The organism is Litoribacter ruber (genome assembly GCF_018500185.1).
In the GTDB taxonomy this organism is placed as follows: domain Bacteria; phylum Bacteroidota; class Bacteroidia; order Cytophagales; family Cyclobacteriaceae; genus Litoribacter; species Litoribacter ruber.
Window position 1 is genome coordinate 1 of sequence record NZ_JAHBGI010000006.1, and the last position, 115343, is coordinate 115343.

The 115343-nt window shown below is 44.3% G+C and carries 110 protein-coding genes, 3 tRNA genes, 2 pseudogenes and 1 riboswitch (1 of these 116 running past the window's edge); of the genes and pseudogenes, 71 read left to right on the forward strand and 44 right to left on the reverse strand.

All coding sequences use genetic code 11. The features are described from left to right. Positions 1-414: 414 nt before the first annotated feature. The 7 genes from rplT to KIH41_RS10100 all read right to left on the reverse strand — a co-directional run bounded on the left by rplT (position 415) and on the right by KIH41_RS10100 (position 9147). Positions 415-759 carry a 50S ribosomal protein L20 gene (gene rplT / locus KIH41_RS10070; protein WP_213946001.1) on the reverse strand — a complete coding sequence of 115 codons (345 nt, stop codon included), beginning with the start codon at positions 757-759 and terminating at the stop codon, positions 415-417. A 102-nt stretch (positions 760-861) separates the two neighbouring features. Beyond that, positions 862-1056 (reverse strand): 50S ribosomal protein L35, encoded by a 195-nt coding sequence (gene rpmI / locus KIH41_RS10075; RefSeq protein WP_143961388.1) that lies wholly within the window; start codon positions 1054-1056, stop codon positions 862-864. A gap of 25 nt (positions 1057-1081) precedes the next feature. After that, the gene (gene infC, locus KIH41_RS10080; protein WP_213946002.1) at positions 1082-1636 is read right to left on the reverse strand and encodes a translation initiation factor IF-3; all 555 of its coding nucleotides are present in this window, start codon (positions 1634-1636) and stop codon (positions 1082-1084) included. A 167-nt stretch (positions 1637-1803) separates the two neighbouring features. Beyond that, complete coding sequence (thrS, locus tag KIH41_RS10085) at positions 1804-3750, reverse strand: threonine--tRNA ligase (RefSeq protein ID WP_214162337.1); 1947 nt, start codon at positions 3748-3750, stop codon at positions 1804-1806. A gap of 256 nt (positions 3751-4006) precedes the next feature. Beyond that, positions 4007-6601 carry a DNA gyrase/topoisomerase IV subunit A gene (locus KIH41_RS10090; RefSeq protein WP_213946004.1) on the reverse strand — a complete coding sequence of 865 codons (2595 nt, stop codon included), beginning with the start codon at positions 6599-6601 and terminating at the stop codon, positions 4007-4009. Positions 6602-6721: 120 nt separating this feature from the next. After that, positions 6722-8626: a DNA topoisomerase IV subunit B gene (locus KIH41_RS10095; RefSeq protein ID WP_213946005.1), complete on the reverse strand. Its 1905-nt coding sequence runs from the start codon at positions 8624-8626 to the stop codon at positions 6722-6724. Between the two features lie 32 nt (positions 8627-8658). Continuing rightward, positions 8659-9147 carry a DNA topoisomerase IV gene (locus KIH41_RS10100; RefSeq protein WP_213946006.1) on the reverse strand — a complete coding sequence of 163 codons (489 nt, stop codon included), beginning with the start codon at positions 9145-9147 and terminating at the stop codon, positions 8659-8661. Positions 9148-9321: 174 nt separating this feature from the next. Between KIH41_RS10100 and KIH41_RS10105 the strand changes: the two genes are divergently transcribed. After that, complete coding sequence (locus tag KIH41_RS10105; protein WP_213946007.1) at positions 9322-9708, forward strand: magnesium transporter CorA family protein; 387 nt, start codon at positions 9322-9324, stop codon at positions 9706-9708. Here the strand turns inward: KIH41_RS10105 and KIH41_RS10110 are convergent. Together KIH41_RS10110 and KIH41_RS10115 are read right to left on the reverse strand one after the other, a co-directional pair. After that, positions 9698-10621, reverse strand: coding sequence for an ROK family protein (locus KIH41_RS10110; RefSeq protein ID WP_213946008.1), 924 nt, complete (start codon positions 10619-10621; stop codon positions 9698-9700). The two genes, KIH41_RS10105 and KIH41_RS10110, sit on opposite strands and share 11 nt — an antisense overlap. A gap of 48 nt (positions 10622-10669) precedes the next feature. Then, positions 10670-11155, reverse strand: a complete 486-nt coding sequence (locus tag KIH41_RS10115; protein ID WP_246539076.1) for a YkgJ family cysteine cluster protein — start codon at positions 11153-11155, stop codon at positions 10670-10672. Positions 11156-11266: 111 nt separating this feature from the next. Here KIH41_RS10115 and KIH41_RS10120 point away from each other — a divergent pair, with 111 nt between their 5' ends. Further along, on the forward strand, positions 11267-11626 hold the full coding sequence (locus tag KIH41_RS10120; protein ID WP_213946009.1) for an arsenate reductase family protein: 360 nt from the start codon (positions 11267-11269) through the stop codon (positions 11624-11626). Here the strand turns inward: KIH41_RS10120 and KIH41_RS10125 are convergent. After that, a complete protein-coding gene (locus KIH41_RS10125) occupies positions 11623-12450 on the reverse strand; it encodes a CvfB family protein (protein WP_214162338.1) in 828 nt (275 codons plus the stop codon). The two genes, KIH41_RS10120 and KIH41_RS10125, sit on opposite strands and share 4 nt — an antisense overlap. A gap of 232 nt (positions 12451-12682) precedes the next feature. Here KIH41_RS10125 and KIH41_RS10130 point away from each other — a divergent pair, with 232 nt between their 5' ends. Together KIH41_RS10130 and KIH41_RS10135 are read left to right on the forward strand one after the other, a co-directional pair. Continuing rightward, a complete protein-coding gene (locus KIH41_RS10130; RefSeq protein ID WP_213946011.1) occupies positions 12683-13573 on the forward strand; it encodes a 3-hydroxybutyryl-CoA dehydrogenase in 891 nt (296 codons plus the stop codon). A 116-nt stretch (positions 13574-13689) separates the two neighbouring features. Beyond that, entirely contained in the window at positions 13690-14304 is a 615-nt protein-coding gene (locus KIH41_RS10135) for a deoxynucleoside kinase (RefSeq protein WP_213946101.1), read from the forward strand. Here KIH41_RS10135 and KIH41_RS10140 read toward each other — a convergent pair. Genes KIH41_RS10140 through KIH41_RS10150 form a run of 3 tightly spaced genes read right to left on the reverse strand, consistent with a single transcriptional unit; the run spans position 14301 to position 15602 of the window. After that, positions 14301-14948 carry a DUF7255 family protein gene (locus tag KIH41_RS10140; RefSeq protein WP_213946012.1) on the reverse strand — a complete coding sequence of 216 codons (648 nt, stop codon included), beginning with the start codon at positions 14946-14948 and terminating at the stop codon, positions 14301-14303. The genes KIH41_RS10135 and KIH41_RS10140 overlap by 4 nt on opposite strands. Then, positions 14948-15415, reverse strand: coding sequence for a DUF2452 domain-containing protein (locus KIH41_RS10145; RefSeq protein ID WP_213946013.1), 468 nt, complete (start codon positions 15413-15415; stop codon positions 14948-14950). The genes KIH41_RS10140 and KIH41_RS10145 overlap by 1 nt, the downstream gene beginning before the upstream one ends. Continuing rightward, entirely contained in the window at positions 15387-15602 is a 216-nt protein-coding gene (locus tag KIH41_RS10150) for a hypothetical protein (RefSeq protein WP_246535421.1), read from the reverse strand. The genes KIH41_RS10145 and KIH41_RS10150 overlap by 29 nt, the downstream gene beginning before the upstream one ends. 404 nt (positions 15603-16006) lie before the next feature. Here KIH41_RS10150 and KIH41_RS10155 point away from each other — a divergent pair, with 404 nt between their 5' ends. The 3 genes from KIH41_RS10155 to ggt all read left to right on the forward strand — a co-directional run bounded on the left by KIH41_RS10155 (position 16007) and on the right by ggt (position 20562). Further along, positions 16007-16345 (forward strand): Hpt domain-containing protein, encoded by a 339-nt coding sequence (locus KIH41_RS10155; RefSeq protein ID WP_213946014.1) that lies wholly within the window; start codon positions 16007-16009, stop codon positions 16343-16345. A gap of 138 nt (positions 16346-16483) precedes the next feature. After that, positions 16484-18838, forward strand: coding sequence for a S9 family peptidase (locus KIH41_RS10160; RefSeq protein WP_214162339.1), 2355 nt, complete (start codon positions 16484-16486; stop codon positions 18836-18838). Beyond that, positions 18835-20562, forward strand: coding sequence for a gamma-glutamyltransferase (gene ggt / locus KIH41_RS10165; protein ID WP_246539078.1), 1728 nt, complete (start codon positions 18835-18837; stop codon positions 20560-20562). Before KIH41_RS10160 ends, ggt begins: the two co-directional genes overlap by 4 nt. Positions 20563-20799: 237 nt before the next feature. On the opposite strand, the gene KIH41_RS10170 is transcribed toward ggt, so the two are convergent. The 5 genes from KIH41_RS10170 to KIH41_RS10190 all read right to left on the reverse strand — a co-directional run bounded on the left by KIH41_RS10170 (position 20800) and on the right by KIH41_RS10190 (position 25815). Next, positions 20800-22440 carry an OmpA family protein gene (locus tag KIH41_RS10170; protein WP_214162340.1) on the reverse strand — a complete coding sequence of 547 codons (1641 nt, stop codon included), beginning with the start codon at positions 22438-22440 and terminating at the stop codon, positions 20800-20802. A gap of 9 nt (positions 22441-22449) precedes the next feature. After that, a complete protein-coding gene (locus KIH41_RS10175) occupies positions 22450-23421 on the reverse strand; it encodes a deoxyhypusine synthase family protein (RefSeq protein WP_213946017.1) in 972 nt (323 codons plus the stop codon). A 102-nt stretch (positions 23422-23523) separates the two neighbouring features. Continuing rightward, complete coding sequence (locus KIH41_RS10180; RefSeq protein ID WP_213946018.1) at positions 23524-24138, reverse strand: OmpH family outer membrane protein; 615 nt, start codon at positions 24136-24138, stop codon at positions 23524-23526. A 158-nt stretch (positions 24139-24296) separates the two neighbouring features. After that, positions 24297-25199 carry a histone deacetylase family protein gene (locus KIH41_RS10185; protein WP_213946019.1) on the reverse strand — a complete coding sequence of 301 codons (903 nt, stop codon included), beginning with the start codon at positions 25197-25199 and terminating at the stop codon, positions 24297-24299. 34 nt (positions 25200-25233) lie between these two features. Continuing rightward, a complete protein-coding gene (locus KIH41_RS10190) occupies positions 25234-25815 on the reverse strand; it encodes a hypothetical protein (protein WP_213946020.1) in 582 nt (193 codons plus the stop codon). A gap of 144 nt (positions 25816-25959) precedes the next feature. On the opposite strand from KIH41_RS10190, the gene KIH41_RS10195 reads away from it, so the two are divergent. Next, positions 25960-26388 (forward strand): AlbA family DNA-binding domain-containing protein, encoded by a 429-nt coding sequence (locus tag KIH41_RS10195; RefSeq protein WP_246535423.1) that lies wholly within the window; start codon positions 25960-25962, stop codon positions 26386-26388. A gap of 9 nt (positions 26389-26397) precedes the next feature. Here KIH41_RS10195 and KIH41_RS10200 read toward each other — a convergent pair whose 3' ends face one another. Next, a complete protein-coding gene (locus KIH41_RS10200; RefSeq protein ID WP_213946021.1) occupies positions 26398-26760 on the reverse strand; it encodes a phage holin family protein in 363 nt (120 codons plus the stop codon). A gap of 295 nt (positions 26761-27055) precedes the next feature. On the opposite strand from KIH41_RS10200, the gene KIH41_RS10205 reads away from it, so the two are divergent. The 5 genes from KIH41_RS10205 to KIH41_RS10225 all read left to right on the forward strand — a co-directional run bounded on the left by KIH41_RS10205 (position 27056) and on the right by KIH41_RS10225 (position 33275). Continuing rightward, positions 27056-27805: an acyl-CoA desaturase gene (locus KIH41_RS10205; RefSeq protein ID WP_213946022.1), complete on the forward strand. Its 750-nt coding sequence runs from the start codon at positions 27056-27058 to the stop codon at positions 27803-27805. A 184-nt stretch (positions 27806-27989) separates the two neighbouring features. Next, on the forward strand, positions 27990-28358 hold the full coding sequence (locus KIH41_RS10210; protein WP_143961411.1) for a BlaI/MecI/CopY family transcriptional regulator: 369 nt from the start codon (positions 27990-27992) through the stop codon (positions 28356-28358). Between the two features lies 1 nt (position 28359). Continuing rightward, positions 28360-30840, forward strand: coding sequence for a TonB family protein (locus KIH41_RS10215; protein WP_214162341.1), 2481 nt, complete (start codon positions 28360-28362; stop codon positions 30838-30840). 342 nt (positions 30841-31182) lie between these two features. Beyond that, on the forward strand, positions 31183-32346 hold the full coding sequence (locus tag KIH41_RS10220; RefSeq protein WP_214162342.1) for an NAD(P)-dependent oxidoreductase: 1164 nt from the start codon (positions 31183-31185) through the stop codon (positions 32344-32346). A gap of 2 nt (positions 32347-32348) precedes the next feature. Next, the gene (locus tag KIH41_RS10225; protein WP_213946025.1) at positions 32349-33275 is read left to right on the forward strand and encodes a glycosyltransferase; all 927 of its coding nucleotides are present in this window, start codon (positions 32349-32351) and stop codon (positions 33273-33275) included. Here the strand turns inward: KIH41_RS10225 and KIH41_RS10230 are convergent. Beyond that, positions 33260-34303 carry an acyloxyacyl hydrolase gene (locus KIH41_RS10230; protein ID WP_213946026.1) on the reverse strand — a complete coding sequence of 348 codons (1044 nt, stop codon included), beginning with the start codon at positions 34301-34303 and terminating at the stop codon, positions 33260-33262. The two genes, KIH41_RS10225 and KIH41_RS10230, sit on opposite strands and share 16 nt — an antisense overlap. A 101-nt stretch (positions 34304-34404) precedes the next feature. Further along, positions 34405-34514: riboswitch (SAM riboswitch) on the forward strand. 193 nt (positions 34515-34707) lie between these two features. Here KIH41_RS10230 and KIH41_RS10235 point away from each other — a divergent pair. The 4 genes from KIH41_RS10235 to KIH41_RS10250 are packed head-to-tail and all read left to right on the forward strand — an operon-like array spanning position 34708 to position 38720. Next, positions 34708-36045, forward strand: coding sequence for an O-acetylhomoserine aminocarboxypropyltransferase/cysteine synthase family protein (locus tag KIH41_RS10235; RefSeq protein ID WP_213946027.1), 1338 nt, complete (start codon positions 34708-34710; stop codon positions 36043-36045). Continuing rightward, a complete protein-coding gene (locus KIH41_RS10240) occupies positions 36020-37081 on the forward strand; it encodes a homoserine O-acetyltransferase family protein (RefSeq protein ID WP_213946028.1) in 1062 nt (353 codons plus the stop codon). The genes KIH41_RS10235 and KIH41_RS10240 overlap by 26 nt, the downstream gene beginning before the upstream one ends. Next, on the forward strand, positions 37071-38291 hold the full coding sequence (locus KIH41_RS10245) for a homoserine dehydrogenase (protein WP_214162343.1): 1221 nt from the start codon (positions 37071-37073) through the stop codon (positions 38289-38291). The genes KIH41_RS10240 and KIH41_RS10245 overlap by 11 nt, the downstream gene beginning before the upstream one ends. A gap of 39 nt (positions 38292-38330) precedes the next feature. Then, the gene (locus KIH41_RS10250; protein ID WP_214162344.1) at positions 38331-38720 is read left to right on the forward strand and encodes a VOC family protein; all 390 of its coding nucleotides are present in this window, start codon (positions 38331-38333) and stop codon (positions 38718-38720) included. 42 nt (positions 38721-38762) lie between these two features. Here KIH41_RS10250 and KIH41_RS10255 read toward each other — a convergent pair whose 3' ends face one another. Then, complete coding sequence (locus KIH41_RS10255; protein ID WP_214162345.1) at positions 38763-41579, reverse strand: S9 family peptidase; 2817 nt, start codon at positions 41577-41579, stop codon at positions 38763-38765. 258 nt (positions 41580-41837) lie between these two features. After that, on the reverse strand, positions 41838-42458 hold the full coding sequence (locus tag KIH41_RS10260; protein WP_214162346.1) for a toxin-antitoxin system YwqK family antitoxin: 621 nt from the start codon (positions 42456-42458) through the stop codon (positions 41838-41840). 410 nt (positions 42459-42868) lie between these two features. On the opposite strand from KIH41_RS10260, the gene KIH41_RS10265 reads away from it, so the two are divergent. The 11 genes from KIH41_RS10265 to KIH41_RS10315 all read left to right on the forward strand — a co-directional run bounded on the left by KIH41_RS10265 (position 42869) and on the right by KIH41_RS10315 (position 53522). Next, on the forward strand, positions 42869-43342 hold the full coding sequence (locus KIH41_RS10265; protein ID WP_213946033.1) for an Lrp/AsnC ligand binding domain-containing protein: 474 nt from the start codon (positions 42869-42871) through the stop codon (positions 43340-43342). A gap of 278 nt (positions 43343-43620) precedes the next feature. Beyond that, complete coding sequence (gene sufB, locus KIH41_RS10270) at positions 43621-45066, forward strand: Fe-S cluster assembly protein SufB (RefSeq protein ID WP_213946034.1); 1446 nt, start codon at positions 43621-43623, stop codon at positions 45064-45066. 23 nt (positions 45067-45089) lie between these two features. Next, a complete protein-coding gene (gene sufC, locus KIH41_RS10275; protein ID WP_213946035.1) occupies positions 45090-45851 on the forward strand; it encodes a Fe-S cluster assembly ATPase SufC in 762 nt (253 codons plus the stop codon). 29 nt (positions 45852-45880) lie between these two features. Beyond that, a complete protein-coding gene (gene sufD / locus KIH41_RS10280) occupies positions 45881-47134 on the forward strand; it encodes a Fe-S cluster assembly protein SufD (RefSeq protein ID WP_214162347.1) in 1254 nt (417 codons plus the stop codon). Positions 47135-47143: 9 nt separating this feature from the next. Beyond that, the gene (locus KIH41_RS10285) at positions 47144-48367 is read left to right on the forward strand and encodes a cysteine desulfurase (protein ID WP_213946037.1); all 1224 of its coding nucleotides are present in this window, start codon (positions 47144-47146) and stop codon (positions 48365-48367) included. Next, complete coding sequence (locus KIH41_RS10290) at positions 48364-48798, forward strand: SufE family protein (protein ID WP_213946038.1); 435 nt, start codon at positions 48364-48366, stop codon at positions 48796-48798. Before KIH41_RS10285 ends, KIH41_RS10290 begins: the two co-directional genes overlap by 4 nt. Next, on the forward strand, positions 48795-49136 hold the full coding sequence (locus KIH41_RS10295) for a DUF59 domain-containing protein (RefSeq protein ID WP_213946039.1): 342 nt from the start codon (positions 48795-48797) through the stop codon (positions 49134-49136). Before KIH41_RS10290 ends, KIH41_RS10295 begins: the two co-directional genes overlap by 4 nt. A 12-nt stretch (positions 49137-49148) precedes the next feature. Further along, entirely contained in the window at positions 49149-49565 is a 417-nt protein-coding gene (locus KIH41_RS10300) for a BrxA/BrxB family bacilliredoxin (RefSeq protein WP_213946040.1), read from the forward strand. Between the two features lie 298 nt (positions 49566-49863). Then, entirely contained in the window at positions 49864-51150 is a 1287-nt protein-coding gene (locus KIH41_RS10305; RefSeq protein WP_213946041.1) for a citrate synthase, read from the forward strand. Positions 51151-51323: 173 nt separating this feature from the next. Then, a complete protein-coding gene (locus KIH41_RS10310; protein WP_213946042.1) occupies positions 51324-51584 on the forward strand; it encodes an acyl-CoA-binding protein in 261 nt (86 codons plus the stop codon). 228 nt (positions 51585-51812) lie between these two features. Further along, a complete protein-coding gene (locus tag KIH41_RS10315; protein WP_213946105.1) occupies positions 51813-53522 on the forward strand; it encodes a DEAD/DEAH box helicase in 1710 nt (569 codons plus the stop codon). 78 nt (positions 53523-53600) lie between these two features. On the opposite strand, the gene KIH41_RS10320 is transcribed toward KIH41_RS10315, so the two are convergent. After that, positions 53601-54842, reverse strand: a complete 1242-nt coding sequence (locus tag KIH41_RS10320; RefSeq protein WP_214162348.1) for a S8 family peptidase — start codon at positions 54840-54842, stop codon at positions 53601-53603. A gap of 294 nt (positions 54843-55136) precedes the next feature. Here KIH41_RS10320 and KIH41_RS10325 point away from each other — a divergent pair, with 294 nt between their 5' ends. From KIH41_RS10325 to KIH41_RS10335, 3 genes are all read left to right on the forward strand, one after another. Next, positions 55137-55847 carry a 16S rRNA (uracil(1498)-N(3))-methyltransferase gene (locus tag KIH41_RS10325; protein ID WP_214162349.1) on the forward strand — a complete coding sequence of 237 codons (711 nt, stop codon included), beginning with the start codon at positions 55137-55139 and terminating at the stop codon, positions 55845-55847. Continuing rightward, positions 55844-56338 carry a hypothetical protein gene (locus KIH41_RS10330; RefSeq protein ID WP_213946045.1) on the forward strand — a complete coding sequence of 165 codons (495 nt, stop codon included), beginning with the start codon at positions 55844-55846 and terminating at the stop codon, positions 56336-56338. The genes KIH41_RS10325 and KIH41_RS10330 overlap by 4 nt, the downstream gene beginning before the upstream one ends. A 146-nt stretch (positions 56339-56484) precedes the next feature. Beyond that, positions 56485-56829, forward strand: a complete 345-nt coding sequence (locus KIH41_RS10335; protein ID WP_213946046.1) for a hypothetical protein — start codon at positions 56485-56487, stop codon at positions 56827-56829. On the opposite strand, the gene kdsB is transcribed toward KIH41_RS10335, so the two are convergent. Then, positions 56826-57560 carry a 3-deoxy-manno-octulosonate cytidylyltransferase gene (gene kdsB / locus KIH41_RS10340; protein ID WP_214162350.1) on the reverse strand — a complete coding sequence of 245 codons (735 nt, stop codon included), beginning with the start codon at positions 57558-57560 and terminating at the stop codon, positions 56826-56828. The two genes, KIH41_RS10335 and kdsB, sit on opposite strands and share 4 nt — an antisense overlap. Before the next feature lie 104 nt (positions 57561-57664). On the opposite strand from kdsB, the gene KIH41_RS10345 reads away from it, so the two are divergent. Both KIH41_RS10345 and KIH41_RS10350 read left to right on the forward strand, forming a co-directional pair. Beyond that, positions 57665-59512 (forward strand): CocE/NonD family hydrolase, encoded by a 1848-nt coding sequence (locus KIH41_RS10345; protein ID WP_214162410.1) that lies wholly within the window; start codon positions 57665-57667, stop codon positions 59510-59512. Between the two features lie 161 nt (positions 59513-59673). Then, positions 59674-60219 carry a ferritin gene (locus KIH41_RS10350; RefSeq protein WP_213946048.1) on the forward strand — a complete coding sequence of 182 codons (546 nt, stop codon included), beginning with the start codon at positions 59674-59676 and terminating at the stop codon, positions 60217-60219. 44 nt (positions 60220-60263) lie between these two features. On the opposite strand, the gene KIH41_RS10355 is transcribed toward KIH41_RS10350, so the two are convergent. Beyond that, positions 60264-62774: a phosphoenolpyruvate carboxylase gene (locus KIH41_RS10355; protein WP_214162351.1), complete on the reverse strand. Its 2511-nt coding sequence runs from the start codon at positions 62772-62774 to the stop codon at positions 60264-60266. Positions 62775-63094: 320 nt separating this feature from the next. Here KIH41_RS10355 and KIH41_RS10360 point away from each other — a divergent pair, with 320 nt between their 5' ends. The 10 genes from KIH41_RS10360 to KIH41_RS10405 all read left to right on the forward strand — a co-directional run bounded on the left by KIH41_RS10360 (position 63095) and on the right by KIH41_RS10405 (position 71666). Then, a complete protein-coding gene (locus tag KIH41_RS10360) occupies positions 63095-65401 on the forward strand; it encodes a putative monovalent cation/H+ antiporter subunit A (RefSeq protein WP_214162352.1) in 2307 nt (768 codons plus the stop codon). A gap of 2 nt (positions 65402-65403) precedes the next feature. Next, positions 65404-65814, forward strand: coding sequence for a Na+/H+ antiporter subunit B (locus tag KIH41_RS10365; protein ID WP_213946051.1), 411 nt, complete (start codon positions 65404-65406; stop codon positions 65812-65814). Continuing rightward, positions 65815-66168, forward strand: a complete 354-nt coding sequence (locus KIH41_RS10370) for a Na+/H+ antiporter subunit C (protein ID WP_213946052.1) — start codon at positions 65815-65817, stop codon at positions 66166-66168. Beyond that, the gene (locus tag KIH41_RS10375; RefSeq protein ID WP_214162353.1) at positions 66165-67691 is read left to right on the forward strand and encodes a proton-conducting transporter transmembrane domain-containing protein; all 1527 of its coding nucleotides are present in this window, start codon (positions 66165-66167) and stop codon (positions 67689-67691) included. Before KIH41_RS10370 ends, KIH41_RS10375 begins: the two co-directional genes overlap by 4 nt. Next, positions 67688-68167: a Na+/H+ antiporter subunit E gene (locus tag KIH41_RS10380; RefSeq protein WP_213946054.1), complete on the forward strand. Its 480-nt coding sequence runs from the start codon at positions 67688-67690 to the stop codon at positions 68165-68167. Before KIH41_RS10375 ends, KIH41_RS10380 begins: the two co-directional genes overlap by 4 nt. Then, positions 68164-68439: a cation:proton antiporter gene (locus tag KIH41_RS10385; protein WP_213946055.1), complete on the forward strand. Its 276-nt coding sequence runs from the start codon at positions 68164-68166 to the stop codon at positions 68437-68439. Before KIH41_RS10380 ends, KIH41_RS10385 begins: the two co-directional genes overlap by 4 nt. Further along, complete coding sequence (gene mnhG, locus KIH41_RS10390; RefSeq protein WP_213946056.1) at positions 68432-68815, forward strand: monovalent cation/H(+) antiporter subunit G; 384 nt, start codon at positions 68432-68434, stop codon at positions 68813-68815. Before KIH41_RS10385 ends, mnhG begins: the two co-directional genes overlap by 8 nt. A gap of 234 nt (positions 68816-69049) precedes the next feature. After that, positions 69050-70156 (forward strand): lactonase family protein, encoded by a 1107-nt coding sequence (locus KIH41_RS10395; protein WP_214162354.1) that lies wholly within the window; start codon positions 69050-69052, stop codon positions 70154-70156. 178 nt (positions 70157-70334) lie between these two features. Further along, positions 70335-71369 (forward strand): aspartate--ammonia ligase, encoded by a 1035-nt coding sequence (gene asnA / locus KIH41_RS10400; RefSeq protein WP_213946058.1) that lies wholly within the window; start codon positions 70335-70337, stop codon positions 71367-71369. Between the two features lie 105 nt (positions 71370-71474). Further along, positions 71475-71666, forward strand: coding sequence for a cold-shock protein (locus KIH41_RS10405; protein ID WP_143961448.1), 192 nt, complete (start codon positions 71475-71477; stop codon positions 71664-71666). A gap of 58 nt (positions 71667-71724) precedes the next feature. Here the strand turns inward: KIH41_RS10405 and KIH41_RS10410 are convergent, their stop codons facing one another. After that, on the reverse strand, positions 71725-72801 hold the full coding sequence (locus KIH41_RS10410; protein ID WP_214162355.1) for an o-succinylbenzoate synthase: 1077 nt from the start codon (positions 72799-72801) through the stop codon (positions 71725-71727). Positions 72802-72902: 101 nt separating this feature from the next. Between KIH41_RS10410 and KIH41_RS10415 the strand changes: the two are divergent. After that, positions 72903-74117: pseudogene (locus tag KIH41_RS10415) on the forward strand (S-adenosylmethionine:tRNA ribosyltransferase-isomerase). Positions 74118-74137: 20 nt separating this feature from the next. Here KIH41_RS10415 and KIH41_RS10420 read toward each other — a convergent pair. Further along, entirely contained in the window at positions 74138-74557 is a 420-nt protein-coding gene (locus tag KIH41_RS10420; protein ID WP_213946061.1) for a LytR/AlgR family response regulator transcription factor, read from the reverse strand. A 665-nt stretch (positions 74558-75222) separates the two neighbouring features. Between KIH41_RS10420 and KIH41_RS10425 the strand changes: the two genes are divergently transcribed. After that, entirely contained in the window at positions 75223-76164 is a 942-nt protein-coding gene (locus KIH41_RS10425; RefSeq protein ID WP_213946062.1) for an aldo/keto reductase, read from the forward strand. 4 nt (positions 76165-76168) lie between these two features. Here the strand turns inward: KIH41_RS10425 and KIH41_RS10430 are convergent, their stop codons facing one another. Beyond that, positions 76169-76483 (reverse strand): hypothetical protein, encoded by a 315-nt coding sequence (locus tag KIH41_RS10430; RefSeq protein WP_213946063.1) that lies wholly within the window; start codon positions 76481-76483, stop codon positions 76169-76171. A gap of 12 nt (positions 76484-76495) precedes the next feature. Beyond that, positions 76496-76930, reverse strand: a complete 435-nt coding sequence (locus tag KIH41_RS10435; RefSeq protein ID WP_213946064.1) for a hypothetical protein — start codon at positions 76928-76930, stop codon at positions 76496-76498. A gap of 222 nt (positions 76931-77152) precedes the next feature. Between KIH41_RS10435 and pdeM the strand changes: the two genes are divergently transcribed. The 11 genes from pdeM to KIH41_RS10490 all read left to right on the forward strand — a co-directional run bounded on the left by pdeM (position 77153) and on the right by KIH41_RS10490 (position 87841). Further along, entirely contained in the window at positions 77153-77830 is a 678-nt protein-coding gene (gene pdeM / locus KIH41_RS10440; RefSeq protein ID WP_214162356.1) for a ligase-associated DNA damage response endonuclease PdeM, read from the forward strand. A 61-nt stretch (positions 77831-77891) separates the two neighbouring features. Continuing rightward, the gene (locus tag KIH41_RS10445) at positions 77892-78767 is read left to right on the forward strand and encodes a cell division protein FtsX (protein ID WP_213946066.1); all 876 of its coding nucleotides are present in this window, start codon (positions 77892-77894) and stop codon (positions 78765-78767) included. A gap of 3 nt (positions 78768-78770) precedes the next feature. Then, on the forward strand, positions 78771-78980 hold the full coding sequence (locus KIH41_RS10450; protein WP_213946067.1) for a DUF3098 domain-containing protein: 210 nt from the start codon (positions 78771-78773) through the stop codon (positions 78978-78980). Between the two features lie 9 nt (positions 78981-78989). Beyond that, on the forward strand, positions 78990-79697 hold the full coding sequence (gene truB / locus KIH41_RS10455) for a tRNA pseudouridine(55) synthase TruB (protein WP_394369805.1): 708 nt from the start codon (positions 78990-78992) through the stop codon (positions 79695-79697). After that, positions 79694-80638: a bifunctional riboflavin kinase/FAD synthetase gene (locus KIH41_RS10460; RefSeq protein ID WP_214162357.1), complete on the forward strand. Its 945-nt coding sequence runs from the start codon at positions 79694-79696 to the stop codon at positions 80636-80638. The genes truB and KIH41_RS10460 overlap by 4 nt, the downstream gene beginning before the upstream one ends. Positions 80639-80644: 6 nt before the next feature. Further along, entirely contained in the window at positions 80645-81340 is a 696-nt protein-coding gene (locus KIH41_RS10465) for a CoA transferase subunit A (RefSeq protein WP_213946069.1), read from the forward strand. A 21-nt stretch (positions 81341-81361) separates the two neighbouring features. After that, complete coding sequence (locus KIH41_RS10470; protein ID WP_214162358.1) at positions 81362-82024, forward strand: 3-oxoacid CoA-transferase subunit B; 663 nt, start codon at positions 81362-81364, stop codon at positions 82022-82024. A 110-nt stretch (positions 82025-82134) separates the two neighbouring features. Beyond that, a complete protein-coding gene (gldC, locus tag KIH41_RS10475) occupies positions 82135-82476 on the forward strand; it encodes a gliding motility protein GldC (protein WP_213946071.1) in 342 nt (113 codons plus the stop codon). A gap of 244 nt (positions 82477-82720) precedes the next feature. Beyond that, positions 82721-85585, forward strand: coding sequence for a TonB-dependent receptor (locus tag KIH41_RS10480; RefSeq protein ID WP_455429750.1), 2865 nt, complete (start codon positions 82721-82723; stop codon positions 85583-85585). 10 nt (positions 85586-85595) lie between these two features. Continuing rightward, entirely contained in the window at positions 85596-87053 is a 1458-nt protein-coding gene (locus KIH41_RS10485) for a hypothetical protein (RefSeq protein WP_214162360.1), read from the forward strand. Positions 87054-87166: 113 nt separating this feature from the next. Continuing rightward, positions 87167-87841 (forward strand): TIGR02117 family protein, encoded by a 675-nt coding sequence (locus KIH41_RS10490; protein WP_214162361.1) that lies wholly within the window; start codon positions 87167-87169, stop codon positions 87839-87841. Positions 87842-88322: 481 nt separating this feature from the next. On the opposite strand, the gene KIH41_RS10495 is transcribed toward KIH41_RS10490, so the two are convergent. After that, positions 88323-88394 (reverse strand) — tRNA-Glu (locus KIH41_RS10495). Positions 88395-88419: 25 nt separating this feature from the next. Then, positions 88420-88491, reverse strand: a tRNA-Glu gene (locus KIH41_RS10500). A 206-nt stretch (positions 88492-88697) separates the two neighbouring features. Between KIH41_RS10500 and gap the strand changes: the two genes are divergently transcribed. The 5 genes and pseudogenes from gap (at position 88698) to KIH41_RS10525 (ending at position 93942) form a co-directional block, all read left to right on the forward strand. Continuing rightward, entirely contained in the window at positions 88698-89696 is a 999-nt protein-coding gene (gene gap / locus KIH41_RS10505; RefSeq protein ID WP_214162362.1) for a type I glyceraldehyde-3-phosphate dehydrogenase, read from the forward strand. Between the two features lie 991 nt (positions 89697-90687). After that, complete coding sequence (locus KIH41_RS10510; RefSeq protein ID WP_214162363.1) at positions 90688-91368, forward strand: DUF6624 domain-containing protein; 681 nt, start codon at positions 90688-90690, stop codon at positions 91366-91368. A 157-nt stretch (positions 91369-91525) separates the two neighbouring features. Then, positions 91526-92170, forward strand: a complete 645-nt coding sequence (locus KIH41_RS10515; RefSeq protein ID WP_214162364.1) for a hypothetical protein — start codon at positions 91526-91528, stop codon at positions 92168-92170. Positions 92171-92318: 148 nt separating this feature from the next. Next, positions 92319-92756, forward strand: coding sequence for a hypothetical protein (locus KIH41_RS10520; RefSeq protein ID WP_214162365.1), 438 nt, complete (start codon positions 92319-92321; stop codon positions 92754-92756). Then, positions 92749-93942, forward strand: a pseudogene (locus KIH41_RS10525) (GTP-binding protein). The gene KIH41_RS10520 and the pseudogene KIH41_RS10525 overlap by 8 nt, the downstream one beginning before the upstream one ends. Before the next feature lie 212 nt (positions 93943-94154). Here KIH41_RS10525 and KIH41_RS10530 read toward each other — a convergent pair. The 3 genes from KIH41_RS10530 to KIH41_RS10540 form a co-directional block, all read right to left on the reverse strand. After that, positions 94155-95330, reverse strand: a complete 1176-nt coding sequence (locus tag KIH41_RS10530; protein ID WP_214162366.1) for a hypothetical protein — start codon at positions 95328-95330, stop codon at positions 94155-94157. A gap of 1283 nt (positions 95331-96613) precedes the next feature. After that, positions 96614-97219: a hypothetical protein gene (locus KIH41_RS10535; RefSeq protein WP_214162367.1), complete on the reverse strand. Its 606-nt coding sequence runs from the start codon at positions 97217-97219 to the stop codon at positions 96614-96616. Positions 97220-97539: 320 nt separating this feature from the next. After that, positions 97540-98064: a hypothetical protein gene (locus KIH41_RS10540; protein WP_213946870.1), complete on the reverse strand. Its 525-nt coding sequence runs from the start codon at positions 98062-98064 to the stop codon at positions 97540-97542. Positions 98065-98887: 823 nt separating this feature from the next. On the opposite strand from KIH41_RS10540, the gene KIH41_RS10545 reads away from it, so the two are divergent. Next, positions 98888-99085 (forward strand): hypothetical protein, encoded by a 198-nt coding sequence (locus KIH41_RS10545; protein WP_214162368.1) that lies wholly within the window; start codon positions 98888-98890, stop codon positions 99083-99085. 118 nt (positions 99086-99203) lie between these two features. On the opposite strand, the gene KIH41_RS10550 is transcribed toward KIH41_RS10545, so the two are convergent. The 3 genes from KIH41_RS10550 to KIH41_RS10560 all read right to left on the reverse strand — a co-directional run bounded on the left by KIH41_RS10550 (position 99204) and on the right by KIH41_RS10560 (position 102101). Then, positions 99204-100199: a bile acid:sodium symporter family protein gene (locus KIH41_RS10550; RefSeq protein ID WP_213946082.1), complete on the reverse strand. Its 996-nt coding sequence runs from the start codon at positions 100197-100199 to the stop codon at positions 99204-99206. A gap of 383 nt (positions 100200-100582) precedes the next feature. Beyond that, positions 100583-101536 carry a M48 family metallopeptidase gene (locus KIH41_RS10555; RefSeq protein WP_214162369.1) on the reverse strand — a complete coding sequence of 318 codons (954 nt, stop codon included), beginning with the start codon at positions 101534-101536 and terminating at the stop codon, positions 100583-100585. Positions 101537-101540: 4 nt separating this feature from the next. Next, positions 101541-102101: a LemA family protein gene (locus tag KIH41_RS10560; RefSeq protein ID WP_214162370.1), complete on the reverse strand. Its 561-nt coding sequence runs from the start codon at positions 102099-102101 to the stop codon at positions 101541-101543. Between the two features lie 178 nt (positions 102102-102279). Between KIH41_RS10560 and KIH41_RS10565 the strand changes: the two genes are divergently transcribed. Together KIH41_RS10565 and KIH41_RS10570 are read left to right on the forward strand one after the other, a co-directional pair. Continuing rightward, positions 102280-103332, forward strand: a complete 1053-nt coding sequence (locus tag KIH41_RS10565) for a saccharopine dehydrogenase family protein (protein WP_214162371.1) — start codon at positions 102280-102282, stop codon at positions 103330-103332. Between the two features lie 9 nt (positions 103333-103341). Further along, complete coding sequence (locus tag KIH41_RS10570) at positions 103342-103515, forward strand: hypothetical protein (RefSeq protein ID WP_213946086.1); 174 nt, start codon at positions 103342-103344, stop codon at positions 103513-103515. Here KIH41_RS10570 and KIH41_RS10575 read toward each other — a convergent pair whose 3' ends face one another. From KIH41_RS10575 to KIH41_RS10600, 6 genes are all read right to left on the reverse strand, one after another. Further along, positions 103516-104622 carry a glycosyltransferase family protein gene (locus tag KIH41_RS10575; protein ID WP_214162372.1) on the reverse strand — a complete coding sequence of 369 codons (1107 nt, stop codon included), beginning with the start codon at positions 104620-104622 and terminating at the stop codon, positions 103516-103518. A 176-nt stretch (positions 104623-104798) separates the two neighbouring features. Then, positions 104799-105590, reverse strand: coding sequence for a PhzF family phenazine biosynthesis protein (locus tag KIH41_RS10580; RefSeq protein WP_214162373.1), 792 nt, complete (start codon positions 105588-105590; stop codon positions 104799-104801). Positions 105591-105891: 301 nt separating this feature from the next. After that, positions 105892-106503 (reverse strand): bifunctional nicotinamidase/pyrazinamidase, encoded by a 612-nt coding sequence (pncA, locus tag KIH41_RS10585; protein WP_214162374.1) that lies wholly within the window; start codon positions 106501-106503, stop codon positions 105892-105894. A gap of 1 nt (position 106504) precedes the next feature. Further along, positions 106505-107422, reverse strand: a complete 918-nt coding sequence (locus KIH41_RS10590) for a ribose-phosphate diphosphokinase (protein ID WP_214162375.1) — start codon at positions 107420-107422, stop codon at positions 106505-106507. Continuing rightward, the gene (locus tag KIH41_RS10595) at positions 107422-108888 is read right to left on the reverse strand and encodes a nicotinate phosphoribosyltransferase (RefSeq protein ID WP_214162376.1); all 1467 of its coding nucleotides are present in this window, start codon (positions 108886-108888) and stop codon (positions 107422-107424) included. Before KIH41_RS10595 ends, KIH41_RS10590 begins: the two co-directional genes overlap by 1 nt. Next, a complete protein-coding gene (locus KIH41_RS10600; RefSeq protein WP_213946109.1) occupies positions 108885-109688 on the reverse strand; it encodes a DMT family transporter in 804 nt (267 codons plus the stop codon). Before KIH41_RS10600 ends, KIH41_RS10595 begins: the two co-directional genes overlap by 4 nt. 136 nt (positions 109689-109824) lie before the next feature. On the opposite strand from KIH41_RS10600, the gene KIH41_RS10605 reads away from it, so the two are divergent. The 4 genes from KIH41_RS10605 (at position 109825) to KIH41_RS10620 (ending at position 112300) form a co-directional block, all read left to right on the forward strand. Further along, the gene (locus tag KIH41_RS10605; protein ID WP_213946091.1) at positions 109825-110277 is read left to right on the forward strand and encodes a peroxiredoxin; all 453 of its coding nucleotides are present in this window, start codon (positions 109825-109827) and stop codon (positions 110275-110277) included. 44 nt (positions 110278-110321) lie between these two features. Next, entirely contained in the window at positions 110322-110939 is a 618-nt protein-coding gene (locus KIH41_RS10610; RefSeq protein ID WP_214162377.1) for a plasmid pRiA4b ORF-3 family protein, read from the forward strand. A 141-nt stretch (positions 110940-111080) separates the two neighbouring features. Then, positions 111081-111764, forward strand: a complete 684-nt coding sequence (locus tag KIH41_RS10615) for an IS1096 element passenger TnpR family protein (RefSeq protein ID WP_214162378.1) — start codon at positions 111081-111083, stop codon at positions 111762-111764. 170 nt (positions 111765-111934) lie between these two features. Further along, the gene (locus KIH41_RS10620; protein ID WP_213946094.1) at positions 111935-112300 is read left to right on the forward strand and encodes a response regulator; all 366 of its coding nucleotides are present in this window, start codon (positions 111935-111937) and stop codon (positions 112298-112300) included. 19 nt (positions 112301-112319) lie between these two features. Here KIH41_RS10620 and KIH41_RS10625 read toward each other — a convergent pair whose 3' ends face one another. Beyond that, positions 112320-112970 carry an ABC transporter ATP-binding protein gene (locus tag KIH41_RS10625; RefSeq protein WP_213946095.1) on the reverse strand — a complete coding sequence of 217 codons (651 nt, stop codon included), beginning with the start codon at positions 112968-112970 and terminating at the stop codon, positions 112320-112322. Positions 112971-113108: 138 nt separating this feature from the next. Between KIH41_RS10625 and sucC the strand changes: the two genes are divergently transcribed. The 3 genes from sucC to KIH41_RS10640 all read left to right on the forward strand — a co-directional run. Beyond that, positions 113109-114326, forward strand: coding sequence for an ADP-forming succinate--CoA ligase subunit beta (gene sucC / locus KIH41_RS10630; RefSeq protein WP_214162379.1), 1218 nt, complete (start codon positions 113109-113111; stop codon positions 114324-114326). Positions 114327-114399: 73 nt separating this feature from the next. Then, positions 114400-114473, forward strand: a tRNA-Arg gene (locus tag KIH41_RS10635). A 122-nt stretch (positions 114474-114595) separates the two neighbouring features. Continuing rightward, positions 114596-115343, forward strand: partial view of a BRCT domain-containing protein gene (locus tag KIH41_RS10640; RefSeq protein WP_214162380.1) — the 5' portion only. The gene runs 86 nt beyond the window's last position; 748 of the gene's 834 nt are visible here — the first part of the coding sequence; its start codon is at positions 114596-114598; its stop codon lies beyond the right edge, outside the window.

A 115343-nucleotide genomic window follows, 5' to 3' on the forward strand; every position in this document is an offset into this window, starting at 1 on the left:
AGTGGTTCACGATGCAGCCACGTTTGGTGAAATGATGAATGATGAATGATGAAGTACTTTCGTTCCACTGATGCCCCATCCGAAGAGCGAAGCTCCGAGGGAGGGCGACGCGTGTAGAGACGTTGGATTGCATCATATGGACAAAATGGCTATCAACAGCCTCTGTTGCTAGAATACGTGGTACATGGTACCTGGTACTTGGTACCCCTCCTAAGTATGAAGTGGTTCACAGTAGTTCAGCCACGTTTGGTAAAAAAATAATGAATGTAGAATATCGAATGATGCTTGCCCACCGTGGCGGGAATAATGAAGTACACTTTCGTTACAGTCACGCAACTTAGTGCCTAGTACAACAAAAAAACCGCTCTACATATGCAGAACGGTTTTTGTATGAAAAATAAGCTTAGTGCTCGCTTATTTTACTTTTTCAACTACAGCTTTGAATGCCTCTGGGTGGTTCATGGCAAGGTCAGCAAGAACTTTTCTGTTAAGATCGATTTCTGCTTTCTTCAACATGCCCATCAATTGGGAATACGAAACGCCGTGCTCTCTGGCACCTGCGTTGATACGCTGGATCCATAGGGCTCTGAATTCTCTCTTCTTCGCTTTTCTGTCTCTGTACGCGTACTGTAAACCTTTTTCGTACTTGTTTTTGGCTACGGTCCAAACGTTGCTACCTCTTCCGAAGTAACCTCTGGTAGCTTTTAATACTTTTTTTCTTCTTGCTCTTGACGCTACCGCGTTGACTGATCTAGGCATAATTTTTAATTTTTGACTCTTGGTGCCCGAAGGGTCTTTAAACCAAGCATCTGGTGAATAATAACCTTAATTAATTTGTTTTGTCAGAAGTTAAGAATCTGATCAGATTCTCAACATGTCTTTTACTCTTCCTTCGTCTGACTCGTGGACGTTGCCCATTTTGGTAAGATTTCTCTTCTGCTTGGTCGTCTTCTTAGTCAGAATGTGGCTTTTGTAAGCATGCTTTCTTCTGATTTTGCCGGTTCCTGACAATTTGAACCGCTTTTTTGCACTTGATTTGGTTTTTACTTTAGGCATTTTTGCTGTATTTATTTAGTTGAAATTATTTCTTGTTACCTGCTTTGGGAGAAACGAAGATGTTCATGCGCTTACCTTCCATCTTGGGAAGCTGCTCCACCTGACCGTACTCTTCCAGTGCCTGTGCAAATTTCAATAAAAGCATCTCGCCTCTCTCTTTAAACACGATCGTCCTACCCACAAAGTGCACATAGGCCTTCACCTTGGCACCCTCTTTCAGGAAGTTGATCGCATGCTTGAGCTTGAAGTCAAAATCGTGATCGTCCGTGTTGGGTCCGAATCGGATTTCTTTGACTACTGTTTTTGCTGCGTTGGCTTTTATCTCCTTTTGCTTTTTCTTCTGCTCGTACTTAAACTTCGCATAGTCAATCACCTTACATACGGGCGGGTTGGCGCTGGGAGAAATCTCAACAAGATCAAGGTCATTTTCCTGGGCCAGCCTTACTGCTGCATCTGTAGCCATCACGGCATTGCCGCCTTCTACAAAATCCCCCACTACCCTGACCTCGCGGGCCCTGATCTTGGAATTTACCTTATATGGTTCTTCTTGTCTCGGTTTAAACGGTTTTCTTCCTCTCAAAATAGTTATGGTTGTTTAATGAATTTGACTGCAAATATCGCAATAATTTTTATTTTATAAAAATCAAAGAATTAATTCCTTAATTTATTTAAAGATGGAGGATGTCGGATGCCCTTTCTGCAGGGGTTAAAATTTTTTCACCCCTGCAGAAAGGATTACCGTCTTCTTTAATTCAAACTCTCCGCGATGATGTTTTTGAAATAGGCTACAAATTCCTCCACTGTGAAGCTTCCGAGGTCGCCCTGACCGTGTTTGCGGACAGAAAGTTTGCCTTCGGCCTGCTCTTTTTCACCCACGATGATCATGAATGGCACTTTCTTCATTTCTGAATCCCGGATCTTGCGACCGATCTTCTCATCCCGGTTATCCAGGTTGCCACTGATGTCGGCATCCTCAAGCTGCTGCTTGATCTGCTCGGCGTAATCGGCAAATTTTTCGGAAATCGGCAGGATGTTGATCTGCTCGGGAGAAAGCCAAAGGGGGAAATTGCCTGCACAGTGCTCAATAAGCACGGCCACAAATCTTTCTAGGGAACCAAATGGTGCCCTATGGATCATCACAGGTCTGTGGCGCTGGTTATCTGAACCCACATATTCGAGTTCAAATCTATTAGGTAAATTATAATCTACCTGTATAGTTCCAAGCTGCCAGCTTCTACCCAAGGCATCCTTGACCATAAAGTCAAGTTTAGGCCCGTAAAACGCTGCTTCTCCAAGCTCGGTCACGGTATCCAAACCCTTCTCCTTGGCCGCCTCAATGATATCAGACTCTGCCTTGTCCCACAAAGCATCCTCTCCAATATATTTCTCCTTATCCTCAGGATCTCTTAGGGAGATCTGCGCGGTATAATTCTCAAAACCCAAGGCTTTGAACACATACAACACGAGGTCAATTACCTTGATAAACTCTTCTTTCACCTGGTCAGGACGGCAGAAAATATGCGCATCATCCTGGGTAAAGCCCCTCACGCGGGTCAATCCGTGCAGCTCACCGCTCTGCTCATATCTATAGACGGTCCCGAATTCGGCATAGCGAATAGGAAGGTCCTTATAAGACCTTGGCTTATGTTTGTAGATCTCGCAGTGGTGCGGACAGTTCATCGGCTTAAGCAAGAACTCCTCCCCCTCATGCGGTGTGGCAATGGGCTGGAAGGAATCTTTTCCATATTTGGCGTAGTGGCCAGAAGTCTCATAAAGTGCCTTATGGCCGATATGAGGTGTCGCAACCTGCTGATAACCGGATTTGTCCTGGGCCTTCTTCATGAAGTTAACCAATCGCTCGCGCAATAGGGTGCCTTTTGGCAACCAAAGTGGTAAGCCCTGTCCCACCTTTTCGGAGAAGGTAAACAGCTCAAGTTCGCGGCCCAACTTACGGTGGTCACGCTTTTTTGCTTCCTCAAGCAATACCAGGTATTCCTGAAGTTCCTTTGCTTTTGGAAAAGTAACCCCATAAATTCTGGTAAGCATTTTATTTTTCTCATCCCCTCTCCAGTAGGCACCGGCAACATTCAATAGCTTAACAGCCTTGATGAAACCTGTATTTGGAATATGGGGTCCACGGCAGAGGTCGGTAAAATTTCCCTGCTCGTAGAACGTGATGGTACCGTCCTCGAGGCCTTCGAGAAGGTCCAGTTTATATTCATCCCCCTTTTGCTCGTAGTAGGCAACGGCTTCTGATTTGCTGATTTCCTTGCGGGAGTATTCGTTTTTCTGCTTGGCCAGCTCGATCATTTTCTTCTCGATCTTTTCCAGCTCGGCCCCGTCGAAGGTCCTGTCCCCAAAATCAACATCATAGTAAAAGCCGGTTTCAATGTTTGGTCCAATCCCAAACTTCACCCCTGGGTAGAGGGCTTCCAGTGCCTCTGCCAGCAAGTGCGCCGAACTGTGCCAGAAGGTTCCTTTCCCCTCTTTGTCGTTCCATGTCAAAAGTTGCACCTCGGCATCCTGGTTGATCGCACGGGTGGCATCCCATACCTCACCATTCACTTTGGCGGCAAGAACGTTTCGGGCCAATCCTTCGCTGATACTAAGGGCGACTTGGTGGCCGGTGATTCCTTTGTCAAACTGCCTGACAGAACCGTCGGGCAGGGTAATATTGATTTGTTGTTCAGACATTTTTAAAATATACAGTGTAAAACATGGCACCTTTACAAACAGGTGCGCTATTATCTTACAAATATGACCAAGTTATGGTTAAATGTAAAATTGTTTGAGATTTATTGTCCGCTGCGCGGACGCTTATGGTTTATTAGTACATAGTTTATAGACCATAGTCCATAAAACTAGAAAAGTCCGTGTGGATCTCTCCACACGGACTTTCAGTTGTCAAACGCCTTAAGCTTTAAACTATAAACTTCAAACCCTAAACATTTTAAAATAACCCCAACTGTTCCTCGTCATCATCTTCATCGACACTTAGGTCTACGCTGTCTCCGACGGTGAGATCGGCTGGGTTTTCTTCTTTTTTGGGTTTGACGGGAGCCAGAAGGGATATGCTTTTGACCGTGTGCGAGGTTAGTTTGTTCCCCATGGCTTTCCAGCCCTTCACGTCGATCAGCATGTCCACGTCGTAGATTACCTCTTCGGTTTCCTTGCCTTTTTGAAGCTTCACCTTCACCTGAGGCTGCTCCTCAGTGCTGACTACCTCCAGCTGGCTGTTTCTGTGGTCAGATATGAAGTTGAATTTCTTGTTCACGGTAGAAGTTTCCACCATAAAGCGCTTGACAAAATAGGTCTTGGAGGTGCCGTCAAAGTAGATGGCTGAAATCACCTTTTTGGGGTCAAATTTCTCCAAAAGCAATAGGTCCTTGGACTCATATCTATTCGTCACCTCAAAAGAGGTTAGCTCGTATTCCCCGTTTCGGTACACGGCAATGATCTTGTCATCCCCCAGGAAGTTGTCCACCAATCGGCCCCTTCCATCTGTGTTCAGCCTGCCGATATGTTCATCGTAGTAGATATCCAAACCGCCAAGGGTAGAGACGCCTTCCATTTTCAATTGGATCTTGCGAACCGGGTATTTGGTCAGGATATTTCCTCCTGCACCCCTACCCTTGATTTCAATGGTGGAGAAGTCAAAGTCAAAAACCTTCACCCTAGCCTTACTTCCTTGGGTGAGGTAAACGGTCACAATTTCCGCCTCACCATTGGGATTTGCTGTGAAGTACATCACCTTGGAACCTTTGGTGCCTTTGGTAAGCACATATTCCCTGTCACGGGTGACGCTGAGCACCTGGAATCTTTTGACCATGGCCCTACCCGAGCCGCCGTCGAGATAGATCAAGTTATAAACCATGCGCTCATCCCCTTTGCGGTAAACCGCTACGTGGATGATGTCTTTGCCTACAAATACCTTGTCCTGGATTTTGGTCACCTGGGCCGTGCCGTCACGTTTGAAGACAATAATGTCATCCAAGTCGGAACAGTCGCAGACAAACTCATCCTTTTTCAAACCGTAACCGATAAAACCATCGGCTCTGTTTACATACAGTTTGGCATTGTTGGCTGCCACCACGGTGGCCTGAATGTTTTCGAAAGCACGGATTTCGGTTTTTCTTTCCCTTCCCTTGCCATATTTATCCAGCAGGCCTTTATAATACTTGATGGCATATTGGGTCAGGTGGTTGAGGTTGTAATTCACCTCTTTCAGCTCTTCCTCCAATTTGCGCATCAGCTCATCGGCCTTGAAAGCATCAAATCTGGAAATCCGCTTGATCTTGATTTCAGTCAGCCTTACAATATCCTCAGTGGTGATCTCCCGATAAAAATCAGGTTTGTAGGGTTCCAATCCCCTGTCGATGGTTTCGATCACCGCATCCCAGGTTTCACACTCCTCAATGTCGCGGTAGATCCTGTTTTCGATAAAGATTTTCTCCAAAGAAGAGAAAAGCAGTTTCTCCATCAACTCCGCCTTACGGATCTCAAGCTCCCTTTTGAGCAGCTCCTTGGTCTGTTTGGTGTTGTAGGAGAGAATATCGTTGACGGTGAGGAAGACAGGCTTGTCTTCTATAATCACACAGGCATTTGGCGAAATGGAAACCTCACAATCGGTGAAGGCATACAGGGCGTCGATGGTCATGTCCGGAGACTGTCCCGGTGCCAGCTGTATCTGGATTTCCACTTCAGCAGCCGTATTGTCGGTTACTTTTTTTATCTTGATCTTACCCTTGTCATTGGCTTTGATAATGGACTCGATCAAAGAGTTGGTGGTGGTACCATATGGTATCTCCTTGATCAGAAGAGTTTTGTTGTCCTCTTCCTCGATTTTTGCGCGAACCTTTATCTTTCCTCCTCTGATCCCCTCGTTGTATTCGGAAAAATCCCCCAATCCCCCGGTAGGGAAATCAGGAAGCAGGGTTGGCCGTCCGCCTTTGAGGACTTCTATCGAACCTTCGATCAGCTCGATAAAGTTGTGGGGCAATATTTTGGTAGAAAGGCCTACAGCGATCCCCTCCACTCCTTGTGCCAAAAGCAATGGAAACTTGACAGGCAAAGTAACCGGCTCCTTTTTCCTTCCGTCATATGACAGTTGCCATTCGGTTGTCTGTGGGTTAAAGACCACATCCAGGGCAAACTTAGAAAGTCGCGCCTCGATATATCTGGCCGCTGCCGCACCGTCGCCGGTACGGATATCGCCCCAGTTGCCCTGGGTTTCGATCAAAAGGTCTTTTTGGCCAAGATTTACTATGGCATCGCTGATCGAAGCATCCCCGTGGGGGTGGTACTGCATGGTCTGCCCGATGATGTTGGCCACTTTGTTGAAGCGCCCATCATCCATTTCCTTCATGGCGTGCATGATCCTACGCTGCACGGGCTTGAAACCATCCTCAATGGCCGGCACCGCCCTTTCCAAAATCACATAGGATGCATAATCAAGGAACCAGTCCTTGTACATGCCCGTCACGGGAATCGACTCATGCAATTCCTCGTCGTTGTCCAATGGTCCGTTGTTTTCTAAATCACTCATTTAAAACAAATATTTCGCGATACTGTAATTTTTATAACCCAAGCCTCAAAATATGAAAAGCATCAAAAAATTTCATCAATAATGCAATCTCTAGCATTTTTGCATTATTACTGCAATAATTTAGGCCGTTATTTTTTCTTCCTCCTTAGCTTTCCTTTTAGCTTCCTCTTCCTCCTTTACCAAATCCTTTTCAATCTTGAGGTTGTCAATGATGAAATTTTGGCGGTTAGGGGTGTTTTTGCCCATGTAGAAAGTCAACAGGTCGGCAATCTTGGTGTCTTTGCCCAAAATGATCGGCTCCAAACGGATATCCTCACCTATAAAGCCTCCAAATTCATTTGGGGAAATTTCACCCAGCCCCTTAAATCGTGTGATCTCCGGTTTGCTACCCAGCTTCATGATCGCCCGCTGCCTTTCCTCATCGGTGTAACAATAGATCGTTTCCTTCTTGTTTCTTACTCTGAATAGCGGGGTTTCCAAAATATAAAGATGGCCGTTTTTCACCAAATCGGGGAAGAACTGAAGGAAGTAAGTCATGATCAGCAACCTGATGTGCATTCCGTCCACATCGGCATCGGTAGCGATCACAATTTTCCTGTATCGCAGGTTTTCAATCCCGTCTTCAATGTTTAAGGCATGCTGAAGGAGGTTGAATTCCTCATTTTCATACACCACCTTTTTGGTCATCCCAAAGCAGTTGAGCGGTTTTCCCCTCAAGGAGAATACGGCCTGGGTCTGCACATTCCGGGATTTGGTGATGGAACCTGATGCAGAGTCCCCCTCGGTGAGGAAAAGCATGGTTTCATTTTTCTTCTCATCGCTGGCTTTGGGGTCATCATAATGCACGCGGCAGTCCCTGAGCTTCTTGTTGTGCAGGTTTGCCTTTTTGGCTCTTTCGTTTGCCAGTTTCTTGATGCCGGAAATTTCCTTGCGCTCACGTTCGGACTGCAGGATTCTTTTCAGCAGGTTATTGGCCGCATCGGGATTCTTGTGCAGGTAGTTGTCCAGCTCGGTTTTGATGAAATCATTGACAAACGTCCTCAAAGTGGGCCCGTCCGGCCCGATGCTCTGGGAGCCGAGCTTGGTCTTGGTCTGGGATTCAAAAACAGGTTCCTGGACCCTCACCGCGATGGATGCCACGATACTTTGTCTGATATCAGAAGCATCGTAATCTTTTTTGTAAAACTCCCTGACGGCCTTGACGATCGCTTCCCTGAAAGCGGTCAGGTGCGTACCTCCCTGGGTAGTGAACTGCCCGTTAACAAATGAGTAATATTCCTCCCCATACTGGTTGCTATGGGTCATGGCCATTTCAATGTCATTGCCTTTCAGGTGAATGATGGGATACCTGCGGCTGTCCTCATCCACTTTTCTGTCCAAAAGGTCATGAAGTCCTCTTTCGGAAAAATACTTCTTGCCGTTATAATTGATGGTAAGACCGGCGTTCAGGAAGGCATAGTTCCAGATCTGGTTTTCCAGGTATTCCGGAATGAAATGGTAGTTTTTGAAAACGCTGCTATCCGGGGAAAAAGTGATTTTGGTCCCGTTTCGATCGGAGCTTTTCACTATGGGCTTATCCTCTTTCAGAACGCCCTTCTCAAATTCCGCGACCTTGGTTTCCCCGTCGCGGTAGGATTGCACGCGGAAGTATTCCGACAAGGCGTTTACCGCTTTGGTACCGACCCCGTTTAGCCCGACAGATTTCTGGAAGGCCCCCGAGTCGTATTTACCACCGGTGTTGATCTTGGACACACAGTCGATGACTTTTCCCAATGGGATGCCCCTACCGTAGTCCCTTACCTCCACCTTGTGTTCACTGATCTTGATATCGATGGTGCGGCCGTGGCCCATCATGTGTTCATCGATACTGTTATCGAGAATTTCCTTTACCAAAACGTAAATCCCGTCATCCTGGGCGCTCCCGTCCCCAAGCTTCCCGATATACATACCGGGTCTGAGGCGGATGTGCTCCCTCCAATCCAGGGATTTGATACTGTCTTCTGTATATTGAACGTTTGACGCCATAATATGCTTGATTCAGATGAATGTTAAATTAATCAGGACCTAACCTGGCTTAACTTTTTGCCTAAAATAGCAAAAAGCAGGATAATCCAAACTACCATGAACACAGGAATCATGTAGAAAAATGGACTGAACTCCTCTGTCTTGATCTCATATTGGTTGTTGATGCTATGGATAAAGAAGGCGATGATCACCATGGAAACGTTTAGAATTCCCGCAAATGAATAGATCCAGCCCAACATTTTGTCGCTAAATGGGTCTCCTGTGGGGAAAAGCTTTCTTAGGTTGGTGGTGGCTTGCTTTTCTACCATTTTCCCTGAAAATACAACAATCAGGTTGATGATAATGAAAGCTCCGATTCCAAAATAGAAGAAGGTATCCCTGGCGACCGACTTGACCGGCATGCCTGAAGCATCTAGTTGGTAGGCGACATTTTCGGGAAGTGCCGCGTAGATGTACATGAAAAGGATGATAAAGAGCAGAATAGAAAGGAAATGAAAGGCTTTGGCAAATCTTCTGTACATAATCAGTATTTAATTAAGCCGCTAATATAGAATTTTTATGGGAATCAAAACGGCCTGTGCGAGGGAACACCTTGCCTATAAGTCTTATTGGACCAAATTAATTCCCTGAGTCAAAGTATAATATCCTTATAAATATATTTTTGCTTACTTTTGTGGCCAGAAATCCCAATCATTATGTCCAGAATCCCCCAAGTTCTCCTTACCCTATTGGTTTTTGCCACACTTTCCTGCACCGGCCCGCTTGACACCGGGATTATCGATACGGAGGAGTGGAAAAAGGACCGATACGGCTGTCTGGGACTGCGACTGGCCTATGAAAGCGAAATAAGAAGTATCAAAAATTCCTTCTTGGGCAAAAACAACCAGGAGCTGATCAAAACCTTTGGCAGGCCTGACCGTGTGGAGCTGGTGGACAAAAGCCAAACCTTCTTTTTCTACTTTCTGGAACCTTCCTCCAACTGCGAAGGGGTGGAAACAGAAAAAGAACCTCTAAAGGTTCTTTTCCGCTTAAATTCTATAAACAAGGTCAGCGAGGTGACCGTGACTACACTCAATCCATAAAACATAAAGCTGCAGCCCCCAAGGTTCCGGCATTGTTTTCCAATGTCGCCTTTTCCATCCTCAGGTCGGAAAGGTAATATTTGGTCAGGTACTGGCGCACTGTTTTTTCCAAAGAAGGCATCATAAACTCCAAGCCTGCGGAGATGCCGCCGCCGAAGTAAATTTCATTCACGTCCAGGATTCTCACCGTAGACACGATGGCCTCCCCCATGATGCGGCCCACTTCTTCAAAAACCATCAGGGATACCTGATTGCCGGCCTTGGCAGTGTCCACCAGCAAGTGGGTACCCAATTCCTTGTCCAGGAGTTCGCCTGCTTTTTCGGGATAGGCTTCTATCATTCGCTGCATGATGCGGAGTATCCCGTTTCGGCCGATGAGTTTTTCCAGCCCCTCGTTGCCTCGGGAAAGCATATGGCCCATTTCCATGGCATTGCCCCTGGCTCCTTTGAAAATCTCACCATTCATGACCATGGCACTCCCGATCCCGGTACCCATGGTGATAAAAAGAAAGTTGGGAGAGGTTTGTGACACCCCAAATTTGAGTTCCCCGAATGCCGCGGCAGCCGCGTCATTTTCGAGGTAAAAGTTGATGTCTTTATAAAGCTTCTGAAGAGATCCTTTGAGATCAAATCCGTTGAGCGCCGGGATGGCGGGGATTTCCAGGGTGGTGGTTCTTTCTTTATTGACCAGACCTGGCAGGCCTATGCCGACATTTTTGACTTCCGGAAACATGTCCAGGTATTTGCCGATTACTCTAAGGAAACAAAGATTAAACCCGTCGGGGTGTTCTTTATATGGTCTGGTATCCTCTTTAAAAAAGGAGACGATTTTACCTTGCCTGCTTACCAAGCCAATTTTCAAATGGGTACCGCCAACATCCACCCCCAAAAAATGCTCTTCTTGTTGATTCATATCTAATTTTAATAGGTTTAATTGCCCTAAGATAGCAAAGAGAATGATTTACTTCCTAAATTCCCGGGAAAAGACTTGAAAAATACGTAAAACTGCAGGACATACCAAAGTGTTGCGCAGGGTCAAGGCCAATATGCCTGTCATGTTTTTGCGGTCGGTATGGGGGTATTCCCGGCAGGCCTTTGGACGGTCTTCATAAATCAGACAGGTGTTGTCGTCCAAAAGAAAGGAACAGGGGCTTTTTTGCAGCACATAGTCCCCCTCTTCGTCCATCCGCAGATAGGTATCGATAAACTCCCCCGTTTTCATCTTCAGGGTTTTGCTTATCCTTTCAATGTCAGTGGAAATGAAGATGGGGCTGGTGGTTTTGCAGCAGTTTGCACAACTCAGGCAGTCAATCTCCCTAAAGGAATTCTCATGCTCCCGGTGAAACATCTGATCCAGCCCCTTGGGCTTGACCTTGCGCAGCTTATCCTTCAGCTTCTTATTGGAAGAATATTCGCTTCTACTTATATTTTCAAAACCTTCAGTCAACTCCCACTAATTAATATTACCCTTTATTTTAAATATTAAATATTTTACCTTCTTTTATTTGCATTTGAATTGATTTTATTCTAATTTCAAATACACTTAAAGCCACATAATATGAAGATGCATCCAAATGAATTGTTCTTCTACTATACCCCCGATCACTCTATAGACAAGAAGGCCAGAGCTTATGCCCGATCCGTTTCCCGATATGTGAATGAAATCAACATAGAAAAGGAAAAAATCACCACTACCGGTTGGCGCACCATTTTGGACAAGCTGGACCTGCGGCCCAAAGACCTGCTCAACCGGGCCCATCCCGATTACCAGGCGCACATAGCAGGCAAAACCTGGGATGATGAGAGCTGGCTGCAGATCTTGGTGAAATACCCTCACCTGATCAAAGCACCCATTGCCATCAAAAGGGAGAAAGCGGTGCTTTGCCTTAAGCCTAACGACATTCTTAAACTTAATTAAGTAAGATGGATGCCATCTAGCTCAATGGTGATTTTTTTATCCTTGTATAGCTGACCGATTGACTGTTTAAAATGTTTTTTACTCATACCCAGCACTTTTTGGATTTCTTCGGGGGATGATTTATCATGGAGGGGCAAAGATTTGCGGACTTTTAGAATCTCGAGAATTTTTTCCGCCCCTTTTTCATATTTTTCTCTGGTAGGCGCCTCAAGCATGAGGTCGACCTTTCCGTCTTGCCTTACCTTTTTGACAAATGGGCTGACCTTGTCCCCTACGGCCAAGTTGCGGAAAACCTCATTCTTGTAAAGAAGCCCCTCAAACTTCCCTTCGATAAGCACTTTGAATCCCAGCTCCGATTCATCGAACACCACTCCTTCGACTTGCTGCCCGGGTTCGTAACCCTGCGTATCAGTCAAAATGAAATCCTCGTATTTGGACACGCCGATCAGTCTGTTGGTTTTGTGATCCACACAGACCATGACCAGATACTTCTCGCCCTCTACCATATCCTTGCCCATTTCGGACTTGGGTACAAAAAGGTCCTTCTGCAGGCCCCAATCCATGAAGGCTCCAAACTTGGTGATTTCCTTGGCTTCCATCACCGCAAACTCATCCACAATAGCATTTGGCCTGTTGGTCACGGCTACGGGGCGGTCCTCGCTGTCGGTATAGACAAACACTTCTATTTCTTCCCCTTCTTTTTCATCACCTTTCAGGTATGATTTGGGAAGCAAAACTTCCTCTCCGTCTCTTAAGGCCAAATAGGCACCGTTGGGTGTGAAGCGGTTAATCAATAGGCTGCTGATCTTTCCAAGTTCTTTCATAATTCGGATATAGGGTTTTTAGAATCCACAAAATTACGCATTAATCCCAAAGGAATGGAACAAACCCTTCTTTTTCATCTTCAAAGCCTTCCTTATGCACCAAACAATATTTTGAAATTTTTGTCCCAAATTGGAAAACGCCAAATATCCCTGTATTTTAGGCCTTGCAAAAAAGCAAAACAAATCGGGCCGATTGGGCCTTTTTTAACCATAAACTCAAATATCAAATTTTATGAAGCATATTTCTGTGATCGGATCAGGGACCATGGGCAACGGTATCGCCCACGTTTTTGCCCAGAAGGGTTATCAGGTATCCTTAATCGACCTCAACCAAGACGCCCTAGAGCGCGCGATCGGCACGATCAGCAAAAACCTTGACCGGCAGGTTAGTAAGGAGCTTATCTCCGAAGAGGAGAAAAACCAGGCTTTGGCCAATATCAAAACTTTCACCAAATTAAACGACGGGGTGGCTGATGCTGACCTGGTGGTAGAAGCTGCCACTGAAAACGTGAAAGTCAAGCTGGACATCTTCAGAGAGCTGGATTCCATCTGTGCTGAAAAAACCATTTTGGCCACCAACACCTCCTCGATTTCCATCACCAAGATCGGCGCGGTGACCAGCAGACCCAACAAGGTGATCGGCATGCACTTCATGAACCCAGTACCGGTAATGAAACTGGTAGAGGTAATCAGAGGTTATGCCACTTCCGATGAGGTTACCAGCCGTATCATGGAGCTTTCCAGCAACTTGGGCAAATCTCCGGTGGAAGTAAACGACTACCCTGGCTTTGTGGCCAACAGAATCTTGATGCCTATGATCAACGAGGCCATCTATACCTTGTATGAAGGCGTGGCTGGCATTGAGGAAATTGACACGGTAATGAAACTGGGCATGGCTCACCCAATGGGTCCCTTGCAGTTGGCGGATTTTATCGGGCTGGATGTCTGCCTTTCCATTCTTAGGGTATTGCATGACGGTTTTGGAAACCCAAAATACGCCCCATGCCCACTTTTGATCAACATGGTGGAAGCTGGCTACATGGGTGCAAAGTCCGGTGAAGGTTTCTACAAATATGTCAAAGGAAGCAAGGAGCTGGTGGTTTCCGAGAGGTTCAAAAAGTAACTCTCTTAGCTTCAAAAAGATAGCCTGTCTCCCCTAGAGGCGGGCTCTTTTTTGCCCTATTGGCTGTTATTTTTTTATATTTTTGCAAACCCTTATACAAAATGAAAAAACAACCCATGCATATCGCCGTATCCGGAAACATCGGTAGTGGAAAAACTACCCTTACTGAAAAACTGTCCAAACATTATGGCTGGAAGGCTGAATTTGAGGCAGTGGAAAACAATCCGTATCTGGCGGACTTCTACGAGGATATGCAGCGCTGGTCCTTTCACCTGCAGGTTTACTTTTTGAACAGCCGCTTCAACCAGATCCAGAAGATCCGGGAGAGTGAAATCTCCATCATCCAGGACCGGACGATCTATGAGGATGCCTATATATTTGCGGCCAACCTACACAAGTCCCAGCTGATTTCCGAGCGGGATTACCACAACTACCTCAACCTGTTTCACAGCATGATCGATTACGTGAAGGCTCCAGACTTGTTGATCTACCTCAAGGCGGACATCCCAAAGCTGGTCGGGCAGATAGAGAAAAGAGGAAGGGATTATGAAAATGCCATCCGGATCGATTATTTGAAAAATTTGAATTCCCATTACGAGGAATGGATTGGCAGCTATGACAAAGGCAATTTGTTGGTGGTGGATGTCAACAACCTTGACTTTGTGGCCAACCCCGAGGATTTTTCCAACATAGTGGGAAAAATCGACAGGGAAATCAACGGTTTGTTTTAAAGTTCGGCCTTACGCTGCAGCCACTTGGCCAGCCCCAGCTTCACTTGGGGGTCTGGTGAGAGGATGAGTTGCTCCACCGATTTCAGTCCACCGCCGAGCATGATGTTTTCATACTTGGCAATACGCACCAATCTGTAGCCATAAAGTCTGCTGAAAAGGTCAATCTGTGCGTCATTGTAAGCATTCAGTTTCCACCCGCTGGAGCCGTTGCCTGTCAAATCACCCGGATCTTCAGATTTGCCAAAATGGGTTTTGGCCACAGGGGGGCCGTTCCATATCCTATCCTGCATCCCCGACTGGAGACAGTCTTTCTCGTAAGTTCGGCAAAGCCGCAAATAGGCGTCTTTCCAGCCAAAAGCAAATAGGTCATACAGCTCAGTTTTGAGGGTTTTCAGCCGGTAGCGGTTGAAATGGTTTTCATTGTCGTAGAAAAACAGGGTGTTGCCCACCTTGAAATCCGCCCGGACTTTGGGCAAAATGATCAGCCCGTTGTTCCCGCCAAGTTCATTATAGACCTCCTTGATCAGAGCTTTTCCCTTGTCATCCAAAATGGATGGGGAAACATGAAAATCAAATTGGGGATATACTTCTATATCCTGATCCAGAAGGGTCTGGATGAGGTAATTAATCTTGATGTTGTGCACTAGTCTTTATTTTTTGCGCCTTTTCGGATAATTTCCCAGGTGTGGTCGGCCAATAGTTTTACTTCGGCCAAAAATGTGGCATTATTTTTTCTGCCCCATTCTTCGGGAGCAACCATACTCAGAAAATCACCATCATTTTGCTTTTCATATAAAAAATAATGATGGTTGATTAAGGGTTCAAAAGACATGGATGCCTGATAAATGCGGTGCGAAATCTCCTTGCGGGCCTGTAGGGCTTTGGCCTGGTCAGCTAGGAGTTGCATCTGCTGGTAGATTTGGGCCATCTGCATATCCGTTTGCGTTTCCATTGCAGAAAGGGCCCTTCCGGTGATCTTGCCTTTGTCTTCGGGTTTGATCACGGCACTGCCAGTATGGTGGGCATGGTCTAAGGTGCCAGGTGAATCGGTAGTCTTTTCCTTGAGTTCGTCAAGGTCAATTTTACTGATGTCTATCTTGTTTTTCCCCATGGGTATTGAGTGTATCGCTTGGAGCCATTCGTTCTTTTAAATTTCCCTTTGAACCGGGAAAAGTAGTCCTGGTGGAAATATCGATTCCAATCAGGAGCATAATAAGCAGGAAAATGACTCCTATGATGATGAATAGTTTCTTGTTCTTGTTCATGTAAGCTTCCCTATAATAATGGACAAAGGGCATTGGAGGTTCAAATTTAAGTAAAAAGAGTTGGATGGGCGATAATTAAATGGGCCACTAAGAGCACAAAATTTAAGGAAGGGCACTAAGGCTTCTTCGCGGCTATCAACTCGTCACCTCGACTGAAGCGAAGCGAAATGGAGAGGTCTAGAACGGATATTGAGCGTAAATAAAATGGGCCACTAAGGACACACCGTATATGAAAGGACACTAAGGCTTCTTCGCGCATAACAGCGATTGATGCTGAAAGACTTGGCACATGGTACCAAGTACCTGGTACCCAAGATGAGCTTTAAATAATTATTAAAAAATATCCAAGAGGTTTAACAAATTTTAAAATACATTTTACTATCTTTATAATGCATTTTTTAATTGAATAACTTTTTGGAAACATCGTGACGGATTTTATGTATACAATCATTCATAAGGGCACAATTTTTCATTATTTTGGAGAGGACGATGAGATGGCCAACCAAATGGTGGAAGTCATACTCAATACCAACCTCAAAGACCTCATGGAGCTACCAGAGCTTTATGAGCAAAAAGAATGGGCTAAAATCAAAGTGAGGTGCCACAAGGGCAAATCCACCATGAGTTACATCGGTGCCCTACAGGTGAGGAAAATGCTCGAGGAAATAGAATCCGATCCGGAAACCATCTATCCCCAACACCGGGATCAACTCATGCAGGATCTCCAAACCGTAGACGAGGAATTGCGTTTTTTTTTGAATGAACAATTCGGCTAACCACCCTTAGCCACAACCACTCACAAAAGAAATATTGTAGATAGTCCAATTTTAACACAAATTGGACTATTATTTTGCCCTTTTGCCAAGTGGCAACGAGATTTAGCAAAGGAAAACAAACGCTGAACATCATTACCTATGAAAAAACATTTCATTTTAGGCCTGTTTGCTGCTCTAAGTTTGCAGTACGCATCAGCCCAAACTAGTGACCTGTCGGTTCCCAAGATCATGCAAGACCCCAAATGGATGGGGACCTTTCCATCCAAAGTGCAATGGGACCAGCAAGGGGAAACGGTATATTTTGAGTACAACAAAGAGGGTGACCCTGCCGACTCCCTCTACAAAATCCAGATAGCCTCCCCTACCCAAATCGAAAAGGTAAGTCTGCAGGAGAAAAAGTCACTTCATCCTGGCGGAGGAGTTTACAATCAGGACAGAAGTAAGAAGTTATATGTAAAGGACGGTGCCCTGATGCTTTTTGACGTTTCCAAAAATGAAAGTCAAACCCTGGTTGACCTTGGTAACCGTATAAGCAACCCGATGTTTGTGGGCGAGCACATAGCCTTTGAATCCGGGCAGAACCTATATACGGTGGACATTTCCACTGGGCGCTTGAAAAAGATCACCAACATTAATTCTGGCTCAAAGCCTAAGGAAAAAAACGGTGAAAAGTCTGAAAAAGAGCAATGGTTGAAAGAGGATAACCTAGAACTCCTGCAGGTAATCAAAGAGCGTGAGGAGAAGAAGGAGAAGTCAGATGAGTATAAAAAACAGACTGCCGACAGGGAGAAGTATACTTTTTATGCCGACAACAAAGGGGTCAGCAGCCTTTCCCTGTCTCCGGACCTGAAATATGTTACGTTTACCCTTGTGGAACGCATTAGCCCAACAAGCACAGATGTGCCCGACTATGCAGATGCCAGCGGCTACACGGTCAATCTTCCTTCAAGACCTAAGGTAGGACAGGATGCTTCCAAAATGCAGCTTGCCCTTTACGACTTGGAGCGCGACACGGTAATCATGGCCGATTTGAGCAGTTTGGAGGGCATTCAGGATCTTCCTGACTACACTTCGGATTATCCTGACAAGGAGTGGGAGAAAAAGGACAGAGAAGTCATACCGGCAAAGGTTCATTTTTCCGACAACAGTGAGCATGCGGTATTGAGCATCAGGTCACAAGACAACAAGGACCGCTGGATTGCCCAACTGGATCTTGAAAATGCGTCTGTCAGCACTCTTGACCGCCAGCGTGATGAGGCATGGATTGCGGGGCCCGGCATAGGGTACGCTTTCGGGGGCGGTACTTTTGGCTGGTTGCCGGACAACCAACACATTTATTTCCAATCCGAGGAATCGGGATATTCCCATCTCTATCTTTTGGACATCAATTCGGGGCAGAAGAAAGCCTTGACTCAGGGCGAGTATGAGGTATTCAATCCCCAGCTTTCCAATGACAAGAGCCACTGGTATCTTTCCACTTCTGAGGTTCATCCAGGTGAAAGACATTTCTACAGAATGCCTGTGATGGGCGGGGAAATGGAAAAGTTGACCCATATGGAGGGTAATAATGATGTGTCTCTATCACCGGATGAAAAACACATGGCCATCCTTCATTCCTACAGCAACAAGCCTTGGGAACTGTATCTGCAGCCTGTAGGCGAATCGGATGCCCAGCAGATTACGGATGGAAAATCCGAGGATTTTAAAGCCTATGACTGGAGAGATCCCGAATTGGTGCAGTTTCAGGCTGAGGATGGCGAAATGGTTTGGGCAAGATTGTATAAGCCTGAGGAAGGAAAAAGCAACGGTGCAGGTGTAATATTTGTACATGGTGCCGGATATCTTCAGAATGTCCATAAATGGTGGTCCAATTATTTCAGAGAATACATGTTTCATAACCTCCTGACAGATTTGGGCTACACGGTGCTGGACATAGATTATAGAGGCAGTGCCGGATATGGCAGGGATTGGAGAACGGGCATCTACCGCCACATGGGAGGCAAAGACCTTTCTGATCAAGTGGACGGTGCCAAATACTTAGCTGAGCAACACGGCGTTGATGCTGAGAGGATGGGGATTTATGGTGGAAGCTATGGAGGTTTCATTACCTTGATGGCCCTATTTAACGAGCCGGAGTATTTCCATGCCGGTGCGGCATTGAGGTCGGTTACCGACTGGGCGCACTACAACCATGGCTACACTTCCAACATTTTGAATGAGCCGTTCAATGATCCTATTGCTTATAGAAGGTCGTCTCCTATTTATTTTGCAGAAGGCCTGAAGGGTCACCTATTGATCGCCCACGGTATCGTGGATGTCAACGTACACTTTCAGGATGTTGTAAGGCTTGCCCAGCGCTTGATTGAGTTGGAAAAGGATAATTGGGAAATGGCTGTGTACCCGGTGGAAGACCACGGTTTTGTGGAGCCCAGCAGCTGGACAGATGAATACAAGAGAATCTTGAAACTCTTTAACGATAACTTATTGAAATGATTAAAAGCTTAAACTTCAGAGGGCTGCCAGTAATGGCGGCCCTTCTATTGATCTTATTTTCCTGCAACCAACCGGGCACCCAGCCTGGGGGGCGCGGGGTAGAAGGCTCATCGGAAATTGGGGTGCTGGCCGACAGCGCCATGGTGGTATCTGCCCATCCACTGGCCTCTGAGGTCGGGGTGGAGATTCTCAAGAAAGGTGGGAATGCGGTAGATGCGGCTATTGCTGTTCAATTTGCTTTGGCAGTGGTTTTTCCCGAGGCCGGAAATATCGGTGGCGGGGGATTCTTTGTGATCAGAGATGCTGAAAGGAATTATGAAACGCTGGACTTTAGGGAAAAATCTCCTATCAACTCCTCCAGAGATATGTTTTTGGATGAGGATGGTGAGGCCCAGGCCCAGAAAAGCCAAAGGGGCCATTTGGCCTCGGGCATTCCCGGTTCGGTAGACGGCATGGTCAAGGCTTACGAGCGCCATGGAACCTTGCCTTGGGCGGAGCTGGTACAGCCGGCTATAGACTTGGCCAACGGCTTTGTATTGACTGAAAGAGAAGCCAAAAAATTCAAAAACGCCTCCCCTACTTTCAAAGAGTTCTCTACTGTGGACCCGGTACAGTTTACCGGCAAAGACTGGCAGGAGGGCGACACGTTGGTGCAGGCTCAGTTGGCACAAACACTTACCTATATCCGTGACAATGGCAGGGATGGTTTTTATAAAGGTCCAGTGGCCAAGGCCATGCTGGATGAAATGCAGAGAGGGGGTGGCGTATTCACTCAGGAGGATTTTGATCAATATGAAAGTGTATGGAGAGCCCCTTTGATTGGTAACTACAAGGATTACAAACTCATCACCATGGGTCCGCCTAGCAGCGGAGGGATAATTATTTTGCAGATGCTAGGCTTATTGGAGAAATATGAGCTGGATCCCAATCCGGATAATTTTGCAGATTACCTTCACCTGAAAACTGAGCTTGAAAGAAGGACTTACGCTGACAGGGCTGCTTATATGGCTGATGCCGATTATTACCCAGTCCCGGTGAAAACGTTGATTTCAGAAGAGTACCTCGATCAGCGCTTCCAGGATTATGATTCCAATAAAGCGACACCTTCCAGTGAAATATTTGAGGGAGAAATTCCCCAGGAATCTGAAGAAACTACCCATTTTTCCATAATTGACAGTAAGGGGAATGCGGTTTCGGCCACGACCACCATCAATGGTTCCATGGGCTCTTATGTAGTCGTGGATGGTGCTGGCTTTCTGCTGAACAATGAAATGGATGATTTCTCGATCAAACCTGGTTTCCCAAATATGTTTGGTGTACTTGGCGGCGAAGCCAACAAGATTGAGCCTGGAAAAAGGATGTTAAGCTCCATGACTCCGGTGATCATGGAAAAGAACGAAGAATTGTACATGGTCGTGGGTACTCCCGGCGGCTCCACTATTCCTACTTCGGTTTTCCAGACCATCGTCAATGTCACTGATTTCGGAATGGGCATGCAGCGGGCTGTAAGCGCCAGAAGGTTTCACAGCCAATGGCAGCCTGACCACATCTACTTCGAAAGAGGCAAGCTGGATGAAGAGCTGAAATCCAAAATGGAAGCCAAAGGCCACAAATTTGAAGAAAGAGGGCCTATTGGAAGAGTTGACGCCATATTGGTAAGAGAGGACGGCAAACTAGAAGGCGGCGCGGATCCTAGGGGTATGGATACGGCAGTGGGGTATTGATTGCGGAAGCAAGACACTACTTCGCAGAGGCAAATGGGCCACGAAGTACCACAAACCTGCCTAGACGGCAGTCAGGGTTTAAAAGAAGTTACATCAAGACTTCTTCGCTGACAAAGTTTTAGAGCAAAACAGGAAAAAAATAACCGCAGAAGCCCGGAATTCGCAGAGAATTAAATCTCTCTGTGTCCTCCGCGCCTCTGCGGTTTTCTTTTATGTAATTTTAGCGGTTAAGGAAAATCAATCCAAAATAACCAACTCAACCCTTCTATTCATATTCCTCCCCTCTTCGGTTTGGTTTTCGGAAATAGGTTTGGTACCGCCCCAGCCGGAGACACGTATTCTTTCAAATTTGACCCCTTCATCAATAAGCAGGTTCCTGATCATACTGGCTCTGCTCATTGAAAGTTCCTTGTTGAGTTGGGGATCACCCAGGTTATCGGTATGTCCTTCGATTCGGACCTTTAACTCAGGATTATCCTTGAGGAAGGAAGCCAGTTTTTTGATGTTTTCCAAAGAGCTTATATCGGTCAAGTCAGCCGTTCCCCTCTTGAACAGCACGTTATCCAAAACGATACTATTACCCTTGGCCGCAGGCGTAAGCATCACCGGATCGCGAAGTTCTGTTAAGGTGTTTTTTGAAAATGTCTGCGGGAAATATCCTTTTGCAAATATGGTCAGCCTGCGATCGCCACTCAATTCTTCAATTTCTTTCTTGGTAAGCACCGTTTCTTCCCCTGCCTTCACTTCCCTGATCTGATAATCTACCTCTTTTAGGGTCTGAATATCCAGCACCTTAATGGAAAGGGTTTTGGGCATAGAAGGCTGTGAGGCAGACCCCGTTACCTTGCGGGGCTGAACCTCGTCCAAGATTACCTTTTCAGCTTTTCTTGGCGATTCCGGGGCAGGCACTTTTGCTGGAAGTACCGTATTATTGACGGTTTCAATTTTTGTGGGTTTTTTTTCCACCTCTGGAAGTTGCTCTTCGATCACAGCCTCTGCCATCTGCTTTTGCATAATGTCAGCAATCATGAGGTCCCCAAATCCCTCACTGTTTTGGGTAGAAGTATAAATAGCCAGATTATCAGCATTGGCCATAAGATAGCCCAATTCCACGCCTTCGGTGTTGATTTCCCCAACTGGGGCCGGAGTAGTCCAGTTTTCCCATGACTCATCCAAACGGGTGGCATAGAAAACGTTTCTTCCCCCCTGCCCACCGTGGCCATTGGAAGAGAAGTACAAGGTTTTGGTATCTTCCGATAGGGATGGTGTCATTTCCTGTCGGTAAGTATTAATCTGAGGTCCCAGGTTTTGTGGAGTGCTCCATTTTCCATTTTCGAAGAAACTCACATATATATCCTCATTCCCGTAGGAGCTGAAGGATTCCAAGGTCATCACCATGATTTTGCCATTGGCATGCAGCCTCCCGCTAAAGTGGTCTGAATTGGTTCGGAATCCCAAAATCTTCACCATTTCCCCATACTGCCAACCTTGGTCACCCTTGTGGTAGCGATGGATCCCCTTAAACATCTCCCTGCCATCGTGATAGACCAAGGCCTCATTTTCGGAAGGAAAACCTATGAGTACATCATTCCCTTTGGATGAAAGGGCATGCACCTGCTGGGGTTCGGAGAATTGGCCAGAGGCATTTGGGCGGCTCATCCAGATATCCCCTGCATCCTGCACGCCTCCTTTGTTTTTGGGGTGAAATCCCACAGAAAAATATAAATCCCCACTAGGCGCCAATACGGGATGCTGTTCATCATATTCTGTATTGACCGCGCTTAGATCTATCTGCTGCGCTTGGGCGGTGCCCAAAGCAGAAAAAGCAAGCATTGTAAAAATGCCTGCTTTTTGAAAAGGTTTTGTGATTTGAATCATGCTTTGTTTTTATTGTCCTAGTACGATCGCAAATACCAATGGAGCAACAATTGTAGCGTCTGATTCGATGACATATTTCGGGGTTTCTAGCCCAAGTTTCCCCCAAGTGATTTTCTCATTTGGAACGGCTCCGGAATAGGAGCCATAGGAAGTCGTAGAATCAGAAATCTGACAGAAGTAGCCCCACAATGGCACATTGTCGCGTTGCAAATCCTGGTGCAACATTGGTACCACACAGATCGGGAAGTCTCCTGCAATGCCTCCTCCAATCTGGAAGAAACCTACCTTGCTGTCCTCGGTCGCGTTTTCGGTGTACCAATCTGCCAAAAACATCATGTACTGGATTCCGCTTTTTACGGTGTGCACATTTTTGATGTCTCCGGAAATGCAATGCCCTGCGTACATATTACCCAACGTGCTATCTTCCCATCCTGGTACGATGATAGGAAGATTTTTCTTGGCCGCTTCGAGTAACCAGCTGTCTTTGGGGTCAATCTGGAAAGATTCGTCCAGCTTGCCGGAGAGCAAAATCTTATAGAAAAACTCGTGGGGAAAATAGGATTCCCCAGCCTTATCTGCATTTTCCCATTCTTCCAAGATCACGTTTTCAATCCTTCTCATGGCTTCCATTTCCGGGATACAGGTATCCGTCACCCTATTCATATGGCGATCCAAAAGATCCTGTTCCTGCTCTGGAGAAAGCTCTCTATAATTAGGAATGCGCTCATAATAATCGTGGGCCACCAAGTTGAAAACATCCTCCTCCAGGTTGGCTCCCGTGCAGGTGATGATCTGAACTTTGTCCTGACGGATCATTTCTGCCAAGGAGATTCCCAGCTCGGCAGTGGACATGGCTCCCGCCAAAGTCACCATCATTTTGCCGTTTTGGTCAAGGTGGGTTTTGTATCCTTCCGCAGCATCGATCAGCGCCGCGGCATTGAAGTGTCTGAAATTATGTTTTAAAAACGTTGTTACATTCATAGATAAAATGGTTTTATATCCAGTAAAATTACCAAAATTAACACTAACAAAAAAAGCCCGGTTAAGAACCGAGCTTTTATATCCCTATTAATAAGGAGTTAATTACTTTTTCTCAGTTGTGTCTTTTTTCTGCTTGTAATGGCTGTTCATACCATCAATTACAGAAGTGGTTACGTCCAAACTGTTTTTAGCATACCATACGCCACCGCCTCTTGTATAAGACAAGATCATTTCAAGATTGTTTTCCTCGGCGTAAGTGGTTAGATAATCCTGAATCTGGTCATAAACTTCATTGTAAAGTTGGGCCTCATCAGCAGAAAGTTCCTGCATCAGGTTATCTCTGTAAGTAACCAGATTTCTCTCTTTGGTCATCAATTCCTCCTGCTTGGCTCTTGACTGGTTTGGAGTCATGTTGTTGGCAGTTTGCTGGAAATTGGCAACCTCTTGCTCAAAACCTCTTGCGCGGTTAGAAAGCTCGCTTTCAAATTTCTTTCCCTTATCGGCGATCTCAGCACTTTTCTCCTTGAAGAACGTGAAGTTATTGATCACACTGTCGGTGTGGATATAAGCCACTTTAAGATCTGAAATTGATACTTCTGTGTCGTTACCTGCAGCGGCAGACGTGTTAGTGTTGGCAGTATTGCCCTGATTGTCACAGGCAGTGAAAGCCATGGCCGTTACGCCTAAAATTCCCAGTACTTTACCTAGTTTTCTCACTTTAATCTTTCATTTATTCAACTAGGGGCAAATATAAACAAACTATTCTTTTCCCAAATTTTAAACTTTATTAAAGTTGTTAATATAAGTTAAGAATTATCTAAGTGCTTATTTTCCAAGGGATAATTTTAGCAGCAGAGGATTAACCGAAGAAAAACCTAGAAGAAGATCTCTTGGGCCAACCTATAGGTATTGGCATGGGCTTCCAAAATCTGACTCAGTTTTTCTGAATATCCACCCCCCATACAGCACATGATGGGGACATGGTTTTTCTCTGCCAGAGTAAGTACAAACTTGTCCCTGTTTTTGCATCCTTCCAAGGAGAGCCCCAATCTACCCAGCTTATCACTTTCGAGCACGTCCACCCCACACTGGTATATGAGGAAATCCGGCTGCACCTGATCCAGCAAGGGCGACAAGTAGCTGTCCAGAATTTCCAGATATCTATCATCCCCCACGCCATCGGGCAGGTCTATGTCCAGGTCTGATTTCTCCTTTTGCAAGGGATAATTGGAAGCCCCATGCATGCTGAAGGTGAAAACCTCGGGTTTATTCCTGAAGATCTCGGCTGTACCGTTGCCCTGATGCACATCCAGGTCTATCACCAATACTTGCTTGGCAAATCCCCTGTCCAATAAATAATTGGCTGAAATCGCGATGTCGTTGAGTAGGCAGAAGCCTTCTCCCCTATCGGTAAAAGCATGGTGAGTACCGCCGGCGATGTTCATCGCCACTCGGAACTCCAGTGCATACATGCAGGCCTCCACCGAGCCATCCATAATATGGATTTCCCGGTCCACAAGCTCTTTGCTTAATGGAAAGCCTGTCCTTCTGATTTCTGATTTGGACAATTCGAGCCCTTTGAGCTTGTCGACATAGGCGGGGTCATGGGTATTAAGCAGCCATTTGTCATCGAGCATCAGGGGCTTGAACAAATTTTCCTCCCGGATGGTACCCTCATAAATAAGCTGTTCGGGCAGGAGGTTATATTTTTCCATAGGAAACCTATGACCCTTGGGCAAAGGGTGTGCATATAGGGGTGACCAAGCTATTTTAAGCATTGAAATTCAAAGACACTGTGGGCAACATGACGACTTAACTTTCCTCCTCGTCAAAATCCTCCTCTTCAGCAGACTGAAAAGAATAAAGGGTTTCGTCAAGCACAAGGGTATCCTCTTTGAAATCCCTGATGAACTTGTCTATCACGGCATCGTCTATTGATTCCACATTAATTGCTGCATCAAGGCCTATACCGTAGTCATGGTTGGTATCCAGGTCCACAAATTCAGAAACCTTCACGGCTTCCTCATCTTCAATGTCCATAATAATTTCGGTGATGTACCAGCCAATTTCTTCCTCGTGGCTGGATAAAGGCTTCAGGTTACCGTTTTCGTCTTCTTCATAATGGATGCCCTCAAAATTGGGGAATTTCTGGGCGGCCTTGTGTTCGGCAAGCTCATATACTTCACTGGCATGGTGCAATCTTAGGGTGAAAAGCACGGAATCATAGATCACCTCCTTATTTTCATAGAGGCCTATAAAACGAAAATGGACATACTCATCGGAATTATCATCACTTGGTATGATTTTGAATGATTTACCGGTAGCCTTGAGTTCTTGCTTAAGGCCTTCTATCGACTCGGGCTTCATCCCGTCGTTTTCATGTTTTGTGAGCATTGTTTGAAATGTTTTCAATTTAAATTGGTGGTTAATGTGAGCAAATTTATTAAAACACCGTAATACTTTAAAAAGATATAGGTCAAGTAAAGCATACGATTCTCATTCAATTAATTAAATTACAACATATTATATAAAAATAAAATGATTTCTATAAAAAAAGATAACGATTTCATTAAGGAAATATTGAAATCCCAAGAAGGAATCCACCTGGACTTCAAACAGGGCATTTCCAATCAATCCAAGATTGCCAAAACTATTGCTGCTTTTGCCAATACCAAAGGTGGCAAACTGGTCATTGGCATCTCCGACAAAAAGCAACTTATAGGCATTGATGCAGAGGAAGAAATGTTTATGATCGATCAGGCCAACCAAAAACACCTACTGCCTCCGGCAGCATTAAGCTTTGAAATATTTGAAGTGGATTACATCGATGACGAAAAACTTCTCGAGGAAAAGTTTGTGCTCGTGGTCACTATTCCGGAGAGCAGCCAGAAGCCGCACCTCCATACTGAAAATGAAATCAACACCTTATATATAAGGGATAAGGACAGGTCCATACCCTCGGCTTAAAAACACAAATCACTTCCCTCCTAGAGACACGCCCAACAGAGAGTTGATTAAAGATAAAATAAAGCTGAACAGGAGTGCCCACCAAAATCCGGCTACTGCAAAACCCGGGATAATTTCAGCAGCTATCAGGATCATCAGCGCATTAATCACCAATAAAAACAGGCCTAAAGTCATCACCGTAATGGGAATGGTCAGCAATATAAATATGGGCTTGATGGTAATGTTCAGCAGAGACAAGAACGCCGCCACCACAATGGCTGTCAGGTAGCCATCCACACTTACTCCTGGCAATAAAAAGGCCGTGATCACTACCGCCAAGGCAGCCACGATTAACTGGACTAAAATCCCCATTGCTTCTTTTGATTTACTCATAAAGGTAGTTCTAATTTTTAAATATGGAAGGACTGTAAAAGAAAGCTTGCCACCCTCTCTAGAAGTAGGGACAACGTAGAGCATCAAGCCAGATTTACCAGGACCAACCACCGATTTTTCAATAAATTTAATAGAAAAGGAATTATTTCCGAGAAAAAGATCGTTAATAACTACTCGTTCGACTCCTAAAAAACATGATTCTTATCATGTTTAAGAAAAATTAGCCCCCCTTGGTTTATCTTTCTGGCAATTTGAAAGTATCTTTGTAATTCGTGTTAATTTAAATTCAGTATAAGTGATCCTAATCGTCTTCTTCTTACTCCACTGGTATTTCTCCTTGTTTTGCCAGAGCTTCTTCCTTCACCGTTATGCAGCCCACCAGATGTTTGTCATGAACAAATTCTGGGAAAGATTCTTCTATATCTTCACGTGGGTATGCCAGGGAAGCAGCTACCTGTCCCCTAGAGCCTATGCTGTCCTGCACAGAATGCACCATGCTTACAGCGACACTCCAAAAGACCCACACAGCCCACATCACACAGAAAATTTGTTCACCATGATGTGGAAGACTAAAAACATTTACAACGATTATTTCTCTTTCCGACTGAAGCCGGAAGAAAGGTTTTCAAAGGACGTTCCGGACTGGAACAAATTTGACCTTTTGGCGGATTCCATGATGGCTCGTGTAGGCTGGGGAGTTTTGTACATATTAATATATGTATTGAGCATTAGTGTATTTGAATTGCCTGGTACCCACTGGGCAATGTACCTGTTGCTTCCAATCCACTTCATGATGGGACCTGTTCACGGAGCCATTGTAAACTGGAGCGGACACAAGTATGGCTACGCCAACTTTGACAACAATGACAAATCAAAAAATTCACTTCTACTGGATTTCCTTATGTTGGGCGAGTTGTTCCAGAACAACCACCACAAATTACCTAAAAGAGTAAACTTTGCGGTAAAGTGGTATGAGTTTGACCCGACTTATCCAATAGTTAAGTTGCTGCATGCCACAAGGATAATAAAGTTGAAGACAGCATAACCGAGAGCCGCTAGGAATAGCGGCTTTTTTGCGTCCAATTTACCGAACTGTTTAATTTTTAAACTAAATAATTTGTTTAAAAGAGAGGTTTTTACTATTTTTACAGTGCCGATAGAAAGATTTAGCCAAAAAATTTGCTTTAAAAAAACTAACTGATTAAGTTACAAAAAAAAACCATACGAACATGAGAGAATTAACACGCGCAGAAGAGCAGGTTATGCAGATTCTATGGGATATCGAGAAAGGTTTTGTCAAAGATATCCTCGCAAAAATGAATGAGCCGAAGCCGGCTTACAACACTGTGTCCACAATCATCAGGATTTTGGAGCGCAAAGGCTTTGTTAAGCACAAGGCTTACGGTAAATCCCACGAGTACTATCCAATAGTCTCCAAGGATTCATACAGAAGTTTCTCTATCAAAAACCTGTTGACAGGTTACTTTGGAGGGTCATTCACCAAACTGACCTCATTCTTTGCCAAAGATGAGAATCTCGATGTAAAGGAATTGGAGAAATTGATGGATGAGGTTAAGTCAGATGTAATCAACAAATAACATGGCCGGGGCTATCAATTATATTTGGCAGAGCACCTTTTGTCTGTTCTTTTTTTACGGAATATACTGGTGCTTTATCAAAAATGAGAAAGCCTTTACACTAGCTAGGATTTACATCTTAATTACCCCCCTCCTAGCCCTGCTTTTTCCCATAATTGAGATCCCGGTAGACTTTAACAAACCCAGCATTTCTCTGGAAAACACAAATTTCTATCAGGTGCTCGCTTCACAGCAAGCACCTGAAGAAATTGCTGGCTCATTTGGCCTCCCCGAGGTCACGGTAAGCAGTTCGCGGCTGCCCGTACTCTGGGAGATTACCGATTATCTTTTCATTGCTTATTTAATTATCACCCTATTATTGGCCGCCCGGCTGATAGCCCAATTTTATCAACTTCAGGCCCTTTTCAGGAAAGGCTGGTATGAGTCCTCCTACCACATCACGGACAAGTACCTTAAGATCCCCACCTTTGGCCTGGCCCCCATTTTTTCTTATTTCAACCGTCTCTTTTGGGATGACACAGAGAAATTGAATGAATCTGAAAAAGCGCAGATCATCAACCACGAAATTGAACACATCCGACAGGGTCATACCTATGATGTGATTTATTATCAAATATTGAGTTTATTGTTTTGGTTTAACCCGGCCATACACCTCATGCGCACAGCGCTCATCGATACCCATGAATTCCTGGCCGATGAAAAGGTGCTCGCCAAGGTTCCCAATAAAGAGAATTACAAGAAATTAATCATTAGAATAGCTTTTAAAGGCTTAGATCTTCCTATCGGCAACTATTTCATTAGATCTACAACCTTAAAAAGAATATTAATGATGAAAAAGTCGCCTAAAATCAATTGGTATAAAATGGTGATGGTACTTCCCTTGACAGCTATGTTGCTCGGGCTGGTGTCCATGAAAACCTATCAACCATCCTTCCTTACCGAAAGTATCAACAGAAGCGGCCTTTCCGAACTGGAAAACAAGCTGATAAATGCAAAAGACACCTTAGAGGTGGGCATCAAGGTGGTCAAAATCAAGCAGCCCAAACATTACGAGCTGATCAGCCCCTTAAAAGACGGTACCCTTACCGCCCAGATCGGGGAGCTTCAATACACCTTTACCAATATCCAAGATGACCAGGAGTATATCAAGGTGTTGGGCATGATTGATAACCTTAGCATACAATCCATCACTACCAAGAAGTATGGCAAAATGTATGAGAAGAACGTGGATCAAGAAGCCAGGCCAAAGGATGGAAAAGAAACCTGGAATCAATTCCTGAAAAACGCCATTTCCATGCCTGAAAAGGAAAGGATGCTGAATCTGCAAAGAGAACTGGAAATTGAATTTGTGGTGGATGAGAGTGGCAACATTACCAATCCCGTAGTCAAAAGAAGCTTTGGCGGTGGTTTGGATGAAAGAGTAATTGCTATTCTATCTGGTCCTGATGCTCCTAAGTGGGAACCTGCCAAGAAAGACGGCAAGCCTGTACCCACTGTGCATACGATCCGACACTTGCTTACCAGCCAAGGAGACCGTACTGCAAGCCATGATTTCTTTCCAAAAGCACCCCGCCCCAAAACTGAAAGTCCAAGGACGGTCAGACCAGTAATTGGCGAAAGTGAGGTTTACGATGTGGTAGAAAATCCGCCTATGCCTGCTGGGGGAATGGAAGCTTGGAACAAGTACCTATCCAGAAATATCACCTACCCACAAAGAGCCAGAGAGAACAATATTGAGGGAACTGTTTATGTGGTTTTCACAGTATCCAAAGACGGAAAACTGGAAAATCCTGATGTTCTAAGGGGCATTGGTGGCGGTGCCGATGAGGAGGCCTTGAGGCTGATAGAAAATGCCGAGGATTGGATTCCTGGAAAACAAAGAGGTGAAGAGGTTGCCGTAAGGATGAGGTTGCCTATTAGGTTCAAAATGGCTGGAAGTGATAAAAAAGAGGAAAAAATCATTGACTCCCGCCCTGGCCACACAACCCCTGAAATTGTAGTAACCGGTTATGGCCCCGAGCCAAGTAAAAAACAGATCAATATAAACATTAAATCCAAGGATGAGGTCCAGTTCAACGGTCAGACTTTTGACCTGATCAAGTTTGAGGCCTACCTTGAAAACTATTTGAATCAACTGGAAAAATTCACTAAAGTCACTGCAAACATCTCTGCAAATGACAATGTGAACATGGGTAGTTTAAAAGACGTGGAAAAAGTACTTTCCAGAAAAGGAATAAGGTCTGTCAATTATACGGATTTACAATCAGATAAGGTTAATCTGAAATTAGACGAAAAAAGAGAAAAGCAACCTTTATTTATTGTAGATGGTAGGGTAACCGAATACGAAAAATTGAAAGAGTTGGACCCAAATAATTTTGAAAAATTCGAAGTGCTGAAAGATCCAGCCAGGACGACCTCCCTTTACGGTTCTGCTGCTAAACACGGGGCGGTCTTGATCACTACAAAAGAGGAGAAAAAATAATTTGGTTTTCCGCAATAACGACTGCCTGCAGCCAATGCAGCTGGCCTTTTTTCCTTTGATTGAAAGGACAGAAGCCTGCCCACCGTGATGGGACCGAAGACCGAAAAAGGCTTTATCCTAGCAACAGACCAAAACTCCGGCAGTTTCAAAGATGTAGGGGTAATATTGCTGGATACATATAAAAAATAAAACACTAAGTCGCTTCATTTAAATGGAGCGGCTTTTTTTTATAAAAAAGCATTTCAACACAAATTAATGATTTTTTAAATGGTATTTTTTGCATTTTACCCAAACTTCCCGTATTTTAGTTTCACTTTTATTATTAACATATAATTTTTTATCATGAGAAGAGAACTTTTTAAGATCCGGGTAGGGATCGTGGGCACTGGCACCATTGCCAGAGGTTTGGCCAGGCTGATCAGCAAGAGAAAGGACATGGAGGTGAGCTATATCCTCACCCGCCGAAAGGGAATTATCCCTGATCTGGGGGTATCCCAAGAGCTGATCACCCAATCCATACAACAGGTACTTGAACATTCGGATATTTTGGTGGTCAGCACCGGAGACCCCATTTACTCCACAGCCATTATCGACCTGGCTTTCCAGTATGGGGTCAAGGTTGTAACCATGGATGCCGACACGCAGGTCCTTTCAGGGACTTGGCTATCCAGCCGGGGCCAGATCACCGAGGCGGAGGGTGATCAACCGGGATGTCTTGCCGCCCTGCGGGAGGAAGCTTTGCAGATGGGCTTTACCCCCTTGGTATATGGCAACATCAAAGGTTTTCTCAACCATAACCCCGGCTTTGACGACATGACTTTCTGGGCCAAAAAGCAGGGCTTCACGGTCAATTCGGTAACCTCTTTCACTGATGGGACCAAACTGCAGATTGAGCAGGCCTTGGTAGCCAATGCCTTTGGGGCCAACATTGCGCAAAGAGGCTTGATCGGAGAAAAGACCGACAATTTGGAAGCAGGGGCTTTCCATCTAGCCACTATCGCTTCGGCCCAGAATAAGGTGCTAAGTGACTACATCATTTCTCCCACTGCGCCTCCGGGTGTATTTTTGGTGGGTACCCATCATAATGATTTGGCTGCGGGCTTAAAGACTTACAAAATGGGTGACGGCCCCCATTACCTGCTTTACAAGCATACCCATCTTTGCTATTTTGAAATTCCCAAGACGATTCTGAAGTTTTATCATACCGACAAGGTATTGATTGATAATGGCAGGTTTCCTACTGTATCCGTGGCTACCGTAGCCAAAAAGCGCATAGCAGCGGGGACACTAATGGAGAAGGGAATTGGCAGCATGGAAGTAAGGGGTGAAGCCATGGAAATAGCTGAGGAACCCAGCCATGTACCCATTGGATTGATGAGCAAGGTTCATTTTACCCGAACGGTGGAACCTGGTCAGGTGGTCACTTTTGATGATGTGGAAATAAATGGGTCATTGGCCTATAAGGCGTGGCAGGAAACACTTTTGCAGGAAGAAAAAACCTTTTAGACATGATGGATAATAGCGCAAAAGAAATTGAACGGTCCCCCCTAGTATCGATAATCGTGGTGACCTATAATTCTAGCATGTTCATAATTGATACCCTTGACAGTGTTAAAAATCAAAATTACGGTAATATTGAACTGATCGTCACCGACGACCATTCAAAAGATGATACAGTAGCCTTGATTGAAGACTGGATCAAAGAAAATGCGGCTAGCTTTGTCCATTGCGAATTGGTCACCAGCCCAGTCAATAGTGGCATTACTCCCAATATTAACCGTGCCTTAAAATATATCAGCGGAGATTGGGTCAAGGTTTTGCCTGGTGACGACCTTTTATTTCCCGACTCCATTTCCAACTTGCTGAACTGTGAGATTGATGCCAACGTCGGGTTGATTTATAGCCGTGCAAGGGCATTTTATAAGTTACAAAAAATGGATGGCCCTGCTTTCGGCGCAGCCCTAGCTAAGCCCTATGAAAGGTCGCTCCTGCTTGACAACCCAATTCCAGCCATGGCCACCCTTATCCGCCGCGATGTGGTGGAGACACTGGATGGGTATGATGAAAGGTATCCATTTATAGATGATTATCCCATGTGGTTTAGAATTATCAAGGAAAAGTGGGAAATCAAGTTTCTCGAATGTGTGACCGCGGGCTACCGGCTTCACACCCAAAATATTTCCAAATCAGGCTACAACCCCTATTACAAATCCCTTTATAAATTCCAGAAGGAGAATTTGCTCATGAAAGGATTGAAATATGGCTTCATCTACCTGACTTATACCCGTTATCTGGATTACCTCATCTATAGAATCAAGGAAAAGCTATCCCATCCCACTGCTATCAAAGTTGCCAATGGGCTCAACTTTTTGAAACCATCTTTTTGCTGGGATTATGTAAAGGTAAGGATAGGTATGGATCAAAATTTCCACTGAACCCGGACATCTATGTTTTCGGCCACATGGGCATGGCTTTTTAAAGATGCTCCAAGGTGTAGCCCTTCCCAGACGCGGTATTGAAGGATATACCTTTGATAGAAATTATTGCTCGTATAATTGTCGGGCTTGCTAGCATAATAGGCAAACCTTTGGGCAAATTCAAAGCGCCCAAACAAGAAATGGTGGGAAATAAAGGGGGCGGCAATAAAGCCTTCCCCTACCTCTTCTGCCTGATTCAAGGATTGGTCATGGGCCAACTCCCCACCCAAGCCTAAAGCATTGATCCCACTAACGGGGTGGTATGCCCCTGCACCAAAGCCAAGAACCCAATCCCTACCCTCACGCATTTCGCTTTTTCGTTGGGTGGAAAACACTTCCGCATAATACCTTACCCCACCTTTAACCCTTTTAGGAGAATAATCAGGAAATGGCTGCCTGTCAAAATAATAGGTTGCCCCACCCCCTAACATGGGATAATTCATGCCTCTATTGGGTTGGCTTTGACCCCCATTGGAGATATGGTTGTAAAAAAGGGACAAGTTGCCATCCCAGCTTTCTGAAATCTGAAAATTCAAACGGGGTTGGAGATATATCAAAAAGCTCAACGGGGCGCTGAAGAACTGGTTTTCGGGATTGTCCTGTTCATCGTAAACCCTTGTGAGGTAACTCGTGCCTATCCCTCCCCTTATAGAGAAATTCATTTTGTCCCATCGGGCCAATATCGGTTCAAAGAAAGTAGAAACAGAAATAGCCTGCCCCAAAATATCGCGATTGTTGAAATCATGAAAATTTAACTGGACTCCCCAATCAAAAAAGCAGTTGCAGACCTCGTAAGCCTCTTGACTCAGGCCCATTTGGGAATAGGTGAGCTGTAGTCCAATGGGATTTGTACTTGACACGGGGCGGAGGTCCTCAGCATGGGGGATAATAAATCCATATTTAATTTCGGCATTGAGTTTTTGGACCGTTTGGGCATGGGTCGTAAAAGACAAAAGGCTAATAAATATGGCAATAAAGTGTTTCAAGGTGGTTTCTGTTGAATTTTTGATAAAAAAAGAAGTTATGCTTTGCATTTTCAACATCGATAGCTTTACTTTGTTCTATCCTATCGCTTTTTGAGTGTTGGGATTTATACAGAAGAGGTGAGAGACAGGCTCTATGACCCTCTGGCAACCTGGAAAATCCAAGGTGCCAATTCCTGCCCTCTGAGAATATCCTCATTGGGAAATATAAATTCTTAACCGATGATATACGCAAGAATTTCCTTATCCAACAATCTTTACAGTTTCTTTAACTTCCCTAACCCTAGGAGAGTTTGCTGCTATTGTATTTCTTAATCCGTAACCTTCCCAGGTTGCGCTTGTTTCCATTGGCTCCCTCTACGGAGCCCCACTAAAATCCTATTTTCCATAATTTAAAAAATTTCGCCATGTCCAAGAACTATCATTTCGACACCTTACAGCTGCATGCAGGCCAGGAACCCGATCCGAGTACCAATTCCAGGGCCGTTCCTATCTATCAAACCACTTCCTATGTATTTAACAGCGCTGAACATGGGGCCAACCTTTTTGGCCTAAAAGAATTCGGCAACATTTATACCCGGATCATGAATCCGACCACGGATGTTTTCGAAAAACGCATTGCAGCTCTCGAGGGCGGTGTGGCTGCCGTGGCTACCGCCTCAGGTCAGGCTGCCCAGTTTTTAGCTTTAAACAACATCTTACAAGCCGGGGACAATTTTGTCACCACGCCATTCCTCTATGGCGGAAGCTACAACCAGTTCAAAGTGGCCTTCAAAAGGCTTGGAATACAGGCAAAGTTTGCCGAAAATGACAGCCCAGCTGCTTTTGAAAAGCTCATAGATGAAAATACTAAGGCACTTTATCTGGAGACCATAGGAAACCCCGAGTTCAACATTCCGGACTTTGAGGCAGTGGCGGCGGTGGCCAAAAAACACGACATCCCCTTAATAGTGGACAACACATTTGGGGCCGGGGGCTACCTATTTCAGCCCATTGCCCATGGGGCCAGTGTAGTGACCAGCTCGGCTACCAAGTGGATTGGCGGACATGGGACTTCCATCGGAGGTGTAATCGTAGATGCAGGCAACTTCAATTGGGGCAACGGGAAATTTCCACAGTTTTCAGAACCATCAGAAGGTTACCATGGACTTAATTTCTGGGAGGCCTTCGGTGAAGGAAACCAGCTAGGTTTGCCGAATATAGCCTTTGCCATTCGTGCCCGGGTGGAAGGCCTCCGGGACTTTGGCCCTGCCCAAAGCCCCTTCAATTCCTTCCTTTTACTTCAGGGATTAGAAACCCTGTCACTTAGAGTTCAAAGGACAGTGGACAATGCCTTGGTATTAGCCAAGTGGCTTGCTGACCACCCAAAAGTGAAGAAGGTAAATTACCCCGGCCTCGAAAGCTCTCCTTACCACAACTTGGCTAAGAAGTATTTGAAAAACGGATATGGAGGAGTATTGAGTTTTGAACTAAAGGGAGAAAAAGAGGAAGCCACCTCATTGATCAATAACCTGGAGCTGATTTCCCATCTTGCAAATGTGGGAGATGCAAAAACCCTGATCATTCAGCCCGCTGTCACCACCCACCAGCAGCTTAGCGATGAGGAACAGCTCAAGGCCGGCGTCACCCCTACCCTTTTGAGAATATCAGTTGGGCTTGAACATATCGACGACATCAAGGCGGATCTATCAAACGCATTAGAAAAAACCACGCAAGAACATGAATCTAAACTCTCCTTTGCTTGAGATTGAAGACAAGTCAAGAGTATTTCATTACGAAGACAGGTATCTTTTGGAATCCGGTGAGGATCTGGCCGGATTCCAAATTGCCTACACCATTTATGGCAACCCAGAAGCACTTGACAGCCACGTCATCTGGATCAACCATGCCCTCACCGGAAATGCCGATGTGCACGAGTGGTGGTCTGGCTTGGTGGGTGAAGACAAATTCTACGATCCCAAGCAATATAAAATTATCTGTACCAACTTATTGGGTTCATGCTATGGCTCGACCAACCCATTGAGCAGCAATCCTGAAACAGGGAAGCCCTATTTCTATCAATTTCCCCAACTCACTACACGTGATATGGCAGGGGCCTTGGAGAAATTGAGGGAGCATCTGGGGGTAGAGCATATCCATACCTTGGTTGGTGGTTCACTTGGTGGGCAGGTGGCTTTGGAATGGACTTATCAGCTCGGGTCAAGGCTGGATTACAGCATCATCATTGCCGCAAACGCCAAGTCAACCCCATGGATCCGCGGATTTAATGAGGCGCAGAGAATGGCGATCCAAGCAGACTGCACTTGGGGAGAGGAGATTGCAGAAGCAGGCAAGTCAGGCTTAAGAGCCGCCAGGGCCATTGGCATGCTTACCTATAGGCACCCGGATACCTTTCAGCAAAGCCAGGATGATATGGAAGAGAAACTGGACAATTACAAAGTCAGCAGCTACCTCCAGTATCAGGGGAAAAAATTGGCGGACAGGTTCCATGCTTTGTCCTACTGGGTTCTGACCAAGGCCATGGATAGCCATGACCTTGGACGGGGCCGTGGCGGCACCGAGCGGGCTCTGCAGGGAATCAAAGCAAAAATGCTCACAGTAGGTATCGACACCGATCAACTATTCCGCAAGGAAGAAAGCCAATACATTTCCGAAAACTGCCTGGACGGTAAGTATTCCGAAATCAGCTCTTCATATGGGCACGATGCCTTTCTGATCGAGTACGAACAACTTCATTACATCTTAAAATCTTTTTATCTATATACAGAAAATGGGAAATAAAATAGGACTTATAGGGTTTGGCGTAGTAGGCCAAGGGTATTATGAAATCGCCAATAAGGATGGAAAAAATCTCAAGCCCCAGCACATTGCAGTTAAAAGCAAAGAAAAGGAGCGGCCAAAAGGAATCAGTTTTCAGTATGACCTTGAAGCCCTGTTGGCGGATTCTGAAATCGGGGTTGAGCTAATCAGTGAGACGGAGACAGCCTATTTTATTGCCAAAAAGCTATTGGAGTCGGGCAAGACTGTAATATCTGCGAATAAAAAACTGGTGGCCAAGCACCTTCCAGAACTATTGGAACTTGAAAGAGCCCATGGAGGTAAATTTTTATACGAAGCAGCCGTTGCCGCAAGCATCCCGGTACTCTCCAATATCAGCACCCAATATCAAGGGGATCAAATTGAGGAAATCCAAGGGATTCTCAATGGCTCTTCCAATTATATCCTCAGCAAAATCCAGCAGGAAAACCAAAACTTTGAAGAGGCCTTAAAACAGGCTCAAGATAATGGATATGCCGAAGCAGACCCCTCCTTCGATATCAATGGAAGTGACGTGGCCAGCAAGCTCTGTATTTTGGCGGCCCACTCCTACGGAGTCCACCTTGATGAAAAGTCAATCCCTTGCATTGGCATAGACCACCTCCAGGCTGAGGACTTTTCACTTGCTAAGAAAGTAGGCGGAAAAATTAAGCTTATAGCCCAAAGCTCAGTAAAAGACGGAGATGTGTCTGCCTCAATTTTTCCAACCTTGGTAGGGCCAAATCACCCTTTGAGCCAAGTTGAAAATGAGTATAATGCGATCAGCATATTGTCTAAAAACATAGGATTGCAAAACTTTCAGGGTAAAGGTGCTGGAGGTCTGGCCACGGGTTCCGCAGTATATTCCGACTTGGCCAAAAGCAGTTCTGGATTCAAATATACATTGGTTGAAAATGGCCTAAAGAAACAATACGCAGCTCCAGCCTCTTCCGAACACCAATTTGTAATCACTGCAGATTCTCAGCTTTTGGAAGAAAACTTCCCTTATCATCAAAAATATACTTTTGAGGGCAAGGACTATGTTCTCGGCAATTTTGACAGCAAATTGATTGAAGGGATAAAGGAAAAAATCTTTACTGTGGGAGGTTCTATTTTAGCAATAGACAAAAACCTTTCTTTGGAAAAAATAGCAAGCCATTTTGAGGCGCAGGCTTTGGAATTGAGCGAGGAGTAAGCGAAATTGGTTAACTGGACATTAACCAAAAACTCAACCATGAATTTTACCCAAATAAAGGAAAGTTGCCTGTATGTGGATGACCTAGACAAAGCGCATGAATTTTATCATGAAAAACTGGGAATGCCTTTAATATCAAAAGTAGAAGGGCGCCATATCTTTTTCCGATGCGGCAGCTCGGTATTGCTCTGCTTTAACCCTGAGGCTACCAAGGAAGAGAAAAACCTTCCTCTCCATTATGCCAGTGGCAAGCAGCATTTGGCATTTGAAGTATCACAAAAGGATTATGAAAAAACGCTGGAAAGGGTAAAGGAAAAGGGAATATGGATTACCCACTTCCAAAAATGGAAAGGTGACTTGGAAAGTTTTTATTTTGAGGACCCTTTTGGACATGTGCTCGAAATTGTTCCCAAGGGCATTTGGGAATAAAAAATCCCCATCAGATCTGATGGGGATTTTTTTTATCATTTGTTATTCTGAAAGCTCATACTTCAATGTCCTGCCTTTTTCAGTGGCTGGAAGCCCTTCCGTCATCCAAAGGGGAGCCGGGGCATCCTTGAGATAGTGATCAAAGAACTGGGACAGCCTGATTGAAAGGTCTTTTCTATTTTTACGCTGCACCAAGTTGTGATCTTCATCATTGTATACCAAAAGCCAGGCTGGGCTGTTTAGCCTTTTGAGAGCCATAAACATCTCAATGCCCTGGTACCACGGCACCGCGCCGTCGGCATCATTGTGCATGATCAAAACAGGCGTGTTTACGCGGTCGCTGTAAAACAATGGTGAATTCTCAATGTAGTACAACGGCTTCTCCCATAGCGTACCGCCAATTCTGGATTGGGTCTGCTCATACTGGAACATACGGCTCATACCCGTACCCCAACGGATACCGCCATAAGCCGAAGTCATGTTTACCACGGGAGCCCCCGCTCCGGCAGCCTTGAACATGTCTGTTTGTGTGATCAGATAAGCCACTTGGTATCCACCCCAGCTTTGACCTTGGATAGCCATGTTTTCTTTATCTACAAAACCCATGTCAGCCACTTTTTGAACACCTGGCATGATGCTATTAAAAGCACTTGGCCCCGGAAGCCCCAGATCGTACTTGATATCCGGCACAAAAACCACGTAATCATTACTCACAAAAAATGGAATATTGATGGTAGAAGCACTTGGTGCAGGTGGTCTGTAATTATGTAGACCATCAGAATTTCTTTCATAGAAATACACCATCATAGGATAGTTGCCGTCCTCTCTGAAATTCTCAGGCTTGAATAGCAACCCCTGCATGGGCGTACCGTCATTGGCGCGGTAATCCACCAATTCTACAGAACCCCAGTTAACATCGGCCTGCTGGCTGTTAGTCTCGGAGATTTGGTTCAGGTTTGCAAAGTCTAGACTTGTGGCATACAGGTCTGGGTATTCATGGTAAGTTGATCTCCTAACAATCACCTCATCGCTTTTCTCAGCTTTCTTCAAACCGTAATAGCGATGATCGGTAAATAGCAACTCCTCAGGGGAGTTTTTGCCCTGCAGGTCACCTTTATAGAAACCGTTTTTCTTGCTAAATTCATGGAATGCTGTCAACACTAATGGTGATTTGGAATCAATACCATATTCCTCCTCATCCTCATGCAAGGTCTGGATTCTGTATTTCACTTTGTTTTGACGGCCTTCCCCTTTGGTGATGTTTACTGGTTCTTTCTTCCCTGTAGGATCAACCTTCCAGATATCATATTTATCGTAAACCAGGAATGCCTCATCGTTTTTCAACCATCCACCGTTTCCGTAGCTTGACGGCATGGAAGGGCTGTCGTGAATCTCATCGTAAAAATTGATATCATCAATTTCGGCCAAAAGGTTTCTTTTCTGCTTGGTCTTGATGTCATAGGCCATCCAGGTGCTATCAGGCGTGCTGTACCAATACACAAACTTTGCTTCCGGTGAAAGCGACGGATAGCCTTTTAGGTTTTTCTCCACCAAGGTTTTCTCCCCTGTCTCCAGGTCCACCACATACACATCCCTTCCGATCTGGATATCCCAGCTGTAATTGCGGCGATAAGGCTTATCATCCGACCCAAGGGCTAACTTGTGCCGCTCATACTTGTCCCTATTGATGTTTTCAACTTTCATATCTGCCACCTGGGTCACTTTACCCGATTTCATGTGGTAAGTGGCCAAATATGTTTTTTTGTTTTTCCTATCTTTTTGCTTGAGTTGCATAGGCTGAATCTCATCATCCTGCCAGCCCCAAATATCCAGGGAAACGCGTTCCTCTTTTAAGATCGTAGTGTCTTCTTCATACTCGTACGTGACATAATCTGGAGCCGTACCAAAATACAACCGGCTTCCATCTTTGGAAAATACCAAGTCGCCGTTTTTGCTTACCATACCATCTTCAAGAATCCCCTGAGTGCCTTTTCCGGCTACTTTTTTCAGGTCCTTTTTTGCTATATCATAAAGATATAGATCGTAATATGGCTTTTTGGCTTTTAGCGAGTCCTCGGTAGCCATGAAGGCAAAGTTTTTCTCGGGTCCATCGATGACCATGCCCGCATAATTTACCTTTCCTTCATCCACTTGGGTGGTCTCCCCATTGCGCAGGTTTAGGATGTAGGCACCTTCATTTTTCAGTGTATCCTCGGTGGCTTTGGTAAAATACAGGTAATTGCCCTCATCCGAAAAACCGTAATCCTTCACCCTATCCAAGGTCCACTTTTTTTCCCCGTCAAAACTTCTCACAAGAAGGTTGGTGCCCTCGGTTTTTTTAGGCTTGTCCTTTACCTCAGTGGTATCGGATTTATCCTGCTTTTTGGTTTCTTTTTCAAAATGGACCGCCAGCCAGTTACCGTTATCCTTTGGGGTTTTAAAGGACTTAATTTTGGCCATTTTTTCCACTTCGCCATTGCCTAGAGAAAGGATGAAAAGTGAATCCTTCGGCATTTTGTCCTTGGCCGTATTTTTCAGCTTTAATACCCGAAGCGAGTCCTTTTGGGGCTTGATCAAGCCCATGAGGAAGTCTCCATTGTTGGAGAAGACAAAGTTTTTCCCTCTTTGAATAGCATGTTTTTCGGCAGGATTTTGATGGGCGGCTACTTCAATCCTGCCGTCTCCGTCTTGGGGGCTGATTTCATAGGCGACCCATTTTCCGTTTTTGGAAACCTTCTCAGAGGAGACCGATTCCCAGGCATCATAATCATCATGGGTCAGGGGCCTTTTTTCTTGGGCAGAAAGGCCAAATGACATTGTCATCAGCAGTCCTGCGGCAAGTAACTTCTTATTAAGCATACTGGTTGATTTATTTTTAAGCGGAATTTACTTGAATTAACGTCAAAACTACAGAGGATTGTGATCAATGGAGCAATAATTAGATATAGGCTATGATATCCGTTTAAATATTTAAGGATCAAGCTGGCAAGCCCAATTTGAGGGATATAACAGTAGGCTTAAAATTTAAGTAATTCCCAATCCCGGGTTTTAATAAAAAGCAAAAAAAAGCTTGACCAAACGGTCAAGCCTTAAACTTTATCATCACAAAACACTTAATTATTTTCTTATTGTCAATTCGAAGTCCATAGGTACATATACCCCTTCCTCGATTGCTGGATGCCAATCAGGCATTTGTCTCAGCACATAATCAACTCTTTCCTGGGTTCCCTTATCTGCATGCCCTTCAAATTTGTACCCTACCAATTTACCATGTTGGTTGATGTTAAGGATAACCTTCACTTCATCAAGCAGAGCGCTCTTTTTGGTTCTGAAGATGAAAGAGGTGTATCCGTCCACAAAATCGGCGGCATCTTCCTTGCCTTTTAATTCGGCAAACTTCATGAAAGGCTCATAGGGAAGGATTTTTCCATCCATATCGAAGCAAACCCCACCCATGGATTTTCCATTTTCGAAAAACTCTCTTCTTCTCAAAGTTCCATCAGGATAAAAAGACAGCAATTCTCCTTCAAATTTTCCGTCCACAATTGGCTTGATGGCTTTCAGTTCGCCAGATTCGTAGTAGGAATAGCTTAGGAAATCATCCTTTTCATAATCATTTACAGTGGTTTTGGGAATTAGTAAATCCGCCGAAAGTGCGTAGGCACTGAAAAGTGTTCCTTGAGCGAAACTTACCGAAACCGCTGAAAAGCAAAGCAGTGTAAAAATAAATGTTCTCATACCTAGAAAGTTGATAATTCAAAATTCACAAAAATTAATTTCAAAAACAAATATTTGCATTTAAAATCAATAAACGTGTAGAAAAAATCATTCCAAACTTTCTAGGGGCATAAAAAAAGTCCTGCTACCAGCAGGACTTTTTCCGAATATAAACCCAAATATAACTTTAGAGATTCAAAAGTTTTATGCTCAATCACTGTTACAAATTATGGAATAAATAACCAATAATTCAATCTTTAATTGCATTATTTTATACCCCTCCAAAATTAATATTCAGCAACTAAGCTTCCCAGCAAAATTAACTACCATAAAATCAAATCCTATTCCTAAATTTAAATTTTGGAATTTTTTAACAATTTTATAATTTACATACCTGTTTATTGCACATAACTTAATTTAAACATTTTCAGATGGACAAAATTTTAGATATTGACAATGTAGATTTAAAAATTATTTCCCTTTTGAATGAGGATGCCAAAACTCCTTACACAGAAATTGCCAAGAAAGTTTTTGTTTCTTCGGGAACGGTGCACGTGCGCATGAGGAAGCTAGAAGAGATGGGTGTGGTCAAAAGCGCTACCTTAAACATAGATTTCTCAAAACTGGGATATGACATTTCGGCGTTTTTGGGGATTTACCTGGAGAAAAGCTCCCTTTATGATAATGTCATCATCAAGCTCAAGGCTATTCCTGAGGTGATCAACGCTTATTACACAACAGGTAATTACAGCATCTTCGCAAAAATCATCTGCAAGGACACCAATCACCTGAGGGACGTGTTGAACAAGATCCAGAAAGTAGACGGCATCGACCGGACCGAAACCCTTATTGTGCTGGAAGAAAGCATCAACCGGCCTATCCAACTATTTGACAACAGTCAATAATGCGAATCCTTATGGTGCGACTGCCTTATAGTAACACTATTTAGATTAAATCTAAGGAAAAATTATTTAGTGTTTTTCTAATCAAAGCTATTGATATTTATAGATTTTGTAATTTGGAAAAGCGCTACAGGCCCAATCAAAAACACCTAAAAATCAGCAGCTTATAGATAAATTTTACTCCCAAACCCAATAATTGTAAACGTCTTTGAACATAAAAAATTGGATTAATGTTGTATCTTTGCGCTACAAAATGTAATTAGTCTAAATAACTCGACTTTATGAGCAAAGACAATCAGATTTTAGAAGAATTTACTTCAAAAGAATATGAACATGGCTGGTCGGTCAACTATGAGGCCGATGAGGCTCCCATTGGTCTGAATGAGGAAATCATCCGCTGGATCTCTGCCAAAAAAGAAGAACCGCAATGGCTTCTGGATTGGAGATTGAAGGCCTTCAGGGCATGGGAGAAAATGACCGAGCCCGAGTGGGCAAATGTTCATTACCCTAAAATTGATCTTCAAAAATTAAGATACTATTCTGCCCCAAAGCAGTCCAAAAAACCAAAGAACCTCGACGAGGTAGACCCTGAGCTTCTTCAGATTTATGAAAGGCTGGGCATTTCCCTCAATGAGCAAAAAAGGCTTCAAGGCATTGCCGTCGACGCGGTGCTGGATTCCGTTTCGGTAGGTACTACTTTTAAGGAGACCTTGGGCAAGCTTGGTATCATTTTCTGCTCATTCAGTGAGGCTGTACACAACCACCCGGAACTTGTCAAAAAGTATTTGGGCTCAGTGGTACCGATGACCGATAATTATTATGCGGCATTGAATTCTGCGGTATTCTCCGATGGGTCTTTCTGCTATATTCCTAAAGGGGTGAGATGCCCAATGGAGCTTTCCACCTATTTCAGAATCAACGCCGCCAACACCGGTCAGTTTGAAAGAACTTTGATCGTAGCGGATGAGGGTTCTTACTGTTCTTATCTAGAAGGTTGTACGGCCCCTCAGAGGGACGAGAACCAACTTCATGCAGCAGTAGTTGAGATTTTTGCAGCCAAAGATGCCGAGGTAAAATATTCTACCGTCCAAAACTGGTTCCCTGGAGACAAGGAAGGCAAAGGCGGTATCTTCAATTTCGTAACCAAAAGAGGGATCTGTTTTGGAGACAATTCCAAGATCTCATGGACGCAGGTGGAAACCGGTTCAGCGGTTACCTGGAAATACCCAAGCTGTATATTAAAAGGTGACAATTCCATCGGGGAGTTCTATTCCGTGGCTGTGACCAACAATTATCAGCAGGCCGATACCGGGACCAAAATGATCCACATCGGTAAAAACACCAAATCCAGAATTGTATCCAAAGGCATCTCTGCGGGCAAATCCCAAAATTCCTACCGTGGACAGGTGCAGGTAATGAAAAGGGCCCACAATGCCCGTAACTTCTCCCAGTGCGACTCCTTATTAATGGGGTCTAAGTGTGGTGCCCACACCTTCCCTTACATAGATATCCAAAATTCCACCGCCAAAGTGGAGCATGAGGCCACAACTTCCAAAATCGGAGAAGACCAGCTCTTCTACTGTAACCAGAGAGGGATTGCCACTGAAGATGCGGTAGCCCTAATCGTAAACGGTTACGCTAAAGAAGTACTGAACCAGCTTCCAATGGAATTTGCCGTTGAGGCCCAAAAACTTCTTGCCCTTACCCTAGAAGGAAGTGTCGGATAAAATCTAAAAATTGAATTACTATTATGCTATCTATAAAAAACTTACACGCATCAGTTGAAGGAACGCCTATCCTTAAAGGTATCAATCTTGAAGTTAAAGCCGGTGAAGTCCATGCTATCATGGGACCAAACGGTTCAGGTAAATCTACGCTCGCCTCCGTATTGGCAGGTAGAGAGGAATATGAGGTGACTGAAGGTGAAGTTTCTTTCAAGAGCAAGGATTTGCTTGATCTCAGCCCTGAAGATAGAGCAAGAGAAGGTGTGTTTTTGGCATTCCAATATCCAGTAGAAATACCTGGTGTATCCTCTACAAACTTCCTGAGAACGGCAGTTAACCAAGTGAGGGAGTACAGAGGCTTGGAGCCTTTGGATGCAGTGAAGTTCCTTTCTTTGATGAAAGAAAAAATGAAGCTGGTCGAGATCGACCAAAAATTGCTGAGCAGATCCTTGAATGAAGGTTTTTCCGGAGGAGAGAAAAAGAGAAACGAAATCTTCCAGATGGCTATGCTTGAGCCTACCCTCTCCATCTTGGATGAAACAGACTCAGGACTTGACATTGATGCTTTACGGATTGTTTCAAATGGCGTAAACCAATTGAAGTCCGATAACAACGCCACCATTGTGGTGACCCATTATCAGAGATTGCTGGATTATATCGTTCCGGATTTTGTCCATGTATTATACAATGGTAAAATCGTAAAATCAGGCACCAAAGAATTGGCTATGGAGCTTGAGGAAAAAGGATATGATTGGATCAAAGAGGAAGCAGACAAAGCGACTGTCTAATCCAAATTTACCAACCAGACAATTATACAATGACTACAATCACAAAGGATAATATTACTGACAGCCTGCTTGCAACCGTTCATCCGAATGGTAATAGTGAAGCTGCTCAAGTTATTCGTGAAAATGGTTTCCCAACCACGAAACACGAAGAATATAAATTCACCAACATTACCAAAAGGATAGAATCCAAGATTCAATCTTTTCAGCAGGCAAAACCATTGGGGCTTACCCAACAGGATGTTTCCAAGGCTATGATCAAAGACCTGGATGCTGATGTGGTGGTGTTTAACAATGGCCAGTTTTCGGCTGAGCTTAGCAGTTTGGGAGAAGGCTACGCCGTTACCAACGTAACCAATTCAGAGGCGCCTTTTTCTATTAAGGACCTTTACGATGACAGCTATTTGGCTTTGAACAAGGCCAGTTTTGAAAAAGGCGTTTTTATTCAGGTTCCTAAAAACAAGGTGCTCGACAAGCCGGTTTTGCTTCTCAACTTAGTAAAAGCCAATGATGGACAGCTTATCACTCCCAAATTATGGATCGATTGTGCTGAAAATACAGAGGCAGTCTTCATAGAGCAGACCGTGAGCCAGGATGAGCAGGCCTACTTGCTAAACGGAAGCGTGGAAATCAAAACTGCCTCCAATTCACACATACACTATTATAGAGTACAAAATCAGAACAACGAAGCTCTGGAGGTCAACAATCTATTGACTGACATTCACAGGGATTCAACTTTCACCTCATTTGTACTTTCCCTGGAAGGTGACATGATCCGAAACAATGTTACGCTTAACCTGCTTGATTCGGGTTGCGAGGGCAACATGTACGGTCTTTATCTTTTGGGTGGAAAAACCCACGTGGACAACCACACCAATGTAGACCACACAAAACCTCATTCTGAATCCAACGAACTTTACAAAGGGGTTCTTGCCGACACATCTAGAGGGGTTTTCAATGGCAAAATCTTCGTTCGTGAAGATGCGCAGAAAACCAACGCCTTCCAGCAAAACAACAACATCCTCTTGTCCGATGAGGCAACGATCAACACCAAGCCGCAGCTTGAAATCTGGGCCGATGATGTGAAATGTTCTCATGGATGTACCACTGGTCAGCTGGATGAGGAGGCACTTTTCTATCTTCAGGCGAGAGGTATCGACAAAAAGCAGGGTAAGGCTCTCCTACTGTATGCATTCGCTGGAGACGTTTTAGAGCACCTTAAAATTGAAGCTTTCAAAGAGTATTGTATTGACTTGGTTCAGAAAAAGTTAGGTACAAACTTCTAAAAGCAATATATGAGTTTAAATATCCAAGACATCAGGGCTTCCTTTCCGATACTTCACCAAGAAGTAAATGGGAAGCCTTTGGTCTATCTAGACAATGCTGCCACGACTCAGAAACCCCTTTCTGTTATCGAGGCGCTTGACTATTATTACAAAACTGACAATTCAAACATTCATCGTGGTGCCCACACCCTGGCGGATAGGGCTACCCGAAAATACGAGAATACCAGAGAGCTCATCCAGAAATTTATTGGGGCAAAAGAAGTGGAAGAAGTTATTTTCACCAAAGGCACCACTGAAAGCATAAACTTGGTAGCTTCCTCCTTTGGGAGAAAGTTTGTTAAAAAAGGCGACGAGGTAATCATTTCAACCCTTGAACACCATTCCAATATAGTACCCTGGCAACTGCTCTGCGAGGAGGTGGGCGCCATTCTCAAGGTTATTCCTATCAATGATAAGGGAGAGATTATTTTTGAGGAATTTGAAAAGCTACTTACATCAAAAACCAAGTTAGTTTCCATCGTTCATGTCAGCAATGCTTTGGGCACGATTAACCCTGTAGAGGAAATCATTGCCAAAGCCCATGCCGTGGGAGCCAAAGTTATGCTTGATGGAGCACAATCCTCCTCACACTTGACGATCGACGTGCAAAAACTCGATTGCGACTTTTTTGCCTTTTCAGCCCATAAGATCTACGGTCCCACCGGCCTAGGAGTTCTTTATGGAAAAAGGGAAGTATTGGAGTCCATGCCACCTTATCAGGGAGGCGGGGAGATGATCAAGGAAGTCAGCTTTGAAAAGACCACTTTTAATGAAATTCCATTCAAGTTTGAAGCAGGAACACCCAATATCGGGGATGTGATTGCTTTCGAAAAAGCTTTGGAATTTGTCAATACGGTCGGTAAGAAGCAGATCGTAGATCATGAAAACGAGCTTCTCGCCTACGCTACCGAAAAACTTTCATCCATTAAAGGGTTTATCCCCTATGGCACTGCCGACAATAAGGTAAGCGTCCTGTCATTTTTGATCCAGGGCATGCATCCCTTTGATGTGGGAATGATGCTGGATGCCGGAGGAATTGCCGTGAGAACAGGCCATCACTGCACGCAGCCCTTGATGAACAGATTCCGAATCGAGGGAACTGTTAGAGCTTCCTTCTCTGTTTACAACACATTGGAAGAAGTGGACAGGCTTTACGAAAGTGTGAGCAAGATTGCCAAACTAAAGAACAAATGACAGACATCAATAAGGTACAGGACGAAATCATCGATGAATTTGAAATCCTGGGGGACGACAGGGAATCTACCATATTTTATATAATGGAGCTTGGCAACCAACTTGGAGCTTTTCCCGAAGAGGAAAAAACTGAAGACAATATTATTAAAGGTTGCCAATCCAAAGTTTGGTTGATCACCACCACCGAGGATGACAAGGTGGTATTCCATGCCGACAGCAACACCGATATTACCAAAGGGCTGATCAGCCTTTTGATTCGTGTGATGTCGGGCCGAACTCCCCAGGAGATCATCAATGCTGACCTTTATTTTATAGAAAAGATTGGAATGGGAGGCATCATTGGTTCCCAGCGATCCAATGGTTTGGCTGCCATGATCAAGCAGATGAAATTTTATGCAATAGCGTACCAGTCCAAGATGAACGCCCTATGAGCCAAGAAACAGAAAATAATACCCAGTTGGAAATTCCTGAACTTAAGGAAAAAGTGGTGAATGCCATCAAGACGGTTTATGACCCTGAAATTCCGGTGGATGTATACGAGTTGGGATTGATTTATGAAATCAGTGCATACCCTGTTAATAATGTGTATGTGCTGATGACACTGACCTCTCCAAATTGTCCAGCTGCCGAATTTATCCCTTCAGAGGTAAAGTCCAAGATCCAACAAATACAGGGTGTCAACAATGTAGAGATAGAACTTACCTTTGACCCACCCTACTCTCAGGACATGATGTCCGAGGCAGCCAAATTAGAATTAGGTTTTTTATAAAAATAGATAACTATGTATCCAGAAGAATTAGTAGCCCCAATGAGATCTGAATTGACTGAAGTTGGTTTTCAGGAATTCAGAACTGCCGATGATGTAGACAATCACTTGAAAAGCCATAAAGGAACAACCTTTATTGTGATCAATTCTGTGTGCGGCTGTGCTGCAGGAGCGGCCCGACCGGGAGTGAGAAGCGCATTGGAGAAATCATCTAAAAAGCCAAGCACCTTAGCCACCGTATTTGCTGGAAACGATACCGAGGCGGTGAAAAAAGTGAGAGAATATACCCTTCCCTATCCTCCTTCCTCACCTGCCATGGCTTTATTTAAGGATGGTGAATTGGTTCACTTCCTTGAAAGGCACCACATCGAAGGCCGGAATGCCCAGTTGATAGGTGACCACCTTGTTGAGGTATTTGAGCACTATTGTTAAAAAATTAAAAAGCCCGCATGGGCTTTTTTGCTAAATACCTATAGGCATTGAAAAACCTTTGGTTCAGAATTTTGTTTTGGTTTGGGCGCTAACCTTCATATAAAGAATATGGTCCCGCTTCAAGGCTCAAAGAGAAAAAGGGAATTGGGAAAAAATAAGCAATAAAAATTCACAGCTCTCATCACAAAATGCACCAGTTGAAATAATTTATCGTGTATTTTATGCCCAATATTGTTAACTTAATGCCAGAATTTTAAATTATTCTTTAGAATTTAACTACATATAAAATATAAACTTTATGTCTGAATTTGCTAAGTTATCCTTTGATGGAAAAGAGTATTCGCTTCCTGTAATCGAAGGTACTGAAAATGAGAAGGCAGTAAATATTGCCAAGTTGAGAGGTGAATCTGGGCTGATCACGATTGACCCAGGATATAAGAACACAGGTTCCACAAAAAGTGCCATCACATTTTTGGATGGTGAGCAGGGTATCCTCAGATACAGAGGCTACAGAATCGAAGACCTTGCTGAAAAGTCCACCTTCCTTGAAGTGGCATACCTTCTCATCTATGGCGAGCTGCCCAACCAATCGGAATACGAAAAATTCAGCAGAGAAGTAACCACCCACACTTTAGTACACGAAGACATCAAGAAGATCTTGGACGGTTTCCCTTCCAATGCTCACCCGATGGGCGTTCTTTCTTCTTTGATCTGTTCCCTCACTGCTTTCTATCCTAATTCACTGGATCCTAATAGATCTGCTGAAGATGTTAACCTAAGCATCGTCCGTCTATTGGCTAAAATGCCAACATTCGCGGCTTGGGCATATAAGAATGAAGTAGGCCATCCGGTAAACTATCCTGACAACAGCTTGGACTATTGCTCCAACTTCTTGAAGATGATGTTTGCCTTACCGGCTGAGAACTATGATGTAGACCCAGTTGTGGCCAAAGCGCTTGATCAGTTGTTAATCCTTCATGCTGACCATGAGCAGAACTGTTCTACTTCTACTGTTAGAATTGTGGGTTCTTCTCATGCTAGCTTGTACGCATCTATCTCAGCAGGGATCAACGCACTTTGGGGACCGTTGCATGGCGGCGCAAACCAATCTGTAATTGAAATGCTTGAAGCTATTAAGGCTGACGGTGGTGACACGAAGAAATTCTTGGACAAAGCCAAAGACAAAAACGACCCGTTCAGACTTATGGGCTTTGGACACAGAGTTTACAAAAACTTTGACCCAAGAGCTAAGATCATCAAAAAAGCCGCTGACGATGTATTGGCCAAGCTTGGAGTGAATGATCCAGTATTGGATATTGCCAAGGAGCTTGAAGAAGCTGCCTTGAACGATCCATATTTCGTAGAAAGAAAACTTTATCCTAATGTTGATTTCTACTCCGGTATCATCTACAGAGCACTAGGCATCCCTACGGATATGTTCACAGTAATGTTTGCCCTAGGTAGGCTTCCTGGCTGGATTGCTCAGTGGAAAGAAATGAGAGAAAACAACGAGCCAATCGGCCGTCCAAGACAAGTATATACAGGTGCAAACGAAAGAGATTACGTTTCCATCAACAAAAGATAAGACCCGTTTTATTTTGTTTAAAAGGCTACCAACTTTGGTAGCCTTTTTTTATTAACTACCCCATCTTGCTCCTCGGATTTCCCCGACATTTAACAAAAATTATCCGTTCGGGCGACAAACTCTAAGCTATTTGGGTTAGTTTTGGAAACCGAAACACCTAAAACAAGTTTACTATGGAAATCAACAATTTAGAAGAAGCGGTTGCGTTGACAAAAAGATTCACCAGCAAACCTGATAATGAAAACCTATTGAAGCTTTACGGCCTATATAAGCAGGCTACAGAAGGTGACAACAACACCGAGCGTCCGGGAGGCTTTGATTTTAAAGCAGCTGCGAAATATAATGCTTGGGAAAAACTGAAGGGCACCTCAAAAGAGGAGGCTGAGCAAAAGTATATCGCCCAAGTAAAATCCCTTTCACAAAATCATATGTAATCAGATGGCGGGTTGAGGCCCGCCTTCCAAAATAATCCACTTTTATTTTAGGTTTATTAACATCAAAATTTTATTGATTTTACCACCCTGCTTGGTAATTCAAAATATTTCCCCTACCTTTGCACCCGAATTAAAAATTATCATTTTTCTAAGCCGTGGGTTTCCTTACTGTCTGTCGTGTATGGGATACTTCTGGAAATCATGGCAAAGAGAAGTAAGGAAAAAATCATGGAAAAAGAATTATTATTCTCAGACCTTGGGATTTCTGCTGAAATCTTAAGGGCCGTGGAAGACATGGGCTATACCCATCCATCCACTATTCAAGCACAATCAATCCCATTCCTTTTGGAAGGAAAAGATGTTATCGGCCAAGCACAAACTGGTACCGGTAAAACAGCAGCTTTTGGGATTCCGATTATTGATCAAGTTGATCCATCTTTGAACAAACCTCAGGCGTTGATCCTTTGTCCTACAAGGGAATTGGCCGTACAGGTAGAAGGTGAAATTGTAAAATTAGCAAAACACAAAAAAGGCGTCTCCAGTACTTGTATTTATGGAGGCGAGCAAATTGACAGACAAATCAGAAGCCTTAAAAAAGGTGTTCAGATTGTCGTAGGTACCCCTGGACGTATCATGGATCACATGAACAGAAGGACTTTGAACCTAGACAATGTGGGTATCATCATTTTGGATGAGGCGGATGAGATGTTGGACATGGGCTTTAGAGATGACATTGAGACAATATTAAGCTCAATGCCTGAAGAAAGACAAACGGTATTCTTCTCTGCCACTATGGCTAAGCCTATCTTGGACCTTACTAGAAAATATCAGGACAACCCTGAGATTGTTAAGGTATTGAGAAAAGAGTTGACTGTTGAGAACATCGCACAACACTACTACGAAGTTAAGCCTTCGTTGAAGATGGAGTTGATGACAAGGTTGATGAATATCAATCAATACGCGCTAAGCGTGGTATTCTGTAACACGAAAAGAGCTACAGATGAAGTAACTGAAGGTTTGATTGCCAGAGGCATCCAAGCTGAGGCTCTTCACGGAGATCTTTCTCAAGCACAGCGTACTAAAGTAATGAACAAGTTCCGTAAAGGACATTGTACTGTCTTGGTAGCAACTGATGTTGCCGCTAGAGGTATTGATGTGGACAATGTGGAGGCTGTATTTAACTATGACCTTCCTTTGGACGAAGAGAATTACGTTCACAGAATCGGAAGAACCGGTAGAGCGGGTAAATCCGGTACTGCCATTAACTTCATAACTGGAAGAAAAGATGGTTTCAGATTGAGAGATCTTGAAAAGTTCATCAAAACTTCCATTCAGAAAATGACTCCTCCATCTGCTGATGAGTTGGTAGAGCTGAAGAAAGATCAATTGGTAAAAGATGTTTACAGACAACTTTCCATTGAGGAAGATACGCAGTTCTACGAAGCTGCTATTGGCCAGATGCTGACTGAAGGCTTGAGCCTGGAGCAAATTACCATCGGACTGATGAAACTTCAACTAGGTGGATCTTTGAAAGAAGTTTCAGATTTCAATTTCGATTTGGATCTAAGCAGACCTTCAAGAGACAGAGAAAGAGGTGACAGAGGTGATAGAGGAGCCAGACGTGGTGTTCGTGGAGAAAGACCTGAAAGAGGTGCTGGACCAGGTGCGCGTCGTTCCAGAGAAAAAGGCCCTAGAGATGCCAACATGGCTAGGTTGTTCCTTAATCTTGGTAAAAAAGACAGAATCAGACCGAATGACATTGTAGGTGCTATCGCCGGTGAAACCGGAGTACCAGGCAGAAGCATTGGAGGAATCGATATTTTCGACAACTTCTCTTTTGTGGACGTTCCTTCTAAGGATGCCAAGCATGTAATCGACGTTATGAATTCTAATACCATCAAAGGTAAAGCAGTAAATATTGAGCTTTCAAAAGGTTGATTAGTTTATAAAGGTTAATGTTAAAAAGAAAAGCGCCATCAAGTTGATGGCGCTTTTTCTATTTTTACCGCATTGTTATTATCTTCTAGCTTTTCGGTCGGGGTTACCATCCGGATCATTGGTAACATAACCTGACCATCTTACCGTACCGTTGTTTGCCAAAAGGATTCCAGCCACGTGAGGAGTAGCCATGGAGGTTCCGTTGATGGCGCGGTAGCCGCTTCCTATCCAAGTAGAGTAGATATTTACCCCAGGTGCAGAAACCACAATTGGCGGGTTTCCAAAGTTGGAAAATGAAGCAAATCTACCGTTGATATCATAAGCGGAAATAGTGTAAAGCCTGGTACCTGTGGCTCTTGCTGGAGAAACATTGTTGGCGTTTTGGCTTTCATTCCCCGCTGCGATAGCGCAAAATACGCCCTTGGCTGCCAGATTCCTTACCGCATTATCCAAAGCAGTTGAAGCAGGACCGCCCAAGCTTAGGTTGGCCACATCGTTAGCCAAGGCCACCTGAGTGGTGTAATCGATTCCCGACACAATAGTAGAAGTGGCAGAGCCGCCAGTTGGACCGAATACTCTTACCGGTACCACAGTAGCTCCGGCAGCCACGCCGATTACTCCAATGGTGTTGTGAATGGCAGCGATAGTACCCGCTACGTGGGTTCCGTGACCATTTTGATCTGTAGGCGATGAATAGCCAGACACAAAGGATCTTCCATATTGGGAGTTTACATTCAGGTCTGGGTGGTTGAGCTGAATACCGCTGTCAATGACAAATGCCCAGCGATTAAGTCCCGAAGCATTTACTGCCCCACCGATCTCGGTGATGCCCCAAGGGGTAGTCTGGCCACTGCCTCCAGACTGAAGCAGGATGCTGTTTACAAACATGTTTGGCATCTTGAAATCTTCCAGGTAATAGATTTGATCTTGCTCGATAAATTCTACCCGATCATCCTTTTCCAAATCAGCAAGTTCATCAGGACTCAAGCGGGCTGAGAATCCTGCCAAAGCAGATCCAAATACGTGATCCACTTGCTCCGGTTTTAATCGGAATCCTTCCAAAACCTCTTTTCTCAAAGCTTCCTGCAACTCATCGTAGCCTTTAAGGCGGGCATTTCTATCCTCATCCTTTCTGGCTCCCCAATTTTGGATGGTTTTCAGTCCAGTTTCTTTCAATACTACTATGTATTGGCCTGGAATCAGGGTTTCATCTACCTTTGCCTCACTGGCAAAGTCATCCATGTTTTCATTTTGGCAAGAGGAAAAAATCATTCCTGCTATTGCAAATGCTGCAACTGCCTTTACTCTAAAATTGACCATAAATTTCATTTAAATAAGGGTATGTAAAACAAAATACTTTTAAATGTTTTTGCGCAAAACATTCTACCAATAACGGAAATTCCAATCTTATTCAAAATCAATTTTATCTATGAAAAATCAATTTTGATAAATAAGTTATTTCAAATAAAAAAAATGGAATTTAACATTTGAAATAAATCCTTTTGGCCTAACAAAAAATTTTACAAATAATTGTTCAAATAATCCTTAATAATTTAAGAATAAAGAGTTTTCAGGTATTTTTGACTATTTTTGAATTCTTTAAAGTAAAAATTTATGCAGCTTTTTTACCATCCAGAGCTTACCTCCCCTACTTTCCAATTGCCGGGAGAAGAATCAAAGCATCTGATTAAAGTACTGAGAAAGAAAGTCGGAGACCAGATTCACTTCACCGATGGAAAGGGCAAAATAGCTCTTTGCCGGATTGACTCCATTTCCCAAAAGAGCACCACCCTACAGGTATTGGAGGAAACCATAGCCCCTGAAAAGCCCTACCAAATCCACTTGGCAATTGCCCCTACCAAAAATGCGGACAGAATGGAGTGGATGACAGAAAAAACGGTGGAAATAGGGCTGGATAGGATGATCCTCATGAAAACGGATAATTCCGAAAGAAATTTCCTCAAGTCCGATCGGTTGGAGAAGAAGGCTGTTTCGGCCATGAAGCAAAGCCTGAAGAGTGTATTGACGGAAATAGAAACCGGTTTGGATTTCAAGGACATCATCGCTGATCCCCACTATGCACCTTTTGAAAAATTTATCGCCTATGTGGATCAAAACATCCCCAATCATCTCTTTGAATTGGCAAATCCCAAAAATAAATACCTAATTTTGGTTGGGCCGGAAGGAGATTTCAGCCCTGATGAGATAAATGCAGCAATTGAGGCAGGCTTCAAACCCTGTTCTCTGGGCCACAGCCGCTTGAGAACCGAAACCGCTGGATTGGCTGCCGTACATACGTTGAACCTATTAAACGAAATATCATGAGAATATTTAAAGCTTTTGCAATCGCAGGCTTGGCCGCATTCACCCTTTCCTCGTGTGACAACAATCAGGACCAGCAGGCTGTAGGAACTGACGGCTGGCTGAAAGGTGACCAAAACGAGAAATTCGAAGAACTCGCCAACCAAATGGGTGGCTTCAGCCGGACCATGGTGGAAGTGGCCTATAGATACAGCGAACTTTATTGGGCGGGCCAGGATGAAAACTGGGACTATGCCGACCACCAGTTAGAGCACCTACTCGAAACTTTGGAAGACGGAATGAAAAGAAGACCGGCCAGAGCAGATAATGCGCAGCACTTTATCGACAATGAAATTGCGATGATGGAAGATTTAATTCTTCAAGGAGACAAAAACGCATTTTTGGAAGGATTCAGGACGTTTACCACCGGTTGCAATTCCTGCCATGCCAAGGAAAATGAGTCGTTTATTACCATTAAAGAGCCTCAGGTGAGAACCTCACCGGTAAGATTTTAATAAATAATTCCAAACAGCTAGCAGTACGAAAATAGTTGGATTATAATTTGTGGGATGTAAAAAATACCCCGATCGCGGTATTGTATGGTGTTGGTTAATTGCGGAAATTTGCACCAGTTATAATTATAATAACTAAACACAAATCAATGCGAGTTTTCAAAATATCCCTTTTTCTAGCTGTTTGGACTTTTATTATTGTCTTTTCTCTTAACATTGCTGGCACCTTCGACCCCATCCATATTGCTGGATACGAAACATTTTTCCTGAAAATGACCTACCCGGTCCTATTGTTTTTGGTGGGAGCTGGCATTTTCAAATACTTTAAGATTCTTACCCCTCCCCTTTTGGTGATCACTACCATCACCTGTTTTTTCTTTGTGGGCAAAGAATACTCCAATATGATCTACCTATTGCCGGTATACCTACTTATGTACTTAGGTGGATATTTTGGCGCAGACTGGTATGAGAAAAATATTCAGTTAAGGGATTAATGCCCCTTTTCTGATTTATAAAATTCAATTGCCTTTCCCAGATCAGCGGGGGTGTCAATTGCAATGGTCTCATGGTCGGTGTAGACCATTTTTATTTTTATCCCTGCCTCCAATAACCTCAGCTGTTCCAGCATTTCAGCTTCTTCCAGATAGGATTTTGGAAGCTGGGTAAATGCGATCAAAGCATTTTTTCTATAGGCATACACCCCGATGTGCCTATATACATTTTTCTGAATATCCTGATTTCTAAAATAAGGAACTGGGGATCGGCTAAAATACATGGAGTAGCCTTTCTGATCTACTACCACTTTTACGGCATTGGGATCATTGTATTGTTGTACATCCTGAATGCCAGTCATCAGCGATGCCACTTGAACTTCATCATCTTCAAATACTACCACTAGCTTCGAAAGGGACTCTGAATCCTGAAACGGCTCATCGCCCTGCACATTTACCACCACATCCCCATCCAGCTCTTTGGCAGCCTCTGCTATCCTATCCGAACCGCTTTGATGCTCCGTTTCACTGAAAAAAACCTTTCCGCCCTCCTTTTCAATCAAAGATTTAATCTCCTGGTGATCGGTCACCACCACTACCTCGTCAAAAACACCTGAGGCCACAGTACTCAAATAAGTTCTCACGATCACGGGTTTCCCGCAAAGGTCTGCCGTTAGCTTGGCCGGGAATCGGGTGGCCGCATATCGGGCTGGGATAAGTGCAATTTTCTTCATAGGACAATTTTAGTGAATTATCCCCAAATATCACTCCTTATCATATTCTTTGGCGTTTTTTTAAGGTTTTTGGTATATTAGATTAGCACAAAATTGAACCCATGATGAAAAAACTCACTTTTGCCTTTTTATTGTTGGTATTGATCCAACCCCTTTCTTTTGCCCAGTCCTATGTACAGGACAATTATGAAAAGAAAGAATATCAGATCCCCATGCGTGATGGGGTCAAACTCCACACCGTAGTCTATTCTCCTAAGGACACAAGTCAGGATTATCCCGTGGTGATGCAAAGGACACCCTATAGCGCTGGTCCTTATGGGGAGGACAAATTTAAGCCTGCTTTGGGCCCTTCCGAAAAAATGATGCGGGATGGATACATTTTCGTCTACCAGGATGTGAGAGGCAGATGGATGTCCGAAGGCGATTATGACAATATGCGCCCGACTGTTCCTTTTCGCAAGGAAGGCATGACGGAAATCGATGAGAGCACCGACACCTATGACACCATTGAGTGGCTCTTGGAAAATGTAGATAACAACAACGGCAGGTTTGGCCAATGGGGCATCAGCTACCCTGGCTTTTATTCGGCTGCCTCACTGCCTTTTGCCCATGAAGCCCTAAAAGCTGTTTCGCCTCAAGCGCCAATTGGTGACTTTTATTTCGACGATTTCCACCACAATGGCGCCTACTTCCTCAGCTACTGGCTGGCGACCACGGTCTTTGGCTATCAGCACGATGGCCCAACAGATAAGGCCTGGTACGAAATGGTAGACCCAGGGACGAAAGACGGTTACCAGTTCTTCATGGACATGGGCCCCTTGAAAAATGCTGACAAATATTATAAGGAGGATAATTTCTTCTGGACCCAACTCAAGGAAAATCCTGATTACAATGAATTTTGGCAAGAAAGATCCATTATCCCCCACCTGAAAGAGGACATCAAGCCTGCTGTGATGGTAGTAGGTGGCTGGTTTGATGCGGAAGACTTATACGGTTATAAGACTATCGAAAAGCATAACGACAACTACAACACCATTGTGATGGGACCGTGGTCTCATGGAGACTGGGCACGGGAGCGGGGTGTTCAGACGGTCTCCAATGTGTATTTTGGGGATTCCATTTCAACCTGGTATCAGGAAAATATTGAGTCTAAGTTTTTCCACCATTTCCTCAAGGGTGATGCAGATGGCCAAACTGACCTGCCTGAGGCTTACATGTTTGATACAGGGAAAAAGGAATGGTTCACCTTTGACACTTGGCCGCCAAGTGAGGCTGAACAAGTCTCCTATTATTTCCATGCAAATGAAAAGACCAGCCGCGACAAACCAACTGGAGAAGGAAAGGAAACATTCACCTCGGATCCCAACAAACCCGTCCCCTACAGTCAGGACATCAAACTTAATTTCACACCAAGAAAATACATGGCCGATGACCAGCGTTTTGCCGCACGTCGTCCTGATGTGTTGGTATTTGAAACTGAGGTATTGGAGGAAGATGTCACGATGGCGGGAGAAATTTTCGCCAACCTGATGGTTTCCATCACCGGAACCGATGCCGATTGGGTGGTAAAGTTGGTGGATGTATATCCGGCCGATACGCCTAACCATGACCACGTACAGGACGGCATGCAAATGGGCAACTACCACCAGATGGTGCGTTCGGAGGTGATAAGGGGTAGATACAGGGAAAGCTTCTCGGATCCAAAGCCTTTTACACCAGAAGAAGTGACAGAAGTTATATTCCAATTACAGGACGTACTTCACACCTTTAAAAAGGGTCACAAAATCCAGTTCCAAGTTCAGAGCACATGGTTTCCCCTTATTGATCGAAACCCTCAAAAATACGTGGACAACATTTTCAAAGCTGAAGAAGAGGACTTTATAAAGGCTGACCATACGGTCTATTTCTCAGAGGAGCATCCTTCCTATATCCAGGTTCAGGTAATAAAATAACCAAAGACAATTTATTTAAATTAAGTATAAATTAAATCAACAGAATATTATTCTAAGATATTTAATTATACCAATTCCAAATTAGCAGAAACAGAACTATTAAGCTTAATTTTTGATTAGTTTTGTTAATATCATTTGGAACAATTAAACATTAATCACATATGAAAGGTAAAGAAATAGTAACTCTGAAGCGTTCGCTTCTTCATGATACGGAAAAGCACCTCAACAAACAGATTGAGATGGAAGGCAAGTCTTCAGCTTACTACCTCTCAATGGCATCTTGGTGTGACATGATGGGTTATGCCAACGCAGCGAAGCATCTTTATGCCCACTCCGAAGAGGAAAGACAGCACATGCTGAAAATTTTCCATTATATCAATGAAGCGGGGGGACACGCCATCCAGCCGGCTATCGACAGCATTCAGCATCACTTCAACTCTTTGAGGGAGGTATTTGAACTGATCTTGGAGCATGAGATCCAGGTAACCAAATCGATCAACAAGATTGTGGACCATTGCTTTGAGGTTAAGGATTTCGCCACGTTCAGCTTTATGCAATGGTATGTCACCGAGCAGAGAGAAGAGGAGACCCTGGCAAGAAGAGCATTGGAAATTTTCGACATCATTGGAGAAGCGGGTATTGGTCTTTGGACAATTGATCAAGAACTTGGGAAACTTCACAACCTCACCAACGAAGGTGGGATGTAAAGTAAAAAGGCTGCCTATCAACAGGCAGCCTTTTTTTATTGTGTTTAAGCAGCGTTCCTTGCTGCATTGATGATTCCAAACATTGATCGCAGGATTAACCGCTGATAAACTTCCTCATCTTTCAGCTCAGGATTTTCAAGCAACTTCTGTATTCCATACTGCTGAATGGTGATCAAGGGCAACACGATCCGTTCTCTAATGGCGATTGAACTTTTAATCACCGGCGTTTCCTCCAATAGGGAATTCATCCCGCTCACTTCCAAGATGTACTTTAGTGACTCTTGGTATTCCGAATGCATTTTTTTCCAAAACTCTCCATATTCCTTATCCTCCGATAAATACTTCGTGGCTTTATAATTGGACTTGGCCATAGACTGCATACTGTTTCCAAGCAGGGTCCTGAAAAACAGGGAATCCTGAAACAGTTTTTTCACATCTTCCAGCTTCCCTTCTTTTTCCATGGTGGAGATGGCATTTCCGATCCCATAAAACCCCGGGATGTTCTGCTTCATCTGCGCCCACGCCCCTACAAATGGGATGGCTCGAAGATCATCAAAGGACATCCCCTCATCTTTGTTGCGCTTCACGGGACGGGAACCAATATTGGCCTCACCAAAATATTTCAGGGGCGTGATGTGCTCTAAGTAAGGGACGAATTTGGGGTGGTTTTTGAAATCCTTATAAGCATCATAGCTATACTTGGCCATTTGCTCTAGAATTTCCCGCTGCTCATTGGACAACTGCTTTTCGGGGGTTGGATAAAGATGGTTTTCCAAGCCGGCACTCAGTAACTGCTCCAAATTATAGGTACAGGTGATTTCCTTTCCATAATTTGCGCTGATGGTTTGTCCTTGGATAGTAACCTGGATTTCCTCATTTTCAACCTCAGTACCAAGGGAAGCATAAAAATTATGCATATTTCCACCACCCCTTGCCGGCGGTCCTCCCCTGCCGTCGAAGAACACCACCGCTAGTCCAAACTCCTTCGAGACCTTGGTCAACTCCTCTTTGGCTCTCAAAATCGACCAGTTGGCTCGGATATACCCACCATCCTTGGTGCCATCCGAAAAGCCCAACATGATGGTCTGTTTCATGGACCTATTCTTCAAGTGCTTGGAGTATCGCTCATCCTGATAAAGACTGCGCATAATCCCAGGGGCATTGGCCAAATCATCAATGGTTTCAAACAAAGGCACAATATCCAGCGGCAAGCCACCTTCCTGCGGAAAAGTCAGCAGGGCTAAACGGTACACCTCCATGATATGCAATTCAGATTGACAGTTGGAAATTATATAGCGATGCAGGCCCTCCTCCCCATTCTGCTGTTGAATCAACGGAATGGTTTTGAAGCTTTCTACCATTTCTTTATGGAAATCATCCTGATAACTCTCCGGCAGGCTTTGAGTAGAAAACAATTCTTCCATGGTAGGCGGCTGATCAGTATTCAGAATCTCCTTCCAAAGACCATCATGTTTTCGGCTGTCTTGGCGTACATCCATGCTAGCAAAATGGAACCCAAAGATTTTGATCTTCAAGATATACTCATCAAGCAGGTCCAAGAAGAGGCCATTGTGATAGGTAATTATCGCCTCTCTGGCTTCATAAAGTTGGCCAAGAAGCTCCTCTTTTTGAATGGGATTTTCCTGGTCGGCAAAAAGGGACTGATAAATATCACCCTCAACTTTTAGTATAATCGGCTCCACCTTTTTGAAGCTCAACCTTCTTCTAAGCTTTCTGATATCCCTGTAATAACACTTGAGAATCCACCTCTGCAACCTGCTTGCAACCGTTTTAGTAACCTCATGGGTGACAAATGGATTTCCATCCCTGTCCCCTCCTGGCCAAAACCCGATCTGGAAAAGCTGGGGATTATCCCAATCATGGATGGAAAGGTTGAGCTGTTTCAAGATCCTGAAGATGATATCGGGGATGCTGAAGTAGAACACATTTTCCAAATACCAGAGTAAACTGGCAGCTTCCTCTTCAGGTGAGGGCTTACTTTTATTGATAAAGGCCGTTTTTCCGAGCTGCTGTAGGTACAGGTTGATATGTTCCAGGTCATTGGATTCGATGGCAGACTCAAGGTCAGTGATGATCCCTAGCACATTTCCGGGATAAAACTGAGTGGGGTGAGCTGTCAGGGTGATCCGGATGGAAAAGGTTTTGAGCTTTTCGATAAGCTTTTTTCGGTTGCCGTCGGCTTCAGTCCGGGCCACCAAAGCCCTCATACTGCCCTTGCCATTGATTTCGTTGATCTTTTCAAATGCCGCATCCTCGATGGAATCAAAAAGGACGACTTGTCGCTCCACATATTGGATGAGCTGAAAAAGCACATCGTGTCTCTCCTTTTCACTTTTCGACTGTAGCATTTCCTCAAAAAACTTTTCAATGATTTCCTTGGGGCTCATCCCTTTTTCAAGGCCCTTTTCACAGGCGGACCCCAAAAGGGGCAACAGGGTCCCCGTCTGATAAATATCATCGAAGGGCAAATCGAGAAACAAGCTATTGTAGATGGTAAAGCGTTTGCCCACCTCTATTTCATAAGTTGATTTCATTAGTTTAATAGGTTAGTGTTTAGATGAAGTTAATCAAAATGCTGCTTTTTTTGAATTATTTTGAAAAAGTACCCTCAAATAAAATTTCCGGTTTCCTCCCCTGAAAAACAACCTGTTCATTTTCAATGTTTTATCCAATAAGCTTTAAATCTTAGCTCACCGATCATCAAAAGCCAGATTAAGCTTCTCATATAATTTTTGTATTTTGCAAAGAAGCAAAGGCAGGTCCCCAATGGATTTTGCTTAACAAAATAGCTTTTACCGATTTGATTTTCAATCATTTGCCTTATCCATTTTAAATAGAATTAGAAAACATCTATATGCTCCTTTCTGTTTTATCAGGATTTCTATTAGCAGCCTGTTTGCCTGTTATCGGCAAACAAATTAAAGGGAACTTATCCATTCTCCTTTCGGCCCTTCCGGTTATTCTGTTTATTTATTTCCTCAGTTTTATCCCAGGAGTAGCCAACGGTGAAACCTACCATTTTACCTACAACTGGGTCCCTCAGCTTGGGATAAATTTCGACTTCCATTTAGACGGGCTTTCTCTTCTGTTCACCTTGCTGATTACCGGGATAGGCTCGCTTGTCTTTATTTATACTAGCTCCTATTTGAAAGGGCATGTTTATTTGGACAGGTTTTATGGCTACTTGGCCATGTTTATGTCATCCATGCTGGGGCTGGTGCTATCAGACAATATCATTACGCTTTTCATTTTCTGGGAATTGACCTCCATCAGTTCGTTTTTCCTGATTGGTTTTAACAATGATAGTGAAGCATCAAGGAAGTCTTCCCTCTTGGCTTTGGGTATCACCGGATTCGGAGGACTGTTTCTTCTGGCGGGAATGATTCTACTGGGCTATGTCACGGGAAGTTACAGCATAGTAGAGCTAATGGGCCAAACGGAGCTCATCCACAACCATCCCTACTTTGTCTTGATCTTGTTTTTGGTATTCATGGGTGCGTTTACAAAATCCGCCCAGTTCCCATTTCATTTCTGGCTTCCCGGCGCCATGAAGGCACCAACACCTGTTTCCACTTACCTACACTCAGCCACCATGGTAAAAGCCGGTATTTACCTACTGGCTCGATTTACTCCTGTACTGGGTAACCATGAGTATTGGAATACCACGCTGATAATCATAGGTGGGGTCACCATGCTGTATGCGGCCATTCATGCGGTTTTCAGATTGGATCTGAAAGGTATCCTGGCCTACAGTACCATTTCAGCGCTTGGGGTATTGGTATTTCTCATCGGACTGGGAACGGATGATGCGCTTTTGGCGGCATCTGTCTTTATTCTGGTCCATGCGCTTTACAAAGCAACCCTCTTCTTGGTCACAGGGATCATAGATCACGAGACAGGAACCCGCGATGTCAGCCAGCTTTCAGGATTGAACAAAGTAATGTTACCGGTGGGGATTGCTGCAATATTGGCGGCCATTTCCAATGCTGGTATACCACCGTCCTTTGGTTTTTTGGGAAAAGACCTGATTTACGAAGCAACCCTTCACTACGGTGACTGGGCAATTGTCCTTACTGTCGCAGCTGTTCTTACCAATATTTGCCTCCTATTTGCCGGTTTTCTAGCAGGGATCAAACCCTTTATAGGAAAGTTACCGCAGAAATATGAAAAGCTCCATTTACCAAGCCCCCTGATGTACATTCCCCCAATGATCCTAGCCGGACTTGGGATTGTATTTGGGGTTCTGCCCATGATCATTGATTCTCCACTAATCAAGCCAGTGGCTGCGGCTATTTTGAACACCAGTCCAGATTTTCATTTGGCCTTATGGCATGGATGGAGCGTTGTTTTGCTCTTGAGCACCATCACTATAGGGGGTGGACTTGGGTTGTATTTTATCCTGAAACCATCTGAAGGCCTTCTGGCTAAAGCCACCCGGTTTGAGCCTATCTCGCCGATGAGCATTATCCTTCGATGTACCAGAATCTTTGAATCTACCGCCAAGGGAGTTACCTACGTGCTGCAAAACGGCTACCTGAGATATTACGTGATTGCTATCTTGACTTTCTTATCCGTCCTTTTGGCCTATAAGATTTTCAAGGGCATTGATCTGTATGTCAACTTTGGGAAACTCACCGAAATCACCCTATACGAAGCCATTGTGCTGGCCATCATGGCGGTTTCCATTGTTTTCACCGTCTTTACTCGCTCTAGGTTGGTGGCAGTGGCGGCTATGGGGATCATCGGTTATAGCATCTGCCTGATTTTCCTCTTCTACTCGGCACCGGATCTTGCCATGACGCAATTTTCTATCGATACCCTTACCGTCATTCTATTTGTACTGGTGCTTTATAATTTGCCCAAATACCTCAAATTATCGGACACGGGTTCCAGGGTGAGAGACGGCATGTTGGCTTTGATTTTTGGCGGACTCATCAGCTTGTTGACCCTTGAAGTGTTGAATGAGCCATTAGAGAGAGAGATTTCTGCCTATTATGCTGAAAACGCCTACACTCTTGCCAAGGGAAAAAATGTCGTAAACGTGATCCTGGTAGATTTCAGGGGGGCAGATACCATGGTGGAAATCATCGTACTTTCCATTGCGGCCATAGGGGTTTTCAGTTTGTTGAAGCTCAGACTTAAAAGCATTGAAAAAGAATAAGCATGAAAACAATCATATTTAAAACGGCATCGAGCTACTTACTGCCTTTGTTGCTATTGTTTGCCATATTTATTTTACTCAGGGGCCATTATTTGCCGGGAGGCGGATTTGTTGGAGGTCTTATTGCAGCGATAGCTTTCGTGATCCACTCCTTTGCCAACGGAATCGAAAAAACCAGGGGTATCATCAAATTCCACCCGGGATTTCTCATGCCTATAGGTTTGGCTTTGGCACTTATAGCAGCCATTGCGCCTCTTTTCACAGGGGGAGCCTTGATGACGGGGCTTTGGTTTGAAAACCCAGTGCCTGTGATAGGCATGGTTGGATCCGCCCTGTTTTTCGACATTGGGGTTTTTCTGGTTGTGGTGGGAGTTACCTTAACCATTATCTTTACTATTTCAGAAACTATATAAATGGAGTTATTACTGGTCATAATTATCGGGCTACTGTATGCGGCAGGCATTTACATGATGTTGCGGCGTAGCTTGGTCAAACTCATCATCGGCCTCATCCTGCTGGGCAACGGGGCCAACCTGCTGATTTTTCTTTTGGGAAGAATTGTGAAGGGAAAACCACCCATCATCGATGATGCCTCATACGTGCTGGCGGAAATTTATGCCGATCCAGTGCCTCAGGCGTTGATCCTTACCGCCATTGTGATCAGCTTTGGTCTGCAGGCCTTCGCCATCATCCTGATCAAAAGGGCCTATAAGGTGGTCAAAACAGATGACCTTGATGAAATGAATGCAACTGACGAAGATTTATGAGCAACCCTTACATAATTTTACCAATCATTTCCCAGCTGTTTACAGCCATTCTTTTGATGTTCTTTTGGACACAAAAGAACACCCAAAAGGCTATCAGCGTAATTATGAGCTTGGTCACGCTGGGTATTTCGGTGTGGCTACTCACCATAGTGCTAAAAAACGGAATCCATGTGACCCAAGCGGGAAGCTGGGAGGCCCCTTTTGGAATTACCTTTATAGCGGATCCCTTAAGTTCGCTAATGGTACTGTTGACCTCACTGGCAGGATTGGCCGTATCGATCTTCTCAGTGGGCAGCGTACGCAATGCGCGGGTACGTTTTGGCTATTTCCCGATATTCCATTTTCTCCTTATGGGATTGAATGGCGCATTTTTGACAGGGGATATTTTCAACCTCTACGTCTGGTTTGAAATCATCATCATTTCCTCCTTCGTTTTGATCACCCTGGGAGGGGAAAAAGCCCAAATTGAGGGTTCTATCAAGTATGTGACCATGAACCTGTTGGCTTCGGCCATATTCCTGACTGCCATTGCCATCCTCTATGGTCTGGTGGGAAGCCTCAACATGGCGGATCTTTCAATCAAAGTCGCTAATTTGGAAAACCGTAGACTGGTGAATGTTACGGCCATTCTTTTCTTTGTTGGTTTTGGTATCAAATCGGCTGTTTTCCCCTTGCACTTTTGGCTTCCTGCCTCCTACCACACTCCTCCCCCGGCCATTTCGGCCATTTTTGGAGGATTGCTGACCAAAGTGGGGGTATATGCCTTACTGCGTGTGTTTACCCTCATTTTCGTACCGGATGAATTTATGATCAACCTCATTAGCTGGGTGGCGGGGCTCACCATACTCACCGGGTGTATTGGTGCGTTGATCCAAAATAACATCAGAAAGGTGTTCAGTTACCTAATTGTGGGCCATATTGGGTATATGATTGCCGGCTTGGGCATGTTTACCGAGGCAGCCCTTATAGGAACCGTTTTCTATTTGATCCATGATATCATCGTGAAGACCAACCTGTTTATGGTCAGTGGTCTGATCTTCAAAATTAAGGGTACCTTTAGCATGCGCAACTTAGGCGGGCTGTATAAGGAGTATCCAAAACTTTCCCTTTTGATGGCAATTCCCATATTTTCACTGGTAGGTATTCCGCCGCTATCAGGTTTTTGGGCCAAACTCTTCTGGGTAGAATCAGGTTTTGCTATTGAGAACTTTATGCTGGTGGCCTTCATCATTGCAGGAAGTTTCTTGACTTTGTTTGTGATGGCAAAACTTTGGGCGGAAGTATTCTGGAAAGATGGGGACAAATTGCCGAAAAAGATCAATGTGAAATATTTCTGGGAGCTGAAGCCTCTAAAAAGAACCGCCATGGTTTTCCCAATTGTGTTTTTGTCCTTGATTTCCCTTTATATCGGACTTGGCGCCGACCATGTGATCCAACTGAGCACCATTATCGGAAAGCAGCTAATGGATACCACGCCATATATTGAAGCAGTTTTGGGACCTATAAATGAATCGCAGCCATGATAAAGACCAAATTACTCAGCAATATGTTGCTGGCCATCATATGGGTTTCACTTACCGGGAATTTCTCCGCCGAAGGATTCGTATTCGGCTTCCTGTTAAGTTATATCCTACTTTGGCTGATTTCCACTTCCCGCAGGGATGACAAATACTTTACCCGCGGGCCCAAAATTATTGCTTTCTTTTTCTTCTTCATCTATGAATTGGTCAAGGCCAATTTGCAGGTAGCCTATGACGTGATGACGCCACGTTATTATATGAAGCCCGGGATAATCCGTATACCGCTTACTGCCAAAACAGATCTTGAAATCACCCTGTTGGCCAACCTAATTACCCTCACGCCGGGCACCTTGAGCTTGGATGTGTCTGATGATAAAAAGGTACTATACGTTCATGCCATGTATGTAAGTGATAAGGAAGCATTCATTCACAGCATCAAGAATGGCTTTGAAAGAAAACTATTAGAAATTTTGCGATGAGTCTATACGAATATCTATACTATATCATATTGCCGCTACTGGCCATATCCATCCTGATCATCTTTGTTAGGTTTCTGAAGGGCCCTACCTTATCCGATCGGGTTGTGTCGCTGGATCTAATCATTACCACTGGGATAGGCATCATTGCTATATACAGCATCCATACCAACCAGCCCACCTTTTTGGATATTGCCATGATTTTGGCGCTGATTGCCTTTTTGGGTACAGTGGCCTTTTCTTATTATTTGGAAAAAAGAGAAAAAAATGACTGAAATCAGTATCGCTATATTGTCCACCTTAGGTGCCGTCTTCATTTTCCTTGCCGCCGTCGGCGTGGTAAGGATGCCCGACCTCTATTTGAGAATTTCTGTGACCACCAAGGCAGCCACCTTGGGAATTGGCCTGATCCTGATCGCGGCAGCTTTTTACTTCAATGACCTTTCCATCACCTCAAGGGTGCTGGCCATTATCCTTTTTATGCTTTTGACTGCCCCGGTGGGTGCGCACATGCTGGGAAGGGCCAGTTATTTTACTGGCGTGAAGATGTGGAAAAATTCGGAATATGACGACCTGAAGGGTAAATACCACCCCAAAACCCACGTACTTTCTTCCGAAGAAGAGCCGGATGACGTGAAGAAAAAGGTCTAAAAAGCTAGTAGATCAAAGTGGAAAAGCAATGGCCAAAAAATGGCCACCCAGGACACTAAGTTCTAAAGAAGTTACTCAAAGCCTCTTTGGCGCTAAATGTTTAAGAAAAGTGTCAAGTAAAATTAGAACCTGACAGCAGGTTTGGAGACCGCACGTACATCATATATCTAATTAATAAGAGCAGTCAGTCGGATGCTCTTTTTTTTTGGCTAAAATATTGGTTGACAATAAGTCATGAAATCATTTTTAACCATAATCATAGCACTGCTTATGACACATTCAGCCATCGCTCAAGATAGCTTTCTGGCCTTGGTCGGTACCTATACCGAAACCGATAAGCAAGGAATAAACCTTGTGCGCTTCCATTCCAATCGAACTCCAGAAATCGTATCGATAGCCACCCATATAGAAAACCCCTCCTTTGTAATCTCCACTAAATCTGGCAACCGCGTCTATGCCGTCCAAGAGACAGATAATGGCCAAGTCACTTCTTTAAAGTTTGATTCCATAAACAACAACCTTGTAAAAATAAACACAGTCTCCTCAAACGGAGCTGCTCCCTGCTACCTCACCCTTGACCCCTCGGAGAAGTTTCTTATAGTTGGTAATTATGAGGGGGGAAACCTTTCAGTCCTTCAGATCGGAGAAAATGGTGAGTTGTTGAAAACTGTCCAGACTGTTGAGCATTCGGGAAGCAGTGTAAACGAGGAAAGGCAGGAGGCTGCCCATGTGCATTCGGCGGTATTCCATCCCAATGGCAGACAGTTGTTCGTGGGTGATCTGGGAATCGACAAAGTGAAAGTTTATGATTTTGATTCAACCACCACCAATCCGCTTACCCATTCGTTTGATATTGAGGTAGCCCCGGGATCCGGACCGAGGCATTTGATATTCGATAAAACAGGAGACCATCTTTATCTGATACATGAGCTTACGGGGGAGGTTGGGCATTACCAAAATTCTTCCGGGAGTGCTTACGAGCATGTTGGGAGCCATTTATTGAGTGAAGAGAATTTTTCTGGCGAACAGGGAGGTGCCGAAATCAGAATCACCCCTGATGGCTCTTTCCTTTATGCCAGCAACCGCGGAGAAGCCAACCAGTTGACAGTTTTTAAAATTTCGGATGATGGAAAGCTGGAGGCCATTCAAAGAATTGGGGTAAACGGGGAGAATCCAAGAAACTTCTTATTGTCCCCCGACCTTTCGCAGATTTTGATTGCCAACCAGGATACCGATGAAATTGTGTTATTTGAAAGGGATCAAACATCCGGAAAAGTCTCCCCTACTGATTTTACCCTTTCCATCCCCAAGCCCGTCTACATCTTCCCACTACCTAAATGAGGTTGATCCATTGCAAAATTTTCAATAAGAGTCGGTAAAAATTACCGACTCTTTATTTTTTATCCAAATCTTGATAATTTATTCAAAAATTTATGCTTTTTATTATGATTTAATCAACAAACAAATACCTTTGTTACATATTAAGTATCTTTTCAACCCATTCATTAAAAATAACACAATGGAAACAGCAGAATTAACCCAGTACAAAAGTCTTCTAGGAAGGCTAGACACAGAGGAAGCCATTGAATTGGTAAAGACAACTTTTTTAAAATCCCTTCGCCGAAACCTTAATCTTGTCAAGATTAGCTCCCCTTTGGCGATAGTGGATGGCACAGGGATAAATGATGATTTGAATGGCATCGAAAGACCTGTAGGATTTCCTATAAAAAACCAGTCTGAAAAGAAGGCTGTGGTGGTTCACTCTTTGGCCAAATGGAAAAGATGGCAATTGGCTGCACTCGAGATTTCTGCTGGAAAAGGTATCATTACCGATATGAGAGCCTTGAGACCTGATGAGGACTACTCTCCTATCCACTCGCTTTATGTGGACCAGTGGGATTGGGAAAAACACATCAAGCCTGAGGAAAGATCGATAGACTACCTAAAGAAAACCGTGACCAAGATTTATCAGTCCATTAAAACCACGGAGCTGGAAGTGTTTGAACAATATCCGGACATCACCCCTATCCTACCCGAAGAGCTCACCTTCATCCATAGTGAGGATTTATTAGCAGAATACCCGGACCTGTCAGCAAAGGAGAGGGAAACTGTAGCGGCTAAAAAATACGGCGCTGTATTCCTGATCGGAATCGGAGGCAAGCTAGCCAACGGTGAACCCCATGATGGTAGAGCTCCTGATTATGATGACTGGACCACCGAAAGCGAGGATGGAAAAAAAGGGTTAAACGGAGACATCCTGGTTTGGAACCCAATTTTACAGCAGGCATTTGAAATCTCCTCTATGGGTGTTAGAGTTGATGCGAAAGCTTTGAAACATCAACTTCAAATAACTGATAGTCAGGCTCGAGAAGGATTATTATTCCATAAAACATTGCTGGAAGGAAAACTTCCAGAAAGTATTGGAGGTGGAATAGGACAATCCCGGCTTTGCATGTTTTTGCTACGAAAAACACATATAGGAGAAGTTCAGACAGGGATATGGCCTGCAGAAGAAGTAGAAAAATGCCAAAATGCAGGCATATTCCTCATGTAAATCCCATTCGAGAATTGCAGAAAAAAAATATTTTTTTTCATTACTTGATGATAATTAAGAAACATTGCTTACCTTTGAATCATTATAAAATACAATAACAATATTATGAACACAGGAAAAGTAAAATTTTTTAACGAATCTAAAGGATTCGGTTTTATCATTGACGATGAATCTTCTAAAGAATACTTCGTACACATCTCTGGATTAGTTGACGAAGTTAGAGAAGATGACGATGTAACTTTCGACCTTAAAGAAGGAAGAAAAGGACTTAATGCTGTAAATGTAAAGTTGGCATAACATATAACATTGAAAGTGCAAAAGCTGCTTAACTAAGTTAAGCAGCTTTTTTTTATGCCTATTTTTCGGGTAGCACCCAACTCTTGCTATCACTGTAACTCAAAAATCCTGATTCGATGGTGAGAGGGGAATCGATATTGTTGTGATAAAGCTGACCTGTACCCAAACCTTGGGGCATATGCGGCCGATACAAACTTGTTAATTGATAAATGGCATTCAGTCCAATGTTGGATTCCAGGGCAGAAGTCATCCACCAGCCAATATTCCGCCCTTCTGCCAGATCAATCCATTCCTGGGTATCCCAGATTCCACCCAGTAAAGTGGGTTTTAAAATAACATAGGGTGGTCTGATAACATCCAGCAGGTTAGCTCTCTGCTCTCCATACACACCGATCAACTCTTCATCAAGTGCAATATCAACCGGTGACTCCTCACATAATTTGGCCATTTCCTGCCACTGCCCCTGCCGTATGGGCTGCTCAATGCTGTGCAGCCCGAATTCTGCCAATTTATCCAACTTTGCCCTGGCTTCACCCACGGCAAATGCCCCATTGGCATCTACTCTCAAAGTAATCTGATCTGGGCCAAAGCTATTCCGAATATGAGCCAAAATCCTACACTCCTCTTCAAAATCAATGGCTCCGATTTTCATTTTGATACAATCATATCCATCCCGGAGTTTTTGATCAATCTGCTCCAACATAAACTCCCTATCCCCCATCCAGATCAGCCCGTTGATTTTGATGGGACTTAGAGGCTGGGTATTCTTTCCTGCAAAAAGATTTGCCCGTCCGTTTATCAAGTCCAAGATGGCCACCTCAAAAGCAAACCGCACACTGGGGTGATCATGGCTCACATGCTGTTGCAAAAAATTCAAAACCCCATCCACGCTTTCAGGAAAGTCCAACTCTTCAAACTTCAAGGCATAGGCAGAGATTACCTCTTGAAGATTCTCCAAGTGATCCAAACTCAACTTTGGCAAAGGCCCTGCTTCACCCCAACCTACCCGACCGGGCAAACTGGGACTTTTAGCTTTGATAAAATAGGATGTCTTGGTTTTAAGAACACCACGAGATGTCCCTGCTTCAAATTTAAAATCCAAGGTATAAAGTATGCACTCAAATTCCAGTTTCATAGGGGAAGTTTCCATTTGGTTTCGGCCAACAAGCACTCAGAATATTTTGAAAGCCTATTTATGTCTATATTTGCCCTGAAATTACAAAATTAAGTTTATTCATGTCCGATTTAGAAAAGGTTAGGCTGTCCGATTACCATTACGAACTTCCAGATGAGAGAATAGCAAAATTCCCCCTGCCCCAGCGGGACAGCTCCAAGTTGCTCCATTTTGAAGACGGAGAGATCGCACACCACCGTTTCGACCAAATCCCCACCTTGATACCCGAAAACAGCCTGCTGGTCTTCAACAATACCAAGGTGATTCCTGCCAGACTGATTTTCCAAAAAGCCACCGGGGCGAAGATTGAAATCTTTTTGCTTAAGCCCTATTCACCATCACTCGAAATAAACCAGATCATGGCAGCCCGGGAAGAGGTGGCCTGGGAATGTATGATCGGCAATCTGAAAAAATGGAAAGAGGGTGAAATTCTTCAAGGAAAAGTTCAAATAGATGGTGAAGAGACGGTTATTGAGGCCAACTTAATTGACCGGGAATCCAGAAAAGTTTCTTTCAAATGGAATTCCAATCATCCGTTTGTATCTGTCGTGGAAGCCACCGGGGAGGTACCTTTGCCTCCTTACCTCAATAGAAAAGCAACCGACGAGGACAGACCACGGTACCAGACGGTCTACAGCAAAAAAGAGGGCGCGGTAGCCGCACCGACTGCCGGGCTTCATTTCACCCCTGAAATCCTTGCCCAATTAGAAGCTAGGAATATTTCACAGGAGTTCCTGACCCTGCATGTGAGTGCCGGCACTTTCCAACCTATAAAAGAAGAACTGGTCAATAACCACCCCATGCACAGCGAACAGCTGATCATTGGAAAGTAGACAATCATAAATTTACTTGGCAGCTATAAGAATATTATTGCGGTGGGCACCACAAGCATAAGAACATTGGAGAGTCTCTATTGGTACGGGGTAAAAATTATAAATGGAGATACGGATTTTTTCATACCAAAACTTTTCCCCTACCAACATGCCGAGTTGCCGACTTATAAAGAGAGTTTTCAGGCTATTTTAAACCACATGGAAAAATCCAATCTGGAGGAAATAGTAGGCAGTACGGAGATTTTCATCCTGCCGGGATATTCCTTTAGAGTTTGCAATGGCCTGGTGACCAATTTCCATCAGCCAGCCAGTACCTTGATCCTTTTGGTGGCCGCTTTCTCAAAAGGCAGATGGAGAGAGATTTATAACACGGCACTCAATAATGACTACAGATTCCTGAGCTATGGAGACAGCAGTTTATTATGGCACAAAAAAAACCGCTGAAAAGCGGTTTAAATTTTCTCTTATTCTTGGCCTCCCGAGCCAAGTTTATTGATTCCATTAATCAATTTTTGATAGTACGTTCTACCTACAGGTACCTTTTCGTCAACGATTGTGACTTCCTTAGGAGAGATTGTGTTGATCTCATCCACCCTGACAATGTAAGATTTATGAATTCTAATGAAATCCACTTCCGGCAATACGGCTTCAAATTCCTTTAGGATATTCCTCAGGGAATAAACCTTGGTGCGGGTTACTAAAGTTGTATAATTCCCATCACCTTTGAGCCAGAGAATATCAGAAAACTTCACTTTCGCCAAACTTCCTTTATCTCTTACAAATAAAGCGTTTTTGATTAACAGGTTACCGTTGTCATTAAACGCTCCATTACCGTTTGAACTTCCATTGCCATTTTTTTGGTAATCTTTCACCAGCTCTTTCATATTTTAACTTTAATCGTCAATTTCCGACCTCTCTCACCATTTTAAACAAAACAAAAGCTAATTGTTCTAAAATTCAGGTACTTATTTAATCAGGTCTCCTTTCGAAGAGGGCCACACTAGACAATTAATACCTTGTTCAAAATATATGTTTAAAACAAATTTAACAAGAAAATCTACTGTAACCACGTTATTTCAGCATTTATTGAATAATAGCACACAAACGGAATAAATTTGTAATTCAACAGCAATGAATTAAATAAGCTTAATTTTTTGTTCAATCAGCTGTTTAATTTTTTAAACACATTTCTAAACACAAATGTTCAGATGGCCTAACCAAACTTTCCCCCTTCCACTATGATAATCAATCAGATATCCTAATAAATGGTTAGGCCTTCACATTAACCTTTCCAAATCCGGTATAAACGACAATTCTAAGTAAACGTATAACTATACTGGTTAAAACTCCGCAAAAATATTACTCAAACATCAAAAGTTCAACTTTAAGGCACCCAAAATGAATCAATATGATTTTTTCAACAACATAGGTAAGTATACACATAATCCCACCAAACTCCATTGAGTCCAAGACTTAATACTATCACCTGCAAAAATTTGTATATTTTTATTATCTTAACACCCTCTAAACAATATTCAACTGCAGGGCAATGACGGAAACCAATAAGACTCACCACATAATTTACGGCTGCATGGGACTTGGGGGCAGTTGGGATGATTCCCCATTGGAGAAGGAAAACATTGAAGAGGCACGAAAAGCAATCCATGCGGCACTGGACTGTGGCATCAACACTTTTGACCATGCTGATATTTACAATGTGGGGAAAGCTGAACTGGCTTTTGGAGAAATCCTGAAGGAAAATCCCGGATTAAGGGAAATGATCAAGATACAGTCAAAGGCAGGGATCTCACTCGGCACCGCCGGAGGCTTCAATACCTACCATTCATCCAAGGAATACTTTATCAGACAAATCGACAAAAGCCTTAAAAACCTACAGACGGATTATCTAGACACCTTCCTCATCCACCGCCCTGATCCCCTAATGGATGTGGAAGAAATTGCCGAAACCTTCGATTATCTAAAGTCCGAGGGACTGGTCAAAAGATTTGGAGTAAGCAACATGTCTACATCCCATATTCAGCTGCTTCAGTATTATTGCGACATGCCTATCACGGCCAACCAGATTCAGTTTAGCTTAAAACACGCTGCATTAATCGAAGAAGGACTGACTTATAACATCACCAAGTTTTCCCAAAACGGGGTCGGCGACTTCCTACCATTTTCCAAACTTCACAATATTGAAATCCAGGCTTGGGGAGCATTGGACAATGGGCTGTACCTGAATGATAACGACCTGGAAGAAACCAAGGCAGTGAAAAGGCTACTTGAGAAGCTAGCTGAAAAGTACGACACCAACCCGGCAGCCATATTGGTAGCTTGGATCTTACGGCTACCCTATAACATCAAACCGGTCATTGGCTCCACTAAACCACAGAGAATCCAGCGGTGTGCTGAGGCTGCAAAAGTGAATTTAAGTCGGGAAGATTGGTATTTGCTGTATGTCACAGCCAGAGCGGATTCACTTCCTTAATGGATTAATAAAGTTGTCCCACATCTTTTAGAAAGCGCCCATACACGTCTTTTTTCTTTACCTGAACGGGATGGCAAGATATGGCCTCCTCAAAATTATTATAATCCACACTTTTCACAAGTTTGACCAGGATATCAGCCAATTCCTGCTTGGCTACCAAAACATGGTAATATCCCGACTCATCCTTTCCATCCGAAATCCGGTTTAAGTCTACCATCCCCTCAAAATCCTCCCGGCAAAAAGCCTTGACAATCACTTTGCCCACTCCGCTTTTTGCGGTTTCGATCAATACGAAACCATTTGCTGATGCTATCCACATATTTATACTTTTTTACTCCCCGTCAAACGCTCTCCGGAGTCCTTTTAAAATCGCCAAAACGACTTGTATTTTTATCAAGAATTTAAAATGGCCACTTTCAAAACTCCGCCCCTGCACGGCCGTGGCCAAAAGCCTGAAGCAAACCATAGGGTCCGGTTTTGAAATGGCATCCAGTTCACACGCTTCCACCGTGATCTCACCTTGGTCAAATTCCGCACATGTCACAAGGCCCAAAAATGCCAGATCCTTATAAAGCTCCCACGCAAGATCATTGAAATCACACAGCAGCTCTTGGTTTAACCCCACAGTGATCCTGCTCATTTTTTTTGCCCTTTCAAATTCTGATTCCATAAGCGGAATATACTTGAAAAGAATTCCTACATCGGTCTTTTGCAGACTGGACCAATGGTTTTCCAGGATGTGGGGTTGAATAGGAAGAACTGACATATATCGGAAAGCTATAGAAAATCAATAGATAAATATTTTACTAATTTTCAGCCAAAACAGTATTGCTAGAAAAATCAAGAGTGGTTGAATACAAATTTACCAAACTTGTCCCCCTCAGGACAATACCCCGATCGGGGTATTTTTCATGTTTTTTGGTTTTTTTTTCTAATTTCACCCGGCTGGAAACCCAATTTAAGATGACCGGTACCGTTATATTTATTCATGCAAAAATTGGACACACAAACCCCATACATCACCACCTCAATAGGTTCGCCTCTTTATCTGCTCAAAGAAAAAGCCGCCTATTGCCCCGCCACGAACAGCCTATTCATAGCAGACACGCATTTTGGCAAAGCCGGGCATTTCCGAAAAGCGGGGATAGCGGTGCCCGAATCCGTCCATTTGGAGGATTATAAAATTATCGAAGAGCTGATACATACTTACCAGCCTGCCAATTTCTATTTTCTGGGAGACCTGTTTCACAGTGACCTAAATGCCCAATGGGTTAGACTGGAGGAATTTTTGGAGGGATTTACCGAGGTGAATTTTATACTCATCAAGGGCAACCATGACATATTGCCAAAAAAAATCTACCAGAGTTCTACCATCAAAGTCATCGATCAGCCTTTGGAGCTGGATCACTTGATCCTCAGCCATGAGCCGATGGAAGATCTCAAGGAGAGGAAAATAAACCTCTGCGGACATATACACCCGGGATTTTCAGCGGGCGGCAGCGGAGCCAGGAAAATCAAGGTCCCCTGTTTCCTCCATCGGCCCGGCCAACTTATACTGCCGGCCTTTGGCAAGTTCACCGGGCTCTATAATGTAACCGCGGAAATCGCCGATCGACTCTTCCTGGTGACCGGTACCAAAGTGATTCTTTTCAATTTAAACCCATAAGGTTGGTTTAATCCATATACCTGATTAATTTTGGGAAGACATACATTCTTAATCTACCTCTATGAAGAAAAAAAAAGTCGGGAGCTTTAAATTTTTCGGTGTGCTGTTCAGCATCACCCTTTCCCTTTTCATAGTTGGACTTTTTGGCGTCATTGTAATTCAAGCCAAAACGCTCACCTCCATAATCAGAGAAAACATTGAATTGCAGGTTTTTTTGAACAAAAACATTTCTGAGGAGGAAAAGAAAAAAATCGGCACCTGGCTGGAATCCCAACCGTACGTGTTGGCCAAAGACGGGGACAAAAGAATTAACTTCACTTCCAGCGATGAGGCCGCAGAATCCTTCCTTGCCGACACCGGCGAAGACTTTAGCAAGTTTCTGGACGACAACCCACTTCGGGACAGCTATACCCTTGCCATTGCAGAAGAATACCAGACCTCAGAGCAGATTGAGGAAATCGTGGAAGAAATCCATAGCCTCAACGGGGTATTTGAGGTGACCTACATGAATGACCTGGTGGAATCCATCAATCAAAACCTCATGAAAGTCAGCCTAGTGATGGGAGCTTTTATACTAATCTTGGTGCTCACCGTGATCATGCTCATCAACAACACCATCCGTCTCGCTTTATTTAGCCAGCGTTTTCTTATCCGAAGCATGCAGCTTGTCGGGGCTACCAGGGGCTTTATCAGAAAGCCGTTTTTGGGAAGGGCCTTCTTCTTTGGGGCATTGGCCGGAATCTTTGCCTCCGCACTCTTGTTGGGGCTAATAGAGTACGCCAAGGCAAACGTGGACGGATTCGGCGCATTGCAGAATTACGAGCTGCTGCTCATTCTTTTTGGCGCCCTCATCATCTCGGGAGCGCTGCTGTCCGTACTGAGCACCCTCAGGGCGGTAAACAAATATTTAAATATGACATTGGACGAATTATATTAAATCATGAGTCAGAACCATTTCCCTTTTGAGAAAAAGAATTATCAATTGATGTTGATCGGCATAGCCATCATCACATTAGGCTTTGTGATCATGGGACTCGATGGCGAGCCGCATGGTTTCGGTTTTATGGGTCTTACCTTGGGCCCGGTAATCGCGCTTTTTGGCTTTCTTTTTGAATTTTATGCCATCTTTTACAAACCAAAAAAGCAATAATCACCCCTGATGGCTTACTGGCCATTTGAAACCAAGATAATGCAGGAAGAAAAACCTTTTGAAGCTGTCTACCTCATCAACAAACCGTATGAATGGACTTCCTTTGACGTAGTCAAAAAAGTCAGAAACGCTCTTAAAATCAAAAAAGTAGGCCATGCCGGTACCTTAGACCCCTTGGCAACCGGCCTGCTGATAGTTTGTGCGGGAAAGAAAACCAAAAGCATCGACACCTATCAGGCACAGGAAAAAGAATACACCGGCACGTTCGTTTTAGGCAGCACCACCGAGTCTTTTGACCTGGAAAGAGAAGTTGTACCGGTAGCCGATCCTTTACACCTGACCCTGGACCAGATCAAGGGAGCAGTGACCGAACTTACAGGGGACATTTTGCAGATTCCCCCTATGCACTCAGCCATCAAAGTGGACGGTAAAAGGGTTTATGAATCCGCCCGAAAGGGAAAAACCGTACAAATGGACCCGCGACCGGTGACCGTATCCGAATTTGAGATCACCCGCTGCCAACTTCCAGAAATTGACTTCAGAATTGTTTGTACCAAAGGAACTTATATCAGAAGTCTCGCAAGGGATCTGGGCGAAAAGCTGCAGGTGGGCGCATATATGTCCAAACTTACCAGAACCCGTATCGGGGAATTTAAACTTGAACAGGCTGAAAATGTACTTGAGCTTGTCGAAAAAATTAAAAAGGAAAGAGAATGAGAATATATGAAGGTCTTGACAATCTTCCTGAAATTAAAAATGCCGTAGTCACTAGCGGCACTTTTGACGGAGTGCATTTGGGCCATCAGAAGATTCTTTCCAGAATTAGGGAAATTGCGGATCAGGTGCAGGGCGAAACTGTCCTGATCACTTTTTGGCCACACCCCAGGCTGGTTTTATATCCCAATGAGCACAACCTCCGACTGCTTTCCACTTTTGAGGAAAAGTCCAAACTGCTGCGGCAATTTGGACTCGACCATTTGGTGACCATACCTTTTACGAAGGCTTTTTCTCAGCTTACTTCCGAGGAATTCATCCAGAAAGTATTGATTGAAAAGCTCAAAACCAAGAAACTGGTGATAGGCTACGACCACCGGTTTGGCAAAAACCGGGAAGGTGGCTTTGAGCACCTCAAGGAAAATATCGACAAATATGGCTTTGAACTCGAGGAAATCTCCCGCGAAGACATTGACCAGGTTGGCATTTCCAGCACCAAGATCCGTAAGGCCCTGGAGGAAGGCCGAATCGAAACGGCAAACGAATTCTTGGGCCGCCCCTATGAGCTCAACGGGATCGTCATCAAAGGCCAACAAATCGGCCGGTCGATAGGTTTTCCAACTGCCAACATCCATATCCCTAACGATTACAAACTCATACCCAGTGATGGAGCGTATGCCGTGACGGCTTCTGTGAGAGAAAACCAGTATGAGGGAATGCTCAATATTGGCAACCGCCCCACCGTGGATGGGCAGTCCAAAACCGTAGAGGTGAACCTATTCGGCTTTTCCGACAACCTGTATGACGAGCGCATCAGCATAAACTTTATCCATTACTTGAGACCCGAAAAAAAATTCGCCAATTTAGAAGCCTTGAAAGCACAGCTTAAGGAAGATAAAAAGTCCGCAGAAGATATTTTTAGGCATTTAAACCCAAATAAATAAACCAGTATGATCAATAAAACTGTAAAGGATGCCGATGAGGCCATCCGTGATATTACCAGTAACGCCGTTTTGATGTTGGGAGGATTTGGTCTTTCCGGCATTCCGGAAAACTGTATTTCGGCTCTTTTAAAGAAGGATATTTCCGGACTGACTTGTATTTCCAACAATGCGGGCGTGGACGATTTTGGCATTGGCCTGATGCTGAAAAAGAGGATGGTCAAAAAAATGATCTCCAGCTATGTGGGGGAAAATGCCGAGTTCGAGAGACAACTTTTGAGTGGAGAACTTGAGGTGGAGCTCATCCCACAAGGCACCCTTGCTGAAAGAGTCCGAGCCGGAGGAGCAGGAATCCCCGCGTTTTTCACCCCTGCGGGTGTGGGTACCGAAGTGGCCGAAGGAAAGGAAATTAGAGAGTTTGACGGCAAGCTTTACCTGATGGAAAGATGCCTGAAGGCGGATTTTTCAATCGTGAAGGCCTGGAAGGGCGATACGGCCGGAAACCTAATTTATAAGGGCACCGCCAGGAATTTCAATCCCATGATGGCGGCTGCAGGAAAGATCACCATTGCGGAAGTAGAGGAATTGGTGCCGGCAGGTGAGCTGGATCCAAACACCATCCATACCCCGGGCATCTATGTACAGCGTATATTCCAGGGCAAGGATTATGAAAAACGTATCGAGCAGAAAACTATCCGCAAATAACCCATTTTAACCCTACCCAACATGTTAAACAAAGACCAAATAGCCCAGAGGATCGCCAAAGAGGTAAAAAACGGGCAATATATAAATTTAGGCATAGGCATCCCCACTTTGGTGGCCAACTATATACCGGATGAACTGGAGGTGGTGCTGCAATCGGAAAATGGGCTTTTGGGCATCGGCCCCTTTCCCACCGAGGAAAATGTAGACGCAGACCTCATCAACGCAGGCAAGCAGACCATCACCATGGTGAAAGGCAGCTCCCTTTTTAGCTCAGCTGAATCTTTTGCCATGATTCGTGGCGGACATGTGCATTTGACTATTCTGGGTGCCATGGAAGTTTCAGAAAACGGGGATATCGCCAACTGGAAGATTCCGGGAAAAATGGTAAAAGGCATGGGTGGCGCCATGGATCTGGTAGCTTCTGCCAAAAACATCATCGTAGCCATGCAGCACTGCAGCAGGGACGGCAGATCAAAATTGCTTAAGGAATGCTCCCTGCCCATCACCGGGATCAAGTGTGTCAACAAAATTGTATCGGACTTGGCCGTGATGGAGGTTTTGCCCGAAGGAGGCTTTAAACTGCTTGAAAGAGCCCCTGGGGTATCGGTTGAGGAGATTGTTTCAAAAACAGAAGGAAGATTGGTAGTAGATGGGGAAATCCCAGAAATGACCTTTGACAATTAATCGAACCCTTTGATTTCAGAATTATATTTCCAAAAAGGAAAAGTGGCTATGTAAGGAAAAGTTTCTTTTCTTTAGTAATTTAGCATTTGATTAATCGCAAGTGGAAAACTATGAAAACTTCAGAAATAAAATTTAAAGTTACATTAGACGAAAAAAATCTTCCAAAAAACATCGAGTGGGATGCTACTGATAAAGAGGCCGATGGACCTGAAACGACCAAGAGCATCAGCTTGAACGTTTGGGACAATTTGAACAACAATACCTTGAGAATTGACCTTTGGACCCAGGATTTGTCAGTAGTGGAAATGAAAAGATTTTACATCGACATCCTTGGCGGGATGTCCCAAACCATCCTTTCCAGCACCGGTGATGAGTATATGTCGGAAGAAATGAAGGCTCTGTGTGACCGCTTGGTAGAGCATGTCAATGAGGAAAATAAAAGGCAGAAATAGTTAATATTTTAGTCTATTAGTAGAGCAGGTTGTTTACAGCCTGCTCTTTTTTTGTGCACATCCCCTATCTCAGTTCATAAAATACACATATTAGTTTCCAAAAAATTAAAAAAATAAGTTAAATACCTATTGAGAGTATTTAATATTTTCATATATATTTAGGAACGGTTTAAAAACATTAAATCGGAATTGATTGAAAAAAGCAATAAACCTCCTAATGCGTATGAAAATTTTTACCAGCAAAATGTGGCTGTCAGTGTTTCTACTGGTCGCCATAGTTTCCTTGGCTCCCTTCACGGTATTGGCTCAGCAGACCAATATAGCCGGTACAGTGACCGATGCCGACACGGGCGAAACCCTAATCGGTGTCAACATTGTCGTAAGAGGCAAAGTTATCGGCACCATCACTGACAACAATGGCCGATTCAGCCTCCGGGTCAACCAGGAGCCCCCGTTGACCTTGATCTTTTCCATGGTGGGCTTTGCCTCCCAGGAGGTGGCCATTACCGAATCCAATGTAAGCAATCTAAGAATCAGCCTTCAGGAGCAAACCATGCTCGGACAGGAAGTGGTGGTCTCCGCCTCCAGGGTTGAGGAAAGTATTCTTCAATCCCCGGTAACCATTGAAAAGATGGACATCCTGGCCATCCGGGAAACCCCCGCCGACAATTATTATAAAGGCATCGCCAACCTGAAAGGTGTGGACGTGACCACTTCCTCCATCAACTTCCAAATCATCAACGCCAGAGGATTCAACTCCACCGGTAATACCCGATTTGTGCAGTTGACAGATGGTATGGATACCCAGGCCCCTGCACTGAACTTCCCGATAGGTAACCTCAACGGACCATCGGAATTGGATGTGGAGAGTGTGGAATTCATCCCTGGTGCATCATCGGCCCTTTATGGCCCGAATGCCTTCAACGGTATCCTTTTGGTAAACAGCAAAAACCCATTTGAATACCAGGGTTTGAGTGCCTTCTATCAGCAAGGGGTAAACCATATCAACGGTCGTCCCGGAGAACCCCAAAGCCCTCAGCCTATGTACCAGGGTTCAATCCGATATGCACATGCCTTCAACAACAAGTTTGCCTTCAAAGTAAACGGTTCCTTTATGAGAGCCGAAGACTGGTACGGTACGGACAGAACTGACTTAAACAGAGCCGCACAGGGCGAACTGCCTTTCAACCCGGGAGCAAATGCTGTCCATGTCTTTGGTGACGAAGTATCCAACAATATCGGACTTCTCAGAAATGTAGCCGGGATTCAACAGGCGGCACAAGGTATGGGTTTGGGAGGCTATCTAAGCAGTATCCCAGATCAGGTAGTATCCAGAACTGGTTACGAGGAAAGACACCTAGTAGATTATGGTGCTGAAAACTACAAGTTAAACGCAGCTTTGCACTACCGGGTGACCGATAGGGCTGAACTTTCCTACACTTTTAATTACGGCGCAGGTACTTCAGTTTATACTGGGGCTCAAAGGTATTCTCTAAGTAATTTTGAGATCAGCCAACACAAACTTGAATTGAAAGGCGACAACTTCTTCGTAAGAGGTTATACCACCATTGAAAATTCCGGCGATTCCTATATCGCTGACCTTACCGGTGTAGCAATCAACGACAGATGGAGAAATAACTCTGATTGGTTTGGCCAATATACCTTAGGATACATGGGAGCGCTCCAGCAACAGCAGGTAGCCCCTGGTTCCATGGGTACTCCCCAGCAGCAGGCCAATGCCCATGAGTTTGCAAGGGGAATTGCTGACCAGGGTAGATTTTTACCTGGCACACCTGAATTTGAAGCTGCCAAAGCTGACGTTCAAGGCAACGTGATCCCACAAGGCTCCCTATTCAATGACCAATCCAGAATGTACATGGCAGAAGGCCAGTATGACTTCAAAAACGAGATTGACTTCATGGACTTGCAGGTAGGCGCATCTTATAGAGTGTATGACCTTCGTTCCAACGGAACCATCTTCGCCGATGTGGAAGGAAATGACATCACCATCGAGGAATACGGCGCTTTTGCCCAGGCTTCCAAAAGGGTGCTTGATGACAGGTTGAAATTGACCGGTTCCATCAGATATGATAAAAATGAGAACTTTGACGGCCAGTTTAGCCCTAGAATCTCCGGTGTTTGGACGCAAGGCAACAGCAACGTCAGATTATCTTACCAGACTGGCTTCAGAATGCCAACCACCCAGGCCCAGCACATTGACCTGAATGTGGTTTCTGCAAGATTGATCGGTGGTTTGCCATTCTATAGAGACAAATACAACGTGTTTGAAAATGCTTACACGATTGAATCTGTAAACAACTATGCTGCTGCAGTAGGTGCAGGCGCAAGCCCGATCTCACCTGAAGCTACCGGCCAACTGGTTCAGATTGAGTCTCTACCAGATCTAAGACCTGAGCAGGTTCAATCCTTCGAAATCGGATACAAGAGCCTTTTGGCATCCAACAGGTTAATGGTTGATTTCGCTTATTATTACAACATTTATAATGACTTCATCACCCAGACATCTGTAAGAAGAGCACCTGGACAGGTATTCCCTGGCGCACTTCCCAACACTGACGAGGGTGCCATCAACGCGGTAAATGCCCCTACCCTTTTGACGCCTATCACAATCCCTGGACAGGAAAACACCTTCCAGACTTACACCAATATCGTGGATAGAGAAGTAAGGGCTCACGGTGCGGCTTTGGGCTTGACGTACAACTTACCGAGCAATTATACCTTGAGCGGTAACTATAACTTCAACCGTCTGATCACCGATCTTGGAGCTGGCTTTCTGAATGATTTCAACACGCCGGAACACAAAACCAATATCTCCTTTGGAAATAGAAAAGTCTACAACAACCTAGGCTTTAACGTAACCTACCGCTACCAGACAGGCTTCCGTTGGGAGTCCACCTTTGCGCAGGGCGACGTGCCGGAGATCCACAATTTTGACGCGCAACTTAGCTACAAGGTGCCTAACCTGAAATCTATCGTCAAGCTTGGAGGATCTAATATTTTCAACAACAGATACATCCAAAACTTCGGTGGACCGACGATTGGAGCTATCTATTACGTTTCCATCACCTTTGATGAACTCTTAAATTAATCACTGCCCTATGAAGAATTTAAAACACTATATATTTCTACTATCCATTGGTGCGCTATCGGCTTGTAACTATGAGTTTCCCGAAACAGCGGTACAAGAGCCTTCAGCAGGCTCGGCAGATTTCACCAAAATGGTCAGCATAGGCAATTCCCTCACTGCGGGCTATATGGATGGTGCACTTTACAACCGAGGCCAGGAAAATTCCTTCGCAGTAATGTTGGCCGAGCAGCTCAGAGAAGTTGGCGGAGGCGAGTTTAATGTTCCCAGCATCAATAGCGAAAATGGTTTTTATGCCGTGGGACCTGGCGGGGTGCCTTTGGGACGCTTGGTTTTGACCGTGAATCCTCAGACAGGCGCTACCGGCCCTGCCCCAATTGGAGCAGGAGACTTTCCTTCACCTTACCAGGGCGACAAAACTGCCTTAAACAACTTTGGAGTTCCGGGCATCACCTTGGGCACAGCCTTGATTCCGCAAACGGGAGGTCCTGACAGTCCCCAAAATCCGGCCTACAATCCCATGTACGCCAGATTTGCCTCGGCACCCGGTGAATCTACAGTAGTAGGTGATGCAGCTGCAGCTATGCAAAATGGCGGCACATTTTTCACCTTTTGGTTGGGCAACAATGATGTGTTGGGTTATGCTACAGGTGGAGCTTCCAACCCATCCATCCTGACTTCCAATGAGGATTTCCAAGCCAGGCTTACAGCTGCGTTGGGCGCCATGCTTCAGTCAAACCCTGAGGCCAAAGGTGCGGTGGCCAATATTCCAAGCTTAAATGTGCTTCCCTATTTCCAATTGGTTCCTTGGAATGCCCTTCCCGTAACGGCTGAACAAGCCGCACAAGCCAACCAGGGTTATATTCCCTATAATGCCGGACTGGAACAAGTCCAAGGCTTGGGCTTAATCTCCGCGGAAGAAAGGGAGTTGAGAACTATTGCCTTTGCCGCAGGCCAAAACGGTTTTGTAATGGAAGATGAAACCCTCACCGATTTGTCTGCGCTTGGCTTACCTTCCATAAGGCAAAGCAACGCCAATGACAGGGCTACACTTCCTCTGGCACAAGCTCTGGGCCAACCGGTAAACGGTGCCATCAGAGGAATCAACCACCCTGTAGAAGACCAGTTTGTACTCCTGCCATCCGAGCAGGAGGAGATAGTGACCAAAATCAATACGTTCAACGGTTTTATCAACGCTGCCGTTGAAGCTAATGCTGACAGACTGGTTTTGGCTGACATCAAGGATCTGCTTGACCGGGCTGCTGCAGGACAGGTAAGCGCCGGAGGTGTTGGACTAAACGCCTCCATCATTCCGCCAAACGGAGGTTTCTCCGTGGATGGCGTCCACCCAAATGCCAGAGCACACGCATTTGTGGCCAACACCTTCATTGATGCAATCAATGCCAAGTGGGGAGCAAATATCCGCAGAGTCAACCCCAACAACTTTGTAGGAAACGACCTGCCAAGATAATACCCACTTTACCACGCTTACAACCAAATCCCGGCCCCAGGTCGGGATTTTTTTTATTCCCTAAACTTTTATAACTTATTCTCCGATCTTCTTTCTTCCGCCTCCCATCTTCCATGAAAAAGCTCCTCCGCCTCCTCCTAATCCCCGTCTTGTTCCTTATCGGACTGGGAACGGTATATATGCTGTCCGCTTTGCTGGGAATGCTTATACCGGTGGGACCCGAGAGGGAGAGTTTCCCGGAGGAAGTGGAAATCTTTGTGCATACCAATGGGCTCCATGCGGATTTTGTGCTGCCCACCACCCACCACCTTCATGACTGGAAAGAAGTGTTGGAGGGTAAGCACTTTGGCCAGCATGAAACTCCCTACCTCTCTATTGGTTGGGGAGAAAAGAACTTTTACCTCAACACCCCCACCATGGCAGATCTTACCGCCACCACTTTACTAAATGCGCTTTTTGTCCCCAGCACCTCGGCCATGCACGTGGACTACATGTATGGAAAACCACGGGAAGGAGAAAATGCCCGGAGAATCAGCATTTCGGAAGACATGTACCTGGAGTTAGTGGACTATATTTTGGATAGCTTTGAATTGGAAAATGGCAGGGCTGTACTGATTGATCATGAAGGTTACTATGATTATGACCAGTTTTACCGAGCCAAAGGAAAATATCATGCCCTATGGACCTGCAACAACTGGACTAACCGTGGTCTGAAGAAAATAGGGATTAAAAACTCTTTGTGGACACCGATGGATTGGGGGGTGTTTTATTATTTGGAGGAAGAGTAGGAAGTGAAATAAGGAAATAATTTTTAGAAATAGGGAAATATGATAATGGAATTAGGGGAATGAAGAAATATCATTGTTCGCAATGACAGCAGGGCCCAATTTGCCTTTTGCTTTTAGGGACGGGAGACCGAAGACCGACGAAATGGCTACAAAGGCCTCAAAGTTTTCACGAAGTTTCACAAAAGCCACTTCGCGGAGAAAAATTTAAAAGCTTGAGAAAAAAGTGTCAAATAAATTTAGGACATGACAAGCGGGCCATTCTAGCATCCGACCAAGAATTTAGCGTTTTTTTTGTCTGATAGGGGGAGTGCGGGAGGAAGGTGGCAGGGGCTTTGTGATAAATTAGCAAAACGTGTAAAAATGAAAATCCCAACCTAAAAGATTGGGATTTTTCACTCACTTTAACCACTAACAACCATAAAACAAAAATTCATCATGCTTTTGGCAATCCGAACGATGATGCATAAACATCATTTTGTCGTAGTCCGTACGGGAATCGAACCCGTGTTTCATCCGTGAAAGGGATGCGTCCTAACCCCTAGACGAACGGACCATATTTGGAAAGACAAGAAATTAAGTAGTCCGTACGGGAATCGAACCCGTGTTTCATCCGTGAAAGGGATGCGTCCTAACCCCTAGACGAACGGACCATTTTAGAATTGTTTTCTTGTCATTTCCGAATGGTGATGCAAATATAGAGGGTTCTTTTCACAATCCAAAACTACGCTAAAAAATAATTGTACTTTTCCTTTAATTCACTGATTGCTAGCTTCAAATATTTTAGGCTAGTGAATGCGCCCTATCTTTAGTAAATTCGCAAAAGTTTTGAACAACCGAATTAGACAAATAAACAGAAATGACGAAGGTAAAAGTTGCAATTAATGGCTTTGGCCGTATTGGAAGACTCACTTTTAAGGCTTTACTGCAAAAAGACAATGTGGAAGTGGTCGCCATCAATGATCTTACGGATCCCACTACCCTAGCCCATTTACTCAAATATGATTCTGTGCATGGCCGGTTTGCCGGCACAGTGGAAAACACCGAAGGCGGCATCCTAGTCAATGGCCGCAAAATTGATATCTATGCCGAGCGTGAGCCCAAAAACCTCCCCTGGGGAAAACTGGATATAGATGTGGTATTGGAATCTACTGGCCGATTTGTGGACGAAGAAGGAGCCGGTGGGCACCTACAAGCTGGCGCCAAGCGGGTGGTCATCTCTGCCCCTGCCAAAGGCAACATCCCAACAGTGGTTCTAGGTGTCAATGAGGAAATTCTTAAAGGCGATGAAAAGATCGTTTCCAATGCTTCCTGTACCACCAACTGCCTGGCCCCTATGGCCAAAGTATTAAACGATACCTTCGGAATAGAAAAGGGGTACATCTCCACGGTGCACGCCTATACTTCAGACCAAAATTTGCAGGATGCCCCGCACAAGGATTTGAGAAGAGCCAGAGCCGCGGCCTATTCCATCATCCCAACCACCACCGGTGCCGCCAAAGCAGTGGGATTGGTACTTCCCGAGCTCAAGGGAAAACTTGACGGCGTGGCCATGAGAGTACCTGTTCCAGATGGCTCACTTACCGACCTTACCGTATTGCTGAAAAAGGAGGCGACCAAAGAAGAAATCAACGCCGCCATGAAGCAGGCTGCCGAAGGGCCTATGAAAGGCATCCTGGAATACACAGAAGACCCAATTGTCTCCATCGACATTGTGGGCAATCCCCACTCCTGTATCTTCGATGCCGATATGACCTCCGCCAACGGCACCCTGGTCAAAATAGTAGGCTGGTACGACAACGAAGCCGGCTACTCCAACAGAACCGCCGACCTTATCGAGAAGCTTGCGGGAATGTAAGTGGGTTTAAGGGCCTGCGGAATAGGCTGATGGGTTTAACGGATTAAGGGATTAACGTAAGGTACTTCCTCCCCTTAATCCATTAATCAGTCCAGAAGGGAATCCAGCGCAGCTATTCCCTTCTGGACCTTAAACCTTTAAACCAATCCGTGGTTGTCAAGTGTCCGGTGAGGCTAAGAAAAACCAGTAGTCCCAATCTCTACATTACGCTTTCCCTTTGCGTCTCCGCCTGCCCTCCGGGAGGTGGGCGTGAAACCAACGCCTCATCCTCCTCGCCGCTTGCGATTTCTAAACCCCTAAACCAGGCCGCAGGCCGAATAACCTCCTAAACTACGTAGGTTAGTAGATTATTTCCCGATCATCCCTGCGGGGATCGGGAGGTTTAGGAGGTTAGAGAATAAAAAAGTTGAAGGGTTGAATGGATTAAGGGATTAACGTAAGGTACTTCCGCTCCTTAATCCATTAATCAGTCCAGAAGGGAATCCAGCGCAGCTATTCCCTTCTGGACCTTAAACCTTTAAACCAACTTTCTCCATCGTACTTCGTTTTTCGTACTTATTATAGGCTTCGCTCGGCCACCGAGGATGCTTGAAGAGAAGAAGTCTTAAACGGTTTCGACTTCGCTCAAACGTTTGGGACCTCGCTCCATAATCCATGCGGAACGTTAAACCATTAAACCATCTCCAAAAACTTTGCGGCCTTTGCGACCTTCTTCGCGCCCTTTGCGTGAAACCAAACCCTCACCTTCGTCGCTTGCGATTTCTAAACCCCTAAACCAGGCCGCAGGCCGAATAACCTTCTAAACTACATATATATAGAAGCAGTTTGGATGAAGTTCTTAGCGACTTTGTGGCCAACATTGACTTTTGCAGGATAAGGTTTATCATAGTGTTTAAAAATTTAAGAGCCTTTAACTTCGGTTCATATCATTCTAAGTATTTTATACCTACTTTTATAGCCTTCCACTTATCCAACTTTTTTCGGTTATAAAATGAAAACAAATCTTCAAATTTTATTCATAGCAATTCTACTAGCTGCCTGTACGGAAAAGAATACCCTTACCCAATCAACTCAGATCCCGTTCAACCAGGATTTAGCCGATGATTTGGCTAGGATGGCAGAGATTGACCAGATTGCGGCAGGCCCTGTTCCCAATGACAGATACCAGCATTTGACCCAGGAGGAATGGAAGGTTTTTGAAGACAGTGTCTTCGCCACCCATGCCAAAGCTCTTGAAAAAATTTTCAAGCAACATGGATTCCCGGGCTACGACCTGGTGGGCAAAAAAGGCTCCATGAATTTTTGGCTAATGGCCCAACATGCCGACCATAACCCCAAATTCCAAAACCGGGTATTAAGGAAAATGAAAGTTGAAGTGGACCGGGGAAACGCAGACCCCAGCTACTATGCAATGCTTGTGGATAGGGTAAACCTTAACACCGGAAAACAACAGATTTACGGCACCCAGGTGACCTACAGAGCCAACATATGCCAAGCCTATCCCAAACCGTTGGCCAATCCCGAAACTGTAAATGAAAGAAGAAAGTCGGTAGGTCTAGAGCCAATCGAAAAATACCTCAACGAAATGACGGAAATGCACTTCATGATGAACAAGGACTTTTTCTCCCAAAAAGGCATCACTGAACCGACTTTGTATGAGGTTAGGGAGTAGAGATTTCTAAACCCCTAAACCAGGCTGCAGGCCGAATAAACTCATAAACTACGGTGGTTAGGAGGTTATTTCCCGATCATCCCTGCGGGGATCGGGAGGTTTAGAAGTTTAGGTTTAACGCCATCCCCACTCTCTGCGGCTTCACTCAGGAATTTACATGGTTCACCATTTTAGCTTTGACACGGACAGCATAAGTGGTGAATATCTTGATAGGGAAACCGTAAATAAGGATCTCACACGTCTTTCCCATAGTCTCACAATCCTTTCAAATGATAGTATTGGCTATACAGTACTTCCTTTTAAGGCTAATGGCAAAACCAAAAAAACATTTGAGATCCTCATTTACCACAAATCCTCTTTGAATAAACTGCTATCCGAAAAGTCGGAATTTTTCCTCCGAAGAGGCATCATCCCCGGGGATAACATTGAAAAAATCCTTGCACTTTATGAATTTGAGGACAAATACGATCGGTTTAAAGCCTATGGCCATTTATTCGGGTATCCTGATCATGCAGTGGATTTCTTTGTAGAGTCCGCCAAACACCAGGACAATGGAGGAGAATTCGTCACCCGGGACTTTTATCAGATTCCTGTGGCCAATGGTCAGGAAGGAAGATTTGTGTATGCAGTGCCAAAAGACTATGAAGCTAAGGAAATAGATGAAACCCTCAAATCAACAGCCGGAATCCTTTTATTCAGATTCCAGCAAGATTGGGAAGCCTATGAAGAAAAAACGCAACCCAATCAATCCTTTACCAATCTCAATTTCCTATTCTTCCTAGCTGGGCAGGAAAGAAATTAACAAGAATAAAGAAGAAACTCTTTTGCAACATCATTGCATTTACAGCATAATAATCTATATTTGAACTGGAAAGATTAACTCTTCCTCATACTGTTGTTGTTGGCAGAAGCGGCTTACCAAAAGGTGGGCCGCTTATCTTCTCGACCAAATGATAAACACAAAGATTCTATTAATTTCCTTGATTCTAATCATTTCCCAGACATCCTTAGAGAAGGAGTTATGGAGGCTATTTGAAAAAACTTCATTCATAGAAAAGTATAATCGGACTTATTCTACTTACTTTTTATACCCCAAATTTCCTAAAGAACTTCTTGCATTAGAGGGAAAGCAGGTGACAATTAAAGGCTTCTATATTCCATTGGACTGGGAGGAAAATGCCATTGTAATTTCAAAGTATCCTATGGCGGAATGTTTTTTCTGCGGGGGCGCAGGACAAGAGAGCATAGCCTTGGCCTATCTTCAAAAGAGTCCCGGAAGGTTAAAAACGGACCAAATCATCACCGTGCAGGGCACTCTTCATTTAAATAATACCGATGTGGATGACCTTAACTTCATTATCAAAAACGCCAAAATTATATATGAGTAATCATTTACCCGTTACAGTGCTCAGCGGCTTCTTAGGGGCTGGCAAAACCACACTTCTCAACAACATTCTTCACAACCGCCAAGGTCTAAAGGTGGCAGTCATTGTCAATGACATGAGTGAAATAAATATAGATGCCCAAACAATCCATCGGGAAGGAAACCTTTCTCGGACCGAGGAAAAGCTGGTGGAAATGAGCAATGGCTGTATATGCTGCACGTTACGAGAAGACCTTATACTTGAGGTGGCGAAACTCGCCAAAACTGGCCGGTTTGATTATCTTCTAATTGAAAGTTCCGGTATCTCGGAGCCCCTTCCAGTGGCCCAGACATTCAGCTTCGAGCATCCTGATGACGGCATTAGCCTAGATAAAATAAGTAGATTAGACACGCTGGTGACCGTAGTGGATGCCTACAATTTTTTGAAGGACTTTGGCAGTGCCGAAACGGTATTCTCCCGTCGGCTAAATCAGGATCCTGAGGACACCCGGGCTATTGTAAATCTTTTGGTCGACCAGATAGAGTTTGCTGATGTAATTCTGATAAACAAAATAGACTTGATTTACGCAGCCCAGTTGGGAGAACTGAAAGCAATATTGCGAGGCCTTAACCCTACGGCGAGATTAATACCAACCACAAACTCCCAGGTAAACATCCAGGAGGTTTTGAACACCCAGCTCTTCGATATGGATAAAGCCATGGAAAAAGAATCCTGGCAGCAGGAACTTAATAAAAAGCATACCCCTGAAACCGAAAACTATGGAATTGACAGTTTTACCTTTGTCGACAAGCGTCCCTTCCATCCTGAAAGGTTTTGGGATTATATTTCCTTTTCTTGGCCCACACAGATCATCAGAAGCAAAGGTCTGTTTTATTTAGCCTCAAGGAAAAACGAGGCCATTTCCTGGTCCCAAGCCGGCGGATCCCTTAAAGCCGAATCAATCGGCACTTGGTGGTGCAGCATGCCCTACCAAGAAAGGATCGCTTTCCCCTCCTATGTTGAAAATCACAAAGAAATTGAAAGCAATTGGGATAAATCATTTGGAGACCGAAAAAATGAAATCATCTTTATAGGCTAGGACATGAATGTCGAAAAGATCAAAAAAGACCTTTATTACTGCCTATTAACAGACCAAGAAATTGAAGGTTGGAATAATGGAGCCAACTTTCATGATGAGTGGCCTATTTAAGGTTTAAGGGGTTTAATTCTCCGGGAGAGTGCTGCGCACTTCCGGAGAATGAATGAATTAACGACCAGCCATTCCTGATCCTTAATCCCTTAATCAGTCCCACTGGGCATCCAGCGCAGCTATGCCCAGTGGGATCTTAAACCTTTCAACAGCTTCGTATTTCGTTCTTCGTATTTTAGTACTTAAAAAAAAGCCAGGGAAATTAACAAACGCTACTTTTTCCCAACCCATTGCACCTCATTTGTCCAATTTTGGGAAAGTTCCGGCTCAGGCTCTTCGTACCTATCAAAAAATCCATCCAAGCTTTTGGTAAATAGCCCCATACTTGTGGCTACATATACCTTGTCCCTAAACACCTGTATGTCATTGATATTTGAAAAAGTTAAATTGGTGTCATCCAGGCGCTCCAAAGTATAATTTTCAGCATCTTCATCCAAAACACCCATAACTTCTGAAATAATATGGAAGCTGGGATGGTAGATCAAAAGCCTATTTCCAACCGAAGCAACACGTAGCGTATTTCCAGTATCAGCCAATGGCTGCAAATCCTCAATCCGCCCGGTCCGGGAAACCAATATCATTGTACCTGAAATCATAAAAAGCTGTCCATTATCCAATACGGTGTAATCAGTAAACCATACTGGTTCATTCGATAATGGCGATTCTATCTTGGTAACGCTACCATCCTTGTTTACCAAAAAGGAATTGTTTTGCATGGTCTGGTTAAACCACACTGACATAATCCAGCCGTTCCCAAAAGGATCAACGTTAATTATTCTAGCGTCATGTAAAAAGTCTGGATCCAAAAATGCTGAAAAATCAACTTTAATAATTGCGTTGGGATCTGGTATCAAGCCTACAAAATTGGCAGTGCTTTCTATATCGTAAATAAAAATTCCTGCCTCCCTGTCTTCCCTCATCGAAGCAATCAAATGAGAGTCATTTATAGAAATATTCCTACGATCCATAAAGAAATTTAAGGTTGGGTTTTTTCCCTTATGCGGATCTAAATCATTTAAATTAAGAAACCCGTGTCGTGAATTATCCACCGAATAAACACCAAAATACGACAAATCAGCAGATGCAGTAACAATATACTTTTCTGAAAAAGCCTGACGAACATCATGATGATTAGTAACAGAGCAACAAAGCTGAACCACCTCCCCACTTTGATCAATATAGCCAGGGTTAGTTCTATGGGAATACATCAGTTTGTCACCTATAGCTTGGATGTTCCTCACATTCACATTGGAATAATTAAAACTACTATGGTCAACCCGTTGAAAAACTTCTACCTCGACAACCTCTTCCATTACTTCATCCCCAACACATGACGAAAGAAATAAAACAATTAAAGTCAGACACTTAACAATAAAAAACCTATTCATGTAATATACAATTAATACTTCAACAAATCATAATTAGCAAATTAAAGAATTAATTTAATTCAACGATTAATTTAATATTAATAATTAAAAAGCCACCCTTATACTTTAATCCCGTAATCAGCTACGGAGTTTAAAAGGTTATTTCCCGATCATCGCCCAAACCACCATTCTACCCAACTGAAGAGAATTGCGGCTAAAGTCTAAATATTGCCATTGAACGCCAAACCTCCAACTGAAGTTGTAGGAAAGTGGAAATGGCATTATTATACTATGATACTCTCAAAATCAACCACTTTCCACTAGCTTCAGCTAGTGGTGACGGCAATATCATCCTCTCTTGAGGTTTTAGCCACAATTCTTCTTAGCCAGTTAAGCGCCAAAAAATGAAAATCATGGGGACTTCCGTTAAGGATGGAAGAAATTGGTTATAATTTGGCGTCCCCAGTTCGACCCCATTCGGGGTCGGTTAAGTAACCAGAGCTCTTTGTCGTCGCTTTGCGATTTCTAAACTCCTAAACCAAGCCACAGGCCGAATAACCTTCTAAACTACGGAATTTAAATACGCAGTTTAGAAGGTTATTTCCCGTTAACCGCTTCGCGGGTCGGGAGGTTTAGGAGTTTAGGTTCCACGCCATCCCCAGAACTTTGCGCCCTTTGCGTTCTCCTTTGTGCCCTTCGCGTGAAACTTCCGCGATGAAGCCACGTGAACCACCCTCATCCCTAACCCTCTCCGCTGTGGCCATGGTCCACCACGCGGAGAATCTACTCTCTACCATCTACCTATACGAAACCTTGATCTCCAAACCGCTACTCCGAAATTCATATGGTGCGTCCCTCTGGGACTTATAGGAAAGCAGGTGATGACTACCCCCCGGTTGCCACCGGCGGTTATTATATCGGCCGCTTCTAACGGAGCTGTGACGGAAACCGTTGTTCCAAGGCTGTGCCTTGGAACTGCGAAAGTAGAGGCCTGCCTCTGCCGGATTCATGCAGGCTGTGCCTCCTTTAGGCAAACTTTTTTGGCCCCATCCCGACTCGCCTCACTTCTTGGGACATGTTTTGCGTGAAACTGCCGCGATGTAATCATGCCTCCATCCTTCTCGACGCTTCGCGATTTCTAAACCCCTAATCCAGGCCGAAGGCCGAATAAGCTCCTAACCATCCCTGTTTAGAAGCCTGCCGGACAGCAAAGACAAGGTTATTTCCCGATAACCGCTTCACGGATCTGGAAGTTTAGGAGGTTAGAAAAACAGTTGATTAGATGAAGGGATTAACGTAAAGTACTATTCCAGCCTTTGCTTTTCTTCTTTAATCACCTTTTTAAACTGCCAGTTCTCCCAAATACTAAATACCTGGAAAGTAATTAAAAGCGCTATGATTGGAGCCTTAGCGTATTCCCACCAATGGGGTGCGTCATTCAAAAAAGCAAAAAATGCAGCGAAAAACATCATTAGGAATGGAATTATGAATTCTAACCGGGGCTTTGCCAATCGGCTAATCCATTCTGAAAATACCAAGCTTTGTTCTTCAAGCTTTTCCGGATAATGCTTTTTTAAAAAATCGTAAAACATTAATGAATCTTTGGCTGCCAAATGTAAAGGCCAGAAAAGAAAAAAGAAAACACAATTAAACAATATCAGAGGGCTCCTTGCCCATGCAAAATTGGTTTGAGGACCAAAGGCCCATTCCCCAATAGCAAATGTGCTAACCATTCCAGTCAATACAAGGCTCAACCCCAAAAGCATATGCCCCAAGCTCCCAAATAGCCAGCCCGGCTCCTCGAAATCATTAACCCCCGCCTTGCTTAAAATTTTTGACACCCCTTGACGATATGAATAAATCTTGGCGTTACTTGTTTTCATAATTACCCCTAAAAATATAATAACCAAGAATAACTAATAATTCCCGAATTGACAACACCGTTATTTGAAAAAGTAGAAAGTAGATGTCCCGAGGGAGGACAATGATAAAATTACGAGTCGCCTCGGGACGGTAGTGGAGCCTGCCTGACGCCAGTAGGGGTTAGAAAATGTTTACCTGCTTTAGCCCCAGTACATTAAAAAAACCAGTCCGATTACGAACTGGTTTCACGAATACTGTTTGTAGTTCAGTGAGCCGCTATTAAAAGTATATTGAACTTCAAATGACAGCAGCACCTTGCGAAGTAAACATATGGCATAAACCGGTATACCTTCAGGAAGCAAATAGATTAGCGGGCAAACACTCCCAAAACCAGGTACGTTGTCAAATCCGTGGTGCTTAGCTCCTGCGTAGGGTCATGGACTACCAGAAAACCGTCATAACTATTCAACACCTCATCATAACTTAAAGAGGTTTCCTGCTCATACATGACAGAGGTACCCGTAGCAGTAGGCATACCGACAAATACATTGGCGTTAGGTGCTTCCAAATAGGGCGTACCATTAGGCGTCGAGTCTGGGTCAGCCATATCGTGGGCATGTACCATATAGGTCTCTCCTGCCAGCGTGTTGTTCAATGTAATGGAAATACGGGCATTGCCGGCTGGTAATTCCTCTACAAGCAAACTCGCCATCAGATCACGAGGGTGTTCCCCCATATAGGCAGTAGACTCACCTACCAATTGGCCCTCATTGAAAGCATAATCAAAGGTTTCCATCCGCATTTGGGGTGTAGGTTCATCATCATTGCTGCAGGCAATCAGCAAAGGCATCAAGCCGACCAATAGGGCAATAACATAACGTAATTTTTTCATAGTATTTTTTTTGGTTTTTGGTTTGATTGGATATACGAAGTGACTTTTATATTTGGATCACCAGATTGAAAAGTTTTTGCGTTTAACCCATTTATTTAGATATTCTCTTTGGGCAATTGACTTACCATATAAAGGATTGTTCAAGAGGGAAAAAGTATCGTATAGGATTTAAATGGTTATTTCCCGATCATCCCTGCGGGGATTTATGAAATAGGTTTAAGGGTTGAATGGATTAATTAACGTAAGCTACTCAAGGTCCTTAATCCTTTAATCAGTCCAGAAGGGAATATGGCGAAGCTATTCGCTTCTGGACCTTAAACCATTAAACCAATCCGTGGACATCGGGAGTCATTTTCGCCGATCCCTTCGGCTTCGCTCAGGGACCGTAATTTGTTCTCTTTTCGCGCGTGGCGTGAAACCAACGCCTCATCCTCCTCGCCGCTTCGCGATTTCTAAACCCCTACACCAGGCCGCAGGCCGAATAACCTTCTAACCCGCGCAGTTTAGAGGGTAATTTCCCGATCATCCCTGCGGGGATCTATGAAATAGGTTAAAGGGTTGAATGGATTAATGGATTAACGTAAGCTACTGAATCTCCTTAATCCTTTAATAAGTCCAGAAGGGAATATGGCGAAGCTATTCCCTTCTGGACATTAAACCATTAAACCAATCCGTGGACATCGGGAGTCATTTAAGCCGATCCCTTCGGCTTCGCTCAGGGACCGTAATTTGTTCTCTTTGCGCTCGTGGCGTGAAACCAACATCCTGTTACATTCATATATGGTAAGGTTTTTGACAAAGTCATATATATACCACTAAGATAATGACTTTAAAAACAAAATATATAGCCACAACAATACTGGTGGCACTCATACTCTTTGCTGCCTACTTGCTTTACAGTATCACAAGTGGGGCAAATCAGGATCAAAATCCGGAGAAGGTGCTTCTGGCAATTGGTGTTACCTTGCTCTTTGAATTTATAGCCGGAGTATTTCTCATGAAGCTTCATGATAATGATTAGGCATATAAAGCAATAAGTATATCCGCAAATGCACCTGTATGGCGATAAAACTGACTATTCAGGGTTTGTGCTGGTTGGGTCTGTTTCTTCGGCCTCAACCGGGCCAAGTTTACCTCCCCTAAGGGATAACAGGCTTCGGTCTTCCGTCAACTTCTCTTTTGCCCATACTGGAAGCAATAATACTGATGATAAAGATCTGTATGGCATGAAAGAGCATGAGAGGCAATAAGATTATCCCAATAGCAGCAGAATGCTTGAAAAGGATTTTTGAAAACACAGTACCATGGACAAGGGATTTTTTGGTGCCACAAAATTGAGCCGTAATCCTGTCTTCTATAGAGAATTTTAATTTTTTACTCAAGAGTCCAATTAACAGATATACAAAATAGAAGAGTAAAACCACCGTAAAGGTGATACCTACTAAATCCATCACCACTACTGAGGTAAACACCTTTTCCTCAAATGATTCGGCAAAGCTTTTATAGATAATGATCAAAATGATGGATTTATCAAATAATGCCAGCTGCCGGCTGTAACTTAGCACATACCCCCCAAAATACCGCTGTAGACCCAATCCTAATACAACGGGGAATAAAATTTCTGTCAGGAGTTTGATGTAAATACCCTGAAGATTAAAGTCTGAGGAGGTTTGGTTCAGGAATAACCCTACCCAAAGCGGGGTGATGGCTATTCCAATCAGTCCGGAAATACTGGCATTAAAAATAGCGGCTGGAATATTCCCTTTGGCCATTGATACCATTACCACTGAAGAAGAAACCGTAGACGGGAGGGCTGCCAAGAAAAGGAAGGCAAGCCATATTTTGTGGTCAAATAGCCTTTCCAGAAACGGCTGAAAAGCTATAATGATCAATGGAAAAACCAGGAAAGTAGCAGATTGGATAAGGATATGGAGATGCCAATTTTTTAGACCTGTTTTTATCCGTTCCGGACTGAGTTTGAGCCCATAAAAGAAGAATATTAAGGAAATCCCAATACTGGCAACCATATCCAATGGCACTTGGCTTCCTTGCGAACCCCATTCAGGGAATAAATATGCTATTATCACCACGGCAATGATTGCCAATACAAAGGTGTCTATCTTTATTTTTTTCAAGTTTGTTACGCTGTTTAAGAGCCTGCCGGCAAAGGCAGGGGTATTTCCCGATAACCGCTTCGCGAATCTATGAATAGGTTGATGGGTTTAACGGATTAAGAGATTAACGTAAGGTACTTCCACTCCTTAATCCATTAATCAGTCCAGAAGGGAATTTACCGCAGCTATTCCCTTCTGGACCTTAAACCTTCAAACCAGCTCGTGCCCTGTATCTTCGATCAAGGACCAAGATGATCGAAAAAGAAATTGAAGTACACCAACACGCCGCGCCCTTTGCGACCTCTGAGCGCCCTTCGCGCGAAACCACCTCGCATCCTCCTCCCCGCTTGCGGTTTCTAAACCCCTAAACCAGGCCGCAGGCCGACTATACGTCTAAACCACAATCAAAACTGTTCCAAGAACTTAATCCTTTTTTCAATTGGCGGGTGAGTGGCGAAGAGGCCGGTGATGGCGGCCATCAGGCCGGAGGACTTATCGGGGCGGTTCTCGATGAATAGTTCGGCCACATCGTCACTTTTAACCGAACGCACCTGGTAGTTGCCCGATATTTTCCGCAAAGCGGAAGCCAGGGCTCTGGGGTTTTTGGTCATTTCGGCCGCGCCGCTATCCGCCATGTATTCCCGTTTGCGGGATATGGCAAATCTAAAGACCATGGAGAGTAAAAACGCCACAAAAGCAATCACCATTGCGATCAACATGGCGTTGTTTTGGTTTTTGTCCCTCCTTCTTCCCATCATGCTCCCATACAGCATGTTGCGATAAAGGATCTGGGCTACAAAGGAGAAAATCCCGACGAATATGATGGAAACTATCAATAGCCTCACATCCCGGTTTCGGATGTGCATCAGCTCATGGCCGATGACCCCCTCCAGCTCCTCGTCGTTGAGCTTTTCCATAATGCCCCTGGTCAGGGTCACTGTGTAGGTGCTTTCATTGATCCCACTGGCAAATGCATTCAGGGCCTGATCCTCTATGATGTTGATTTTTGGCACCTTCATGCCTTTGCTGATGCAGAGGTTTTCGGTCAGGTTGTACACCCGCATGTTTTCCTTTCGGGTAAGGGGCCTGGAACCTGCCGCTTTGCTGATCATGCGGTTGTGCATCAGGTAAGCAATGCCAAACCAGATCCCCACGGCAATTAATACCCCCGGGATGGTAGACACAAAGGCATCGTTGATTATGCCCACGTCACGCTGCCCATATTGGTCGGCCAACATAAAGTAGAAAAAGGCATATACGGCAGCAAGAATCAGTAAAGGGAATCCCATCAACAGAAATGTCGACTTGAGGTTGTTTCTATAAATCTGGGTTTGTATACCCACATACTTCTCTGCCATAGAATCAGAATTTTATTTCAGGTGCCTGGTCCAGTCTCTGTCTGTCTTCGCCAACATCAAACATAGGCTCTTTGTGGAAGCCGAACATCCCGGCCACAATATTGGAAGGAAAGCTTTCCACAGCAATGTTGTATTCGCGGGTGGCAGAGTTAAAATACCTACGGGAAGCGGCAAGTTTGTTTTCAACATCCGAAATCTCATTCTGCAATTGGAGGAAATTGGTATTTGCCTTCAGGTCAGGGTATGCCTCCACTGAGACACGCAAACCCTGTAAGGCGGAGGTTAGCTCCTTTTCAGCTGATATTTTCCCCTCAATCGTTGATGCCCCCATGGCTTTGGCCCGCGCCTCAGTCACCCGGGTCAGCACTCCGGCTTCATGTTCCATATAGCCCTTCACACTGCTGACGAGTTGGGGGATTAGATCATGTCTTTGCTTGAGTTGGACATCAATGTCGGCAAATGCATTTTCCCGGTTGTGTCTCAGGGATACCAGGCGGTTGTAAAGGGAAACCAAAAAGATTCCTATAATCACCGCCACAATTATCAAAATAACAGTTGTGCTCATGTTTTAATGTTAAAATGTAAAAACCACTACAATATAGCCAATTTTCAACAAGTCTCATACCCGGGATGTTTTCCGCAAGGACTTAATAAGTGTTCTTTATGGCATCCTATTTTCTCAATCTTCTCTTTCCATTCTTCATTAAAATCGTTATTTTTAAATTAACTCTAACCAACAGCCTATGTCAATTCTTATTTACGGAGCAACGGGATATACAGGAAAACTAGTAGTAGAGCAAGCCGTATTGAAAGGACTGAAACCTATCGTCGCCGGCCGATCTGAAAGCAAAGTAAAGTCACTTGCAGCTACTTACGACCTGGAATACAAGGTGTTTTCACTCGACAATGTGCCCAAAATCGTGGATGCCATCAGTGGTGTAAAAGTCTTGCTAAACTGTGCCGGGCCGTTTATCCATACTGCCAAGCACTTGATCGAAGCCTGCCTGCTTACCCAAACCCATTATTTGGACATCACTGGGGAGATCGAGGTTTTTGAGATGGCCAAGGAATTTGACCTTCAGGCCAAAGACAACGAGATCATTGTGCTGCCAGGGGTAGGATTTGATGTGGTACCTACTGACTGTATGGCCAATTTTTTGAAGGAAAAGCTACCGGAAGCCACCCATTTGGAATTGGCTTTTATGGGCCTAGGCGGGGCTATGTCCCACGGTACCATGGCCACGATGGTGGAAAGCCTCGGCAAAGGTGGCGCTGTGCGCAAAGACGGCAAAATCGAAAATGTACCCGTAGGCCATGAGGGAAAGGAAATCCATTTCGGCATGAAGAAAAACTGGGCCATGACCATCCCCTGGGGCGATATCTCCACGGCCTATACTTCTACGGGGATTGATAATATAGAAGTGTATACGGCTGTTTCAAAAACGACATATAACCTGCTAAAAGCCCAATTATTGATCAACCCAATCCTTCAAAACTCCTGGGTGAAAGGAATGATCAAGGAATACGTGGACGAGAACTTCAGTGGCCCCACCCCTGAGCAGAACAAAAAGGGGATCGCCCTGGTATATGGCAAAGCTACCAATCACCGGATGGAGGACACCGTGGAGCTGAGATTTAAGACGCCGGAGACATATCTGCTTACTGCTAAACTGGCCGTACTTATTTCCCAGAAAGTCTTGGAATTGAAGGAAACTTATGGGTATTTTACACCAGCACAACTCTTTGGACCGAAGCTGATATTTGAAATTGAGGGGGTAGAGTGGCTAGACCAATAAACACCTGATATGAAAAAATCGCTATTATTTACGCTTTTGGCAGTGTTGCCCTTGATTTTGTTTGCACAAGGAGAAACGGCCGACGAGGACCTTTCGGATCTTTTCCTCACCTATTGGCCCGTGATATTGCTGCCTATATTTATGATAGTGATATTTAGATATTACAGAAAGCGGAGAAGGTAATCATTTACCCTTCTGCTTTCTTAAATATAGTTTTAAGGCCAGTTTGAGCGGCAACGGCAACTGCAGTTCGCCAGCTTGCCGCAGCAAAGAATCGGGGGTTTCACCAGCTTTCAATCTTTGACTAAGTGACTCCCTCAAATCGCGTTTCAGCCTTTTGAAATGTTTTCTATGCTTGAGGTAAAGAAATACTTTCTCCACCTCTCCCATTTCCGTTTCACCAAGTAGGGTTTTTCCTATTTTCAGGATTTGCCTTGAGTTGGTTTTTACCGATAGATACCTCACTGCCAATGCCCGAAGTTGCTCCCCGTGTTTAGGGTTGTATTTTTCAATTTCGTGGGACAGGCTTTCCGAGTCAAAGGGCTGGTTTTTATACCTTCCCGAACAGTTAAACTGCACGTATTTTTTAAAATCCTCAGGCATCAGGTACCCATCTCCCCTGTTGCCGTTATAATGGCGGTAATCAAAAATGATGCAGGGCCTTCCGCAAGCCATGGCATCATAGGCTGACCTGCCAATACCGATCACCAGATCCGCCTTATTTATTTCTTCGGATAAATCGAAAGTAGGGTTGACATTTTTGTTGAAACGGATAAACTCAATACCCATGCTTTCGCACACTTGCTTGATCAGTTCATTTGCCTCCTCACTTTGGCAGAGAGAAAGTATGGTTTGTACGGTTGGATTTAAAGATCTTTTGGAGCTAAAAACTGAAAGATCCACGCCATTTAACACGACTTGGGAAGGAAAGCCCTCTTGCTCAAGGTGATGCCTTATTTCTTCTGAAATGGAAACATAGGCATTCGCCAACGGTGAAGGCTGTTCCAAGGGGGGAACCATTCCGTGGCTGATTTGGATTATCGGCCCCTTGCCATAAAGATGCGCTACTGTGGAGTAATGACTAGCAATGATGAGGTCGTAACTTTCCTGCTGCATATAAGGCACTTTGAGGTCCTTTTCAATCTTTTTCGACACCAACCCTCGCTGGAAAGTAAAATACTCTACTTCATAATTTTCATTTTCGATCAGGGACTTGATAAAGTAATAGGTATATACTTCAGTCCCTCCAATAGATTTGAGATGATTGGTGGCGATTAATAGTTTTTTCATGATGATATTTATTGTACTAAGAGTACTATGTACTAAGTGGTTTAAGACGATGGTTTTCTAAGTAGCTGAAGTGCTCGCTTAATTGGGATGAAATTACACATCGCCCCCTAAACTCCTAAACAGTCCCGTGGCGCATTTAACGAAGTGATGTGCCACGGGACACTAAACCTCTAGACTTAAACCTCCATAAAGCCTTCGAATATTTTGATGGCTTTGCCGTAGATTTTCACCCGGTCGGCGTGGAGTTCAAGTCGCATCTCGCCCTCGCGTTGGCTTGCTTGATAGGCCTTCAATGCCGTCTTTCCAGTTTTCTTATGCCAGTAGTCTATCAGGGCGCAATGGGCAAAGCCCGTCACGGGATCTTCCATCACGCCTATATTTGGGGCGAAGTAGCGGGAAAATATATCGTATTTGTCGTCCCCTTTGGCGGTGATAATAATGCCTTCTTCGCTGTGCTCAGCGATCTGGGCAAAATCAGGTTGCAGGCTTTCCACTTCATCATAGCTCTCCAATTCTATAATCCAATTCCCTTTGAGTGTAGCTGCCCCTGCCACGGTTTTTCCGCAGAACTCCTTTTCAAAAGCAGGATGGATCTGCGCTCTGGTCTCAATCAGGGGAAAATCCATGACGATCTCGTCCCCAGACCGGGTTACTACCAGCATCCCGCTTCGGGTATCAAAAAGGAGTTCGGCATCTGATGCTACCACTCCCTCCTCATACAGCATAAAAGCCGAGGCCAAGGTGGCATGCCCGCACAAGTCCACCTCGGTGGTGGGGGTAAACCAACGCAAACCAAAGCTGTTTTCGCCAGTTTGCTGCAAAAAAGCTGTTTCGCTCAGGTTCATTTCGGCAGCGATCAACTGCATGCCCTCTTCGCTGATAGGCGCAGGAAGCAAGCATACCGCGGCAGGATTCCCCGCAAATGGGGTGTCTGTAAAAGAGTCGATTTGGATAATGGGTAGTTGCATGTTTTTTTGTGTTTGGATGTGAGATGTCGGATGACCGATGTCGGATGCCTGCACGCCGAGGCGGGTCGGATGTCGGTGTCTGGTCCTAAGTTTACTTTACACTTTTTTCTCAAACTTTTAAATTTTTCTCCGCGAAGTGGCCTTTGTGAAACTTCGTGAAAACTTGGTGGCCTTTGTGGCCCATTTACACCGATGCCTGCCCGCGGGTTAAAAATTGTCAGAAAGTATGATTTGGGCGCCGGCTTGTTGCATTTCGTAAAGGGCTTTATCGAAATCGTCCTCCNCGATGCCTGCCCGCGGGTTAAAAATTGTCAGAAAGTATGATTTGGGCGCCGGCTTGTTGCATTTCGTAAAGGGCTTTATCGAAATCGTCCTCCTGTATATTTACGGCCTTGGTGGCGTCTTTGATGAGAGTGGTTTTGAATCCCTCATGGATGGCATCCAGCACGGTAAACTTTACACAGTAATCGGCGGCCAGTCCCACGACAACCACTTCATCAACTCCCCTGCCCTTCAGGTACGCGGCAAGCCCTGTGTCTTGCTTTCGGTTATTATCATAAAAACCGCTGTAGCTGTCCAGGTTTTGATCCATTCCTTTTCTGAAAACCTTGGCCCAGTAGCTATTATCTAAATCTGTATGAAATTCGGCTCCTGGGCTTTCCTGCACACAGTGCTCGGGCCAGAGGATTTGGTCTACTCCTCCCAGTTTGATGAAATCCCCTACCTTTTTGCCAGGATGGTTGCTCGCAAAACTTCCGTGGTCGGCTGGGTGCCAGTCTTGGGTGGCCACGACAAGGTCAAACTTGGGCTGAAGCGAATTGATCACAGGAATGATTTTGTCGCCCTCCTTTACAGCCAAAGCTCCTCCAGGCAAAAAATCATATTGAACGTCTACGATAATTAATGCTTTCATATCATTTCATATTTAATCTATCCACAATCAATGAAGCTATACTTTCTATCTGCAAAAACCCGTTGTGGTCGTTGGTCTGAGGATAGGTGTTGGTGGTGATTACTTTTTCAATCACCCCGCTGTCCCGGATTTTTTCAATTGCGTAATTGTTGAAAAGCCCATGGGTAGTGATGGTGAAAATCTTTTGAGCTCCTGCCTCTTTATAGGCCATGGCAGCGTTGACCAATGAACCGCCGGTGCGCACCATGTCGTCATAGATTACCACATCCCGGCCCGCCACATCGGCACTGATGGAAGTCACTTCGGTTTCCTCCCCGCTCACTCTTCTCTTGAAGACAAACGCGGCATTTACCCCCATGTCATTGGCTAGGGATTCCACCCATTTCGCCCTTCCCGCATCGGTACAGGCCATCACAAAGCCATCACTTGCCAACTCACGGGCTACCCTAGTAACAATCGGTTTACAGTAAATGTGGTTGAGCAAAGCCTGCCCCTCAAAGTAATAGGGTATGCCTTCCGTGTGCAGGTCAAAGAAGATGAAGTTATTGCCCAAGCTGGTTCTGGGAAGGGATGAAAACATCACCGCCCTGGATTTGGCTGTCACCACCTCGCCTGGCCTCACAGCCCTCTCCATGGTAGAATAACCGAAATATGGGAAAACCAAGTAGATGGACCTTGCCCCAAACTTGATCAAGGCATAGGCCAAGTCATAAATCTCCAAGGTGTCGGAATCGCTCACCGTGCCTCCGATTAATACCACATCCCGGCCCCTTACGGTAGTCAGAATGCGCTGGTACCTCTCCCCGTCAGGAAAAGTTTTGACTTCTACTTCCCCTTTTTCAAAATCCCCCAACTCCAAAACCTGATCCTGAAGGTATTGATAGGCAACGGTGCTAAATATTATCTTTCTTTCTTCCATTATTTTGCCTTGGCTTCTAACACCAATGATGTTCTTAAGTTATAAAGTGTTTCTTCAAGCCCCACAGCGTAAATGTGTGGGTTGACCAGCCGCTTGTGGGCTTTGTCAAATTTGGCCAGATTTGTCTTGGTGTTTTCTCTGATTGTGTGAATATCGGGCCTTTGGTACACCTTTTCCCCTTTTACAAAAATATTTTTCAGCAAGACTTCACTGTCCCAGTCCTTACCTACTTTCTTGCGCTTGGTGGGGTCTATGGGGTCTATTAGCAGAAATTCCTTTTTGTCGTTAGTTCCATTTTCAAGAAAAATCATATCTGCATTGGCTACCCCGTTTTTATAGAATCGGCGCACATTGTGAAAGCCTGGTATATTTATTTTGATGGATTGCTGGGATACTTTGACTTTGGATATCCACTTGCCTTCTTTTTTGATGGCCGAAAGCTTGTATACCGCCCCCAAGGCCGGTTGGTCGTAGGCTGTCACGAGTTTGGTTCCCACCCCCCATACGTTGATGGAAGATTCCTGCACTTTTAGGGAAAACATAATATGTTCGTCCAGGTCATTGCTGGCTACAATTTTCGCATTTTCAAAGCCGGCCTCATCGAGCATTTGCCTTGCGCAGTTGCTGTAGTAGGCCAAATCTCCGGAATCAATCCTCACGCCCAGCATTTCTTTTCCCTTTTCCCGCAGGGCCTTGCCCACTTCAATGGCATGCTCCACTCCTTTAATTGTGTCATAGGTATCCACCAGAAACACACAGTTGTCGGGCAGGGCCTCAGCATAAGCTTTGAAGGCTTCTATCTCGGAATCAAAAGACATGATCCAGCTATGCGCATGGGTACCCGAAACCGGAATGCCAAAGAGTTTGCCAGCCATCACATTGGAAGTGGCCGAGCAACCGCCTATATAGGCCGCCCTGCTGGCCGCCAAGGCACCGTCTATCCCCTGGGCACGCCGAAGGCCAAATTCCAACACGTCCTCCCCCTTGGCTGCCAAGGTAATCCGGGCAGCCTTGGTAGCAATTAGGGTCTGGAAATTGGTGATGTTCAACAAGGGCGTTTCCAAAAGCTGGCATTGGATCAATGGGCCTTTCACCCTGATCAGAGGGCTGTTTGGGAATATCACCGATCCTTCCTCTACCGCATCTATATCACAGGAGAATCTCATCTCCCTGAGATAGTCGATAAAAGCAACCTCAAACATGGCCTCGCCCGATTTGCCTTTCATCTGCCCGAGGTAGGAAAGGTCCTGCTCGTCAAAATGGAAATTGCGGCAATAATCGATCACATAATCCAGCCCTGCGGCTATGGTAAAGCCTCCCTGAAAGGGGTTTTTTCTAAAGAAAAGGTTGAAGACGGCTTCCTCTTCCGCTTTTCCGGATTTCCAGTAGGCATAGGCCATGGTGAGCTGGTAAAAATCAGTCAAAAGTGCCAGGGAGCTCTGGTAGAGGTCTTTGGTTATTTTCATTTATTTTTCAAGTTTAAAATCACGCCGGCCAAAACCATAAACATTCCCACATAGATCAGAAGGTCGTAGGTCTCGCCAAACAAAAAGAAACCAAATCCTAGGGCATATACGATCCCGATATATTTGAGGCTTGCCACTTTGGACAACTGGGCATTTTGATACGCCATGGTCATGTAATATTGGGCAAGTTGTGTAAAGATACCTATTCCCAACAAAATAGCCCAATCCCAGCCCTGTGGCTGTACCCATGTAAAAATACTGATCAACGTGACCAACGGCAGCGTAACTAATGGGAAGTAAAAAACGATGACCAAGGGATGCTCCGATACGTTGAGCTTGCGTATGATATTATAGGCCAAGCCAGAAAACAGCGCCGACAGAATCCCGACAAACATCCACCAAGTCGAAATCCTGGGATCGAAACCTTCGATCATCAACACCCCGGCAAAGGCAATTCCAAAATAAATAAACTGCATGGGTTTTACTCTCTCCTTGACAATCACTATGCCCAGCAGCGTGGTAAATATCGGCGAAAGGTACTGTATGGTGACTGCACTCGCCAAGGGCATGTTCTGCAGGGTATAGAAGAATGCTATCAGGCCGATAGATCCGGCTATTCCTCTTAATACTAATAGCTTTTTATTATTTCCAAATAGCGGGATACGCTTCCTTTTGAGGAAAAAGTATGTAAAGACCAAACTAAAAAGGGAGCGGAAGAAGATGATTTCAATGGCAGGCAGGTGGGAAATGTATTTCACCATGGCATTCATGATGGCAAAAAACGCCCCTGCCAAGAGCATGTGCTGTATACTTTTGTTGCTCAAAACAGAACTTTATTTTTATATCAGAATGTTAAATTAATTAAAATTACCAGGAATTGGTTCAGCCCAATTATCACCTACTCATTTTCAACCAGATACAATTCACAAAAAGATTATGGCATTAAAAATCGGACAAAAAGCACCGGACTTTTCTCTTCCGGCCACAGGAAACAAAACCATCAGTTTATCCAAAGATTTGCAGGGACAGGCCTGCATCCTGTTTTTCTACCCCAAGGATTTTACTAAAGGCTGCACGGCAGAGGTCTGCTCATTCCGCAACAATTATGAGACCTTTGAAATCCCGGTGTACGGCATAAGCAAGGACAGCATGGAAAGCCACGAGAAGTTCAAAAAGACCCATAAATTACCTTATGAACTGCTTTCCGACAGGTCGGGAAAAGTTTGCAAGCAGTATGGTGCCCTGATGCCCATCATCAATATGCCTAAAAGGGTGACTTATCTTTTGGATAGTGAGCACAAAATAGCCGCTGTTTTCCAGGATCTTTTTGGAGCAGAAAAACATATCCAAAAAATGATAGAAAGCATGGGGAAAGTCGTGGAAAAATAGTTTTTAATTCTTATTCTTGGATTTTAATACCATAATAACCAAATATGACAGCCCGAATCATATCTATCCAACCCGATTTCTACAAACTCAAAATCTCGTTGGAGCACATGCCGGTACCGGTTTTCAGGACCGTACTGGTACCCGACAATGTTACCATGGAAAGGCTCCATGAAATCATCCAATACATTATGCCTTGGGATGACATCCACTTTTATCTATTTTCTGACAAAAGGGATCACCCGGAATATAAGACTGGGCGAGTGGACCATTGCAAAGTCGACAATGAGATAGATGATGCGGAAAATACTCTTTTAAAAGAGGAGTTTTTCATCAAGCGAAATGCCGCTCCGTTTTGGTACCTCTACGATTTAGGAGATGAATGGTTCCATGAGATCACTTTTGAAAAGCTCACCCTGTCAGATCGCAAGGCATATGAAGGCAGTCCAGTACTACTGGAGGCTGTGGGTAACTGCCCTCCAGAAGACATTGGAGGACCGGCCGGCTATCAGTATTTCCTCACCGTGATCAATGACCCCAACCATCCCGAATTTCACAGCATGCGTGAATGGCTGGATTGGGAAAAAGATGACACGGATCCCTGGGATGTAAATGAAGTGAATATGAAGATGCTCCGGGACTTTTTGGAGGATTATGATCTATAGCTGTCTATAATCATTTTTGATATAAGAATATTTGCCCAATGGACAATCTACCTACTGTCCATTGGGTATTTTTTTTAATCGAAAATTTTATTTTTAATTTCTGTATTTTATATTCATGCAAATTTTTAAACCATATTTTTTATGCAAACCAAAACAACACTTTCAAAAAGTCCCATTAAGATTGAAATTTCTTTGGACAACATGCCCAAGCCAGTTCGCAGAGTATTGCTTGTACCAGGAGACATTAATTTTCACAGATTGAATCACGTAATTATAAGCGTATTTATTTGGGAAAATGATAGTTCCTATGTCTTCGTTGACAATGTAAACCGGCCAAAAACCAAAATAGGGGAATTAAGAGGCAAAAATATACCTGAGAATCAAAACCTTCTTAATCCCAAAAGAACCTATTTACAGAGGTCATTTTTATTAAAGGGTAAGGGCGCCCCTTTTCAGTATATCTATCATCACAAATACAGATGGTCACATACCATTACCTTCCAAGAAATCACCCCAGAAGATTTGGAAAAATATGATGGGAAGGAAGTCCTTTTGGAATACGAAGGGATAAATCCTCCAGAAAATCTGGGCGGAGCTGAGGCATATAGGGTATTCCGCGAAATTGTCAACAACCCCAAAAACGCTTTACGCGATGCATTACTGGAGTTTGTAGATTGGACACCACAGGATCTTGAGGAAGAAGATGACTCATTACATCTAAGTCAATGGTTAGAGGATCTGATGGAGGAATATGAAGATATCTTGGAAGACGAAAGGTGGGAAAGAAAACATAAAAGAAATCAAGAAACTATAGAGGTGGATTAAGCAGTATCCTCAGATGGTTTCAGGTTTTTTTCCAAAAATAAAAGGTGGGGCTAAATCAATTTTCTTTACTATCTTTACTTAACTTATTTAAGTCGACTTGCGGATAACACGAAACAAATGGGCTTAAAACATAAAGAAAAGTTTTATACCAGCCCCCCTTTTTTATAGGAATGAGAATACTTTATATCGAAGACAATGAACTCAATAGAGTTGTTTTCGCAGCATTGTTGGCCAAGGTGGCCGATGTGGTTTGTGTAAGCAGTGGTTCGGAAGCCCTTGAACTTTTGGTAAACGCGCAGTTTGACATAGTAGTCATTGATCTGAACCTCAACGACCCGGAGATTGACGGATTTGAGGTAATGCGCACCTTGACTCAAAATGGCTTCAAAAAGCAAAATTCCACTCGGTTTTATGCCTTGACAGCCTATGCCCACGAAAACTGGGAGAAAAAATGCATGGATGCAGGATTTGACCATTATTTTACCAAACCTGTAGATCCTTCCGAAATACTAGAAAAAGACAATGAATTAAAATAGAATAATGGTTTAAGTTTCCTTAAACCATTATTCCATCTTGCATGGTCAGCATCCTGTCTGCCATCTGGGCAAGTTCCTGATTGTGGGTAACGATCACAAAGGATTGTCCAAATTCATCCCTTAATTTAAAAAACAGTTCGTGCAGAGACTGGGCACTTGCAGAGTCTAGGTTTCCGCTAGGCTCATCGGCAAAAATAATTTGCGGATCGTTGATCAGCGCCCTCGCCACAGCTACCCGCTGCTGCTCCCCTCCGGAAAGTTCGGCTGGCTTGTGATCCAGTCTACCGGAAATACCCAGCAGGTCGGCAAGCTTCTGCACCTTTGGCTTTAGCTCTTCAGGCGATTTCCCGGAGATCATCCCAGGGATCATAATATTTTCCTCAGCGGTGAATTCCGGCAACAAGTTGTGAAACTGGAAGATGAAACCGATCTTGCTGTTTCTGAATTCGGCCAGCCTGTCCCCTTTCATGCGGGTGAGCTCGTTTTCATCTACTTTGACCATCCCCTCGTCGGGCTGGTCCAAAGTGCCGAGAATGTGGAGCAGGGTACTTTTACCGGCCCCCGAAGCCCCTACTATAGAGACGATCTCTCCGCTTTTGATAGTAACATCCACACCCTTAAGTACATGTAGATCCCCGTAATATTTATGAATTCCCTGAGCTGTAAGCATAATTAAATTTTGACACGTTCAAATTTAAAACTATTTGACGGAATAACTTAAAATTAGGGTTCTTTTGGCAAAAAGAGCGGTTGAATCCTTGAAAAAACGGACATATAAAGTTAACTTCGGGCAAAAATTTTCACTAGGATGAATATACACGAATATCAAGCTAAAGAAGTTTTAAAGTCATACGGCGTAAAAATCCAGGAGGGCATCGTAGCCGATACTCCGGAAGGAGCACTTGAAGCCGCAAAGCAACTCAATGCAGAAACAGGTACTTCATGGTATGTACTGAAAGCTCAGATTCATGCCGGAGGACGTGGTAAAGGTAAAATCCAGGAAACTCAATCCAATGGTGTGGTATTGGCCAAAAGCCAGGATGAGGTAACAGAAAAAGCCAAAAACATCCTAGGCGGGACTTTGGTGACTATCCAGACAGGACCTGAAGGCAAGAAAGTAAACAAGATTTTGGTAGCCCAGGATGTTTACTACCCTGGCAACTCCGAGCCAAAAGAATATTACCTTTCCATCCTTTTGGACAGAGCTACTGGCAGCAATGTCATCATGGCTTCTACCGAAGGTGGTATGGATATCGAAGAGGTAGCCGAAAAGACTCCGGAGAAAATCATCAAGGAGTGGGTTGACCCTAAAGTAGGCCTGCAAGGCTTCCAAGCTAGAAAAGTAGCCTTCAAACTTGGTTTGGAAGGAACTGCTTTCAAGGAAATGGTGAAATTTATCACTGCTTTATATAATGCATACGATGCTACTGATTCTTCCCAGTTTGAAATCAACCCTGTGTTGAAGACTTCTGATGACCAGATCTTGGCCGTAGACGCTAAAGTAAACCTTGACGACAACGCCCTTTACAGACAAAAAGACCTTGCTGAGTTGAGAGACTTGAACGAGGAGGATCCTTTGGAAGTGGAAGCTGGTAAGTCAGGATTGAATTACGTGAAGCTTGACGGTAACGTAGGCTGTATGGTAAACGGTGCCGGACTGGCCATGGCCACCATGGATATGATCAAACTTTCTGGCGGTGAGCCTGCCAACTTCCTTGACGTGGGAGGAGGGGCTAATGCCCAGACTGTTGAAGCCGGTTTCAGAATCATCCTTCAGGATCCAAATGTAAAAGCCATCCTTATCAACGTATTTGGCGGTATCGTAAGATGCGACAGAATTGCCAATGGTGTGGTGGAAGCTTATAAGTCTATCGGCGACATCAGAGTGCCAATCATCGTGAGATTGCAGGGAACCAATGCTGAGGAAGGTGCGAAAATCATCGACGAATCAGGATTGAAAGTTTCTTCTGCCATCACCTTGAAAGAGGCTGCAGAAAAAGTTCAGGCGGTATTGAAAGACGCCTAATTTAGTATATATTTGCATGCTATAAACCTGCCAGGTTTTTGGAAAAATTCATTAAATCTGGCAGGTTTTATAAGTACCCGTAGTTCAACTGGATAGAATATCAGATTTCGGCTCTGAGGGTTGAGGGTTCGAATCCTTCCGGGTACACACCAAAAGCTTACACTTTCCGTGTAAGCTTTTTTTAGTTTTAAAAGATTTATGACACTTATTATTAAACTTTTAAGTACCTTGGACTAAAATTTTTACACCTGATTTTTTATAAGCCCAATATGACTATTCAACTCAACAATCAATTGGTAAGGAGAGCCCTTGAGCTGACCTTGCATTTCACACCTGAAACCTCCATTCCGGAGTGCTACAAGGCATTTGTGGCCGGCATGAAACCACACCATCGCGACTCGGAGTTCATAGTGAAAGCCTTTGTGGACAAAGTAAGCTCATGGGAACGGACCGTACACAACCTTATTAATAGTGACTTTGATGTCTGCAGACTCGAGCCTGTATTGTTTTTATCTCCCCTAATTTCTGAGGCAAATTGTGAGGATACCGAGGACTACAATTATTTCATGGAATATTTAGAATACAGGAGATATGTGGAGGACTGCTGCGATAGCGAATACGAAAACCTTATGAACCTGGCCGATGAGTACTGTCTGGAATATGACAAGCTGATGAAAAAGGACCGGAAATTAAAAAATCCTTTGGCGCAGGAGCTCATGGAAACGGGAGAGATTGAGCTAAATGGCCATCAGATTATCTTTTGGCGTGGCCACACCCGCGACACAGTATTGGTTCAGCAAGACTGGAACAGAATAGAGTCATTTGCAGCCCTCAATGCCAACACTGGCAATGAGATGGGCAGGGTAGTTTTTTCCGGTATTTTTCAAATCAGGAGAATGGAATTGGCAACTTATGCTTCAAATATGGGCTTCCGTGTGCAAGCAGCCGTCAATGGTAAAACAAATTTATTGGTGTATGGTAGCGAAAATGTCGGTCCCGAAAAGGTAGCCTCTTTTC

Coding starts and splice junctions, on each gene's coding strand:
- KIH41_RS10405 (WP_143961448.1), top strand. CDS start 71,475: ATGAACACAGGAAAAGTAAAATTTTTTAACGAATCTAAAGGATTCGGT.
- KIH41_RS10295 (WP_213946039.1), top strand. CDS start 48,795: ATGAGCCAAGAAACAGAAAATAATACCCAGTTGGAAATTCCTGAACTT.
- gldC (WP_213946071.1), top strand. CDS start 82,135: ATGAAAACTTCAGAAATAAAATTTAAAGTTACATTAGACGAAAAAAAT.
- KIH41_RS10120 (WP_213946009.1), top strand. CDS start 11,267: ATGAAGATGCATCCAAATGAATTGTTCTTCTACTATACCCCCGATCAC.
- KIH41_RS10330 (WP_213946045.1), top strand. CDS start 55,844: ATGAGAATATTTAAAGCTTTTGCAATCGCAGGCTTGGCCGCATTCACC.
- kdsB (WP_214162350.1), bottom strand. CDS start 57,560: ATGAAGAAAATTGCACTTATCCCAGCCCGATATGCGGCCACCCGATTC.
- KIH41_RS10385 (WP_213946055.1), top strand. CDS start 68,164: ATGAGTCTATACGAATATCTATACTATATCATATTGCCGCTACTGGCC.
- sufD (WP_214162347.1), top strand. CDS start 45,881: ATGACTACAATCACAAAGGATAATATTACTGACAGCCTGCTTGCAACC.
- KIH41_RS10090 (WP_213946004.1), bottom strand. CDS start 6,601: ATGAGTGATTTAGAAAACAACGGACCATTGGACAACGACGAGGAATTG.
- gap (WP_214162362.1), top strand. CDS start 88,698: ATGACGAAGGTAAAAGTTGCAATTAATGGCTTTGGCCGTATTGGAAGA.
- KIH41_RS10245 (WP_214162343.1), top strand. CDS start 37,071: ATGGGAAATAAAATAGGACTTATAGGGTTTGGCGTAGTAGGCCAAGGG.
- KIH41_RS10125 (WP_214162338.1), bottom strand. CDS start 12,450: ATGAAAGAACTTGGAAAGATCAGCAGCCTATTGATTAACCGCTTCACA.
- KIH41_RS10510 (WP_214162363.1), top strand. CDS start 90,688: ATGAAAACAAATCTTCAAATTTTATTCATAGCAATTCTACTAGCTGCC.
- KIH41_RS10305 (WP_213946041.1), top strand. CDS start 49,864: ATGTCTGAATTTGCTAAGTTATCCTTTGATGGAAAAGAGTATTCGCTT.
- KIH41_RS10225 (WP_213946025.1), top strand. CDS start 32,349: ATGATGGATAATAGCGCAAAAGAAATTGAACGGTCCCCCCTAGTATCG.
- KIH41_RS10170 (WP_214162340.1), bottom strand. CDS start 22,440: ATGATTCAAATCACAAAACCTTTTCAAAAAGCAGGCATTTTTACAATG.
- KIH41_RS10240 (WP_213946028.1), top strand. CDS start 36,020: ATGAATCTAAACTCTCCTTTGCTTGAGATTGAAGACAAGTCAAGAGTA.
- KIH41_RS10105 (WP_213946007.1), top strand. CDS start 9,322: ATGTCCAGAATCCCCCAAGTTCTCCTTACCCTATTGGTTTTTGCCACA.
- KIH41_RS10235 (WP_213946027.1), top strand. CDS start 34,708: ATGTCCAAGAACTATCATTTCGACACCTTACAGCTGCATGCAGGCCAG.
- KIH41_RS10430 (WP_213946063.1), bottom strand. CDS start 76,483: ATGTGGATAGCATCAGCAAATGGTTTCGTATTGATCGAAACCGCAAAA.
- KIH41_RS10130 (WP_213946011.1), top strand. CDS start 12,683: ATGAAGCATATTTCTGTGATCGGATCAGGGACCATGGGCAACGGTATC.
- KIH41_RS10615 (WP_214162378.1), top strand. CDS start 111,081: ATGCAAACCAAAACAACACTTTCAAAAAGTCCCATTAAGATTGAAATT.
- KIH41_RS10485 (WP_214162360.1), top strand. CDS start 85,596: ATGAAGAATTTAAAACACTATATATTTCTACTATCCATTGGTGCGCTA.
- KIH41_RS10310 (WP_213946042.1), top strand. CDS start 51,324: ATGGAAATCAACAATTTAGAAGAAGCGGTTGCGTTGACAAAAAGATTC.
- KIH41_RS10375 (WP_214162353.1), top strand. CDS start 66,165: ATGAGCAACCCTTACATAATTTTACCAATCATTTCCCAGCTGTTTACA.
- KIH41_RS10470 (WP_214162358.1), top strand. CDS start 81,362: ATGTTAAACAAAGACCAAATAGCCCAGAGGATCGCCAAAGAGGTAAAA.
- KIH41_RS10465 (WP_213946069.1), top strand. CDS start 80,645: ATGATCAATAAAACTGTAAAGGATGCCGATGAGGCCATCCGTGATATT.
- KIH41_RS10435 (WP_213946064.1), bottom strand. CDS start 76,930: ATGTCAGTTCTTCCTATTCAACCCCACATCCTGGAAAACCATTGGTCC.
- KIH41_RS10210 (WP_143961411.1), top strand. CDS start 27,990: ATGAGAGAATTAACACGCGCAGAAGAGCAGGTTATGCAGATTCTATGG.
- KIH41_RS10425 (WP_213946062.1), top strand. CDS start 75,223: ATGACGGAAACCAATAAGACTCACCACATAATTTACGGCTGCATGGGA.
- truB (WP_394369805.1), top strand. CDS start 78,990: ATGGCTTACTGGCCATTTGAAACCAAGATAATGCAGGAAGAAAAACCT.
- asnA (WP_213946058.1), top strand. CDS start 70,335: ATGGAAACAGCAGAATTAACCCAGTACAAAAGTCTTCTAGGAAGGCTA.
- KIH41_RS10480 (WP_455429750.1), top strand. CDS start 82,721: ATGTGGCTGTCAGTGTTTCTACTGGTCGCCATAGTTTCCTTGGCTCCC.
- KIH41_RS10410 (WP_214162355.1), bottom strand. CDS start 72,801: ATGAAACTGGAATTTGAGTGCATACTTTATACCTTGGATTTTAAATTT.
- KIH41_RS10250 (WP_214162344.1), top strand. CDS start 38,331: ATGAATTTTACCCAAATAAAGGAAAGTTGCCTGTATGTGGATGACCTA.
- KIH41_RS10555 (WP_214162369.1), bottom strand. CDS start 101,536: ATGGCAGAGAAGTATGTGGGTATACAAACCCAGATTTATAGAAACAAC.
- KIH41_RS10420 (WP_213946061.1), bottom strand. CDS start 74,557: ATGAAAGAGCTGGTGAAAGATTACCAAAAAAATGGCAATGGAAGTTCA.
- KIH41_RS10160 (WP_214162339.1), top strand. CDS start 16,484: ATGAAAAAACATTTCATTTTAGGCCTGTTTGCTGCTCTAAGTTTGCAG.
- KIH41_RS10320 (WP_214162348.1), bottom strand. CDS start 54,842: ATGGTCAATTTTAGAGTAAAGGCAGTTGCAGCATTTGCAATAGCAGGA.
- KIH41_RS10520 (WP_214162365.1), top strand. CDS start 92,319: ATGATAAACACAAAGATTCTATTAATTTCCTTGATTCTAATCATTTCC.
- KIH41_RS10290 (WP_213946038.1), top strand. CDS start 48,364: ATGACAGACATCAATAAGGTACAGGACGAAATCATCGATGAATTTGAA.
- KIH41_RS10580 (WP_214162373.1), bottom strand. CDS start 105,590: ATGCAACTACCCATTATCCAAATCGACTCTTTTACAGACACCCCATTT.
- KIH41_RS10625 (WP_213946095.1), bottom strand. CDS start 112,970: ATGCTTACAGCTCAGGGAATTCATAAATATTACGGGGATCTACATGTA.
- KIH41_RS10620 (WP_213946094.1), top strand. CDS start 111,935: ATGAGAATACTTTATATCGAAGACAATGAACTCAATAGAGTTGTTTTC.
- KIH41_RS10325 (WP_214162349.1), top strand. CDS start 55,137: ATGCAGCTTTTTTACCATCCAGAGCTTACCTCCCCTACTTTCCAATTG.
- KIH41_RS10600 (WP_213946109.1), bottom strand. CDS start 109,688: ATGCTCTTGGCAGGGGCGTTTTTTGCCATCATGAATGCCATGGTGAAA.
- KIH41_RS10150 (WP_246535421.1), bottom strand. CDS start 15,602: ATGCCCTTTGTCCATTATTATAGGGAAGCTTACATGAACAAGAACAAG.
- rplT (WP_213946001.1), bottom strand. CDS start 759: ATGCCTAGATCAGTCAACGCGGTAGCGTCAAGAGCAAGAAGAAAAAAA.
- KIH41_RS10215 (WP_214162341.1), top strand. CDS start 28,360: ATGGCCGGGGCTATCAATTATATTTGGCAGAGCACCTTTTGTCTGTTC.
- KIH41_RS10095 (WP_213946005.1), bottom strand. CDS start 8,626: ATGGCGTCAAACGTTCAATATACAGAAGACAGTATCAAATCCCTGGAT.
- KIH41_RS10355 (WP_214162351.1), bottom strand. CDS start 62,774: ATGAAATCAACTTATGAAATAGAGGTGGGCAAACGCTTTACCATCTAC.
- KIH41_RS10610 (WP_214162377.1), top strand. CDS start 110,322: ATGACAGCCCGAATCATATCTATCCAACCCGATTTCTACAAACTCAAA.
- KIH41_RS10445 (WP_213946066.1), top strand. CDS start 77,892: ATGAAGAAAAAAAAAGTCGGGAGCTTTAAATTTTTCGGTGTGCTGTTC.
- KIH41_RS10155 (WP_213946014.1), top strand. CDS start 16,007: ATGTATACAATCATTCATAAGGGCACAATTTTTCATTATTTTGGAGAG.
- KIH41_RS10335 (WP_213946046.1), top strand. CDS start 56,485: ATGCGAGTTTTCAAAATATCCCTTTTTCTAGCTGTTTGGACTTTTATT.
- pncA (WP_214162374.1), bottom strand. CDS start 106,503: ATGAAAGCATTAATTATCGTAGACGTTCAATATGATTTTTTGCCTGGA.
- ggt (WP_246539078.1), top strand. CDS start 18,835: ATGATTAAAAGCTTAAACTTCAGAGGGCTGCCAGTAATGGCGGCCCTT.
- sucC (WP_214162379.1), top strand. CDS start 113,109: ATGAATATACACGAATATCAAGCTAAAGAAGTTTTAAAGTCATACGGC.
- KIH41_RS10350 (WP_213946048.1), top strand. CDS start 59,674: ATGAAAGGTAAAGAAATAGTAACTCTGAAGCGTTCGCTTCTTCATGAT.
- KIH41_RS10100 (WP_213946006.1), bottom strand. CDS start 9,147: ATGTACAGAAGATTTGCCAAAGCCTTTCATTTCCTTTCTATTCTGCTC.
- rpmI (WP_143961388.1), bottom strand. CDS start 1,056: ATGCCTAAAGTAAAAACCAAATCAAGTGCAAAAAAGCGGTTCAAATTG.
- KIH41_RS10315 (WP_213946105.1), top strand. CDS start 51,813: ATGGAAAAAGAATTATTATTCTCAGACCTTGGGATTTCTGCTGAAATC.
- KIH41_RS10110 (WP_213946008.1), bottom strand. CDS start 10,621: ATGAATCAACAAGAAGAGCATTTTTTGGGGGTGGATGTTGGCGGTACC.
- thrS (WP_214162337.1), bottom strand. CDS start 3,750: ATGTCTGAACAACAAATCAATATTACCCTGCCCGACGGTTCTGTCAGG.
- KIH41_RS10515 (WP_214162364.1), top strand. CDS start 91,526: ATGGTTCACCATTTTAGCTTTGACACGGACAGCATAAGTGGTGAATAT.
- KIH41_RS10565 (WP_214162371.1), top strand. CDS start 102,280: ATGTCAATTCTTATTTACGGAGCAACGGGATATACAGGAAAACTAGTA.
- KIH41_RS10370 (WP_213946052.1), top strand. CDS start 65,815: ATGGAGTTATTACTGGTCATAATTATCGGGCTACTGTATGCGGCAGGC.
- pdeM (WP_214162356.1), top strand. CDS start 77,153: ATGCAAAAATTGGACACACAAACCCCATACATCACCACCTCAATAGGT.
- KIH41_RS10605 (WP_213946091.1), top strand. CDS start 109,825: ATGGCATTAAAAATCGGACAAAAAGCACCGGACTTTTCTCTTCCGGCC.
- KIH41_RS10395 (WP_214162354.1), top strand. CDS start 69,050: ATGAAATCATTTTTAACCATAATCATAGCACTGCTTATGACACATTCA.
- KIH41_RS10530 (WP_214162366.1), bottom strand. CDS start 95,330: ATGAATAGGTTTTTTATTGTTAAGTGTCTGACTTTAATTGTTTTATTT.
- KIH41_RS10285 (WP_213946037.1), top strand. CDS start 47,144: ATGAGTTTAAATATCCAAGACATCAGGGCTTCCTTTCCGATACTTCAC.
- KIH41_RS10545 (WP_214162368.1), top strand. CDS start 98,888: ATGACTTTAAAAACAAAATATATAGCCACAACAATACTGGTGGCACTC.
- KIH41_RS10220 (WP_214162342.1), top strand. CDS start 31,183: ATGAGAAGAGAACTTTTTAAGATCCGGGTAGGGATCGTGGGCACTGGC.
- KIH41_RS10570 (WP_213946086.1), top strand. CDS start 103,342: ATGAAAAAATCGCTATTATTTACGCTTTTGGCAGTGTTGCCCTTGATT.
- KIH41_RS10365 (WP_213946051.1), top strand. CDS start 65,404: ATGAAAACAATCATATTTAAAACGGCATCGAGCTACTTACTGCCTTTG.
- KIH41_RS10135 (WP_213946101.1), top strand. CDS start 13,690: ATGCATATCGCCGTATCCGGAAACATCGGTAGTGGAAAAACTACCCTT.
- KIH41_RS10595 (WP_214162376.1), bottom strand. CDS start 108,888: ATGAAAATAACCAAAGACCTCTACCAGAGCTCCCTGGCACTTTTGACT.
- KIH41_RS10265 (WP_213946033.1), top strand. CDS start 42,869: ATGGACAAAATTTTAGATATTGACAATGTAGATTTAAAAATTATTTCC.
- sufB (WP_213946034.1), top strand. CDS start 43,621: ATGAGCAAAGACAATCAGATTTTAGAAGAATTTACTTCAAAAGAATAT.
- KIH41_RS10460 (WP_214162357.1), top strand. CDS start 79,694: ATGAGAATATATGAAGGTCTTGACAATCTTCCTGAAATTAAAAATGCC.
- KIH41_RS10345 (WP_214162410.1), top strand. CDS start 57,665: ATGAAAAAACTCACTTTTGCCTTTTTATTGTTGGTATTGATCCAACCC.
- KIH41_RS10540 (WP_213946870.1), bottom strand. CDS start 98,064: ATGAAAAAATTACGTTATGTTATTGCCCTATTGGTCGGCTTGATGCCT.
- KIH41_RS10360 (WP_214162352.1), top strand. CDS start 63,095: ATGCTCCTTTCTGTTTTATCAGGATTTCTATTAGCAGCCTGTTTGCCT.
- sufC (WP_213946035.1), top strand. CDS start 45,090: ATGCTATCTATAAAAAACTTACACGCATCAGTTGAAGGAACGCCTATC.
- KIH41_RS10255 (WP_214162345.1), bottom strand. CDS start 41,579: ATGCTTAATAAGAAGTTACTTGCCGCAGGACTGCTGATGACAATGTCA.
- KIH41_RS10190 (WP_213946020.1), bottom strand. CDS start 25,815: ATGCTCACAAAACATGAAAACGACGGGATGAAGCCCGAGTCGATAGAA.
- KIH41_RS10300 (WP_213946040.1), top strand. CDS start 49,149: ATGTATCCAGAAGAATTAGTAGCCCCAATGAGATCTGAATTGACTGAA.
- KIH41_RS10490 (WP_214162361.1), top strand. CDS start 87,167: ATGAAAAAGCTCCTCCGCCTCCTCCTAATCCCCGTCTTGTTCCTTATC.
- KIH41_RS10200 (WP_213946021.1), bottom strand. CDS start 26,760: ATGAGTAAATCAAAAGAAGCAATGGGGATTTTAGTCCAGTTAATCGTG.
- KIH41_RS10450 (WP_213946067.1), top strand. CDS start 78,771: ATGAGTCAGAACCATTTCCCTTTTGAGAAAAAGAATTATCAATTGATG.
- KIH41_RS10380 (WP_213946054.1), top strand. CDS start 67,688: ATGATAAAGACCAAATTACTCAGCAATATGTTGCTGGCCATCATATGG.
- mnhG (WP_213946056.1), top strand. CDS start 68,432: ATGACTGAAATCAGTATCGCTATATTGTCCACCTTAGGTGCCGTCTTC.
- KIH41_RS10195 (WP_246535423.1), top strand. CDS start 25,960: ATGATTTCTATAAAAAAAGATAACGATTTCATTAAGGAAATATTGAAA.
- KIH41_RS10175 (WP_213946017.1), bottom strand. CDS start 23,421: ATGAATGTAACAACGTTTTTAAAACATAATTTCAGACACTTCAATGCC.
- KIH41_RS10560 (WP_214162370.1), bottom strand. CDS start 102,101: ATGAGCACAACTGTTATTTTGATAATTGTGGCGGTGATTATAGGAATC.
- KIH41_RS10145 (WP_213946013.1), bottom strand. CDS start 15,415: ATGGGGAAAAACAAGATAGACATCAGTAAAATTGACCTTGACGAACTC.
- KIH41_RS10590 (WP_214162375.1), bottom strand. CDS start 107,422: ATGGAAGAAAGAAAGATAATATTTAGCACCGTTGCCTATCAATACCTT.
- KIH41_RS10260 (WP_214162346.1), bottom strand. CDS start 42,458: ATGAGAACATTTATTTTTACACTGCTTTGCTTTTCAGCGGTTTCGGTA.
- KIH41_RS10185 (WP_213946019.1), bottom strand. CDS start 25,199: ATGCTTAAAATAGCTTGGTCACCCCTATATGCACACCCTTTGCCCAAG.
- KIH41_RS10575 (WP_214162372.1), bottom strand. CDS start 104,622: ATGAAAAAACTATTAATCGCCACCAATCATCTCAAATCTATTGGAGGG.